At 67.5% G+C, this 114,598-nt stretch carries 95 protein-coding genes and 1 riboswitch (1 of these 96 cut by a window edge); of the genes, 53 read left to right on the forward strand and 42 right to left on the reverse strand.

The features are described from left to right. Positions 1 to 152: 152 nt before the first annotated feature. Positions 153 to 1,013, forward strand: coding sequence for an SDR family oxidoreductase (locus tag AC1RRR_RS10210; RefSeq protein WP_492812724.1), 861 nt, complete (start codon positions 153 to 155; stop codon positions 1,011 to 1,013). 3 nt (positions 1,014 to 1,016) lie between these two features. On the opposite strand, the gene AC1RRR_RS10215 is transcribed toward AC1RRR_RS10210, so the two are convergent. Continuing rightward, positions 1,017 to 1,889: an alpha/beta fold hydrolase gene (locus tag AC1RRR_RS10215; protein WP_492812726.1), complete on the reverse strand. Its 873-nt coding sequence runs from the start codon at positions 1,887 to 1,889 to the stop codon at positions 1,017 to 1,019. A gap of 56 nt (positions 1,890 to 1,945) precedes the next feature. Here AC1RRR_RS10215 and AC1RRR_RS10220 point away from each other — a divergent pair, with 56 nt between their 5' ends. Next, complete coding sequence (locus tag AC1RRR_RS10220; RefSeq protein WP_492812728.1) at positions 1,946 to 3,133, forward strand: glycosyltransferase family 4 protein; 1,188 nt, start codon at positions 1,946 to 1,948, stop codon at positions 3,131 to 3,133. Then, a complete protein-coding gene (locus tag AC1RRR_RS10225; RefSeq protein ID WP_492812730.1) occupies positions 3,130 to 4,101 on the forward strand; it encodes a glycosyltransferase family 9 protein in 972 nt (323 codons plus the stop codon). Before AC1RRR_RS10220 ends, AC1RRR_RS10225 begins: the two co-directional genes overlap by 4 nt. Positions 4,102 to 4,114: 13 nt before the next feature. On the opposite strand, the gene AC1RRR_RS10230 is transcribed toward AC1RRR_RS10225, so the two are convergent. Next, positions 4,115 to 4,714: a YitT family protein gene (locus tag AC1RRR_RS10230; protein ID WP_492812732.1), complete on the reverse strand. Its 600-nt coding sequence runs from the start codon at positions 4,712 to 4,714 to the stop codon at positions 4,115 to 4,117. 238 nt (positions 4,715 to 4,952) lie between these two features. Between AC1RRR_RS10230 and infC the strand changes: the two genes are divergently transcribed. The 11 genes from infC to msrA all read left to right on the forward strand — a co-directional run bounded on the left by infC (position 4,953) and on the right by msrA (position 14,885). Then, entirely contained in the window at positions 4,953 to 5,474 is a 522-nt protein-coding gene (gene infC, locus AC1RRR_RS10235; RefSeq protein ID WP_172263415.1) for a translation initiation factor IF-3, read from the forward strand. 135 nt (positions 5,475 to 5,609) lie between these two features. Then, the gene (locus AC1RRR_RS10240) at positions 5,610 to 7,553 is read left to right on the forward strand and encodes an alpha/beta hydrolase family protein (protein ID WP_492812735.1); all 1,944 of its coding nucleotides are present in this window, start codon (positions 5,610 to 5,612) and stop codon (positions 7,551 to 7,553) included. Between the two features lie 35 nt (positions 7,554 to 7,588). Continuing rightward, a complete protein-coding gene (locus AC1RRR_RS10245; RefSeq protein WP_492812737.1) occupies positions 7,589 to 8,779 on the forward strand; it encodes an MFS transporter in 1,191 nt (396 codons plus the stop codon). Between the two features lie 123 nt (positions 8,780 to 8,902). Then, complete coding sequence (rpmI, locus tag AC1RRR_RS10250) at positions 8,903 to 9,103, forward strand: 50S ribosomal protein L35 (RefSeq protein ID WP_018061454.1); 201 nt, start codon at positions 8,903 to 8,905, stop codon at positions 9,101 to 9,103. 15 nt (positions 9,104 to 9,118) lie between these two features. Further along, the gene (gene rplT, locus AC1RRR_RS10255; RefSeq protein ID WP_492812739.1) at positions 9,119 to 9,478 is read left to right on the forward strand and encodes a 50S ribosomal protein L20; all 360 of its coding nucleotides are present in this window, start codon (positions 9,119 to 9,121) and stop codon (positions 9,476 to 9,478) included. Between the two features lie 121 nt (positions 9,479 to 9,599). After that, positions 9,600 to 10,673, forward strand: coding sequence for a phenylalanine--tRNA ligase subunit alpha (pheS, locus tag AC1RRR_RS10260; protein WP_492812741.1), 1,074 nt, complete (start codon positions 9,600 to 9,602; stop codon positions 10,671 to 10,673). Positions 10,674 to 10,683: 10 nt separating this feature from the next. Beyond that, positions 10,684 to 13,122 (forward strand): phenylalanine--tRNA ligase subunit beta, encoded by a 2,439-nt coding sequence (pheT, locus tag AC1RRR_RS10265; RefSeq protein WP_492812742.1) that lies wholly within the window; start codon positions 10,684 to 10,686, stop codon positions 13,120 to 13,122. Between the two features lie 273 nt (positions 13,123 to 13,395). Next, positions 13,396 to 13,548 carry a hypothetical protein gene (locus AC1RRR_RS10270; protein ID WP_492812744.1) on the forward strand — a complete coding sequence of 51 codons (153 nt, stop codon included), beginning with the start codon at positions 13,396 to 13,398 and terminating at the stop codon, positions 13,546 to 13,548. Positions 13,549 to 13,669: 121 nt separating this feature from the next. After that, a complete protein-coding gene (locus tag AC1RRR_RS10275) occupies positions 13,670 to 13,966 on the forward strand; it encodes a hypothetical protein (protein WP_454717352.1) in 297 nt (98 codons plus the stop codon). Continuing rightward, positions 13,951 to 14,238, forward strand: a complete 288-nt coding sequence (locus tag AC1RRR_RS10280) for a hypothetical protein (protein WP_492812746.1) — start codon at positions 13,951 to 13,953, stop codon at positions 14,236 to 14,238. Before AC1RRR_RS10275 ends, AC1RRR_RS10280 begins: the two co-directional genes overlap by 16 nt. A 56-nt stretch (positions 14,239 to 14,294) precedes the next feature. Further along, positions 14,295 to 14,885 (forward strand): peptide-methionine (S)-S-oxide reductase MsrA, encoded by a 591-nt coding sequence (msrA, locus tag AC1RRR_RS10285; protein WP_492812748.1) that lies wholly within the window; start codon positions 14,295 to 14,297, stop codon positions 14,883 to 14,885. Here msrA and AC1RRR_RS10290 read toward each other — a convergent pair. Beyond that, positions 14,882 to 15,616, reverse strand: a complete 735-nt coding sequence (locus tag AC1RRR_RS10290; protein ID WP_492812750.1) for a DUF1134 domain-containing protein — start codon at positions 15,614 to 15,616, stop codon at positions 14,882 to 14,884. The genes msrA and AC1RRR_RS10290 overlap by 4 nt on opposite strands. 161 nt (positions 15,617 to 15,777) lie before the next feature. Here AC1RRR_RS10290 and lepA point away from each other — a divergent pair, with 161 nt between their 5' ends. After that, positions 15,778 to 17,586: a translation elongation factor 4 gene (gene lepA / locus AC1RRR_RS10295; protein ID WP_492812752.1), complete on the forward strand. Its 1,809-nt coding sequence runs from the start codon at positions 15,778 to 15,780 to the stop codon at positions 17,584 to 17,586. Positions 17,587 to 17,655: 69 nt separating this feature from the next. Here lepA and AC1RRR_RS10300 read toward each other — a convergent pair whose 3' ends face one another. Both AC1RRR_RS10300 and AC1RRR_RS10305 read right to left on the reverse strand, forming a co-directional pair. Continuing rightward, on the reverse strand, positions 17,656 to 18,411 hold the full coding sequence (locus AC1RRR_RS10300; RefSeq protein WP_492812754.1) for an energy transducer TonB: 756 nt from the start codon (positions 18,409 to 18,411) through the stop codon (positions 17,656 to 17,658). Between the two features lies 1 nt (position 18,412). Then, positions 18,413 to 20,482, reverse strand: coding sequence for a TonB-dependent receptor domain-containing protein (locus AC1RRR_RS10305; protein WP_492812756.1), 2,070 nt, complete (start codon positions 20,480 to 20,482; stop codon positions 18,413 to 18,415). A gap of 211 nt (positions 20,483 to 20,693) precedes the next feature. On the opposite strand from AC1RRR_RS10305, the gene AC1RRR_RS10310 reads away from it, so the two are divergent. Continuing rightward, positions 20,694 to 21,254 carry a hypothetical protein gene (locus tag AC1RRR_RS10310; protein ID WP_492812758.1) on the forward strand — a complete coding sequence of 187 codons (561 nt, stop codon included), beginning with the start codon at positions 20,694 to 20,696 and terminating at the stop codon, positions 21,252 to 21,254. Between the two features lie 6 nt (positions 21,255 to 21,260). Here AC1RRR_RS10310 and AC1RRR_RS10315 read toward each other — a convergent pair whose 3' ends face one another. Beyond that, positions 21,261 to 22,037: a protein NO VEIN domain-containing protein gene (locus AC1RRR_RS10315; RefSeq protein ID WP_492812760.1), complete on the reverse strand. Its 777-nt coding sequence runs from the start codon at positions 22,035 to 22,037 to the stop codon at positions 21,261 to 21,263. Between the two features lie 53 nt (positions 22,038 to 22,090). Continuing rightward, positions 22,091 to 22,657: a hypothetical protein gene (locus tag AC1RRR_RS10320; RefSeq protein ID WP_492812762.1), complete on the reverse strand. Its 567-nt coding sequence runs from the start codon at positions 22,655 to 22,657 to the stop codon at positions 22,091 to 22,093. A gap of 63 nt (positions 22,658 to 22,720) precedes the next feature. Here AC1RRR_RS10320 and AC1RRR_RS10325 point away from each other — a divergent pair, with 63 nt between their 5' ends. Beyond that, positions 22,721 to 22,909 carry a hypothetical protein gene (locus tag AC1RRR_RS10325; protein ID WP_492812764.1) on the forward strand — a complete coding sequence of 63 codons (189 nt, stop codon included), beginning with the start codon at positions 22,721 to 22,723 and terminating at the stop codon, positions 22,907 to 22,909. Next, a complete protein-coding gene (locus AC1RRR_RS10330; protein WP_492812766.1) occupies positions 22,906 to 23,526 on the forward strand; it encodes a glutathione S-transferase family protein in 621 nt (206 codons plus the stop codon). Before AC1RRR_RS10325 ends, AC1RRR_RS10330 begins: the two co-directional genes overlap by 4 nt. Here the strand turns inward: AC1RRR_RS10330 and AC1RRR_RS10335 are convergent. Next, positions 23,456 to 24,538 (reverse strand): D-alanyl-D-alanine carboxypeptidase family protein, encoded by a 1,083-nt coding sequence (locus AC1RRR_RS10335; RefSeq protein WP_492812768.1) that lies wholly within the window; start codon positions 24,536 to 24,538, stop codon positions 23,456 to 23,458. The genes AC1RRR_RS10330 and AC1RRR_RS10335 overlap by 71 nt on opposite strands. A 77-nt stretch (positions 24,539 to 24,615) precedes the next feature. On the opposite strand from AC1RRR_RS10335, the gene AC1RRR_RS10340 reads away from it, so the two are divergent. Beyond that, complete coding sequence (locus tag AC1RRR_RS10340; RefSeq protein WP_492812769.1) at positions 24,616 to 25,704, forward strand: L,D-transpeptidase family protein; 1,089 nt, start codon at positions 24,616 to 24,618, stop codon at positions 25,702 to 25,704. 4 nt (positions 25,705 to 25,708) lie between these two features. On the opposite strand, the gene AC1RRR_RS10345 is transcribed toward AC1RRR_RS10340, so the two are convergent. After that, positions 25,709 to 26,458: a class I SAM-dependent methyltransferase gene (locus tag AC1RRR_RS10345; RefSeq protein WP_492812771.1), complete on the reverse strand. Its 750-nt coding sequence runs from the start codon at positions 26,456 to 26,458 to the stop codon at positions 25,709 to 25,711. Positions 26,459 to 26,622: 164 nt separating this feature from the next. Here AC1RRR_RS10345 and AC1RRR_RS10350 point away from each other — a divergent pair, with 164 nt between their 5' ends. The 4 genes from AC1RRR_RS10350 to AC1RRR_RS10365 all read left to right on the forward strand — a co-directional run bounded on the left by AC1RRR_RS10350 (position 26,623) and on the right by AC1RRR_RS10365 (position 30,064). Next, on the forward strand, positions 26,623 to 28,725 hold the full coding sequence (locus AC1RRR_RS10350) for an acylase (protein ID WP_492812773.1): 2,103 nt from the start codon (positions 26,623 to 26,625) through the stop codon (positions 28,723 to 28,725). A gap of 87 nt (positions 28,726 to 28,812) precedes the next feature. Beyond that, positions 28,813 to 29,421 (forward strand): beta/gamma-crystallin, encoded by a 609-nt coding sequence (locus tag AC1RRR_RS10355; protein ID WP_492812775.1) that lies wholly within the window; start codon positions 28,813 to 28,815, stop codon positions 29,419 to 29,421. A gap of 12 nt (positions 29,422 to 29,433) precedes the next feature. After that, positions 29,434 to 29,847: a beta/gamma crystallin-related protein gene (locus AC1RRR_RS10360; RefSeq protein WP_492812777.1), complete on the forward strand. Its 414-nt coding sequence runs from the start codon at positions 29,434 to 29,436 to the stop codon at positions 29,845 to 29,847. 79 nt (positions 29,848 to 29,926) lie between these two features. Beyond that, positions 29,927 to 30,064 (forward strand): entericidin A/B family lipoprotein, encoded by a 138-nt coding sequence (locus AC1RRR_RS10365; RefSeq protein WP_291873655.1) that lies wholly within the window; start codon positions 29,927 to 29,929, stop codon positions 30,062 to 30,064. 3 nt (positions 30,065 to 30,067) lie between these two features. Here the strand turns inward: AC1RRR_RS10365 and AC1RRR_RS10370 are convergent, their stop codons facing one another. Further along, complete coding sequence (locus tag AC1RRR_RS10370; RefSeq protein WP_454717368.1) at positions 30,068 to 30,235, reverse strand: hypothetical protein; 168 nt, start codon at positions 30,233 to 30,235, stop codon at positions 30,068 to 30,070. Positions 30,236 to 30,517: 282 nt separating this feature from the next. Here AC1RRR_RS10370 and AC1RRR_RS10375 point away from each other — a divergent pair, with 282 nt between their 5' ends. The 4 genes from AC1RRR_RS10375 (at position 30,518) to AC1RRR_RS10390 (ending at position 33,487) form a co-directional block, all read left to right on the forward strand. Beyond that, positions 30,518 to 30,901 carry a DUF983 domain-containing protein gene (locus AC1RRR_RS10375; protein ID WP_454717369.1) on the forward strand — a complete coding sequence of 128 codons (384 nt, stop codon included), beginning with the start codon at positions 30,518 to 30,520 and terminating at the stop codon, positions 30,899 to 30,901. A gap of 123 nt (positions 30,902 to 31,024) precedes the next feature. Further along, the gene (locus AC1RRR_RS10380) at positions 31,025 to 31,180 is read left to right on the forward strand and encodes a DUF3309 family protein (RefSeq protein WP_165185512.1); all 156 of its coding nucleotides are present in this window, start codon (positions 31,025 to 31,027) and stop codon (positions 31,178 to 31,180) included. A gap of 65 nt (positions 31,181 to 31,245) precedes the next feature. Next, positions 31,246 to 32,685, forward strand: a complete 1,440-nt coding sequence (locus AC1RRR_RS10385; RefSeq protein ID WP_492812780.1) for an MFS transporter — start codon at positions 31,246 to 31,248, stop codon at positions 32,683 to 32,685. A 52-nt stretch (positions 32,686 to 32,737) separates the two neighbouring features. After that, positions 32,738 to 33,487 (forward strand): DUF599 domain-containing protein, encoded by a 750-nt coding sequence (locus tag AC1RRR_RS10390; RefSeq protein WP_492812782.1) that lies wholly within the window; start codon positions 32,738 to 32,740, stop codon positions 33,485 to 33,487. A 587-nt stretch (positions 33,488 to 34,074) separates the two neighbouring features. On the opposite strand, the gene AC1RRR_RS10395 is transcribed toward AC1RRR_RS10390, so the two are convergent. Continuing rightward, complete coding sequence (locus tag AC1RRR_RS10395) at positions 34,075 to 35,610, reverse strand: methyltransferase regulatory domain-containing protein (RefSeq protein ID WP_492812783.1); 1,536 nt, start codon at positions 35,608 to 35,610, stop codon at positions 34,075 to 34,077. Positions 35,611 to 35,791: 181 nt separating this feature from the next. On the opposite strand from AC1RRR_RS10395, the gene AC1RRR_RS10400 reads away from it, so the two are divergent. Then, positions 35,792 to 37,078, forward strand: a complete 1,287-nt coding sequence (locus tag AC1RRR_RS10400) for a glycosyltransferase (protein ID WP_492812785.1) — start codon at positions 35,792 to 35,794, stop codon at positions 37,076 to 37,078. On the opposite strand, the gene AC1RRR_RS10405 is transcribed toward AC1RRR_RS10400, so the two are convergent. The 9 genes from AC1RRR_RS10405 to AC1RRR_RS10445 form a co-directional block, all read right to left on the reverse strand. Next, on the reverse strand, positions 37,075 to 38,679 hold the full coding sequence (locus AC1RRR_RS10405) for a TolC family outer membrane protein (protein WP_492812787.1): 1,605 nt from the start codon (positions 38,677 to 38,679) through the stop codon (positions 37,075 to 37,077). The two genes, AC1RRR_RS10400 and AC1RRR_RS10405, sit on opposite strands and share 4 nt — an antisense overlap. Positions 38,680 to 38,735: 56 nt before the next feature. After that, positions 38,736 to 39,773, reverse strand: a complete 1,038-nt coding sequence (locus AC1RRR_RS10410) for a glycosyltransferase family 4 protein (protein ID WP_492812789.1) — start codon at positions 39,771 to 39,773, stop codon at positions 38,736 to 38,738. Next, complete coding sequence (locus AC1RRR_RS10415; protein ID WP_492812791.1) at positions 39,770 to 40,807, reverse strand: glycosyltransferase family 4 protein; 1,038 nt, start codon at positions 40,805 to 40,807, stop codon at positions 39,770 to 39,772. The genes AC1RRR_RS10410 and AC1RRR_RS10415 overlap by 4 nt, the downstream gene beginning before the upstream one ends. A 3-nt stretch (positions 40,808 to 40,810) precedes the next feature. Then, positions 40,811 to 41,938 (reverse strand): DegT/DnrJ/EryC1/StrS family aminotransferase, encoded by a 1,128-nt coding sequence (locus AC1RRR_RS10420; protein ID WP_492812792.1) that lies wholly within the window; start codon positions 41,936 to 41,938, stop codon positions 40,811 to 40,813. Continuing rightward, positions 41,935 to 42,582: an acetyltransferase gene (locus tag AC1RRR_RS10425; protein ID WP_492812794.1), complete on the reverse strand. Its 648-nt coding sequence runs from the start codon at positions 42,580 to 42,582 to the stop codon at positions 41,935 to 41,937. The genes AC1RRR_RS10420 and AC1RRR_RS10425 overlap by 4 nt, the downstream gene beginning before the upstream one ends. After that, positions 42,582 to 43,559 (reverse strand): GDP-mannose 4,6-dehydratase, encoded by a 978-nt coding sequence (gene gmd, locus AC1RRR_RS10430; RefSeq protein ID WP_492812796.1) that lies wholly within the window; start codon positions 43,557 to 43,559, stop codon positions 42,582 to 42,584. The genes AC1RRR_RS10425 and gmd overlap by 1 nt, the downstream gene beginning before the upstream one ends. 135 nt (positions 43,560 to 43,694) lie before the next feature. Then, entirely contained in the window at positions 43,695 to 45,005 is a 1,311-nt protein-coding gene (locus AC1RRR_RS10435; RefSeq protein WP_492812798.1) for an HlyD family type I secretion periplasmic adaptor subunit, read from the reverse strand. A 61-nt stretch (positions 45,006 to 45,066) separates the two neighbouring features. Then, the gene (locus AC1RRR_RS10440) at positions 45,067 to 46,788 is read right to left on the reverse strand and encodes a type I secretion system permease/ATPase (protein WP_492813542.1); all 1,722 of its coding nucleotides are present in this window, start codon (positions 46,786 to 46,788) and stop codon (positions 45,067 to 45,069) included. Between the two features lie 252 nt (positions 46,789 to 47,040). Continuing rightward, entirely contained in the window at positions 47,041 to 50,262 is a 3,222-nt protein-coding gene (locus AC1RRR_RS10445; RefSeq protein WP_492812800.1) for a beta strand repeat-containing protein, read from the reverse strand. Positions 50,263 to 50,521: 259 nt separating this feature from the next. Here AC1RRR_RS10445 and AC1RRR_RS10450 point away from each other — a divergent pair, with 259 nt between their 5' ends. The 4 genes from AC1RRR_RS10450 (at position 50,522) to AC1RRR_RS10465 (ending at position 54,996) form a co-directional block, all read left to right on the forward strand. Continuing rightward, complete coding sequence (locus AC1RRR_RS10450) at positions 50,522 to 50,821, forward strand: helix-turn-helix domain-containing protein (protein WP_492812802.1); 300 nt, start codon at positions 50,522 to 50,524, stop codon at positions 50,819 to 50,821. A 68-nt stretch (positions 50,822 to 50,889) separates the two neighbouring features. Continuing rightward, complete coding sequence (locus AC1RRR_RS10455; RefSeq protein WP_492812804.1) at positions 50,890 to 52,377, forward strand: hypothetical protein; 1,488 nt, start codon at positions 50,890 to 50,892, stop codon at positions 52,375 to 52,377. Positions 52,378 to 52,502: 125 nt separating this feature from the next. Beyond that, entirely contained in the window at positions 52,503 to 53,684 is a 1,182-nt protein-coding gene (locus AC1RRR_RS10460) for an FkbM family methyltransferase (protein WP_492812806.1), read from the forward strand. Positions 53,685 to 53,694: 10 nt separating this feature from the next. Further along, a complete protein-coding gene (locus AC1RRR_RS10465) occupies positions 53,695 to 54,996 on the forward strand; it encodes a glycosyltransferase family 4 protein (RefSeq protein WP_492812807.1) in 1,302 nt (433 codons plus the stop codon). On the opposite strand, the gene AC1RRR_RS10470 is transcribed toward AC1RRR_RS10465, so the two are convergent. The 10 genes from AC1RRR_RS10470 to AC1RRR_RS10515 all read right to left on the reverse strand — a co-directional run bounded on the left by AC1RRR_RS10470 (position 54,993) and on the right by AC1RRR_RS10515 (position 74,959). After that, positions 54,993 to 56,492, reverse strand: coding sequence for a tryptophan halogenase family protein (locus AC1RRR_RS10470; protein WP_492812809.1), 1,500 nt, complete (start codon positions 56,490 to 56,492; stop codon positions 54,993 to 54,995). The two genes, AC1RRR_RS10465 and AC1RRR_RS10470, sit on opposite strands and share 4 nt — an antisense overlap. A 20-nt stretch (positions 56,493 to 56,512) precedes the next feature. Continuing rightward, entirely contained in the window at positions 56,513 to 57,619 is a 1,107-nt protein-coding gene (locus AC1RRR_RS10475; protein WP_492813543.1) for a cupin-like domain-containing protein, read from the reverse strand. Then, positions 57,544 to 58,266, reverse strand: coding sequence for a SapC family protein (locus AC1RRR_RS10480; RefSeq protein WP_492812811.1), 723 nt, complete (start codon positions 58,264 to 58,266; stop codon positions 57,544 to 57,546). Before AC1RRR_RS10480 ends, AC1RRR_RS10475 begins: the two co-directional genes overlap by 76 nt. Positions 58,267 to 58,362: 96 nt before the next feature. Next, on the reverse strand, positions 58,363 to 61,458 hold the full coding sequence (locus AC1RRR_RS10485; RefSeq protein ID WP_492812812.1) for a TonB-dependent receptor: 3,096 nt from the start codon (positions 61,456 to 61,458) through the stop codon (positions 58,363 to 58,365). Between the two features lie 402 nt (positions 61,459 to 61,860). Continuing rightward, the gene (gene galA / locus AC1RRR_RS10490) at positions 61,861 to 64,350 is read right to left on the reverse strand and encodes a beta-galactosidase GalA (protein ID WP_492812814.1); all 2,490 of its coding nucleotides are present in this window, start codon (positions 64,348 to 64,350) and stop codon (positions 61,861 to 61,863) included. A 72-nt stretch (positions 64,351 to 64,422) separates the two neighbouring features. Next, entirely contained in the window at positions 64,423 to 67,065 is a 2,643-nt protein-coding gene (locus AC1RRR_RS10495; protein ID WP_492812816.1) for a TonB-dependent receptor, read from the reverse strand. Between the two features lie 140 nt (positions 67,066 to 67,205). Next, positions 67,206 to 68,552, reverse strand: a complete 1,347-nt coding sequence (locus AC1RRR_RS10500) for a glycosyl hydrolase 53 family protein (protein WP_492812818.1) — start codon at positions 68,550 to 68,552, stop codon at positions 67,206 to 67,208. Positions 68,553 to 68,632: 80 nt separating this feature from the next. After that, positions 68,633 to 70,399: a response regulator gene (locus tag AC1RRR_RS10505; RefSeq protein WP_492812819.1), complete on the reverse strand. Its 1,767-nt coding sequence runs from the start codon at positions 70,397 to 70,399 to the stop codon at positions 68,633 to 68,635. 91 nt (positions 70,400 to 70,490) lie between these two features. Beyond that, on the reverse strand, positions 70,491 to 71,819 hold the full coding sequence (locus AC1RRR_RS10510; protein ID WP_492812820.1) for a GntP family permease: 1,329 nt from the start codon (positions 71,817 to 71,819) through the stop codon (positions 70,491 to 70,493). A 212-nt stretch (positions 71,820 to 72,031) separates the two neighbouring features. Continuing rightward, the gene (locus AC1RRR_RS10515; protein ID WP_492812822.1) at positions 72,032 to 74,959 is read right to left on the reverse strand and encodes a TonB-dependent receptor domain-containing protein; all 2,928 of its coding nucleotides are present in this window, start codon (positions 74,957 to 74,959) and stop codon (positions 72,032 to 72,034) included. Positions 74,960 to 75,511: 552 nt separating this feature from the next. On the opposite strand from AC1RRR_RS10515, the gene AC1RRR_RS10520 reads away from it, so the two are divergent. Continuing rightward, the gene (locus AC1RRR_RS10520) at positions 75,512 to 77,806 is read left to right on the forward strand and encodes a beta-N-acetylhexosaminidase (RefSeq protein ID WP_492812824.1); all 2,295 of its coding nucleotides are present in this window, start codon (positions 75,512 to 75,514) and stop codon (positions 77,804 to 77,806) included. Between the two features lie 107 nt (positions 77,807 to 77,913). Here the strand turns inward: AC1RRR_RS10520 and AC1RRR_RS10525 are convergent, their stop codons facing one another. Beyond that, positions 77,914 to 78,867 carry a MurR/RpiR family transcriptional regulator gene (locus AC1RRR_RS10525; protein ID WP_492812826.1) on the reverse strand — a complete coding sequence of 318 codons (954 nt, stop codon included), beginning with the start codon at positions 78,865 to 78,867 and terminating at the stop codon, positions 77,914 to 77,916. Between the two features lie 210 nt (positions 78,868 to 79,077). Between AC1RRR_RS10525 and AC1RRR_RS10530 the strand changes: the two genes are divergently transcribed. From AC1RRR_RS10530 to AC1RRR_RS10540, 3 genes are read left to right on the forward strand one after another with little or no spacing between them, the layout of a single operon-like run. After that, entirely contained in the window at positions 79,078 to 79,467 is a 390-nt protein-coding gene (locus AC1RRR_RS10530) for a RidA family protein (RefSeq protein ID WP_295107190.1), read from the forward strand. A 10-nt stretch (positions 79,468 to 79,477) separates the two neighbouring features. Further along, positions 79,478 to 80,761: an alanine racemase gene (locus AC1RRR_RS10535; protein ID WP_492812828.1), complete on the forward strand. Its 1,284-nt coding sequence runs from the start codon at positions 79,478 to 79,480 to the stop codon at positions 80,759 to 80,761. Between the two features lie 8 nt (positions 80,762 to 80,769). Further along, positions 80,770 to 82,221: an N-acyl-D-amino-acid deacylase family protein gene (locus tag AC1RRR_RS10540; protein ID WP_492812830.1), complete on the forward strand. Its 1,452-nt coding sequence runs from the start codon at positions 80,770 to 80,772 to the stop codon at positions 82,219 to 82,221. On the opposite strand, the gene AC1RRR_RS10545 is transcribed toward AC1RRR_RS10540, so the two are convergent. Continuing rightward, a complete protein-coding gene (locus tag AC1RRR_RS10545) occupies positions 82,218 to 83,930 on the reverse strand; it encodes a glycoside hydrolase family 43 protein (protein ID WP_492812832.1) in 1,713 nt (570 codons plus the stop codon). The genes AC1RRR_RS10540 and AC1RRR_RS10545 overlap by 4 nt on opposite strands. 85 nt (positions 83,931 to 84,015) lie before the next feature. After that, on the reverse strand, positions 84,016 to 85,983 hold the full coding sequence (locus AC1RRR_RS10550; RefSeq protein ID WP_492812834.1) for a TonB-dependent siderophore receptor: 1,968 nt from the start codon (positions 85,981 to 85,983) through the stop codon (positions 84,016 to 84,018). Positions 85,984 to 86,116: 133 nt separating this feature from the next. Here AC1RRR_RS10550 and AC1RRR_RS10555 point away from each other — a divergent pair, with 133 nt between their 5' ends. The 8 genes from AC1RRR_RS10555 to AC1RRR_RS10590 all read left to right on the forward strand — a co-directional run bounded on the left by AC1RRR_RS10555 (position 86,117) and on the right by AC1RRR_RS10590 (position 97,102). Continuing rightward, positions 86,117 to 87,268 carry an acetyltransferase domain-containing protein gene (locus AC1RRR_RS10555; protein WP_492812836.1) on the forward strand — a complete coding sequence of 384 codons (1,152 nt, stop codon included), beginning with the start codon at positions 86,117 to 86,119 and terminating at the stop codon, positions 87,266 to 87,268. 94 nt (positions 87,269 to 87,362) lie between these two features. Beyond that, on the forward strand, positions 87,363 to 89,690 hold the full coding sequence (locus tag AC1RRR_RS10560) for a TonB-dependent receptor (RefSeq protein ID WP_492812838.1): 2,328 nt from the start codon (positions 87,363 to 87,365) through the stop codon (positions 89,688 to 89,690). Next, positions 89,687 to 90,250, forward strand: coding sequence for a hypothetical protein (locus tag AC1RRR_RS10565; protein ID WP_492812840.1), 564 nt, complete (start codon positions 89,687 to 89,689; stop codon positions 90,248 to 90,250). The genes AC1RRR_RS10560 and AC1RRR_RS10565 overlap by 4 nt, the downstream gene beginning before the upstream one ends. Position 90,251: 1 nt before the next feature. Continuing rightward, a complete protein-coding gene (locus AC1RRR_RS10570; protein ID WP_492812843.1) occupies positions 90,252 to 91,757 on the forward strand; it encodes a PepSY-associated TM helix domain-containing protein in 1,506 nt (501 codons plus the stop codon). A 100-nt stretch (positions 91,758 to 91,857) separates the two neighbouring features. Next, on the forward strand, positions 91,858 to 93,357 hold the full coding sequence (locus AC1RRR_RS10575) for an MFS transporter (RefSeq protein WP_492812845.1): 1,500 nt from the start codon (positions 91,858 to 91,860) through the stop codon (positions 93,355 to 93,357). Between the two features lie 99 nt (positions 93,358 to 93,456). Continuing rightward, positions 93,457 to 95,598: a TonB-dependent receptor domain-containing protein gene (locus AC1RRR_RS10580; RefSeq protein WP_492812847.1), complete on the forward strand. Its 2,142-nt coding sequence runs from the start codon at positions 93,457 to 93,459 to the stop codon at positions 95,596 to 95,598. A gap of 236 nt (positions 95,599 to 95,834) precedes the next feature. Further along, positions 95,835 to 96,935 (forward strand): PepSY-associated TM helix domain-containing protein, encoded by a 1,101-nt coding sequence (locus AC1RRR_RS10585; RefSeq protein WP_492812849.1) that lies wholly within the window; start codon positions 95,835 to 95,837, stop codon positions 96,933 to 96,935. Then, positions 96,932 to 97,102 carry a hypothetical protein gene (locus AC1RRR_RS10590; RefSeq protein WP_492812851.1) on the forward strand — a complete coding sequence of 57 codons (171 nt, stop codon included), beginning with the start codon at positions 96,932 to 96,934 and terminating at the stop codon, positions 97,100 to 97,102. Before AC1RRR_RS10585 ends, AC1RRR_RS10590 begins: the two co-directional genes overlap by 4 nt. On the opposite strand, the gene AC1RRR_RS10595 is transcribed toward AC1RRR_RS10590, so the two are convergent. From AC1RRR_RS10595 to AC1RRR_RS10605, 3 genes are read right to left on the reverse strand one after another with little or no spacing between them, the layout of a single operon-like run. After that, entirely contained in the window at positions 97,086 to 97,631 is a 546-nt protein-coding gene (locus AC1RRR_RS10595; RefSeq protein WP_492812853.1) for a carboxymuconolactone decarboxylase family protein, read from the reverse strand. The genes AC1RRR_RS10590 and AC1RRR_RS10595 overlap by 17 nt on opposite strands. A gap of 15 nt (positions 97,632 to 97,646) precedes the next feature. Then, positions 97,647 to 98,165 (reverse strand): redoxin domain-containing protein, encoded by a 519-nt coding sequence (locus AC1RRR_RS10600; RefSeq protein WP_492812854.1) that lies wholly within the window; start codon positions 98,163 to 98,165, stop codon positions 97,647 to 97,649. 11 nt (positions 98,166 to 98,176) lie between these two features. Beyond that, positions 98,177 to 98,899 (reverse strand): hypothetical protein, encoded by a 723-nt coding sequence (locus tag AC1RRR_RS10605; protein ID WP_492812856.1) that lies wholly within the window; start codon positions 98,897 to 98,899, stop codon positions 98,177 to 98,179. A gap of 120 nt (positions 98,900 to 99,019) precedes the next feature. On the opposite strand from AC1RRR_RS10605, the gene AC1RRR_RS10610 reads away from it, so the two are divergent. Then, positions 99,020 to 99,910 (forward strand): LysR family transcriptional regulator, encoded by an 891-nt coding sequence (locus tag AC1RRR_RS10610; RefSeq protein ID WP_492812858.1) that lies wholly within the window; start codon positions 99,020 to 99,022, stop codon positions 99,908 to 99,910. Here the strand turns inward: AC1RRR_RS10610 and AC1RRR_RS10615 are convergent. Next, positions 99,907 to 101,349 carry a catalase gene (locus AC1RRR_RS10615; protein ID WP_492812859.1) on the reverse strand — a complete coding sequence of 481 codons (1,443 nt, stop codon included), beginning with the start codon at positions 101,347 to 101,349 and terminating at the stop codon, positions 99,907 to 99,909. The two genes, AC1RRR_RS10610 and AC1RRR_RS10615, sit on opposite strands and share 4 nt — an antisense overlap. Positions 101,350 to 101,643: 294 nt before the next feature. Here AC1RRR_RS10615 and AC1RRR_RS10620 point away from each other — a divergent pair, with 294 nt between their 5' ends. Continuing rightward, complete coding sequence (locus AC1RRR_RS10620) at positions 101,644 to 102,480, forward strand: alpha/beta fold hydrolase (RefSeq protein WP_492813544.1); 837 nt, start codon at positions 101,644 to 101,646, stop codon at positions 102,478 to 102,480. Between the two features lie 90 nt (positions 102,481 to 102,570). Further along, positions 102,571 to 102,963 carry a helix-turn-helix transcriptional regulator gene (locus AC1RRR_RS10625; RefSeq protein WP_492812861.1) on the forward strand — a complete coding sequence of 131 codons (393 nt, stop codon included), beginning with the start codon at positions 102,571 to 102,573 and terminating at the stop codon, positions 102,961 to 102,963. Here the strand turns inward: AC1RRR_RS10625 and AC1RRR_RS10630 are convergent. The 4 genes from AC1RRR_RS10630 to AC1RRR_RS10645 are packed head-to-tail and all read right to left on the reverse strand — an operon-like array spanning position 102,960 to position 105,918. Further along, complete coding sequence (locus AC1RRR_RS10630) at positions 102,960 to 103,961, reverse strand: FecR family protein (protein ID WP_492812863.1); 1,002 nt, start codon at positions 103,959 to 103,961, stop codon at positions 102,960 to 102,962. The genes AC1RRR_RS10625 and AC1RRR_RS10630 overlap by 4 nt on opposite strands. Beyond that, entirely contained in the window at positions 103,958 to 104,533 is a 576-nt protein-coding gene (locus AC1RRR_RS10635; RefSeq protein WP_492812864.1) for an RNA polymerase sigma factor, read from the reverse strand. The genes AC1RRR_RS10630 and AC1RRR_RS10635 overlap by 4 nt, the downstream gene beginning before the upstream one ends. Positions 104,534 to 104,592: 59 nt before the next feature. Beyond that, positions 104,593 to 105,078, reverse strand: coding sequence for a pyridoxamine 5'-phosphate oxidase family protein (locus tag AC1RRR_RS10640; protein WP_492812866.1), 486 nt, complete (start codon positions 105,076 to 105,078; stop codon positions 104,593 to 104,595). A gap of 51 nt (positions 105,079 to 105,129) precedes the next feature. Further along, complete coding sequence (locus AC1RRR_RS10645; RefSeq protein WP_492812868.1) at positions 105,130 to 105,918, reverse strand: helix-turn-helix transcriptional regulator; 789 nt, start codon at positions 105,916 to 105,918, stop codon at positions 105,130 to 105,132. 181 nt (positions 105,919 to 106,099) lie between these two features. Between AC1RRR_RS10645 and AC1RRR_RS10650 the strand changes: the two genes are divergently transcribed. From AC1RRR_RS10650 to AC1RRR_RS10670, 5 genes are read left to right on the forward strand one after another with little or no spacing between them, the layout of a single operon-like run. After that, complete coding sequence (locus tag AC1RRR_RS10650; protein WP_492812869.1) at positions 106,100 to 106,393, forward strand: hypothetical protein; 294 nt, start codon at positions 106,100 to 106,102, stop codon at positions 106,391 to 106,393. Continuing rightward, positions 106,390 to 107,952: a PepSY-associated TM helix domain-containing protein gene (locus AC1RRR_RS10655; protein WP_492812871.1), complete on the forward strand. Its 1,563-nt coding sequence runs from the start codon at positions 106,390 to 106,392 to the stop codon at positions 107,950 to 107,952. The genes AC1RRR_RS10650 and AC1RRR_RS10655 overlap by 4 nt, the downstream gene beginning before the upstream one ends. Beyond that, positions 107,949 to 108,227 carry a DUF3325 domain-containing protein gene (locus AC1RRR_RS10660; RefSeq protein ID WP_492812872.1) on the forward strand — a complete coding sequence of 93 codons (279 nt, stop codon included), beginning with the start codon at positions 107,949 to 107,951 and terminating at the stop codon, positions 108,225 to 108,227. Before AC1RRR_RS10655 ends, AC1RRR_RS10660 begins: the two co-directional genes overlap by 4 nt. Before the next feature lie 46 nt (positions 108,228 to 108,273). After that, positions 108,274 to 110,463 (forward strand): TonB-dependent siderophore receptor, encoded by a 2,190-nt coding sequence (locus AC1RRR_RS10665; protein WP_492812874.1) that lies wholly within the window; start codon positions 108,274 to 108,276, stop codon positions 110,461 to 110,463. A 53-nt stretch (positions 110,464 to 110,516) separates the two neighbouring features. Beyond that, positions 110,517 to 111,233: a Crp/Fnr family transcriptional regulator gene (locus AC1RRR_RS10670; RefSeq protein ID WP_492812876.1), complete on the forward strand. Its 717-nt coding sequence runs from the start codon at positions 110,517 to 110,519 to the stop codon at positions 111,231 to 111,233. Here AC1RRR_RS10670 and AC1RRR_RS10675 read toward each other — a convergent pair. Next, positions 111,230 to 111,925, reverse strand: coding sequence for a Crp/Fnr family transcriptional regulator (locus tag AC1RRR_RS10675; RefSeq protein ID WP_492812878.1), 696 nt, complete (start codon positions 111,923 to 111,925; stop codon positions 111,230 to 111,232). The genes AC1RRR_RS10670 and AC1RRR_RS10675 overlap by 4 nt on opposite strands. Positions 111,926 to 112,087: 162 nt before the next feature. Next, a riboswitch (cobalamin riboswitch) is annotated at positions 112,088 to 112,305 on the forward strand. Between the two features lie 117 nt (positions 112,306 to 112,422). Between AC1RRR_RS10675 and metE the strand changes: the two genes are divergently transcribed. Beyond that, positions 112,423 to 114,598 carry the 5' portion of a 5-methyltetrahydropteroyltriglutamate--homocysteine S-methyltransferase gene (gene metE, locus AC1RRR_RS10680; protein WP_492812880.1) on the forward strand. The gene runs 140 nt beyond the window's last position, so 2,176 of the gene's 2,316 nt are visible here — the first part of the coding sequence; it begins with the start codon at positions 112,423 to 112,425; the stop codon falls past the right edge of the window.

Genomic DNA, 114,598 nt, shown 5'->3' on the forward strand with positions numbered 1-114,598 from the left:
CGCATCGGAGGGGCTCGGAAGAGCGCCCCGCGACGAGGAGGCGGCTTATGGCAGAGGGCTTCGCGCTTGGCAAGCGCCCTTTGAGGGGTTGCGAAGCAGGTTTTTTCGGCGGCTAGATTCCGCCACGTTTTCCGGGGGCGGAGTCTCAAGCGTTGCGTCTGTTTGTGTTCGGTCTGGGTTATGTTGGCGCGGCGTTTTCGCGCGCCCTAAGAGCCCGAGGTTGGGAAATAGCCGCCACGGCGCGGGACGAGGATCAGGCCGACCGGCTGCGCGCCCAGGGAATCACACCCGCCGATCCGGACGACCGCGACGCCATGGCCGCCGCCCTCACGGGGGTAAACGCCATCCTGGTCACCGCCCCGCCCGGCCCCGACGGCTGCCCCGCTCTCGAGGCGATCATCCCTGCCCTCGCCCAGGCCCAGGCCTTCCCCGACTGGATCGGCTATCTGTCGACCACCGGCGTCTATGGCGACTTCGAAGGCCGTTGGGTGTTCGAGACATCCCCCCTCAAAGCGCAATCGGTCGAAGGCGCCCGCCGCGTGGGGGCCGAGCGCGACTGGCGCCAGGTCGGGCGCGGCATGGGCCTGACGGTCACGACCTTCCGCCTGCCCGGCATCTACGGCCCCGGCCGCAGCGCCCTGGACCGCCTGCGGGCCGGCGAAGGCCGCCGCATCGTCAAGCCGGGCCAGGTGTTCAGCCGCATCCATTTGGACGACATCGTCACGGGTCTGCTGGCCTCCCTGGAGCGCCCTCGCGCCGGCGGCATCTACAACCTGGTCGACGACGCCCCGGCTCCGCCCCAGGACGTCATGGAACACGCCGCCCACCTGCTGGGCGTCCCGGTCCCGCCGGACCTACCGTTCAACGAACTGGGCCTGTCGCCGGCCACCCGGCGGTTCTACGCCGAGAACAAACGCGTCTCGAACGCCCGCGCCAAGGCTGAGCTGGGCTGGCGGCCGGCCTATGCGACGTACCGCGAGGGGCTGGCGGGGATTTTGAAGGCGGGCGGCTAAATCCTACTCGTCGTCGATCGCCGACGCCCTTGGCGTGATGCCCACCGCGTCCAGACCGGCCGCGTTGCGCAGTCGCGCCGCGCGCGCCAGGCGGCGGCTGACGAGGTCGCCCTCCTCCGGTTCGGCCAGGCCCTTGGCTTCCGCGACCGCCGCGACCAGGCGCTCCAGGTCCTGCGGGCGAGACAGCCGGTGGTCGCCGTCCTTGATCAGGCTGAAGACGACATTGTCGGACTTCAAGGCGTTGGCCAGCTCCAACGCATGGGTCCACGGCACATCCGGATCCGCGCCGCCCTGAAGCACACGCACCGGGACGTCAATCGGCACCGGTCCCGGCAGGATCGACCACCGCGCCCCGTCTTCCAGCAGCTCGCGCGTGATAGCGTAGCCGCCGTCGTCATAGTCCGACGGCCGGATCCAGAAGCCGTCCTTGGCGATGGCCGCCTTGGCCTCGGGCGAGAGGTCGGGCTCCATCAGCTTCTCGGTGAAGTCTGGCGCCGGCGCGATCAGCACCATGGCCTTGACGCGGTCGGGCCGGGCGATCGCCGCCAGGCACGACAGCCAGCCGCCCATGGACGAGCCGACCAGCACCAGCGGCCCGGTCGTGAGCTCGTCGATCACCGCCAGGGCGTCCTCGCGCCAGCGGCTGATGGTTCCGTCCTTGAACTGACCATCCGACTCGCCGTGGCCGAAATAGTCGAAGCGGATGTAGCCGCCGCCAGTCGCCTTGGCCTGCTCGGCCAGGACTTCGGCCTTGGTTCCCGTCATGTCGGAATGGAAACCACCCAGCCACGCGACCGTTGGTCCTTCGCCCTCCACGCGACGAAAGGCGATCTTCGAGCCGTCTTTGCTCGCGAGAGCACCTTGGGATTCGGTCATGGCGTCGCCTCGATCCTTTCGCTAACTAAAATCCGCTCGTTTTCGCCGAGAGTCGCGTGCCCGACCTACCCGCCGATTTCACCTTGCTGCAAGTCACGCCGGAGCTTGAAACCGGTGGGGCGGAGCAGACGACGATTGATGTCGCCCATGCGGTCGTGGCGCAAGGCGGCAAGGCCTTGGTCGCGACCCGGGGCGGGCGCATGGCCGCGCGCCTGGAGGCCGACGGCGGTCGCCTGGCCCAGATGCCGGCCCAGTCCAAGAACCCGCTGGTGATGCTGGGCAACGCCGCCCGCCTGATCGACCTGATCCGGCGCGAGAAGGTGTCGCTGGTCCACGCCCGCTCGCGCGCCCCGGCCTTCAGCGCCCTGTGGGCTGCGCATGCGACCAAGGTCCCGTTCGTGGCCACCTATCACGGGGTCTATAACGCCAAGTCGGACCTGAAGCGCTGGTACAACGCGGTTATGACCAAGGGCGACCTGGTCATTGCCAATTCCGAATACACCCGCCAGCACGTGATCCGGGAACACGGCATCGCGCCGGAGAAGGTGGTGGCCATCCCGCGTGGCGTCGACCTGTCGCGCTTCGAGCCCGGCATCGTGCCGGCCACGCGGATCGAGGCCCTGCGCAAGGCCTGGGGCGTCGCGCCCGACGAGCGCCGGCTGAAGGTGCTGCTGGCCGGCCGCCTGACCCGCTGGAAGGGCCAGGGCCTGATGATCGAGGCCATGAAGATCCTCAAGGATCGCGGCGAGAACCGCATCCTGCTGCTGCTGGCCGGCGACGACCAGGGCCGCAAGGGCTACCGCGCCGAGCTGGAAGCCGCCATTGCCGCCGCCGGCCTGGAGGACGCGGTCAAGCTGGTCGGCCACTGCGACGACATGCCGGCCGCCTATCTGCTGTGCGACCTGGCCATCGCCCCGTCGCTGGAGCCGGAAGCCTTCGGCCGCACCGCCGTCGAGCCGCAGGTGATGGGCCGCCCCGTGCTGGCCTCCGATCACGGCGCCACGCGCGAGACCGTCGCACCCGCCGAGACGGGCTGGCTGGTGCCCCCGGGCGACGCTGAGGCCTGGGCCGACGCCCTGCTGCACGCCTGCGAGGTCGGGGCCGCCGGCCGCCAGACCATGGGCCTGGCCGCAAGAACACGTGCGCGGCGGTTGTATTCAGTGGACGCTATGTGCGAAGCGACCCTCAAGGTCTATGCCCATATCCTCGGGGCACGCGTATTGGGTTTGGAGCGTTCGGCTTGAGCAAGGAGATCAAAAAGGTCCTGGTGATCAAGCTGGGCGCTTTGGGCGACTTCGTCCTGGCGCTCGCCGCGATGAAGAAGATCCGCGAAGCCCACCCCAAGGCCAAGATCACCCTGCTGACCACCGCGCCCTTCGAGGGCCTGGCCAAGCTCAGCCCCTATTTCAACACCGTCGAGACCGACGGCCGCCCCGGCGACGTGGGCGAGACGCTGGCCATGATCGGCCGCATCCGCAAGGCGCGCTACGACCGGGTCTACGACCTGCAGACCAACAGCCGCACCAACTGGTACTTCCAGCTGCTGCGCCCCTTCCCGCCGCAGTGGAACGGCATCGCCGTCGGCGCCCAGCTGCCGCAGAAGGGCAAGGCTCGCCTGCGCATGCACACGCTGGAGCGCCAAGCCGACCAGCTGCGCGCCGCCGGGATCTGGCCCGACGCCCCGACCGAGCCGGGCAGCGCCCCGCCGCCGGACCTGTCGTGGATCCTGCGCAAGCACAAGGAGCCGCGCCCCGTCGCCGGCGCCGCCACGCCCAAGCCCTATGTCCTGTTCGTGCCCGGCGGTTCGGCCCACCGGCCCGAGAAGCGCTGGCCGGTCGAGTACTACGCCCAGCTGGGCTCGCTCTTGAAGGCGCGCGGCCTGGACATCGTGATCATTGGCGGCCCGCAGGAAAGCGCCATGGCCCGCCACATCCAGAAGGCCGTCGGCGGCGCCCGCGACCTGACCGGCCGCACCGACTTCGCCCAGTTGGCGGTTCTGGGCGCCAAGGCCGCCCTCGCCGTCGGCAACGACACCGGCCCGACCCACCTGCTGGCCGCTGCCGGCGCGCCGACCATCGTGCTGTTCTCGGACGCCTCGGACCCCGACCTGTGCGGCCCCCGAGGCCACGTGGCCGTGATCCGCTCGCCGGACCTGCAGGCCCTGCCCGTCAGCACGGTGGCGAGCGCAGCGATGGCGTTACTGCCGCATTAATCGCAACGCGGGGCTAATACCCCGCGTACCGGCCCGGCTTGTGATTGGCGATGATCACCGCGCTGAGCGCCACGGCGCTGGCGATGGACAGCAAGAGCTTGTCGAAGCTGATCGTGAAGAAGGCCGCGGCGATGACCAGGCAGTCGGCGGTCATCTGCACCTTGCCGGCGCTGATGCCTCGGCGTTCCTGCAGCCATAGGGCCAGCACGCCCGTGCCGCCGACGCTGGAGCGGTGACGCGCCAAGGCTAGAATACCCATGCCGATGATGGTGCCGCCGAACACGGCCGAGAAGATCGGGTCCACCCGTTCGACCTTCAGCCAGTACGGCATGCCAAAGGCCAGGCCCGCCAGCAGCAGGTTGGTCGCCAGGGTCTTGAAGGTGAAGGTCCAACCCAGGGTCCGCTGGGCCAGGATGTAGAACGGCAGGTTCAGCAGGAAGAACACCGTGCCGACCTGCCAATTGGTCAGATACGAGATGATCAGCGCCACCCCGGCCACCCCGCCGGTGACCAGGCCCGCGGCCTTCAGCAGGGTCAGGCCCACGGCGATGAAACTGGAGCCGATCAGGAGGGCGTGGACGTCCTCCAAGGCGGTATGGCGATGCTGAGTCATGAAGGTCGGAACAAGCGTCTTGGTCAGGAGAAAACTCGTCCCTGTCCCGCCGTTTCCGCCCTATTGGCCGCTAGACCAGAAAAAACTGGACCTGCGCAGCGTCTCTTTGTCCGCCGTCGCTTGATAGAGCGCGGCCGGCGCGTCATATATCACTTTCTCGCGGCGCGCCCAGCGCGGCGCGCACGCGTTCAACTCTACCTTCATCAACTGCCCCGGAGCCGCCCCTATTCGCCGTCCTATGCAAACGCCGCCCGTTAAAGACGGACCGCGTATCAACGAAGACATCCGCGTCCCGCGCGTCCTGCTGATCGACCAACACGGCGAAAAGCAAGGCGAGATGCCGACCGCGTCCGCTATGGAAGCGGCCGAGGAAGCCGGCCTGGACCTGGTGGAAATCGTTCCGAACGCCAATCCGCCCGTCTGCAAGATCCTGGACTATGGCAAGTTCAAGTTCCAGGAGCAGAAGAAGAAGAACGAGGCGCGCAAGCGGCAGAAGGTCGTCGAGCTCAAGGAAATCAAGCTCCGTCCGAACATCGACATCCACGACTATGAAGTGAAGGCGAAAGCCATGACTCGCTTCTTCGAGGAAGGCGACAAGGTCAAGGTGACCCTGCGCTTCCGCGGTCGTGAAATGGCGCACCCGGAACTGGGCATGAAGCTGCTGCTCAAGGTCAAGGCCGACTTCGACGAAGTCGCCAAGGTCGAATACGAGCCGCGCATGGAAGGCCGTCAGATGATCATGATCCTGGCCCCGCGCTAAGATCGATCACTGGGTAGACACAACAAACGCCCCGGCCCTGCGCCGGGGCGTTTTGTTTTGCGCCCTTTCGTTTTCGAGCGCCTCGACACAATAGCACCCTCTGGTAGAGTTTCGCCGAGTTGGGGGAGCTACCACGTGTTCAAGTCCATCCTGGCCGCCGGGGCGGCCTGCTGCATCCTGCTGTCGGCCTCGGCCCAGGCCGCCGACGCGCCGGCCGCCAAGCCGAACCTGGCCATCTACGGCCAGCTGCCCAACATCGAAGAGGTCGAGATCTCGCCCGACGGCAGCAAGCTGGCGGTGATCCTGACCAATGGCGAGCAGCGCTACCTGATGATCCGCCAGGTCGGCGGCGGCGTGCTGGCCGGCATCAACGCCGGCCCGACCAAGCTGCGCGGCGTCACCTGGGCCGGCGAGGACCACCTGCTGCTGATCACGTCCCAGACCGCTGACGTCATGGGCCTGTCGGGTCCGGCGCGCGAGTACTACATGGCCTCCAGCTTCAACTGGAAGACCAAGAAACAGACGCTCCTGCTGCGCAGCCAGGAGGCGGCCATGAACGTCATCATCGGCGCGCCGATGGTGCGCTCGATCGACAATGAACCGGTGGTGTTCCTGGAAGGCGTCCACTTCATCGCCAACCAGGGCGTGGACATGCTGTACCGGGTGAACCTGCGCAGCAACACGACCCGGATGATGGACTACGGCGTGCGCCTCGACACCGACGGCTGGCTGGTCGACGTCAAGGGCGATCCGGTCGCCACCACGCTCTACGACACCAAGCGCGGCCACTGGTCGCTGCGGATGAAGCTGGAAGGCGGCTGGAGAACCGTCGACGAGGCCGATACCCCGATGGGCTCGTACGGCATCGCCGGCTTCGGCCGCGACGGCAAGTCGGTGCTGGTCTGGCGCACCGACGACAAGAACAAGTCGTTCCTGCGCGAATACACGGGCGACAAGCATGCCGACCTGCCCAACGACCTGGAGCTCAGCGGCCTGATCCGTGATCCGGCTACCCTGGCCCTGCTGGGCGGGGTCACGCTGAAGGGCGACGACCTGACCTACACCTTCTTCGACGAAGGCAGTCAGAAGGCCTGGAACGCGGTGATCAAGGCGTTCAAGGGCGACCGGGTGCACCTGTCCTCGTGGTCCAACGACCGCAAGCGCGTCGTGGTGTTGGTCGACTCTCCCGAGAACGGCCAAGCCTACGCCCTGGTCGACCTGACCACCAAGCAGGCCTCGTGGCTGGGCGATGTCTATCAAGGTGTCACGCCAGAGACGGTCTCTCCCGTTCGTTCGATCAAGTACAAGGCTGCCGACGGCCTGGAGATCACCGGCTACCTGACCCTGCCCAAGGGTCGTGATCCGAAGAACCTGCCGCTGATCGTGCTGCCGCACGGCGGTCCGGAAGGCCGCGACGAACCGGGCTTCGACTGGTGGAGCCAGGCCATGGCCTCGCGCGGCTATGCGGTGCTGCAGCCCAACTTCCGCGGTTCGGAGGGCTTTGGCTGGGACTTCGTCAAGGCGGGCTTTGGCGAGTGGGGCAAGAAGATGCAGACCGATCTGTCGGACGGCGTCCGCGACCTGGCCAAGCAGGGGATCGTCGATCCCAAGCGCGTCTGCATCGTCGGCGCCAGCTATGGCGGCTACGCGGCCCTGGCCGGCGCGACCCTGGATCGCGGCGTCTATCGCTGCGCCGTCTCGGTGGCCGGCCCGTCGGACCTGAAGAAGATGATGCTGACCACCCGCGCCGAAGCCAATGGCGGCGCCTCGGCCTCGCAGCGCTACTGGCTGCGTTTCCTGGGCGCGGACGGCATCAAGGACCCGGACCTGGCGACGATCTCGCCGGCCAAGCTGGCCGACAAGGTCGAGGCGCCGATCCTGCTGATCCACGGCAAGGACGACACCGTCGTGCGCTACGACCAGAGCCAGGCCATGGCCGACGCCCTGAAGAAGGCCGGCAAGCCGGTCAACTTCATCACCCTGGACGGTGAGGACCACTGGCTGTCGCGCGGCGCCACGCGGCTGAAGATGCTGAGCGAAACCGTCGCCTTCGTCGAAAAGCACAACCCGCCGGACTGACAAGCCCAAGGTTCAGGCGTAAACCGCGCGTCCTGATGTCTGAACAGTCTCACAGCGCCCGCGCCCTGGTCGTCCTGCTCCTGGTGGTCTTCATCAACCTGGTGGGCTTTGGCGTGGTCATTCCGCTGCTGCCGTTCTACGCCAAGTCGATGAACGCCGCCCCGTGGCAGGTGACGACCATGTTCGCCGCCTACAGCCTGGGCCAGTTCTTCGGCGAGCCGTTCTGGGGCCGGCTGTCGGACCGGATCGGCCGGCGCCCGGTGCTGATCGTGACCATCATCGCCAACACCCTGGCCTATATCGCCCTGGCCTTCGCCCCGAACATCTGGATCGCCATGGCCGTGCGCCTGGTCGGCGGCTTTGGCAGCGGCAACATCTCGACGATCCAGGGCTACATGGCCGACGTCACCCCGCCCGAAAAGCGCGCCGGGCGCATGGGCCTCTTGGGCGCGGCGTTCGGGGCCGGCTTCGTGATCGGCCCGGCGCTGGTGATGGTCATCCATCCCGGCGCGGGCCACCTGGGCTACCAGCTGCCGCTGTTCCTGGCCGCCGCCATGGCGGGCACGGCGGCCCTGGGCGTGGTGTTGTTCGTCGCCGAAAGCCGCGCGCCGTCCGCGCCGGGCGCGGTGCAGCCCAACCGCCGCGAAGCCCTGGCCGCCGCGGCCGCCCATCCGATTCTGTCGCGCGTGCTGCTGGTCACCCTGATCTCGACCGGCGCCTTCGCGGGGATGGAGGCGGTGTTTGGCCTCTATGCCGATGTCCGGTTCAGCTGGGGTCCCAGCCAGGTGGCGGCGTGCTTCGCGATCATCGGCGTCATCGCCTCGCTGGGCCAGGGCCTGCTGACCGGACGCCTGGCCCGCCGGTTCGGTGAAGGCCGCGTGCTGACGACGGGCCTGTCGATCATCGCCCTGACCCTGTTGATCACGCCGTTCATCCCCAGCCCGCCCGTGGCCGTTGTGGCCGTGGCCTGCACCGCCTTTGGCCAGTCGCTGGTTTTCCCCTGCGTGGCCGCCCTGATCTCGCGCGCCAGCCCGCCGGACCGCCAGGGGCAGATGCTGGGCCTGAACATGGCCGCGGGCTCGCTGGCCCGGATCGGCGGCCCGCTGCTGGCTGGCCCGCTGTTTGGCCTCAACATCGGCGGCCCCTACTGGTTTGGCGCGGCGCTGATGGTCCCGGCCATCGGATTCGCCCTCGTGATCGTCCAGCGCACCAAGGCCGCGGCCTAAGTGCTTGCCAGGACCGAGTCTTTCCTGTAGCAACGCCGCCTTTCCGGAACCGCCTGGCCACTAGGCATGCCATGGCGGTTCGTCTTGCTATCCCAGAGGACGGGGCGAAAGCTCCGACGCGAAATGCCGAAGTTGAAGACCAAATCGGGCGCTAAGAAGCGCTTCAAGATCACGGCCACGGGTAAGCTGAAAGCCGGCGTCGCCGGCAAGCGCCACCGTCTGATCGGCCACAATGGCAAGTACATCCGCCAAAACCGCGGAACGAAGGTGATGAGCGAGGCTGACGCCAAGACCATCCGTTCGTACCTGCCCTACGGCCTTTAAGAGGAGCGCTGACACATGGCTCGCGTTAAACGTGGCGTCGTTGCTCACGCCAAGCACAAGAAGGTTCTTGAACAGGCGAAAGGCTTCTACGGCCGCCGCAAGAACACCATCCGCACCGCCAAGGCCGCCGTCGATAAGGCCGGTCAATACGCGTACCGTGACCGCAAGGTGCGCAAGCGCGCCTTCCGCTCGCTGTGGATCCAACGCATCAACGCCGGTGCTCGCCTCGAAGGCTTCACCTACTCGCAGTTTATCCACGGCCTGGACGTGGCGGGTGTGGTGATCGACCGTAAGGTCCTCGCCGACATCGCGGGTAACGACCCGGCTGCGTTCAAGGCTATTGCTGACAAGGTCCGCACCGCCCTGGCCGCCTAAGGACATCTGAGTTTTCGAACTCATTCGATCCTGAAAAGCCCTCCGGTGTGAACCGGAGGGCTTTTTGCTGCGCGTTATCCGGTTCCAACCGTTCCCAAAACCGCCTAGACGGATGCCCGTCATGACCGATCTCAACACTCTCGAATCCGACGTCCTGGCCCAGGTGGCCGGCGCTGCGGACCTTCAAGCGCTCGACGCCGTCCGCGTGGCCGCCGTCGGCAAGACCGGCTCCATCTCGGGCCTGCTCAAGACCCTGGGCGCGATGAGCCCCGAGGAGCGCAAGACCCAAGGCGCGGCGATCAACGCCCTGCGCGACAAGGTCACCACCGCCATCGCCGAGAAGAAGGCCGGCCTGGAAGCCGCCGAGCTCGACGCGCGCCTGGCCAGCGAGACGCTGGACCTGTCCCTGCCCGCGCCGCACCGCCGCAAGGGCAGCGTTCACCCGACCATGCAGACCATGGACGAGATGATCGCCATCTTCGCCGAGATGGGCTTCGCCGTGGCCGAGGGCCCGGACATCGAGGACGACTTCCACAACTTCACGGCCCTGAACTTCCCCGAGAAGCATCCGGCCCGCGAAATGCACGACACCTTCTTCTTCAACACGAAGGAGACGGGCGAACGCATGCTGCTGCGTACGCACACCAGCCCCGTGCAGGTGCGGACCATGGTCAGCCAGAAGCCGCCGATCCGCATCATCGCGCCGGGCCGCACCTATCGCGTGGACAACGACGCCACTCACACGCCGGTGTTCCACCAGGTCGAGGGCCTGGTGATCGACAAGGGCATCCACATGGGCCACCTGAAGTGGACCCTGGAAACCTTCCTGGCCCGGTTCTTCGAGACCGACGCGGTCACCACCCAGTTCCGCCCGCACCACTTCCCGTTCACCGAGCCGTCGGCCGAGATGGACGTGCAGTGCGACCGCTCGGGCGGCGAGATCAAGATCGGCCAAGGCACCTCGTGGCTCGAGATCCTGGGCTGCGGCATGGTTCACCCGAACGTGCTGCGCGCCTGCGGCATCGATCCCGACGAGTACCAGGGCTTCGCCTTCGGCATGGGCGTCGATCGCCTGGGCATGCTGAAATACGGCATGCCGGACCTGCGCGACATGTGGTCGTCGGACGTCCGCTGGCTGTCGCACTACGGCTTCAGCGCCTTCGCCGCGCCGAACGCCGCCTCGGGCCTGAGCTGAGACCAGAACGATGAAATTCACCCTCTCCTGGCTCAAGGATCACCTTGAGACCACCGCCACCGTCCCCGAGATCGTCGCGGCCATGACCATGGCCGGGCTTGAGGTCGAGCACGTCATCGATCCGGCGACCAAGCTGGCCCCGTTTACGGTCTGCAAGATCGTCGAGGCGGCCCGCCACCCCAACGCCGACCGTCTCCAGGTCTGCCAGGTCGACACTGTCGACGGCCGCAAGGAGATCGTCTGCGGCGCGCCGAACGCCCGTCCGGGCCTGACGACCATCTACGCCCCGATCGGCGCCTATGTGCCCGGCCTGGACGTGACCCTGGTCGAGAAGCCCGTGCGCGGCGTCGTCTCCAACGGCATGCTCTGCTCGGCCGCCGAGCTGGAATACGCCACCGAGAGCGACGGCATCATGGAGCTGCCCGACGCCCTGCCGGTCGGAACCTCGGCCGTCGACGCCCTGGGCCTGGAAGCCGTCATCGACTTCGAAGTGACCCCCAACCGCCCCGACTGGCTGGGCGTCGTGGGCATCGCCCGCGACCTGGCCGCCGCCGGCGTGGGCAAGCTGAAGGACGTCTCGATCGCGCCGATCCCGGGCACGTTCCAGAGCCCGATCACCGTCACGGTCGATGGTGAAGCCTGCCCGGCCTTCGCCGGTCGCTACATCCGCGGCGTCAAGAACGGCCCGTCGCCCAAGTGGCTGGCCGACCGCCTGGTCGCCATCGGCCTGCGCCCGATCAACGCCCTGGTCGACGTCACCAACCTGATCACCTACGACCGCGCCCGCCCGCTGCACGTCTACGACGCGGCCAAGCTGTCGGGGACGGTGATCTCGACGCGTCTGGGCCGCCATGGCGTCAACGGCGACGAGCACCTGATCGCCCTGGACGGCAAGACCTATGAGCTGACCCCGGAGATGTCGGTGATCGCCGACGCGAGCGGGGAACGCCCGATCGGCCTGGGCGGCGTGATGGGCGGCGAGAGCACCGGCTGCTCGGACGAGACCACGGACGTCTTCGTCGAGAGCGCCTGGTTCGACCCGATCCGCACGGCCCAGACCGGCCGCGCCACCGGCATCGCCAGCGACGCCCAGTACCGCTTCGCCCGCACGGTCGACACCGGCTCGCTGGTCCCCGGCATCGAGCTGGCCACCAAGCTGATCCTGGAGCTGTGCGGCGGCGAGCCGTCGAACGTCGTGTTCGTCGGCGAAGTCCTGCCCGCGCCCAAGCCGATCCTGTTCGACCCGGCCTATGTCAGCCAGCTGTCGGGCCTGGAGATCGAACCGCAGAAGTCGCTCAAGATCCTGACGGACCTGGGCTTCAAGCTGGACGCCCCCAAGGACGTCTCGCCGACCGAGTTCGCGACCCATGCCGAGGCTGCCGTCTGCGTGACCCCGCCGACCTTCCGCCGCGACGTGGAAGGCAAGGCCGACCTGGTGGAAGAAGTCGCCCGCATCGCCGGCTACGGCGCTCTGCCCTCGACGGCCCTGCCGGAAGTTCCGCGCGCGGTCGGCGGCATCCTGACGGCCAAGCAGGCTCGCGCTCGCGCGGCCCGTCGCGCCCTGGCGGCCGCTGGTTACTCGGAAGCGGTGACTTTCAGCTTCACCCATCACAAGACCGCTGAGCTGTTTGGTGGCGGTCAGCCGGAACTGCTGCTGGCCAATCCGATCGCCTCGGAACTGGACTGCATGCGCCCGTCGCTGCTGCCCAACCTGATCGAGGCGGCCGGCCGCAACGCGCGCCAGGGTTTCCCTGACGCCGCCCTGTTCGAGATCGGCCCGACCTTCCACGGCGAGCGTCCGAACGACCAGCGCACCGTCGTGGCGGCCATCCTGGTCCCCAAGGCTCCGCGCGGCTGGGACAAGGCGGCGCAAGGCGACGTCTTCACGGTAAAGGCCGATCTGCTGGCCCTGCTGGAAGAGCTGGGCGCGCCGGTGGCGTCGTTGCAGACCGCGCAAGGCTCGGCCTCGTCCTGGTGGCACCCGGGCCGCTCGGCGCGCCTGCAGCTGGGCCCCAAGGCGGTGATGGCCGAGTTCGGCGAGATCCACCCGGCGGTCCTCAAGGCCCTGGACGTGGCCGGCCCGGTCTATGGTTTCGAGATCACCCTGGAGGCGATCCCCGAGCCGAAGAAGAAGGCCATCAAGACCCGTCCGGCGTTCTCGCCCTCGGCCCTGATGCCCTTGACCCGCGACTTCGCGTTCCTGGTCGAGAAGTCCAAGGCCGCCGGTGACCTGGTGAAAGCCGCCGCCGGCGCCGACAAGGCGCTGATCACCGCCGCCCGCGTGTTCGACGTCTACGAAGGCCCCGGCGTGCCGGAGGGCTTCAAGTCGGTCGCGATCGAGGTCGTGGTCCAGCCGCGCGAGGCGACGCTGACGGACGCCGAGATCGGCGCGCTGTCGGCGAAGGTCGTCGCGGCGGCCGAGAAGGCCGGCGGCAAGCTGCGGGGTTAATCCCGAGAGGGGTCAGCGCTGGCGCTGGCCCCTCCACCGCCGTTCCGGCGGTCCCCCTCCCCCAAAGGGAGAGGAGAGTTCTCCCTCCGCCCCGCTTGGGGGCGGACAGACCCGCGCAGCGGGTCAGGTGGGGGCCAGTGCTGACTTTCCAGGCGCCCACCGCCAATTCCTGCCCCACCCCGCGACCTAACGCCCATCGCACAGGCAAGACCTTGCGCAATCCCAAACGTCACGCTACCTGTATTAGGCGCTAACGGGATTCATCGTTTCCACATGCAATCGACCTTCGCCTTCGCCGCCTTCGTGACCACCGGCCTCGCCGCCGTGGCTGCGATGTCGTGCGCGGTGTCGATGTGGAATATGATTAACACCCAGATTAAAACCGTTCCCATTCGGACGGGGCAAAATCGGCGCAAGCAGCGGTAGGAAACCTACCAAAACCAAAGCCGAAGGATCGCAAGATCTCCAAAAGCCCCGCTCCCACGAGCGGGGTTTTTTGTTGCGCGCTCCCTCGGTCTCCAAGCCTCTCATGCAAGGGACCACTCCAATGAGCTACCTGCCCTCCCCACCATCCTTCCATAGCGACCAGGAAGGCGTCACCGTCCACCAGCTGCTGCTGGCCGCCCGCGACGCCCCCAGTGCGCTGGAAGCCGTGCGCCAAGGCCTCGCCGACAGCGGCGCCGAACTGTGCGGCCTGACCATGCGTCCGGTGGGCCACATCGTCGAAGCCTCGCTGAAGGTGCGCCACCTGGGCGATCAGGCCGCCCGCCTGCTGGCTCGTGACCTGGCCGCCTGGCCCGGCGTCAATTCGGCCTCGGTCGAACACCAATGGCTTCGCCCGTGAGCGCGCTCGTAGACGTAGCCAAACCGGAAGACGAGAAACGTCGCTTGTTTCTCGTCACCACCGACGACACGCCTGACGCCCTGATGCGGGTGCTCGGCGTGGCTTCGGTCCAGCAGGCCCGCCTGCGCGCCCTGTCCGCCGCTCCCGAGGGTCAGCATATGACCATTAGGCTCGAGATCGACGACCAGGGCGACGCCCGGGCCGAGGTGCTGGCCTCGCGCCTGGCCGCCTGTCCCAGCGTGCGCGGCGTGGGTTTCGGCTGGCGGCTGTAACCTTCGCCCGCTTTCGTGCGTATCTGAGTCCGAGTCCGCTTTCTGGAGAGACCTCGATGCGCCGATTGCTCGCCCTACTCGCTACCCTGTTCGCTCTTACCGGGGTCAGCGCCTCGGCCGCCGCCACGCTGAAGACCGAGACCGCCGTGTTCGCCGGCGGCTGCTTCTGGTGCATGGAGCACGACATGCAGGGCGTGCCGGGCGTCATCAAGGTCGAGAGCGGCTATACCGGCGGCCACCTGAAGAACCCGACCTATCGCGACGTCACCAGCGAGACCTCGGGCCACTACGAGTCGGTGCGTGTCACCTATGACCCGGCCAAGCTGGACTATGGCTTCCTGCTGTATCGCTACTGGAAGCTGGTCGATCCCACCGACGACGGCGGCCAGTTCTGCGACCGCGGCCCGTCCTATCGCCCGGCCGTCTTCGTCACGCCCACCCAGCGCCCGATCGCCGAAAAGTCCCGCGCCGAGGCCGCCAAGCGCCTGAAGACCGGAACGATGAAGACCGAGATCCTGCCGCTGCAGACCTTCTACCCGGCCGAGGCCTATCACCGCGACTACGCCAAGCGGAACAAGCTGAACTACTTCGCCTATCGCACCGGCTGTGGCCGTGACGCGCGGCTGAAGCAGGTCTGGGGCGGCTAGAACGGCAGCCAGCGCCGCTGGCGGCTGTAACCCAGATAGCCGACATTGGCGCCCAGGCGTAGGCCGACCCCGGCGCGGATCGGGGCCAGGGTGATCTCGTCGGCCTTCTGGTAGTTCACGCCCAGGCCACCCACGAGGTAGGCGGTGCCCTCCACGCCGGGGAAACGGCGGAAGATGGCGTCCGGATACTGCAGGTTATAGCAGAGGGTGAAGTTGCGGCTGGCGTTGCCGCCCCAGTCCCAACCGATGGTCGGGCCCTGCCAGAACACTTCCAGCGTCGGGCGGCCCTTCATGTACAGCAGGCCCCGGCCATAGCGCAGGCCGGCCACGAAGGCGCCCGAGCCCTCTTCGCCGGCGATGTAGGCGGTGGGCTGGCCCTTGTCCTTGAAGATCCGCTCGATCGCCGAACCGGCGCTCTCGGCCGTCACGCCCAGGAAGTCTGACGTGGCGCGGATCATCTCGTCGGCCGAATAGGTCTGGGCGCGGCCGGTGTCATAGACCGGCTGCGACCCGTTCGAGGCCGGCGCGGGTTGCGGGGCGTTGTACGAGTCCTGCGCCACCGGCTGCGGCGACGAGGACGCGTAGGGATCGGCGGAAGCCGGCCGCGCTGGGCCGATCGGCTGCGGCGGCGGCAGTTGTTCGCTGTAGTTGCTCTGACGGGCCAGCGCATCGGTGGCGGCGGCGCTGAGGCCGGCGGCGGCGCCCGAGAGGATCAGCTTGCGACGGTCCATGGGAGCGCTCCGGATCGATTTCATTGCAACACTGTTGCAAGCCATTGAGACCGGTTTGCGGCTCCAAACTTAACGACCGGTTAAGCATGCGCGACGCGTCGCCGCAGACCTAGCGAGTAACGCCCCTCGCGAAGCGGGCCAAATGTGCTAGACGCACGCGCATGACTTCGACGCCTCTCGACAAGATCCGCAACTTTTCCATCGTGGCCCACATCGACCACGGCAAGTCCACGCTGTCCGACCGCCTGATCCAGGAGACCGGCGGCCTGACCGCGCGCGAGATGAGCGCGCAGGTCCTGGACAACATGGACATCGAGAAAGAGCGCGGCATCACCATCAAGGCGCAGACCGTGCGCCTGAAGTACAAGGCCGACGACGGCGAGGATTACATCCTCAACCTGATGGACACCCCCGGGCACGTCGACTTCGCCTATGAAGTCTCGCGCTCGCTGGCCGCCTGCGAAGGCTCGATCCTGGTCGTCGACGCCTCGCAAGGCGTGGAAGCCCAGACCCTGGCCAACGTCTATTCGGCCATCGACAACAATCACGAGATCGTCCCGGTCCTGAACAAGATCGATCTGCCGGCCGCCGAGCCCGAGCGCGTGCGCGCCCAGATCGAGGAGCTGATCGGCCTGGACGCCAGCGACGCCGTGCTGGCCAGCGCCAAGTCGGGCCTGGGCATCCACGACGTGCTGGAAGCCATCGTCACCCGCCTGCCCGCCCCCAAGGGCGACCGCGACGCGCCGCTGAAGGCCCTGCTGGTCGACGCCTGGTACGACGCCTACCTCGGCGTGGTCGTGCTGGTGCGCATCTTCGACGGCACGCTGAAGGCCGGCCAGCAGGTCCGCATGATGCAGACCGGCGCCACCCACCGCATCGACAAGGTCGGCGTGTTCACGCCCAAGGCCACCGACGTGCAGGAGCTGGGCCCCGGCGAGGTCGGGTTCTTCACCGCCTCGATCAAGGAAGTGGCCGACGCCGCCGTCGGCGACACCATCACCGACGAGAAGAAGCAGACGGCCGAGCCGCTGAAGGGCTTCAAGGACGTCCAGCCGGTGGTGTTCTGCGGCCTGTTCCCGGTCGACGCCGCCGACTTCGAGGATCTGCGCGCCGCCGTCGGCAAGCTGCGCCTGAACGACGGCAGCTTCACCTACGAGATGGAAAGCTCGGCCGCGCTGGGCTTCGGCTTCCGCTGCGGATTCCTGGGCTTGCTGCACCTGGAGATCATCCAGGAGCGCCTCAGCCGCGAGTTCGACCTCGACCTGATCGCGACCGCCCCGTCGGTCGTCTACAAGATCCACATGCGCAACGGCGAGGAGATGGAGCTGCACAACCCGGCCGACCTGCCGGACGTGATGCAGATCGAGAACATCTCCGAGCCCTGGATCAAGGCCACGATCTTCACCCCGGACGAATATCTGGGCGGCGTGATCAAGCTCTGCCAGGACCGTCGCGGCCAGCAGCGTGAGCTCAGCTATGTCGGCAGCCGCGCCATGGTCATCTACGACCTGCCGCTGAACGAGGTGGTCTTCGACTTCTACGACCGCCTGAAGTCGATCTCGAAGGGCTATGCCAGCTTCGACTACCAGCTCGAGGACTACCGCGTCGGCGACCTGGTGAAGATGTCGATCCTGGTCAATGCCGAGCCGGTCGACGCCCTGTCGATGCTGGTCCACCGTGACCGCGCCGAGAGCCGTGGTCGCGGCATGTGCGAGAAGATGAAGGAACTCATCCCGCAGCACATGTTCGTCATCCCCATCCAGGCGGCCATCGGCGGCCGGATCATCGCCCGCGAAACCGTCCGCGCCCTGCGCAAGGACGTGACCGCCAAGTGCTACGGCGGCGACGCCTCGCGTAAGCGCAAGCTGCTGGACAAGCAAAAGGCCGGCAAGAAGCGCATGCGCCAGTTCGGCAAGGTCGAGATCCCGCAGGAAGCCTTCATCGCGGCGCTGAAGATGGACGAGGATTGATCTTCGGCGCTCAGCACTGAGACTTCAGAACGCCCCTGTCGCTCGTCGGCGGGGGCGTTTTTCATGGCGTCAGCGGGCCAGCGAGAACTCCACCGGGGCGTCCAGTTCGATGCGGTCGCCCTTGATCGTGTGGGGCGGGGCCGGGAACGGGTCGGAGCGGGCGACCATGGCCAGGACTTCCTGGTCCAGTAGGGGATGACCCGTCGGCGCGGCCAGCCGGCAGTCCAGCACGTGGCCCGAACGGTCGATGACGAAGACGACGCGGGCGACGCCCTGCTGCTTCCGCATGCGGGCGGCCTTGGGGTAGGCCTTGTTGCTTTCCAGCAGGGCGCGGACGCGGGCGATGTAGCTGTTGTTGGAGCCGGCATGGGCCTGGACGCTGTCGGCCTTGTCGGAGCCAGCGGGCGGCTTGGCGGCGGTGGCGGCCATAGCCTTGGCGGCGGCCGGGGTCGCGGCGGGCGCGGTCGAGGCCGAGCGGGCGTCGTTGTCCGTCGTCGCGGTCGTGGGCGGGGCCGGCTTGGCGGGCGGCGCGGCGACCGTCCAAGCGTCTGGCGCTGGCGGGGTGACCCGAACCTTTTCCGGCGGCGTGACCGGCGACGGCGCGGGCTGCGCTTCCTCGGGTTCTGGCGCCGGCGCGGCGTCGGGCGAGGTCGCGTTGTCGGTGTCGGCCAGCGACGGATCGCCCAGCGAGATCAGCATCGCCGTCTCGTCCTGGGCGACCGTCGCCAGGGTGGGCGCCATATGTATGACGCCCAGAGCCAGGGCGCCGTTGATCGCCAACGACGCCCCGGTGGCCCAGGCGCGAATATGCCAGGGCGCGCGCATGCTAGAAGGTGCGCGCCAGGGTCAGCTTGAAGGTCCGACCCTCGGCGTCCAGCGACATCAGGTGACGCCGGAAGTCGCGGTCGAACAGGTTGTCGACGCCGACCTGCACGTTCAGCCCCTGCAGCGCGCCGGCTTGCGGACGCCAGGTCAGGAACAGGTTGTGCACGTCATAGCCCGGCGTGCGCAGCGAGGCGGTCGAGACCTCGTCCTGGTCGTCGACGATCTCGCCGCGCCAGCCCACCGTCAGGTTCTGCTCGGGGAAGACATAGCCCAGGGTCAGGTTCAGGGTGTTGGCCGGAATGGTGTTCAGCGGCAGGCCGGTCTTGCGGTCCTCGCCGTCGATGATCGACAGGGCCGCGCGCGCGAAGACCCGCTTGGCGCCGTACTCGGCCTCGACCTCGACGCCCTTGTAGCGAGCCTCGCCGATATTGATGAAATAGGCCGAGGTCGTCGTGCCGCGGGCGATCAGGTTGTCGACATTGTTCTGGAAGAACGTGGTCTTGATCCGCGTCTGGTCGCCGCGCGTGAAGGTGTTGCGCAGCTGCAGCGTGCCGCCGACCTCGTAGTTGTCCGACTTCTCGGGCTTGAGGTTCAGGCTGTAGTTGGTCGAGGTCGCGGCCGTGCGGCTGTAGATCTCGTCCAGCACCGGCATGCGCACCGTGTGGGCGATCGAGCCGAACACCGAGAAGGCCTCGGTCAGGGCGTACATGGCCGCGATCTTGGGCGAGACGGCGCTATCGTTGACCTTCTGGGTCGTGGTCACGCCCAGGCCCGGAGCCAGGCGGGTCCAGTCGATGCGCGCGCCGGGGATCAGGGTCAGCTTGCCGACCACGAGCTCGCCTTGGGCGAACAGGCCGTACTTCTCCATGTCGCCTTCGGGGTGGGTGGCCGCGCCGTGGTTCGTGCCGGTAGCCGTGCGGCGCGGGTTGCGGCGCCCCTGCTTGCTGGCCTGGGCGCCGACCGTGAAGAAGGCCACGCCGTCCTCGCCCAGCTTGAACTCCGAGACGTTCTCGGCCCGGCCCTGCCAGGTCTTGTACGAGAACTGCGACTCCAGCACGCCCGGCAGGAAGGTCGTCTCGATCTGGTGGACCTTGGTGTTGGCGTACGAGACCTGGGCCTTGAAATCGAGCAGGTCGTTGCCGGCGAAGTCGTTCTCGTAGCCGACCACGGCGGTGTCGTCGGTGGTCTTGCGGCGCACCGGCGTGGTGCCGAAGGCCTGGGCCTGGTCGTAGATCTGGACGCTGTCGTTCTTCCAGTTCTGGTACGACGCCCAGAGGTTATGCTTCTTGTTCCCGCCGATGTAGTAGCGGGTCTTCAAGAGATAGCTGTCGGACTCGGCCTTGGAGGTCGGGACGATCTGGCCCGAGCCGTTCTTGTACTCGTCGCTGCGGCGCAGGGTGTACATGGCCAGGACGTCCAGGTTCGCGGTCGGCTTGGCGGCGATCACGCCCGAGCCGAAATAGGCGTCCGAATTGCTCTCCAGACCGCCGCGCAGGCGCACGGCGAAGCGGTCATCGCCCGTGAGAAAGTCCGAGGCGTCCTTGCTGGTGAAGTTGACTACACCGGCCAGCGCGCCGGCGCCGTACAGGGTCGACGAGGCCGGGCCGCGCAGCACCTCGACGCGCTTGTAGAGCTCGGGATCGCTGAAGAACGAGCCCATGCGGTACTGCTCGAAGAACTTCGTGGTGCCGTCGATCTGCATCAGGATGCGGCTGTCGCTGTCGGCCAGGCCGGTGCCCATGCCGCGGATGTTGAAGCCCTGCCCCAGCGCGCCGACGCCGCCCATGGTCGAGACGCCGGGAATGGCGGTCAGCAGGTCGCCGATGGTCGAGGCCTGGGCCTGGTCGATGTCGTCCTGGTCCAGGGTGGTCACGGCCTGGGGCGTATCGATCGCCACCTTCTCCTGGCCGGCCGAGACCACGACCTTGCCCAGCGACAGCTGGCTGGCGGTGGCGGTCGGCGCGTCTTGCGGCGCGTCGGCCGGCTTGGCTTGAGCGTGGGCGGCGCCGACGAAAACGATCTGGGCGACGCCGGCCAACAGCAGACCTCGCGTCCAATGGGTGGTGCGCATCGATAATCCCCGATTATTGCGAGTAAGAGTCATTCGCGACACAAGGGCGGGCCATCTCCCTGGAGGCGCCCACCCCGACAGTGACGCTCTCATGACCGTGCTCGCCACAAAATGCAAGTGACTCGCAAGAGCAAGGCGACAAATAGGCGTCGGCGCCCTTTTCGGCGGGTCCGTTCTAGCGAGAGATCGCCGGATACGATGAACTGCGCCAATGTCCATCGCCGTCATCGATCACGACCCGATCATCGAGCGCGAACTGGCCCTGATGCGCGACCGGGTCGGCGCGGACTTTCCCGGCTATCGCAACCACGTCTATCGGGTCCTGACCTACGCCCTGCACTTCCTGGACGGGGATCAGCAATGGCGCGCGCCGATCGCCTTCGCCCTGGCGCATCATGATGTCGGGCTATGGACCGACCGGGCGTTGGCCTATCTGGAACCGTCGGAGGCCCACGCCGAACTGGCCCGCCAGGCTCGCGCACCGGACCTGGACGCCCAGCTGGTGCGCGACCTGATCCACTGGCACCACAAGATCACCCCGTTCCGAGGCCCGAACGCCGAGGTGGTCAACGCCGTGCGCAAGGCCGACTGGGTCGACGCCAGCGGCGGGCGGGTGGCCAAGGGGCTATCGCGCAAGCAGATCGTCACAGTGATGACCGCCCTGCCCCCGCTGGGCTTCTACGAGACGCTGATGCGGCTGCCCGGCGAGCTGTACCACGGCCGAACGCTGGGCGGCCTGGCGGTCATGGCCACGCACGTCTTCAAAGCCTAGCCGGCCTCAATGAAACGGCGGCTTCATCCGGTAGAAGCGCGCCTCGCCCAGCAGGTCGTAGACGCGGCGGATGCGGAAGGCGCTGGGCTGGGCCTTGGCCAGTTCGAACTCGGCGTGGCTGAGGCCAAACGGGGCGACCTCGCCGGCCAGGGTGGCCTTGACCACGATCAGGCGCGGGATTTCGTCCAGCCCGAAGCTGATCACGTCGCAGCCCTCGGCGTCCCCGTCGCGGGCGGGGCGTATGCGGCCGGCCAGGTCCGGGCGGCCGCGATCCGACAGGCGCCGGGCCTCGTGCGCCACGACACTGGCCACGCCCAGGCCCTTCAGGAACCGGTCGTCGGCCTCGCGGCCCGACATGTCGAAGCGCTGGATGGCGCGGATCAGGCGATCGTCCATCGGCATCGGCTTGGGCGGCGCGGTCTCGATCAGCGGCATGGCCGACGGCGCGGTGAACAGGGCGGCGGGGCGGACGGCCGAGGCCAGCAGGGTCGGCTTCATGGCCAGCTGGTCCTCGACGGCGTCCAGCAGCGCCTCGTCATAGGACCACCGCGGCGGCATGTCCTTGAGGATCGGCAGGCCGATCAGCGACAGCACCGCCGAGATCTCGCCCTGCTTCCAGGTGATCGGCATGTCCGACTTGCCGGTGACGAAACGCACTGTGCGGTCGTGGGTGGCGCGGTCGAACGGCTTGCCCGCGAGCGTCTTCTCCAGCTGGGAGACATAGTCGCCCACCACCACAGCGAGGTCAGCCCCCGTCCACTCGCGCCCCGATTCCCCTATCATCTCATAATGATGAGGGAGTCGCGGCTCGCGCGCCACACGCTTCAGTTAGAAGGCTAGCGGCTGCTCGCTCCGGACGCGACAGCCCCAGACCCTGAAGCCATGGGCGCGTCCTGCACCGGCATCTGGTCCGGCAGCAGCTTGGCCTTCTCCATCGCCTGGCGGACCGTGGTGATCGGATATTCGGCGTCGACCTTGAAGGTCAGGGCCGTCGTGTGGGCCGGGTTGTCGCCGAGATTGGCGAAGCCGCCGGCGCGCGCGGCGTTGAAGGTCACGCCATAGGTCTTGTTGGACAACACCCGGCACAGCAGGACAAAGGTCTTCTGGTCGGGCAGCAAGCGGGGCGTCTTCACGCAGTCCATCGGCTCGGCGCCCTGCGCCGGGGCGTAGTTCCAGGCGGTCGGCGACATCTGCTGGTCGAAGGCCACCTTCAGGATCAGCACGCCGGGGGCCACCGTCTGGTCCTGGGCCGGATAGGTCGCGGTGACGTTCGGCGGCAGGGTCGGCGGCAGGATCAGCACCGGCGAGACCTCGTTGGGCTCTCCCTTGACCTGGGCGTGAGCAGCGGACGCCGCGAGGGCGACAAGCGCGATCAGGAGGGGAACCGAACGGGGCGACGACATCTTTCCAGACTGACCTGCAAGCGCGGCCTTCTCAAGGCGCCATTCGAGGCCTACATCGCCCCTATGACCGATAAACCAGACGTTCCCGCCACTGAAGCGCCAGAGGGGGAAACCCCGATGCAGCGCGCCCTGCGCCTGAAGAAGGCCGCCCAGGGCAAGCACGGCCACGGGGCCAAGGCCTCGACGGGCAAGGTCGACCGCGCCAGCGCCGTCGCGCCGACCGGCAAGTCCCGCCCCTGGATGACCCGGTGACGATCCCCAAGGTCCTCGGCCGCACCTCGTCGATCAATGTCCGCAAGGTGTTGTGGACCTTGGACGAACTGGCGATCGCCTATGAGCGCGAGGACTGGGGCCAGGGCTTCGCGCCCACCAGCGACCCGAAGTTCGTCAAGCTGAACCCCAACGCCCTGGTGCCCGTGCTCATCGACGAACACGGACCGGTGTGGGAAAGCAACGCCATCTGCCGCTACGTGGCGGCCGGCACGCCGCTGTTCCCGGAAGACCGCCGCCAGCGGGCGCTGGTCGACCAGTGGATGGACTGGCAATGCACCGAGCTGAATACGGCCTGGCGCTATGCCTTCGCGGGCCTGGTGCGCAAGTCGCCGGGCTTCGAGGATCCCAAGCAGATCGAAAACAGCGTCACGGCCTGGAACACGGCCATGGGCCTGCTCAGCGCGCGCCTCGTGGATACCGGCGCCTATGTGGCCGGCGACAAGTTCACCCTGGCCGACATCGTGCTGGGCCTGTCGGTGCACCGCTGGCTGTTCTCGCCGATCGAGCGCGAGGACTGGCCGACGCTCACCGCCTATTACGAGCGCCTGCGGCAACGGCCGGCTTTCCAGAAATGGGCGCTGCCGGAGGTTCCGTAGCCGGCTCCGACCCCTCCTGGGGCAGGCTGGAGATCGGCACGCCGGGCAGCAACGGCTCGCCCGTCCACTCCCAGTGCCAGGGTTCGTAGGCGTAGTTGACGAAGCCGAAGCGGCTGGCGTTGACCACCATCCATTTGAACAACGCCGAACGGGCCATGACGAGCCGATTGGCGTCAGCCGAACTGTCAGGGCCGAAGCCCGGCGCGGCGTCGATCACCACGTCCATGGCCAGGCCCGTGCGGTGGGCCGAGCAGATGGTGCGGATCAGGCCCTGGCAGTTCTTGTCCCGCGCGCAGCGCTGGGCGTCGGCGTCCGGGGCGCGGAAGCCGGAGAAGATTCGCAAGGCATCGGGCTTGGTCAGCGCCCCTGCCGCCTTCGCTTCGGCGACCATGTTGCGGTAGGCCGCCAGCGCGCCGGGACGCATCCGGATGGCCTTGCCGCCGTAGCTCTCCTCGGGCTTGGCCAACTCCAGATTGGCCTCCGGCGGCGCGCCGGGGCAGACGCCCTCGCGATTGACGCGCACGAAGGGCCGCGACAGGTGCCAGCGCACCAGCATGGCCGAGAACACGGTCGGATCGACGACGCCGGTCTTCTGCAGACCATGCGCCCCCTGCCAGCGCGCCAGGGCCGAGGCGAAACCGTTCGAGCCCGGGCCGCAGGTCGTGCCGATCTCGGCGGCGATGCGCGGGGCGTAGATCTCCCAGCCGGTCTCGGGCTTGCCGAACGGCGTCCAGGCCAGGGTCGACAATGAGGCGGCATTGACGGCGGCGGCGGTGTCGGGGGCGTCGTTGCCGTCGCAGGTCTCCAGCGCGCCGGCAAGCGGCAGGGCCCCGGCCAGTGCTGGCGGATCGATCGAGGGCACATGCTGCGGCGGCAGATAGCCGACCTCGTCACGCGGCGCTTCGGGCTTGGGCGAAGGCTGCCCTGACGGCCAATAGACCCACAGCCAGAAGCCGCCGACCGCCAGAAGCAGCAGGCCCAGACCCCAGAGCAGTCGACGCAGCGCCTTCAAGCCGATCCTCGCAACGGGTGGAACTTCGCCATGGCTCAAGGCTTGAGACGGGAGAGTCGTTCCCCCGTGGAGAGTACATGACCGGCCTGGTTTCCCGTTTCGCCCTGATCGCCGTCCTGGCCCTGTCGGCCTGCGACGACAAGCCTCCGGCCAAGCCCGCGCCCGCCAAGACGGTTCAGAAGACGCCACCCGCGCCGACGCCCCTGGTCCCGGCCCCGCCGGCCGTCGCCGCCGCCTCGCCGCTGGCCCAGACGATCAACGCCGCGACCTTCGACCCGGCCGCAACGGACCCTGACGCTCACCGCAACCTGCTGGTCCGCGTCCAGACCCTGCTGGACCGTGCCCACTTCTCGCCCGGCGTCATCGACGGCCGCGACGGCACCAACCTGACCCTGGCGATCAAGGCCTATCAGGGCTCGCGCAACCTCACCGCCGATGGCGCGATCACCCAGGAACTGGTCGACACCCTGACGGCCGGCGACAGCGGTCCCGTCCTGGTCGACTACAAGATCACGCCTGAGGACGTCGCCGGCCCGTTCGCCCCCGTGCTGCCCAAGGAAGACTATGAGGCGATGGCGAAGCTGCCGGCCATGAACTACCACACGCCGCTGGAACTGCTGGCCGAGCGCTTCCACATGGATGAGGCGCTGCTGCAGGCGCTCAATCCCGGCGTCGACTTCGCGGTCGCTGGAACGAACATCGTGGTCACGGGCGCCGGCGCCGACAAGCTGGACCGCAAGGTCGACCGCATCGAGATCGACAAGGCCCTGGGCCAGGTCCGCGCCTTCGACAAGGACGGCGTCGAGCTGGCGGTCTATCCGGCTACGGTCGGCAGCACCGAGCGCCCCGCCCCGTCCGGCGAGTGGGCCGTGCGCACCCTGGCCCCGGCCCCGACCTATACCTATGACCCCTCGCGCCTGACCTTCGGCAAGCCCAAGGCCAAGCTGACGATCAAGGCGGGGCCGAACAATCCGGTCGGCTCGACCTGGATCGACCTGACCAAGGACACCTACGGCATCCACGGCACGCCCGATCCCAAGCTGGTCAACAAGCGCGCCTCGCACGGCTGCGTGCGGCTGACCAACTGGGACGCGGCCGAGCTGGGCTCGGCCGTGAACAAGGGCGCCAAGGTGATCTTCATGGGCGCGGAAGCCCGCGCCTCATGACGCCCTATTTGGGCTTGCGGAACTTCAGGATGAACTGATCGGTCTTCCCGCGGATCGACGGGTCGAAGACGCTGGCCGTGTGCGTGTCGGCCTTGTCGGCCAGCAGCGGGCTTTCGGACTCGAGCTTGAAGCCGGCGGCCTCGACCTCGGCCTTCACCTGGGCGATGTCGATGCGGTGCAGGAGGTCCGGGGCCGTCGTCGCGCCGGCCAGGGCGGCATGGTCGATGACCAGGAAGACGCCGCCCGGCTTCAGCGACTTGAAGATCTCGGCATTGGCCTTGGCGGCCGTATCCGTCGGGAACGGCTTCAGGTGCATGTCGTGATAGTTCTGGACGGTGATCACCGCGTCGACATTGTCGGGCAGGTCCAGGCCGACCATCGGACCGCTCAGCGGCTTCACATTCGAGAGCGCGGCCGCGACCGTCTTCTGATCCTCGCCGTACTTGGCCATGAACTTGATGAACTCGGCCGGCTGGTAGGCATAGACCGTGCCGTTCGGGCCAACGGCGCCCGAGATGATGCGGGTGAAGTAGCCGCCGCCCATCACATAGTCGACGACCGTCTGGCCCGGTTTCACCTCCGCCAGGGCCAGGACCTCGCCCGGATGCCGCGCGGCGTCACGGGCCGTATCGGCGGCCGGACGCGACGGATCGGCCAGGGCTTTGGTGATGTTGGCGGGCACTTCAGCGAACGCGACGCCGCCGACGCTGAGCGCCAGAGCGGCTAGTACCGAAACCACGTGCTTGCGGGCCATGGGCGCGCCTCCCTCATTGTTGGATTGAAACTAGCAGCACAGCTAGGAACGACGAACGACGGTATCTAGACATTCCGATCAGCTTTCGTCGAAACCGGCTCTAGGCACGACCAAACCGACCCCGCATGATCAGCGGTAACAAACAAGGGGTCGGGGAGGCTCGGATGAAGTGGATCCTGCGCGGGGTCGGCGCGCTGCTGGCACTTGTCGTGCTGGCGAGCGCGGCGCTGATTGTCATCGACCAGGCCAGCCTGCCCAAGGCCCCGCCCCGGCAAGCCTTGCTGGACAAAGCCAAGGCCTATGACGTCCGCATCCGCCGCGACGACTGGGGCGTGCCGCACATCCTGGGCAAGACCGACGCCGACGCGGCCTTCGGCTTGGGCTACGCCCAGAGCGAGGACGACTTCGAGACCCTGCAGGACGTGGTGCTGGCCACGCGCGGCGTGCTGGCCCGCGACAAGGGCGCCAAGGCTGCGCCGACCGACTATGTCACCGCCCTGCTGGACGTCTGGCCGACGACCAACGCCCGTTACGGCCAGCTGCCGGCCGATCTGCGCAAGATCATGGAGGCCTATGCCGACGGGGTCAGCGTCTATGCCGCCAAGCATCCGGAGAAGGTGAAGGCCGGCCTGCTGCCGCTGACCGGACAGGACATCGAGGCCGGCTTCATCTTCAAGCAGCCGTTCTTCTACGGCCTGGACACCGAGCTGAAGCATCTGACCGCGCCGACCGAGAAAGGCCCGCCGCCGAAGGGCTCGAACGGCCTGGCCACCGCACCGTCCCGCAGCGCCGATGGCGCGACCCTGCTGCTGGTCAATTCGCACCAGCCCTATACCGGCCCGGTGGCTTGGTACGAGGCGGTCGTCGAGAGCGGCCAGGGCTGGCACGTCGCCGGCGGCTTCTTCCCCGGCGCGCCGTTCATGCTGCACGGCCACAACGCCACCCTGGGCTGGGCCAACACGGTGTCCAAGCCCGACCTGGTGGACATCTACCGCCTGACCATCAACCCGCAGAACAAGAACCAGTACCGCCTGGACGGCCAGTGGAAGGACTTCGACAAGCGCTGGGTCACCCTGCGCGTGAAGCTCCTCGGCCCGATCGTCCTGCCGGTGAAGAAGGCCGTGCTGCGCTCCGCGCATGGGCCGGTGCTGGAGACCGATCACGGCGTCTTCGCCATCCGCTATGCCGGCATGGGCGAGTGGCGTCAGCCGTTGCAGTACTGGCGACTGAACCGAGCAAAGACGATGGAAGAGTGGCGCGCGGCCATCGCCACTCACGCTATTCCCAGCCTGAACTACGTCTATGCCGACGCGGCCGGGAACATTGGCTTCGTGCACAACGGCCAATATCCGAACCGCACTGTGCAAGCCGACTGGGCGGGCGTCCTGCCCGGCGATCGTTCGGAGCTGATCTGGCAGGGCTACCGCCCCGTCGATCAAACCCCGCAGCTGTGGAATCCCAAGTCGGGCCTGGTCTTCAACTCCAACAACACGCCATTCCAGGCCAGCGAGGCGGCCGACAATCTGAAACCCGAGGCCTTCCCCGCCTCGATGGGCTTGCAAGCCAACATGACCAACCGCGCCTGGCGGGCGCTGGAGACCTTCGGGACCGACCACGCGATCACCGACGCTAGCTTCCGGGCGCACAAGTTCGACATCAGCTTCAGCGACCGCTCTAGCGTGATGGAGATGGTCCGTGAGGTCATCGCGATCGACCCCAAGGGCGACGCGGACCTGGCCAAGGCTCAGGAAATCCTGCGCGCTTGGGACAAGAAGGCCGACGTCCACAATCGCGGCGCGGCCCTGGCGGCGCTGATGACCCAGCCGATCCTGTTCGCCCGCAGCAATGGCGATCCGGCCCCGACGCCGATCGACAGCCTGCGCGCGGCGATCACCCAGCTGAAGACCCACTTCGGTCGCCTGGATCCTGAATGGGGCCAGGTCAACCGCATCCGACGCGGGACGGTGAACCTGGCCATCGACGGCGCGGCCGACACCTATCGCTCGGTGTGGGGCAAGCCGGAGAAGGACGGCACCACCACCGCCGACGGCGGCGACACCTTCATCATGTTCGTCACCTGGGACAAAGCCGGCCAGCTCCACTCCGAGAGCATCCACCAGTTCGGCTCGGCCACCCTGGACGCCAAGTCACCCCACTATGCCGACCAGACGCCGCTGTTCGTGGCCATGAAGACCAAGCCCGTCTGGTACGCGGAAGCGCAACTGAAAGGACACGTTAAGGTCGACTATCGCCCTCAGGATCGTTGAGCGCTAAAACTTGGCCGTTCAGCTGCCGTTCAGTTGGGGGACGGCTAGCTGGCGTCAACAACGACGCCTCTCGGTGGGGAAACTGACATGCACAAGACCCTCGGCCTCGCGGCCCTTTCCGCTCTCCTGATGGCCGGCGCGGCTTCGGCCCAGGCCCCCAGCTGGAACGGTCGTTACGACGATCCGCCGCGCGGCTCGTACACCCAGTCGTGCCGCGACATCACCGCCTTCAACGGCCAGGTCTGGGCGCGATGCCAGACCAGCCGGGGCGGCTTCGAATGGTCCAGCGCCCGCACTCGCGACTGCGGTAGCCAAGGCCTGGAAAACCGTGACGGTCGCCTGCAATGCGTCGGCTATGGCGGCGGCAATGGCGGCTGGAACGGCGGCGGCGGCAACAACGGTGGCGGCTGGAACAATGGCGGCGGTGGTCGCCCTGGCGGCGGCCGGGACGGCGTCGTGATGTTCGAGGATCCGCAGTACCAGGGCCGCGCCTTCGAGGTGAACGGCGACATGCCCGACCTGGGCGCGGTCAAGTTCAACGACAAGGCCTCGTCGATCCAGATCGGTCGCGGCGGTCGTTGGGAGATCTGCGAGCACGCCAACTATCAGGGCCGCTGCAGCCGTCTGGACGCCGATCAGGCGATCCTGCCCCGCGAGTGGAACGACCAGATCAGCTCCATCCGTCGCGTTCGCTAAGGAGATAGCCCCATGCGTAAATCCGCTTTCCTGATCGTCTGCGGGACCATCGCCCTGATGGCCGGCGGCGCGGTCGCCCAGGACCGCAACTACGATCGCGACCGTCGCGATGGCTATGATCGCCGCGACGACCGCAGAGACGATCGGCGCGACGATCGTCGGGGCGGCTGGGATCGTGGTGGCGAGGTCGTGCTGTTCGAGCACGACGGCTTCCGTGGCGAGGCCCGTCCGCTGCGCGGCGACACGCCGGACCTGGCGCGCCTGGGCTTCAACGACCGCGTCTCGTCGATGCGCATCTCGCGCGGGTCGTGGGAGTTCTGCGAGCACGCCTACTATCAGGGCAAGTGCTGGCGCTACGACTACGACACGGCCAGCCTGCCCAAGAAGCAGAACGACCGCTACAGCTCGGTCCGCCGAGTTCGCTAAACCTTGATCCGCCGGGCTCTTGTGGCCCGGCGGGCCTCACGGCTAAGGTCCCGCGCCTTCCAAGCTGGAGCTTCATTTCATGCGTAAGATCGTCGTCCTGGCCGCTGCCGCGGCCGCCCTGCTGGTCTCGGCCTGCAACACCATCGAAGGCGCCGGTCGCGATGTCTCGTCGGCGGGCAAAGCCGTCGCCGGCGCCGCGCGCGACGCCAAGCGCTAGACTCTACGCGTCCTCTTCCCGTGACGTCTCAGCACCGATCGTCCGCTTCTCATGCGGGGCGACGGCGCTCTCCGGCGCGTGACGGACGGCGTGTTCGGCCTTGGAAGCCGCCTCGCCCTTGCGGGGCGGCTCAGCGCCCGGATCGGTGGGTTTTCGAGGGTCGGGCGTCATGCGTCGCCTCCACTTTTCAGGACACCCGATCAACGTCAGCGCGTCGTCGCAGTTCCGAAGACCCCGGATCGAGGACTCCAATTCCCGGAACACCGGTCTGAAGACTATTCTTCATTAACCAGGACCAACCCAAAAGATGATCGAGACATCGTTTGCATGACGATGCGCCGATAAAATCCGGGAACAGGTTCACCGTTACTTACTCAGATCCTGGACAAATCGTCGCCGTGCGACGGCTGGTCGCCCTTTTCTCGCCGCGCCCGAAAGCGCATATGAGCGCCCATGTCAGAGACCCAGCCCTCTCCGTCCCTCCTGACCGGCCTCAAGCGCGGCCTGCTGCACCGTTGCCCCAACTGCGGCGACGGTCGCCTGTACATGCGCTACCTGAAGGTCGATCCCGAGTGCGAGGCCTGCGGGCACGAGCTGGGCTGCTATCCGGCCGATGACGGCCCGGCCTATTTCACCATCCTGATCGTGGGCCACCTGCTGGTGGCGCCGCTGCTGTTCTTCCCCTGGATCTGGGAAGCCTCGCCGTGGCTGGTCGCGCCGCTGACCCTGATCCCGCTGGCGGCCCTGACCTTGGCGCTGCTGCCGCGCGTGAAGGGTGGCGTGATCGGCGCCCTGTGGGCCATCAAGCTGAGAAAAGCCGAAGACACCCCGGCCTAAAGATACCCTCAGCTTACGGGAACCTTTTGGCGCGGAACCGATAAGCGTCGCCAAGAATTCCGAAGTCCTGAACCTAAGCGTCGCCACGGTGGCTGACGCGGGATTGGAGGGAAACTTCGGACCATGCTTGGCACGATCCTCATCATCATCCTGATCCTGGCCCTCATTGGCGCGCTGCCGACCTGGGGTCATAGCCGTTCGTGGGGCTACTTCCCCAGCGGCGGCCTGGGCCTGATCCTGGTTATTCTGATCATCCTGGTCCTGCTCGGCAGGATCTAGCGGGTCTATTCCCTAGACCAGCGTTCGCTTAGTCTCCCCCTTCGTAACGGGAGGGGGAGATCCACATGACGGCGACCGCCGAAGCGGGCAGCGCGCGTTTGTCGCCGCTGGCCCGCGCCAAGGCCATCCTGGGCGGCTCGGCCGGCAATCTGGTCGAGTGGTACGACTGGTTCGCCTACGCGGCCTTCACCCTGTATTTCGCGCCCGCCTTCTTCCCCAAGGGCGACCAGACCGTGCAGCTGCTGCAGGCGGCGGCGGTCTTTTTCCTGGGCTTTGTCGCGCGCCCGATCGGCGCCTGGCTGATGGGCATGTACGCCGACCACGCCGGCCGCCGGGCGGCTCTGTCGGTCTCGGTGGCCCTGATGTGCGGCGGCGCGCTGATCATCGCCGTCACACCGGGCTTCAACACCATCGGCCTGTGGGCCCCCGCCATTCTCCTCTTCGCGCGCGTGCTGCAAGGCCTGTCGGTCGGCGGCGAGTACGGCGCCAGCGCCACCTATATGAGCGAGATGGCCGGCAAGGCCCGCCGGGGCTTCTGGTCCAGCTTCCACTATGTGACCTTGATCGCCGGCCAGCTCTTGGCTCTCGCCGTGCTGATCATCCTGCAGCGTTTCGTGGGCGAGGCCGAGTTGAAGGCCTGGGCCTGGCGCGTGCCGTTCGTCATCGGCGCCCTGTTGGCCGTGGTGGTGTTCTGGATCCGGCGCGGCCTGGAAGAGAGCATCGCCTTCAAGCGACCGGCGCAGCGCGAAACCCTGTCGCGCGGCCAGGTGGCTAGCGCGGCGGTCTTCCTGGCGCTGACCGTGATCGCCGGCGTCACGGGCGTCACCACCGGCCCGCTGGCCAGGCCCGCCCAGATCCTGGGCGCGGTGTTCCTGGTGTTGTTCTTCGTGTCGCTGATCGTGCCGCTGGTGCGCCGTCACCCGCGCGAGAGCCTGCTGATCATGGGCCTGACGGCCGGCGGCTCGCTGACCTTCTATGTCTACACCACCTACATGCAGAAGTTCCTGGTCAATACCGCCGGCTTCAGCAAGGGCCAGGCGTCCGAGATCAGCGCCCTCTCGATGATCGGCTTCATGCTGCTGCAACCCCTGGCCGGCTGGCTGTCGGACCGGTTCGGGCGCAAGCCGATGCTGATCCTGGCCTTCGGTGGCGGCGCCCTGACCATCTGGCCGATCATGACCGGCATCAGCCAGACGGCGTCGGTGACCACGGCCCTCGTTCTGATCCTGGCCGGCATGACCTTCCAGTCCTGCTACACCTCGATCAGCGCGGTGGTGAAGGCCGAGATGTTCCCCGCCGAGATCCGCGCCCTGGGCGTCGCCCTGCCCTACGCCCTGGCCAATGTGCTGTTCGGCGGCACGGCCGAGATGGTCGCCCTGGCCTTCAAGCACGGCGGGCTGGAGAGCACCTTCTACCTCTATGTCGCCGGCGTGATGGCGCTGGGCCTGATCTGTTCAGTCATCCTGAAGGACACGCGGCATCACAGCCTGATCCACGAGGACTGATCTGGGACTGAACCCCGTTTTCCGACTCTAATTGTCGGGCTAGAAAACCGTCATGCACGTGCTCGATACCATCGTCCTGTCCGTTTTCGCCGCCTGCTGGCTGCTGTACGAGCCCATGCTCAAGCGCCTGGGCGAAGGCGGCGGCGTGCTGAACACCGACATGACCGTGATCCGTCGCCGGTGGATGCAGGAGATGGCGGTGCGCGAGATCGCGCTGCTGGACGGCCAGTTGCTGGGCCATGCGATCAACTCGGCCAGCTTCTTCGCCTCGTCGAACCTGATCCTGATCGCCGCGGCGGCCGGCGTGCTGTTCGGCGGCGACACCGCCTGGAAGAGCGTCGAGGGCCTGGCCGTGCTGGCCAAAACCACACCGATGATGTTCCAGATCAAGCTGGGCCTGGTTTTGATCGCCCTGGCGCGCGGCCTGCTCGACTTCATCTGGTCGATCCGCCAGATGAACTACTGCCTGGCCGCGATCGGCGCCGCGCCGATGTGGGCCCCGCCGGCCGTGCTGGCCGAATATGCGGAAGCCGCGGGCGGCATCCTCAATCCGGCCCTGTCGGCGTTCAACGCCGGTGTCCGGGCCTACTACTTCGCCCTAGCGGCCGCGGTGTGGCTGCTAGGCCCCCTGCCCTTCCTGTGCGCCACCCTGGGGGCCATGACCCTGCTGCTCTGGCGTCAGCGCCGCAGCCGCGCCTCGGCGGCCGTCCGCAAGGTCCGGCAGATCCTGGAGCGCCAGCCGGTCGTCCACGGCCCGCACCTGACGCGCCTGAACCCGCCGCCGCCGGAAGACCGGATCTAGACCGAACCGAATTTCGGCATCCGAAAGCTTGGCCGGAGGAACACCGCCCCGGACGTGGCGTTCATCTGATCGCGAACACCAAGGCCCCGAATGCAATAAGCCCCGCCGGTGACTCAGTCTCCGGCGGGGCTAATGGGAAGTCTTGTGGGTAGACAAGTTCTTCATACCTTAACCTCGGGCGTTTCGCAACCACCTAGCTACGGGAAACCGACATTTGGTCGTGAATTCGTGTTGCAACTTCCGCTATTGCAACGCTCCAGCCAGATTCCCTCGGCGACGCTCGCAATATCGGGCCTAGACCGCCGCCCTCCATTGAAGGCCTCCAGGGCCATTGGATTTATTGAAATCTCCAAAGTAGATTTACTCAGCAATGCTCTTATCGATCAGTGAAGAATAAACACTAGAGGATCGACCAAACATCACCGCTGAGCCTGAACTACATTTCCAAACGCTCAAATCTGCTCCCAAAGCGCTTGACGGTTTTGCGACCATTCTCCGGAGAGGCGAAATCGGCGCGCCTCTTGCGAGGCGACGCCGAGCCATGGTTCGCAGCCTTTGTGACGCGAACTCTCGCCTAACGAGAATGATCAGATGCCAAGAGCGGTCCAGACGGGCAAGGCCCTGGCGTTCCACGCTTCGGCCTGGGCTCGCAGTTCCGTCAGATTGTCTTCGCCCTGCAGCGCTGCGCCATCCTTTAGGATCGCCTGGCCTTGCGCCTTCAACACCGACCACGTGAATTGAGACCAGTCGGCCGGCGTCTTGCCGCCATTTTGCTTGGACAGCCAGAACAGTTGCTCGAACCGTGTGGCGCCGACGCCCCCACCCGTCACGGGCGAAGCCAGCACGCCGACATCACCGACCGCAAGAGCCCGACGCGCGATCGTCTTGTTGAAGGCATGCGTCCGGACCTTGGCCTTGGAGACATCCTGCACCGAGGCCGCGGGACTGATCACGTTCATGCCGAGCAAGATCGTAAGGGCGGATACCAGCTGAGGGAACTGGACGCCCTTGGGGGCGACGTGGGCCTCCAACTCCTGGATCGTATGCGGCTTATGGTCCAGCAGCAGTTCGAAGATCGGTCCATAGATCGTGTCGATCAGCGACGCCTCACCGAGTACGCCACGCACCTTGGTCGGCAGGCTTTCCCGCGCCATCGTCAGCACGATCCGCTCTTCGCGCAGCGCCGTCACCTGCTCGTAACCAATCAGGTCCCGCACGCCGCGGATCCAGTAGTCCCGCCGGAACTGGTTGTTGACGCAATAGTCCCGGATCGTCTCGCGCAGCGACACGTCGGGAATGCCGCGCAGGAACTCGGTCTGCTGCGGCGTCAGGTTCAGCTCATGCATGTTGTCGGTCGCGTGCGCCGAGCAGGCGAAACCGACCTTGGCGTCGCTCAACCAGTTCTCGAGGTCGGCGAAGTACATGGGATGCCAGTCGCGGTTCATGTACTCGTGGGCTAGGTACTTGCGATCCTGGCTTTTGATCTGGCTGAGGCGCTCGACGGCGCCGGGATTGGCCTTGGCGTAAAGCGGCTCCAGGGCCAGGAACTGATCGATGAAGGTCAGCGCCGCGTCGGTCTGGCCGATGATGCCCTGCCCTGGCGCGCCCATCACGTCGGCATGGCGCTTCATCAGATGGCGGATCGGCGCCGAGGCCGACCACCCCGGCAGCGTATTGTACGAAATGTAGAGCACGCCGCCCGGACGCAGCTTGCGGCGGATGAAGTCGACCAGGACGGCGCGATTGGCGTCCGAGATCCAGGTCCAGATGCCATGCAGGCCAATGAAGTCGAAGTCCGGCAGATCCTGGCGCGCGCAGAAATCGGCGAAGGCTTCGTCGTAGAGCTTGGCCTCGGCGCCGGACAACCGGACCATTTCCGAAGCGAAGGCGGCCTGCGATGGGTTGAAGTCAGTGCCGTACCAGTTGACGCCCGGCTGGGCCGCCGCGTGGATCGAGACCGACAGCCCCTGACCAAAGCCCAGCTCGCAGGCGTTCTCGATCTTCGGCGCATGACGGCCGACCAACAATAACGGAAGGCGGCAACGGATAGGATTCAGCTCGCTGTAGTAGCCGAGCGTGTAATTTACGTCCGTGACGTAGCCGGAATTCCATTCAGTCGACACCTAGTATCCCCACTGCTCAGCAAACCCCGACCCCGGTGAATTGCTGCATGGTTGGTTGCGACTCGCAAGTTCAAGCCGTGATTTAAGCTGTGGGCCCGTCGTCTTTCATCATGGCGTCGGCGCCGGGCATCGCTATAGGTCAGTCGTCCACGGGACCGCGATCGAAGCCGCCGGCACGCCTATGAAGTCTTCCCTCCTCGCGCTCTGGCGCGACTTGCCCGTTCCGGTGCGTCGCGCCGCGCACATGACCGCAGGCGCGCCCGGCGCGGCCTGGCGCGCGATCGCGGAAGCCCTGGAAGACGCCGCCAAGACGCGGAAGCTTCGCGTGGCGCAGGCAAGAGCCCATCGCCGCGCTCGACGTCGCAACCTGCCGCCTCGCCCCCCGGTGACCGTGGTCGGCTTCCACGGCGCCGTGCATGGCCTGGGCGAAGGCGCCCGCATGCTGGCCCGAGGTTTCGCCGACGCCGGCCTGCCTGTGCGCGCCATCGACCTTTCGGCGAGCGTTGGCTTTCCAGTCGACCTGGCGGTCCCCTTCTCGCCGCCTGTCGAGAACGAGCGCGGGGTGGTGATCTCGCACATCAATCCGCCGGAGCTGCTGCGCTGGGCCCGCGAGACCGAGGGGCGCCCGCTGGAGGGCCGCCGCCATATCGGCTACTGGGCGTGGGAGCTCGAGGACGCGCCAGCCGACTGGATCCCGGCCTTCGACCTGGTCGACGAGGTCTGGACGCCCTCCATCTTCGCCGCCGACGCCATCCGCAAGATCGCGCCGGCCCGGGTGAAGGTCACCCCCGCTCCATACCCGCTGTATCTGAACCCACGCCCGGCTCCCGATCGCGCGCGGTTTGGCTTCCCCGACGACGACGTCGTCGTACTCATGGCCTTCGACCTGCGCTCGACCGCCCAACGCAAGAACCCCTACGCAGCGCTCGCGGCCTTTCAGAAGGCCCGTGCCGCAGCCGCTCGGCCGGCGCTGCTGGTCTGCAAGGTCGTCGGAGCCGACCTCTATCCCGAGACCTTTCAGGCGCTCCAGGATCTGGTCGCCGACGATCCGTCGATCCGCCTGATGACAGAGAACCTGTCGGCTGACGACATGGCGCTGCTGACGGCCAGCAGCGACGTCATCCTGTCCCTGCACCGCTCGGAGGGTTACGGCCTGCTGCTGGCCGAGGGGATCTGGCTGGGCAAGCCGACCCTGGCGACCGGCTGGTCCTCAACCGTCGAGTTCATGGATCCGGCCTCGAGCCAGCTTGTCGACTTCACGCTGATCCCGGTCGAGGGCGATGGCCAGATCTACCGAACAGGACGGTGGGCCGACGCCGATGTCGATGACGCGGCGGCCAAGCTGGCGCGAATGCTGTCGGACGACGTCTGGCGCAAGGAAATGGCCGCTGCGACGGCGCGCAACGGCCATGTCTCGTTCGATCGTGAAGCCTGGCTGCGGATGACCCGCGGCCTGCTGCCGCTCTAGCCCCTCGGCGAGGTCTTGACCGGCGAGTCGTCCGTCAGAGGCGGCAACTCGTTGATCGACGGCGGCGGCATGACCTTGTCGGCCGACACCGGCGCGGCCGGCAGCTCGGACGACGGCGGCCGGATCGGCGTGGTGTCGCCAGGCTTCGGCTTGTTGGCCTGCATCGGCAGGGCGATCTTGTCGACGGTCTGGACCACCAGGTCCGTCGGCAGCATGCCCTTGTAGCGAACCTTCTTGAAGTGCCGCGTGGGATCGTAGGGCTGGACGCCGGGCGCCAGATTGCCGACTTCCAGCGTGCCGACCTGGGCCATCAGTTGCAGGCGGCCGACATATTCGCTGGCGCGACCACGCAGGAAGTTGATCTGGGCGGCCTGCAATTCGGCCTGAGCGTTCAGGATCTCGATCGTGCTGCGCAGGGCGAAGCGTTCTTCCTCACGCACCCCCAGGAAGGCGATGCGGTCGGCGTTCATTTCCGCTTCGATCGAGACCAGCGACTTGCGGGCGGCGGTCAACTGATCCCAGTACTGCGAAACGCCCAGCACCATGTTGCGGCGAGCGTCCTCGATGAGCAGCTGGTCGCGATTGTTTTCCTCGATCGACTGACGAACCTGCGAGTTCAGTTGGCCCGAGGAAAACAGGGGCTGACTCAGGGTGATCGACGCGTTGATCGTGTCGGTGCGGTTGGAGTCCTTGGCGCTGTAGGGAACGTAGGGACCGTTGCGATAGTCGGCGCGCGCCGAGACCGAGAACAGGCGCTGGGCCCGCGCCTCGGCGACGCCCAGCCGGGACGCCTTTTCGGTGAAGAGGGCCGAATTCAGGGTCGGGTTGGCCTCTTCGGCCTGATTGAACGCTTCGTCCAGCGTCGCGGGCAAACCATCGACGTCCGGTTCCGGTTCGAGATTGTCAGGCAGGTGGCCGACCAGCGAGGCATAGGCCGCGACGCTGACATTCAACTGGGCCTCGGCGTTGGCGACCTGGGTGCTCGCCTGGGCCGCGCGGGCCTTGGCCTGCTGGACGTCGGTCAGGGTGACCTGACGAACGCCGTACTTGTCCTCGGTGTCTTGCAGCTGTTTACGCAGCCACGCCTCGCCGCCCTGGCTGACGCGCAGCACTTCGCGATCGCGGCGCACCGACACATAGGCGTTGGCGACGCGAACCAGCAGATCCATCTCGATGCGGCGGAGGTTCTCGCGCGCGGCCTTGATCTGGGCCTCGACGCCGCCGAGACGGGCGGCATAGCGGCCATTGGTGTAGAGCGCCTGACTGACGGAAATGTCGGTCGACAGACCGGTCGCCTCCTGGGCCTTCACGATCCCGGTGAAGCCATTGCGGGTCTGCGCGCCCTTGGCGTAGCCATAGCCTTCCGAGGTCTGCACGTTGGCTTGCAGGCCGTAGGCCGCCCGCGCCTGGGTGTAGTTTTCGTCCAGGGCGCGCATGGCGGCGCGTTGGGCCTGGATGTTGGGATTGCTCTGGTAAGCGGCGGTGATCGCGTCGGCCAGGGTCTCGGCGTGCGCGAGGTCGGCACGACCGACTGCCGCCATGGCGATGGCCAAGGCGATCACGGACGTCCGAACGGACAAGACTTTCGACAGCACTCGCATTTCCTAGACTTCCACGGCCCCCGCCGGAACGCGGCGTTCAACCTAATATTTATGGCTTAATCAAGAAGGCGACGCACAGTCGCCTCCCACGTAATGTTCTTGTTGCGCCAAAGATCGCGCGCCGCGGCCCCCAGCGATATCGCCCGCGCCTTGTCGGACGTCAAACGATCCAACGCCTGGGCCAGGGCCTGAGGCGTCGGTTCGGCCACCGCACCGGTGTCCTGGCTGACGATCTCCAGCAGGCCGCCACTGTCGGTGACGGTCAGCACGGCCTTGCCCGAGGCGAAGGCCTCCATGGTCACATAGCCCACGCTGTCCTCGTCGAACGGCAGATAGGCGCAGACCAGGGCCTCATTGGCCCAGCGGGCGATGTCCGCGCGCGGATGGAAGCCGAACCGCAGATCGACGCGATCCTTCAGGTCCAGATCCTCGACCAGCTTGGTCAGGCGATCGGCATAGGCCTGGTTCTCCGGCGGACCGGCGATGACCAGGCGCAGGCTGCCCGGCAGCAGGGCCAGGGCCTCGATCAGCAGGTGCTGGCGCTTGCCCGCCGCCACCCGGCCACCGGCGAAGACGTAGTCGCCATAGTCGCCGCCCGTGAACAGCTCGCCGTCGTTCAGCGGCGGATACAGGACCTCGGAGGCCACGCCGTTGAACTTCATCAGGCGGTTCTGGGTGACCGGCGAGTTGCACCAGATCTTGCGGCACTGCGCGAAACATTCGTTGTCGGCCGCCTTGATCGCCGCCTTCACCGTGCGCCCCGTCTCGTCGAAGTCGAGATGGCTCTGGCCGGCTTCGGACAGGTCATAGGCCTGGCGGAACTGGTGCAGCAGCCACAGCACCTTGTCTTGGTGCGGGATCAGATACGCCGGGAACTTCAGGCCGATCACCCGGTCGACATTGTAGAGGCGCATGCCCTTGGAGATCAGCATCTCCTCGATCAGGCGCTCGGCGGGTTCCCAGGTGAAGGGCACGCGGACGAGCTCGGACTGCACGCCGGGCGTGGCGTTCAGGCGGCGGACCAGGTGGTCGGCCAGTTCTTCGGCCCCGCCGCGCTGGAACGGGGCGGCATTGTTGACGACCAGAACCTTCATGCGGTCAGCCGATCCACGACGGTGCTCCAGTCGATCTTCATCTCGGCGAGACGGTTCAGCGACGCCGTGCCCATCTTGGCCACGGCCTGTTTGTCGGCGTGCAGGCGGTCGAACTGCTCGGCCAGGGCGCGCGGGTCGGGCTCGCTGATCAGGCCGTTGCGACCGTGCTCGACCAGCTCCAGCACCCCGCCGGAGTCCGTGGTCGTGATGATCGCCTTCTTGGCGTGGGCGCCTTCCAGCGACGGATAGCCGTAGCTGTCCTCGTCCTTGGGCAGATAGGCGATGGCGAGAGCCTCTTTCAGCATCTCCGCCTTCTCGTCCTCGCTGATCCAGCGGTCCTCAAGAATGACCCGGTCCTGCAGGCCCAGCTCCTGAACCCTCTGCAGCAGCTGGCGGCCGTATTCGGGACTAGAGGCGGTGCCGGCCAGGCGCAGCTTCACGCCGGTCTTCACGTGCTGCATCGCCTCGATCATCAGGGCCTGACGCTTGTGCGGCTCCAGGCGCGAGATCGCGACGATCTCGTCGCCATAGCCGGTGTGGGTGAAGCGCTCGGGCTGATAGACCGGCGGATACAGCGGCGTGGCGTCCAGGCCATTGAACGCCTTCAGGCGGTCGGCGACCACCTGCGAGTTGGTGAACACCGCCCGCGCTTCCGAGATCGCCTGGGTGTCGAGCGCCCGCAGGTTGTCACGGATCGCCCGGTGGTGGGTGTCGTCGGGCATGCCGCGATAGGGCGTATCCCACAGGTCATAGAAGGTGCGGATGTGGTGGATGAACCACAGCACCTTGTTGGGATGGTCGACCACATAGGCCGGCGGCCGGAAGCAGATCACCCGGTCGCACCACTGCGTCAGGTCCATCAGCCGCCAGGCGGCGACCTGATGCAGGATCTCGTTCGGATCGTCGGTGAACGGCAGGTAGAACCGCTCGACCTCGTGCCCAGCCTCGATCAGCTTCTCCTCGAGCCACTCGACGATAAAGCGCGCGCCGCCGTTGATGAACGGCACGATCGAGGACAGGAGGATGATGCGCATCGGCTAGACCAGGACCTGGTCGAGCGCCGCGACGACACGGTCGATGTCGGCCTCGGTCAGGCCTGCGTGGGTCGGCAGGTTCAGGCCGTCGGCGCCACAGGCTTCGGCCTGCTTCAGGTCGCCGGTCGCCAGATGGGCATAAGGCGGCATGACGTGCATCGGGTGGAACACCGGGCGGCTCTCGATGCCCAGGGCGTCCAGATCCTTGATCACCTGGTCGCGCGAGGTCGACAGGCCCTCGCCCAGGCGCACGGTGTACATCCAGAACACGTGGCGGCCGGTGTCGGCGACGAACGGCTTGGTCACCCGATTGCCCAGGCGCGAAAGCTTCTCCTCGTACCAGCCGATGACCTTCTCGCGGGCGTCCAGATGGACGTCCACGCGCTCCAGCTGCGCCAGACCGATGGCGGCCTGGATGTTGGTCATGCGGTAGTTGTAGCCGACAATCGGGAACCAGTAGCGACGGTTCGGGTCCATGCCCTGGCCGCGCAGCAGGCGCATCTTGGCGGCCAGTTCGTCGTCATCGGTCGTGATCATCCCGCCTTCGCCGGTGGTGATGATCTTGTTGCCGAAGAAGCTGAAGGTGGCGCACGTGCCCAATGCGCCCGACTTCTTGCCCTTGTAGGTCGCGCCGACAGCCTCGGCCGCGTCTTCGACGACGAACAGGTTGTGCTTCCGGGCGATCTCCAGGATCGGATCCATGTCGCAGATCTGGCCATACAGGTGCACGGGCATGATCGCCTTGGTGCGCGGCGTGATCAGCGCCTCCAGCTTGGCCGGATCCAGATTGAAGGTGCCCGGATCGTTGTCGATCAGCACCGGCGTCGCGCCGCAATAGGTCACCGCGTTGGCCGAGGCGATGTAGGTCAGGCTGGGGACGATCACCTCGTCGCCCGGACCGATGTCCAGCGCCACCAGCGCCAGGTGCAGGGCCGTCGTGCCGTTGTTGCAGGCGATGGCGTTACGCACGCCGCAATACTCGGCGAAGCCCTTCTCGAACTCCGAGATGAAACGACCGACCGACGAAATCCAGGTCGTGTCCATGCACTCGAGGACGTACTCGCGCTCCTTGCCGTCCAGGCGCGGGGCGGCGACGGAAATCCTGGGCAGAGTGTTCGCCGGGCTGGTCATGGCCGGTCTCCTTTGATCTTCGCGGGGACGCCGATCGCGAGAACGGCCTCCGGTAGGTCTCGCACGACGACGCCACCGGCGCCGACGGTCGTATCGGCGCCGATCGTCACGCCCGGGATCGCCCGCGCGCCGACGCCAAGGAAGGCCCGGTCGCCGATCGTCACATTGCCGGCCAGGGCGCAGGCCGGACCCAGATGGCACGCCACGCCCAGGCGGCCGTCATGATCCACGACGGCGCCGGTGTTGATGATCGCCAGATCGCCGACGGTCGTATCGGCATTGATCGCCACGCCGGCCATCACCGCCACGCCTTGGCCCAGCTTGGCGCTGGGCGAGATCACGGCCGAAGGATGGATCGCGTTGACCAGGACAAAACCCAGGCCCTGAGCCTTGCGCCCCAACTTCTCGCGCAGGCGGTTGTCGCCAATGGCGACGAACAGCTGGGACAGCCCCTGCCCTTTCAGCTCGGGCAGCTTCAGGTCGTCGCCGACCACCGGAACGCCCAGAACCTCGCGCGGCGTCGGATCGGCGTCGACGATCGCCGCCACAGCCTTCCCCGAAGCGCGCAGGCTTTCGATGACCACCTTGGCGTGGCCGCCGCCGCCGATGATGACGACGCCCCCCTTGGTGAGGGTTGGGCTCATCAGTTCCTCGACCGACGGGCGATGTCGGCTTCCACCATCTCGGCGATCAGCGCCTGCATGGTGATCTTGGGCTCCCAGCCCAGCTTTTCCTTGGCCTTGGTCGGGTCACCCAGCAGCAGATCGACCTCGGCGGGACGCAGGAACTTCGGATTGATCGTGACGTGGTCCTGGTAGTTCAGGCCGACGGTGGCGAAGGCCACCTCGCACATCTCGCGGACGGTCCAGGTCTTGCCGGTGGCGACCACGTAGTCGTCCGGAACCTCTTGCTGCAGCATCAGCCACATGGCCTCGACATAGTCCTGGGCGTGGCCCCAGTCGCGCTTGGCGTCCAGGTTGCCCAGCTCGACGGTCTTCTGCTGGCCCAGCTTGATGGCGGCCACGGCGTCGGTGACCTTGCGGGTCACGAACTCGATGCCGCGCAGCGGGCTCTCGTGGTTGAACAGGATGCCGGCCGAGGCATGCAGGCCAAAGCTCTCGCGGTAGTTCACCGTCATCCAGTGGGCATACATCTTGGCCACGGCATACGGCGAGCGCGGATAGAACGGCGTCTTCTCCGACTGGATCGGATGCTGGACCAGGCCGTACATTTCCGACGACGACGCCTGGTAGAAGCGGGCCTGCGGGCACTCTTCGCGCACGGCTTCCAGCATGTTGGTGGCGCCCAGGCCGGTCACAGAACCGGTCAGGTGCGGCTGGTCCCACGAGGCGCCGACGAAGCTCTGGGCGGCCAGGTTATAGACCTCGTCCGGCTGCAGACGGCGCATCAGGCGGGTCAGGCCGCCCTGGTCCAGCAGGTCGCCCAGCTCGAACCGCACGTCGTCATAGACGCCGATCCAGCGCAGGCGGTCACCGATCACGTCGGCCGAGGCCGAGCGGCGCAGCATGCCGTGGACCGCGTAGCCCTTCTCCAAGAGGAGTTTGGCGAGATAAGCCCCGTCCTGGCCCGTAATGCCGGTGATCAAAGCCGTCTTCGCCACACTCGACTCCAGTAAGAATGAAAGGTGTCTGACTACACTATTGGAGCCGATTGGAAAGCGCCGCCGACGACATTTCGGCCGTCGGGCGCCGCTTTCCGAAAGGTGTGGGAAATCAGGCCTTTGAAATCGCCCGCCCTACTCCTCGCGCATGGTGGTGCGCAGGGTATCGCGCAGCGGCGAGAACAGGTACTGCAGCACGGTGCGCTCGCCGGTCGGCACGACCACCTGAGCCGGCATGCCGGCGGTGATCTTGGAGCGCAGGGGCTTGGGCAGCTGCTTGGGATCGACCCGGACAATCCCCAGGAAGTAGACGGTCTTGCCTTCCGGATCGCTCAGGCGGTCGCGCGAGATCGACTCGATCTTGCCGTTCAGGATCGGGATTTCACGCGAGTGGAAGGCCGGGAGACGGACCTCCGTGACCATGCCGGCATGGATGTTGTCCACATCGGTCGGCTGGAAGTGAGCCTGAATGACGAAGGCCTCATCATCCGGCGCGATATCGACCATCGGCTCGGCCGGGCGAACGACCGCGCCCTGGGTGAAGAAACGCAGGTTCTGAGCGGTGCCGCTGACCGGGGAAACGACCCGGATACGGCGCTGCGCGTCAGAGGCCACAACCTCCTTCTCGGTCACCTCGGCCAGCTTCACGCGCGTCTCGGCGATGTTCTGGCTGACCTCTTGGAAGAACTGCTGCTTGATCTGACGGATCTTCAGCTGGGTCTCGGACATGCCCTGCACGGCCTTGGAACGGTCGGCGGTCAGGCGGCCGATCGAGCCGGACAGCGACGCCTGCTCACGCTCCAGCGCCAGTAGGCGCGGCCGCGGCACCAGACCCTTGTCATAGATCTTGCGCAGGTCGTTCAACTCGTCCTGGATATAGCCCAGTTGGTCTTTCAGGCCCTGAGTCTGGCGCTCGATGCCGTCGATCTCGCTCTGGTACTGATCGCGCTGGGCGTTCATCAGGTCGACCTGACCCGAGATCGTCTGGCGGCGCTCCAGGAACTGCGACTGTTCATCGGCGAGCGCGCGCGAAACGGCCGGGTCGCTGCGCTGGCTCAGCAGGTCGGCCGGGAAGCTGATGGATGGACGCTGATCGCGTTCCGCCAGCAGACGGGCCTCCATGGCCTTCAGCGCCACGTACTGGTTCCTGGTGATGCCCGCCGCGGCGTCTACCTGCGTCGGATCCATCTCGAACAGCACTTGGCCGGCCTTCACCTTCTCGCCTTCACGCACCAGGATACTGCGGAGCATGCCGCCTTCCAGGTGCTGAACGGTCTTCTTGTTGCCTTCGGCCGACACGACGCCGCTGGCGATCACGGCGCTGTCCAGCGGCGCGAACGCCGCCCAGCCCAGAATGCCGACGAAGGTGATGCCGATGACGATGTAGCCGATACGGGCCACACCTTTGTAGTTGTCCGTCGGACGTTGGAGCTTAGGGGGCTTCATCTGTTTTCAGCCTGATGGGCGCGCGCGAGGCGGCCTTAGAAAAAAGGGGCGAACGGACGGATCAGTTGGCGCGGATCGGCGTGGGAGCCGGCGCCTGGGGCGGCGCGCCGCCCATCAGCTTGGCCAGCATGGGATCGCGTTCGCCGAAATCGGAGATCACACCCTGGTTGATGACCATGATGTAGTCCGCCTGGCCCAGCAGGTTCACCTTGTGGGTGGCGAAGATCACCGTGCGCTTGGCGGCTTTCAGACGCTGCATCGCTTCCATGAGCGCGACCTCGCCCACTTGGTCCAGGCTGGCGTTCGGTTCGTCCAGAACCACCAGGGCCGGCATGCGGAACACCGAACGAGCCAGGGCCAAACGTTGACGCTGGCCGCCCGAGAGCGAGGCGCCGCCTTCGCCAATCGGCGTGTCGTAGCCCATCGGCAGACCCTGGATCATCTCGTGCACGCCCGCGAGCGTGGCCGCCTCGATGACTTCCTGGGATTCGTACTCGGTGAAGCGGGCGATGTTCTGGGCGACCGTGCCTTGGAACAGCTCGATGTCCTGCGGCAGGTAGCCGATGTGGCGACCCAGTTTCTCGGGATCCCACTGCTTGATGTCATAGCCGTCGAGACGGATCACGCCGGCCACACAGGGCCACACGCCGACGATGCCGCGCAGCAGCGACGACTTGCCGGCCGCGCTGGGCCCGACCAGGGCGATAGAGGTGCCCGCGTCGATGCGGAAGCTGGCCTGACGCATGCTCGGCGCTTGAGCGCCGGGCGGTAGGATGGACGCCGCCTCGGCCGACAGCACGCCGCGCGGCTCGGGCAGCGGCATGTGGTCTTCCTTGTCGTCCTGTTCGCGCAGCGTCACCTGCAGGCGATCCCAAGAGCTGCGAGCGCCAATGAAACCCTTCCACTGGCCAACAGCGCCTTCGATCGGCGCCAGGGCGCGGCCGACCAGGATCGAGCCGGCGATCATCGAACCGGCCGAGATCTTGCCCTGAATGGCGAGATAGGCGCCGCCGCCCAGGATCAGCGTCTGGACGACCTGGCGGAACACCTTGATGCCCGACATCACGCTGCCGCCGGCGTCGCTGGCCGCGGCCTGCCAGGCCACCTGCTCGTCGCGGCGAACACGCCAGCGGGCCTGCAGGCCGCCCCACATGCCCATGGCCTTCATGACCTCGGCGTTGCGCAGGGTGGAATTGGCGTCGTTCTGGGCGGCGATCGAGGCCATCGTTGCCATCTGGATCGGGTTCTTGGTCGCGCGGTCGTTCATCACGGCCAGACCGAAGATGATGAAGCAGCTGATGACCGCCAGAATGCCGAAATAGGGATGCAGGATCCAGGACACGACGATGAACACCGGCGTCCAGGGCGCGTCGCAGAAGGCGATCAGGCCGCCGGTCATGAACTCGCGGACCTGGTCCATGTCGCGGAACGCCTGGCCGCCCTGCCCCCTGCGGGTGAGCGTCGAATCCAGCACCGCCTTGAAGATCGGGTCCCGGGCCACCCCATCGAACTTCAGACCGCCGCGCACCAGCACCTGGGTGCGGAGCGCTTCCAACAGACCATAGATCACGAACAGGAAGACGCAGATCAGCGTCAGCACCACCAGGGTGGCGACGTTGCGACTGGACAGTACGCGGTCATAGACCTGCAGCATGTACAGCGGACTGACCAGCGCCAGGATGTTGATGAAGAAGCTGAAGACCATGGCGGTGATCACCGCCGGTTTCGCGACCAGGACGGCCTGGTCGAGGATGGTCGGCTTGTTGCCGGTGCGGTTGAAGATCATGTCAGGCCTTCGAGACGCCGCGCCGGGTGGCGGGGTCGTATACAGTAACAACTGAGGTCGCGTCTCGACCACGAAATTGTGGCGGAAAATGAGCGCCCTACGCCTTCCGGCTAGAGCACAGGGTTCCGCGAGGCGCAAGAGGGCCGATTTGGCGCTCGCCGCAAAAGAAAAACGCCGCCCTGGCGAACCAGGACGGCGCAATTCCTCCAAGTCCCCCGCCGCGCCGAGGCGCGACGGGTTTCAAGGATATTAGATCAGGCTCAGCGTCGGGCCCGAGGCAGCGCCGGTGTTACCCAGCACGGCGCTCGACAGGTCGACCAGACCCGAGAGCTTCACGACGATGTCGCCAGCGCCGAAGGTGGCGCCCGCGCCGTTGTCTTGGACGACGTAGGTGTTGGTGCCGTATTGGAACCACGTGATCGTGCCGACGGTCGCACCGGCCGCAGCGGCGTTCAGAGCCGCGGCGAAGTCGTTCACGCCCGTCAGGTCAACCTTCGTCGAAGCGAAGGTTTCAACACCACCGCTGTCCTTGAAGCGCAGAGCGTCCGAGGTCGAGAAGTCGGTGACGGTGACGTGCGAAGCGGCAGTCGCGCCCGAACCCGAGGTGCCAACGGTGGTCGAGACATCGATGATGTCCTTGCCGCCGCCGGTGGTCAGGGTCACTTGGCCGGTGATCGCACCAACGGTGATCACGTCAGCGCCCGTACCCGTCTTCACGGTCGAACCGTCGGTCACCAGACCAAGGCCGGCGAGGCCGTTGATCGTGATGGCGCCGGTGGCGGCCGAGGCGTCGATGTTCGCGCCGTTGGCGCCAGCCGTGCCGAAGCCCGTGAGGGTCAGGCTCAGGGCTTGCGAACCGGTGACGGTCAGCGTGCGAGCAGCGGCGTCCGACAGGGTGATCGCGTTAGCGGCGACACCACCGGTGGCGCCCGAAGCGATCGAGACGTTCTCGATGCCTTCGATCGTCACAGCGCGCGCGTTGACGGCGGTCGGCGAGGTAGCCGTACCGGTCACAGCGGCGTTGAAGTTGATCGAGTAAGCGTCCGAGGTGCCACCAACGCCCGTGAAGACGACCGTGGCAGCGCTACCAGCGCCGCTGGTGCCGGTGATGGCCAGCGACTGAGCGGTCGTGACGTTCGAGTACGAAGCCGCACCCGTACCGCCGTTCAGCTCCAGGCTGGCGATCGTCGAACCGGTCAGCAGCGAGACGTCGACGATGTCGCCGCCCGTGCTTTGCAGGTTCAGGACTTCAAAGTTCTTGAAGACCGAGGCGTTCACAGCCGAGATCAGAGCCGACGAGATAGCGTCGACGCCGTCGCCGCCGTCGACCACAGCCGTGGTCGAAGCGCCGATAACGGCGGCGTTCGACAGCAGGCGGTCGTTGCCGGCGCCCAGCTGGATCGAAGCGTTGGCGTCCAGCGTACCCGTCAGGGTGACGCTGTCAGCGCCGGTGCCGCCGACATACGCGATCTTCGTGGTTTGGCCACGGATCGTGATGGCGTTAGCGCCCGACGAGGCCGAAGCGTCGATCTTGGTCAGCGTGGTCGAACCGCTCAGGTCCGAGGTCACGCCGCCGGCGCCCGTCAGGTTGACGGTCTTCAGGGCGTTCAGCGAACCGACGTTGAACGTCAGGCCCTTGGAGCCGCCCAGGGTCAGGTTGACAACAGCGTCAGCCGACAGCGTGGCCGTGGCCGCGCCCGAAGCCGTCACCGTGGCCGACGTCAGGACGTCGTTGGTGTCGTCAACGGTCGAGGTGCCGCCGGTCAGACCGATGGCCAGCGTCTTCGAGGTCGTCGTGTTGGTGGTGCTCAGCACGACCGTGGTCGCGTTGGTGCCCGACAGGTTCAGGTTCGTCAGGGCGTTCGACGAGACGCTTTGCGTGCCGTTGGTCAGGTTCACCGTGGTGATGGTGCCCGCCTTCGTCGCGTTACCCGCGTTGACGTCGGTGATCGTGACAGCGCCGGTAGCGATACCGACCTTACCGTCGCCAGCGACGTTACCGGCCACAACCGTGACAGCGGCGTCCTGAGCGACCGAGACCGTGGTGGTCGCAGCCGTACCGGTCACCGTCATCGCGCCTTGGGTCAGCGTGAAGTTGGTGGTGTCGGTGGCGGCGTTGGTCGATTGAGCGGCCGTGATGCCAGCCGACTGCGTGACGTTGACCGTCGTGCCGCCGGTCACCGCGATGGTGCCTTGGGTACGGTTCGCGACGTCGTCGTAAGCAGCGCCGGTCGCCTTCACGGTGACAGCACCGGTCGGAGCCGTGACGCTGCCGACAACGATGTTGCCCGCGACGCCAACGCCCGTGGCGGTGACGCTGACAGCGCCGCCGCCCTGGACGAACAGGTCCGAGGTGGCTTGCTTCGAAGCCGTCAGAGCAATGGCGGTAGCGCCGCTGGCGGTGACGGTTTGGTCAGCGCCCGAAGCGTCTTGCAGGACGACGTTGGCGTTGGTCAGACCCGACCAGGCCGAGGTGTCCAGCGAACCGCCGGCCAGAGCCGAGACCGAGGTCAGGTTCAGGATTTCGACGTTCTTCACGCTCAGGGCCGACGTAGCCAGCGCGCTGCCGGTGCCGTCCGAGAGGTTCAGGGTGTCGGTGCCGGCGCCACCGTCGATGGCGTCGAGCGGGCCGACGGTGTCGACCGAAGCGTTCAGCTGACCAACGAAGGTGTCGTTGTTCGCGGTGCCGACCAGGTTGTCGATCGCAGCCGTCAGGCTGAAGGTCGTGCCCGGAGCGCCGCCGCTGCCGTAGTTGGTGAACAGGTCGATGCCGGCGTTGTTGTCAGCCGTCAGCGTGTTGTCGTCCGCCAGGTCCTTCAGCAGGTTGTTGGTGGCCGAGGCGTACGAACCAATGCCGGCGCCGTTGTTGTACGACGTGGCTTGGTGCATGATTTCGCCAACGATCGCGGCGCGCAGGGCCAGATCTTGGTCAGCGGTCGACAGGCCCGGCAGGACTTGCTTCACGAAAGCGGTGAAGTAAGCCGTTTGGTCCGTGAAGAACTTGTAGGCGGCATCCAGGTTCACGCCGGCCGCGGTGGCGGCAGCGGTACCGATGATGATGTTGTAGGCGGTCTTGACGGTGTCGAGGATCGACAGCGAACCGTAGGTGGACGAGAAGCTCGCCTTAGCGGTCGGGTTTTGCAGCGCCAGCGACACCGACTGAGCGATGAAGCGGTTTTCGCCGTTCAGACCAGCTTGAGCGCCCGTGCCGACGTAGGCGGCGTTCAGAGCGGCCAGACCAGCCTTGCTCGGCGCGAAGCCGAGGAAGAAGGCGTAGGTTTCGACGCTGACCGCAGTGGTCGTGTCCGAAGCCAGGTCAACGGCGGCTTGGAAAGCCTGCGGGTCGTTGAACGTGCCAGTGGCGTTTTGGTTGGCAATGCTTTGCAGCAGAGAAGTCTGAGCCGTGGTCGGCCCGGTGCCAGCGTTCGCGTTCGTGAAGAACGTGGTCAGCTGGGTGATGTTGTAAGCCATCTGGCTTGTCTCCCAAAGATAATCCCACACCCCCTGCGGCCAAACGGCGCGCATAGGAGCAGCGAAGGCTATAGAGCAAACGACATACGTCCACAATACCTGAAATCGAGCTGTACAGCATTTTTCTAACTGTACAGCATTTTCCTATGTCGCGTTCCTTGTACCGCGACCATGGAAGGGGTATATGGAGAGGGTATTTTTGCGCGCGGCAGGCGAGCGACAGCGCTCTCCGCCCCCGGGCGCCGGGACGGCTATTATAATGTATGGCAACCCTCAACGTCGCAGCGCCACGGAGGTCCAAGACCTCCGTCGCGAAGGCGGCCGATGGCTCAAAGAGCAGCGCGAAGTCGCTGGTCTCTCGCAACGTCAGCTGGCGGCCAAGGTCGGCGCGGACTATTACACCTTCATTTCGCAGCTCGAGACGGGTCGCGGCCGCATTCCGCCGGACCGTTACCGCGACTGGGCCCGGGCGCTGGAAGTGCCCGAGCGGACGTTCGTGCGTGAGCTGATGCGGTTCTACGATCCGATCACCTACGAAATCCTGTTCAACGAAGAGTAGTTCGTCTAACGTGTCGCCGCCGGCGCGTGCCGGCTGTCTCTACTCACGCGTGGGAATCTTCCGCCAATATGGCTGCGCAAGTCCTCTCGTTCTTCCAGCGTTCGCCGCGTTATGCGCCCGCTCCCGCCGATTGGAGCCAGCAAGAGCTGGCCGAATTCTATCGCGTGGAAGGCGCCCTGATCAAAGCCGGCATCCGCGTCGGCACCGATCGTGGCCTCAGCGACGAGAACGAGCCGTGGTTCGTCTTCTACCGCACCGACGACGGCGAGGTGGTGATCCACTTCGCGCGCATCGATGGCGAGTACATGATCGCGGGCCCGGCGTATGAAGAGATCGCGCGCGGCTTCGACTTCTCGTCGCTGGTGCGCAACCTGGTCGCGCGTCACCCGCTGATCCGCCGCTCGCAGAGCGGCGACAATGTTTCGATCCACCCCGCCGCCCTGCTGGTGGCCGTGGTCGGCACCGCCTTCTTCAAGACCGGCGAAGCCCGCGCGGCCGAGACCGGCGCGAACAACTCGGCTCCGAGCTCGCGCCCGGCGCTCTTGTCGTCGAGCGCCAACACCAGCCCCGCCAAGTCCGGCGCTGCGGCTGGCGTGACCGCCGCCAACGCCCCGACCTACGACACCGTCCAGCTGCCCGCCAACCAGGCGGTGCTGGTGCTGGCCGCCGCCCTGCTCGCCTCCGACTTCACCGTCGACGCCGGCAGCCTGGATCCGGCCGCCCGCGGCGCTCTGGCGTCGGCCGCCGCCGAACTGGACTTCGGCAGCCCGGCCGCGTCCAGCCTGACGTCCGGCAACGGCGCCGCTCTGCTGAACGAAAACCACGTTTCGGCCGTCGCCAACACGCCTGCCCAGACCGTCTCGTCGGTCCTGTCGCTGGTTGCGTTGCTGTCGACCCTGCCCCATTCGGCGGAGCTGACGACGCCCGCCAACGTGGCGCTGACCGTCGCGGACCCCGCGCACGCGGACATGGACACCGCGCCGCTGGCGGTGCCAGAGGTCCACAACGCGGCGACCTGGTCGCTGGAAGTGCGGCTGGGCGCCGGCGCGCTTCCCAACATCGAAGCCGTCCAGTTGGTCCGCGCCCTGGTGGGCGACACCGCCGCCCAGAAGATCTCGGTGATTGAAGTCGCCAAGCTTCCGGACGTGCTGGCCGAGATCATCTCGCGCGGCGACCACTACCAGACCACGCCGGTCCCGACTCAATCGAACGAGACCAACGAGACGCAGCCGACCCCGGTATCGGAGTCTCAAAATCCGTCCGGCGAGGAACAGAACGGCACGCCTCCGGCTTCCGGAAACCACACGACCTCGACGCACGTCGGCCAGGCCTCAGTGGATCTGGTGAACCAGTTCATCGACTACTTCGTGGCCCATACCGACCACGTGTCGATCATGATGCAAGGTTCGCAGGTCGTGATGTTCGACTCCCGCGTCATGAGCGACCCGGGCTCGATCGGTCATATGACCAGCATGACCTTCGACTTCATCGATGGCAGCTCGATCAACCTGGTCGGTGATCAACATTCCTTCCTGCACGGCGGGATTCTGGTCTAGACCGGAATCCGCTCGCTGCCCCGCAGCGATGATTTTTGCGCATAGGACGGGCGACGGCTGCGAAGCTGCGCCCGGGAAGGACTGACTTGAGGCCCGCACGTCTGGACCTGGCGATGAGCTCCGCCATGCGCGCTCCCGTCAACGACACCGCTTCACCCGAAACCAGCCCGGCTGGCCCGCCGCCGCGTCGGCGCTTCGGCTTCGCCCGCCGTTTGCTGGGGCCGGTCGTCTCGCCCGTGGCCAACTACGCCCGCCGCTACCTCCAGGCCACGGTCGAGCACGAGCTGCGCGCGACGCAGAGCCAGCTGAACCATCTGACCGGCGAGCTGCACGTCGCCCAGGCGCGCCTGGGCCAGACCCAGGACATGCTGCAGGCAGTCCTCCAGACCATGCAGACCATGTCGGCGCAGCTGACGCACATCCAGGCGCGCGGCGACCAGGCCTATGGCGAGCTGGCTGCTATTCCCGGCATGTTCGGTCCGCGCTTCGACGAGCTGGAGATCAAGCAGCGGCCGCTGATCCACTACGACGCCGAGTCGACCGCGATCCGCATGCGCGACGGCTACATCATGGCCCCCACGGCCCTGCCGACCTTCGTCACCATGCTGGCCAACGCCACCAGCAAGGGCCTTGAGCCCGGCACCACCGACGTGCTGCGCCGGCTGGTCCAGCCCGGCATGGTGGTCGCCGACGTCGGCGCCAATATCGGCCTGCTGACCCTGGTGATGGCGTCGGCGGCTGGCCCGGGCGGCAAGGTCATCGCCTTCGAGCCCGAGGCGGTTCCGCGTTCGAACCTCGAAAAGATGAAGTATCTCAACGGCCTGTCCTGGGTCGAGGTGCGTGACCAGGCCGTCGGCGAGAAGGCCGGGCAGCTGACCTTCCACGTCAGCGACATCATCGGCCACAGCTCGCTGTACGCCCTGCCCGAGACCGAAGGCTCGCGCGAGATCCAGGTCGAGGTGGTCCGCCTGGACGACATCGCCCCGGCCAAGCGCATGGATGTGGTCAAGATCGACGTCGAGGGCGCCGAGCTGGACGTACTGGCCGGCATGCAGGGCGTAATCGCCAAGAACCCCGACCTGGCCATCGTCGCCGAGTTCGGCCCCGAGCACCTCAAGCGCGTGGGCCAGACCCCCGCCCAGTGGTTCAAGGCCTTCGCCGACGCCGGCTTCAAGGCCTACATCATCGACGAGGCGACCAGCGCGGCCGAGCCGACCAACGCCAAGGCCGCCGCCAAGGTGGTCTCGGCCAACATCGCCTTCGTGCGCGCCGGCGGCGACGCTGAAAAGCGCCTGCTCAAGCGCTAGGATCACCGCGATGAAGATCTGCTGGGTGACGCCCTTCGTCCTGCGCTCGTCGATCGGCCGGGTCAGCGCCGAGGTCGCCAAGGCCCTGGCCGCGCGGGGCCACCAGGTCGAGATCCTGCGCTGCGAGGATGAGGTCGGCGACGAGCCGCTGCATCCGACCGCCCTGCCCGTCCATCACTGGCGCCGCTACGACCTGGCGCGCCTGCGGACCGAGTTCGACGTCGTCATCGTCAATATCGGCGACAACTATCCCTTCCACGCCGGCGTGTTCGCGATCCTGGACGCCGCGCCGTGCCTGGGGATCTTCCACGACTTCTACATCTACAACCTGTTCTCGGGCTGGCTGCACTACAACGGCCTGGACTATCGCCGACACGACGCCGAGATCGTCGCGACCTATGGCGAGGCGGCCCTGCCCCACGCCGTGGCCGTGCGCTCGGGCCAGATGCTGGACATGGGCGAGATCGCCCAGCACCTGCCGATGACCGAGTGGCTGGCTGGCCGCTGCCAAGCCGCCCTGGCCCACGCGCGCTTCTACGCGCCGAAGCTGGAGGCCGTGGTCACCGGTCCGGTCGATGTGACCCCGCTGTGCTGCCCCGATCGCGCGACGCCGCCGGGTCCGCCCAAGGCCAAGAGCCAGCTGACGCTCACCACGGTCGGGGTAATGAACCCCAACAAGCGGGTGGCCGACGTGATCCGCGCTATCGGCGGCTCCGACGCCCTGAAGGCCTGCGTCTATCGCCTGGTCGGTCCGATCTCGGACGACGAGCGCGCCAAGCTGGAAACCGTCGCCGCCGAGGTCGGCTTTGCGAACCTGGTCATCGACGGCGCCGTCGACGACCAGACCCTGGACCGCCGCCTGGACGAGGCCGACATCATGGTCGCCCTGCGCAAGCCGGTGCTGGAAGGGGCCTCGGGCTCGGCTTGCGAAGGCATGCTCAGCGGCCGCCCGACCGTGGTGGCCAGCGCCGGCTTCTATGGCGAGCTGCCCGACGACCTGGTGTTCAAGATCGACGGCGAGATCGTGATCGAAGAGCTGCGCGACGTCCTGGAGCGCCTGGTCGCCGACGAGGCCCTGCGCCGCGACACCGGCAAGGCCGCCCGCGCCTGGGCGCTGGATAACCTCAACGCCGCCCGCTACGCGCAGGCCGTCGAGACCCTGGCCCAGGCCCAGATCACCAGCCGCCCGCTGCTGGACGTCGGCGCTCGCCTGGGCTGGCAACTGCAGGGCATGGGCCTCTCCGACACCGACCCGGCCACGGCCCGGATCGGCGCCACGCTGCAGAAGCTGTTCGCGCCGATCGCGCCTTAAGCGCTCTTGCTCACCGGCTCGGCGCAGTAGCTGTCCAGGAAGGCCTGGTGCTGCGGCAGGCGCGTCACCGTCCCGGCGATGTTGCGCTTCAGGTCCTCCAGCGCGGCCTTCAGCTGCTGCGGCGGCATCAGCCGGCCCATGTGGTGATAGGTCTGCGGCTGGACGCGCTGACCCAGCAGCACCTGCAGCCAGGAGTCGGTCTGGAACAGCTCTCCCGGCGCCTGGTAGACTTGGGCGCTCTCGCGGAACAGCGCGATCCGGTGGGCCAGGCTGTCGGGGATGCCCATCGTCCGCACACGGTCCCAGAACGGGCTGTCGATCCGCTCGGTGGCCTTGTAGTGCAGGATGATGAAGTCGCGGATCTTCTCCAGCTCCTCGTCGGCCTGGCGATTGTAGAAGTCGATGGCGGCCTGGCTGATCCCGCCGAATGGGAACAGCTTCATCAGCCGCGTCATGCCGACCATGATCAGGTGGATCGAGGTCGACTCCAGCGGCTCGACGAAGCCGCTGGCCAGGCCCAGGGCGACGACGTTCTTGTCCCAGGTCTTGCGGCGACGGCCGGTGCGGTAGCGGATCAGACGCGGCTCGATCAGGGTCTCGCCCTCGATCTCGCGGGTCAGCATGTCGCGCGCTTCGTCGTCAGACATGTAGTCGCTGCAGTAGACCAGGCCGTTGCCGACCCGGTGCTGCAACGGGATCTTCCAGCGCCAGCCGGCCTTGTGGGCGATGGCGCGGGTATAGGGCACGGCCGGCTCGGTCGAGCGGGTCTGGACGGCCAGGGCGCTGTTGGTTGGCAGCCAATGGCCCCAATCCTCGAATCCAGCCTTCAGGGTCTGTTCGATCAGCAGGCCCCGGAAGCCGGTGCAGTCGATGAACAGGTCGCCCTCGACGAGGTCGCCGTTCTCCATGACCAGGGCCTCGACATAGCCGTCCTCACCGCGCTGGCGGACGCTGGCGATCTTGCCCTCGACACGGCGCACGCCATCGCCCTCGGCCATGCCGCGCAGGAAGCGGCCGTAGAGGCCGGCGTCCAGGTGGTAGGCGTAGTTCAGCGGGCTCTGCTCGCCGGTATAGAACCGGTTCTGTTCGGCCGCCTTCAGCTCCAGGCAGTAGTCGCCCAGCTCGCCGCCGAAGCCCTGCTCGCGCGCCTGCAGCCAGAAGTGATGGAAGCCGCCCATCCAGGTGGATTTGCCGACCTGGCCGAACGAGTGGATGTAGCGGTCGCCGATCTCACCCCAGTGCTCGAACGAGATGCCCAGCTTGAAGGTCGCCTGGGTGGCGCGCATGAACGCCGGCTCGTCGATGCCGAGCAGGGCGTTGAAGGTCCGCGCCGTGGGGATGGTCGATTCCCCCACCCCGACCGTGCCGATGTCCTCGGACTCGACCAGGGTGATCTCCAGCAACGGGCCCAGCTGCCGGCTCAGGGCCGCGGCGGCCATCCAGCCGGCGGTGCCGCCGCCCGCGATCACCACCTTGCGGATCGTCTGCTGGGTCATGGCGTCCCCTCCCCCTGATCTTATCTGTTCAGGCGGTCGAGCAGATACGCCCGCAGCCGCCTGGCCTTCGTCTGGTCCATCGGTCCCAGCGGACCGCGCGCCGCTTCGGGCAGCGGCGCCCCGGCGCGGTCGGCGGGGCCGAACACGTAGTAGTCGAACAGCGCCTTCCAGCCCTGCTTCTCGAAATCGGGCCGGTCGCGCAGGCTGAGCAAGCCGTGCAGCAGCGTGGTCATCGGCGTGTCCAGATGGGCCGGCGCGCTGTTCCACCAGTAGTTCACCAGCACGTTGAACGGCTCCAGCGCCTCGACCTGATGCCACCACAGGGCTGGGTAGACCAGGACGTCGCCGGGCTCCATCTCGGCCACCTGGGCCGAACCCTGAGCCTCGCGGAAACCGGGATGCGCGTCGAAGTCGGGGTTCTGGAAGTCGACCAGGCTGACCACCTGGCCGCCGGGCGTCGGCTCCAGCGGGCCGGGATAGAGGTTGGCCACCTGGTCCGGCGGGAACAGGGTGAAGCGCCGCCGGCCCACGGCGCAGACGGCAATGTTGTTGGACATGTCGTAGTGGGCGGCGGCCGTCGTGCGGTTGCCGATCCAGATGCCGGCCATCGGCGGCTCGGGCCCGAACACCTCGGCCCCCAGGCCCAGGTCGTTGGCGGCCTTCAGGTCCGGGAAATAGGCGTCCAAGTCGGCCGAGCCCACATAGACCGCCGGCGCGTCGTTGCGGCCTTCGACCTCCTCCAGACGCTGAAGGAAGGTCTCCAGCGGCGCGCGTTCGGCCTTGAAGTTCATGGCCGTGCGGCTGTCGTCGTAGAAGAAGCGGCCGCCTATGGCCGGGTCACCGGTGTAGCCCACCACCCGGCCGCCGCGGTCATGGGCGCGGATGTAGTCGCGGGCCGCCTGGCCGGACTGGAGACCCGCCTGGACCAGCGGCCAGTCGCGGGCCAGGCCCTTGAACAGCATCGGCGTCTGGCCGGCCAGCACCGCCTCGAACGGGATCTCGGCGGGCGTCGCCACCATGGTCTCCAGCGTCCGACGAGCGGTGATCGCGGTCATGCCAAGGACGCTTGCTTGCGGGTCTTGCGGGCGATCAGTTCCTCGATGTTGCCCATCGACGAGATGATCCAGTGCGCCGCGCGCAGCAGGCCCGACTGGTGCAGCCTCTCGAGGTCCTCGCCCGTCACGGCCGCCAGGCGATCCGGCGCCAAGGTGAAGACGTCGGGCAGGTCGTAGCTGGTCTGGTCGTCCAGCTTGATCTCGATGTCGATCGGCTCGATCAGGCCCAGGTCGTCGAAGAAGGCGAACATCGGCCCGGCGATCTCCAGGCCATCATGGATCTGGCCCAGGGCCTGGTTGATCCCTTGCAAATACGGCGCGTTGCCGCCCGCCGGCAGGAACAGGCGCTCGCCCGCGTCGCGGCTGACGCGCGGATGGTCCAGGTCGACATGGATCATCGGTCGGGCCTCGGCGCCCGGCTCGTCGCGTTGCAGGGCGATCGAGAACGGGCCGCGCCGCTGCACGGCGGGGACATAGCGAGCATTCCAGCCGGTCTCGTCCAGGAACAGGTTCTCGTCGCGGTCCAGGCCCAGCAAGGCCACGGCCTGCCAGGCGCCGGCGGCGTCCTTGCGGATCAGGATGGGGTATTCGCGTTGCACCGCCTCGAACTCGGTGGGCAGCACCAGCACCTGGTTCAACGCATCGCCAAAGGCGACGCCATGACCGGCGATCACGCGCAGGTCGGCGTGGTCGACATTGTTCAGAAGCACTCGGTTCATATCGGCCTACTCACGCCCCTAAGGCGCGTACTTCAAAGGAAGAAAGGGACCGCCGCAAGCGCGACGGTCCCTGCCCTCACTGCGAGACTTCCGGTCCTAGAAGCGGTAGCGGGCGCCGAGGAGGAAGCGCCGGTCCAGCTCTTGAGCGAACCAGACCTGCTTCTCGTCACGCGCATAGGTGCGCAGGTGCTCCTTGGTCAGGTTGATGCCTTCGAAGGAGAGCGACAGCTTGGAGGTGACGTCGTAGCTGACGTTGATGTCCAGCTGGCCGAACGGCGCGACGTTGACGGGGTTGCGCGAGCCGCCGCGATTGGTGGCTTGCAGGAACTTGTCCCGCCAGTTGTAGGCCACACGGGCCGAGAACCCGTACTTCTCGTAGATCAGAGTGCCGTTGGCCGTGTCCGACAGACCCAGCAGGGCGAACTGATCCTGGCCCGGGTCGGCGGCGTTGTTGAAGCCGACGTCGCCGCGCACCAGCGTATAGGCCGCCGCGATGCCGAAGCCCGTGTCGCCGAAGAAGTGCTGACCCGCGATTTCGAAGCCGTGGATGTTGCCCGTCTTGTTGATCGGCTGCGAGACCTGGAAGTTGAACAGCGGATCGGTCGCCGAGGGCGAGATGTCCGTGGCCGCCAGGATCTGGTCCACGAAGGCCTGGTTCAGGTCGCCGCTGGGAAGGCGGTTGGCCTGGAACTGGGCCGTGGCCGCCGCCACCGAGCCGGTCGTCTGGATCAGGGCCGCCATCGTGAACAGGTTCACGTCGCCGACGCCCGCGCCGATGGCCGCCAGAGCGGTCTTGGCGTTGCCCGACAGGGTGCCCGGCGCGCCGGAGCTGGGGTCACGCAGGCCGAACATGCTCGACATCTTCGTGCCGGTGCCAACGAAGTTGCTCACCCGCTTATCGAAGAAGCCAATCGAGATGTAGCTGCTGGGCTTGTAGTACCACTCCAGCGACACATCGACGTTGTCGGAGATCAGCGGATCCAGGTCCGTGTTGCCGATGGCGCCCAGCGGGATGGCTCCGTTGGCGACCGGACGGTTCGGCGTGCCGACGCTCTGGGCGGCGAACAGGTTGTTATAGTCCGGACGCGCGATGGTGCGGCTGAACGAGAAGCGGCCCGTCAGGTCGTCCCGCAGCTCGACCTTGAAGTCCATCGACGGCAGCAGGTTGTTGTACTTCCCCTTGCCCGTCAGCGGTTGATAGACGCCGTTGGTTTTCAGGGTGAAGTCGTTGTCCGCCGTCCAGATGATGGCGCTGGGCACCAGGACCAGCGAGACTGCGTCGGTCTTGGTGGTCTCGTAGCGCAGGCCGGCGACCAGTTCAGTCGGGAGATTCAGGAGCTCCGACTTCCAGACCAGCTGGCCATAGACCGAGGCGATCTTTTCCTGGATGCGGTTGTTTTCCTGGCCCGTGACGCCGACCGCATTGCCCTTGGCCGCATAGACCGGCGACAGGGCGTTGTAGAGGTCAATGGCGTTGGCGCGGAACGACACCAGGCCAGCGCCCGACTGGTTCAGATTGAAGTCGTCGTACTGGCAGGCCAGGCAGAACGCCTTCACCAGGCTGCCGGCGTATTGCGAGACGTCGCGCGGGCTGGACATGCCCCAGCTGCCCAGGTCCTGCTGGGTCGACTTGCTGGTCTGCAGCATGTTGGAGTCGCGGTAGTTACCCCCGAACTCGACACGGCTGCCGTTGTCGTCCAGGTCCCAGCGGAAGTCGGCCCGGATTTCCTTGACCTTCTGCTGCTGGCGCTGCGCCCAGGTGCGGGCGACCTGGCTGGCCAAGTCGCCGACGTCCAGTTGGCCGTTGCCGTTGCCGCGCAGAGCATCGTTGATCGTGATGCTCTGGATCGGGACGTCGCCCTCGTAGTTGCCGGTCTGGGTCGTCAGGATCGGCGCGGCGATCGAGACCGCCGTCGAGCTGGCGCCGTTCGGCGTGTTCGGCTTGGAGTCGGCCTTTGAGATGTGGCCGTCCACGCTGACGTGGAAGCGGTCCGAGACGTCCCAGGTCCCGTTCAGGCCGAACGACTTCAGCGAGTCCTCGTTGCCGCGGTACTGCTGCTCGAAGCCCGTATCCTTGGTGCCGCTGAGGTTTTCCGACAGCAGGACAGCGGTGGCCACCGTCGGGTTCTTGTCGAAGGTGACCTTGTCGAACGGACGGTTGAACCAGTTGGTGCTGTCGTTGCGGCGCTCGAACGTCTTGTCGTTGGCGTACAGGGCGTCGGCCGTGATCGTCATGGTCTCGATCGGACGGAACTGGACCGTCAGCTGGCCATTGACGCGTTCACGTTCGCCTTGCGCGAAGTGGTAGCGGCTGTCGTTGGGGATCGCGACCCAAGTGCTCCCGCTCGACGGCGCATTGGTGATCTGGGTGGCGCCGCCCGGACGGACGAAGCCGTTGTCCGGATTGATGAAGTCGGCGTAAGACTTGATGTTCCAGTCGTTCACCGTGGCCGAGCGTGAGGTGTAGTCGCGCTTCTGGTAGCTGCCGAACAGGGTGACGCCGAACTTCTCGCTGTCGTCGACCCAGTTGATAAGGCCCGAGGCTTCCGGCGTGTACTTGTGGCCGAAGTCGTCGACCTTCTTGTCCATGCTGGTGTCGTAGACGCCCTTGACCCCGATGCTGCCGTTGAAGCCCGGCTTGCCGTCCAGCGGGCGGCGGGTCTTGACGTTGATCGTGGCGCCGATGCCGCCGGTCGGGATGGCCGCGCGACCGGTCTTGTAGACCTCCAGCGTGGACACGCCTTCCGAGGCGAGGTTGGAGAAGTCGAACGAGCGGCTGGTGCCCGACGCGCCGTCCGCGGACTGGTCGCCACCGACCGTGGCGACCCGCGCGGTGGGCATGGTCCGGCCGTTCAGGGTCACCAGGTTGAAGCTGGGACCAAAGCCGCGGACCGTGACCTGGGAGCCTTCGCCGTTGGTCCGGTCGATCGACACGCCGGTGATCCGCTGGAGCGACTCGGCGAGGTTGGTGTCTGGGAACTTGCCCATGTCTTCGGCGGAGATGGCGTCGACCACGCCGCTGTTGTTGCGCTTGATCTCGATCGACCGTTCGAGTGAAGCGCGGATGCCGGTGACGACGATCTCGTCGACGGCGTTATCTTGGGTCTGCTGAGCCAGCGCGGAGCTGGCGAACATGGCCGCCATGATGGCGACGCAAGAGGCAGACGCGTGCAAGCGACGAAGCCGCTTCATAGCCGTTCCCCCTAATAAAAGCCCTCTGTGGGGCGATGTTTATTGTTACGAACCGGAAGCATTTCCCGGTCGCTCTTCCCGTTCCCGCTCCGGGTGAACAACCCATGCACGAGAGACTAGTTAGCGGTAACATCGGTCTTTGACCGCCGCAATGGCCAATTGACAGCGCTAGCAATTATTTTTCAAGGCCATTTTGGTCGTATTTCTACTACAAATGACCGGTGTTTTTGGCCGCTCGCTGCACTGCCGCGAAGGCGCTTTATTCCGCCTATCGCGCCAAAGTTGCGTTACATTTCGCGGTGGAAACCGGTGTCCACGCATACGAATGCATGGCGGCGGCCAGCATCGCGCTAGCCGCCGCCTCTCATGCGTGCATGGATTTTCGAGTTTGGTTGCGGCGCGTCAGCCGAGGTCGAGATCGACGCTGGCGCTCTTCAGGCCGTCGGCGACCGCGACCACCCTGACCCGCCCCGACTGATTCCGCCGGGTCCGGACGATCGCCTGGGCCAGGCCGTTGAAGGCTTTGCGCTGATTGGCGACGTCGGGCTCGTGGCTGGTCGGATTGCCGTTGCCCACGCCGATCACGTCCGCCGCGCCCGTGAGCTCGAAGCGGACCAGCGTGTCGGCGCGTGGTGCGATGCGGCCCTTGGCGTCCAGCACCTCGAGCTTGAGGATCGCCACGTCCTGGCCGTCGGCCTTCAGCTTCGTGCGGTCTGCGGTCAAGCGCAGGGCGGCGGGGGCGCCGGCCGTCTCGCGACGGGCGCGCAGGATGACCTTGCCGTTCTTGTAGCCGTGCGCCTCGAGCACGCCCGGCGCATAGGGCACGGACCACTCGACGTGGTGGTTGGCCTTCACGTCACGCACGCCCTGGCTCTTGCCGTTCAAAAAGAGCTCGACCTTGTCGCAATTGCTGTGCGCCCAGACCGCCACCGGCTGGCCCTCGCGGCCTTCCCAGTTCCAGTGCGGCAGCAGGTGCAGCAGAGGCTCGGACCGCCACCAGGCGCGGTAGTAGAAGTAATTGTCCTTCGGGAAGCCGCAGGTGTCGAAGGCGCCGAAGTGCGAGCTGATGCTGGGCCAGCGGTTGAACGGCGTCGGCTCGCCGCGATAGTCGAAGCCGGTCCAGATGAAGCCGCCCGCCATCCACGGTCGCTCGGCCGCGTGGCTCCACCACTTCTCGGCCGTCGTCGCCCACCAGGGGTGGTCGGTGTCGTAGGCCGGCACATAGCTCTTGGCCTCGTCGCGGACGTACTCGCCGCGCGTCGTCACCACGCTGGCGCTCTCGCTGCCGATGATCGGCACGGCCGGGAAACGCTCGTGGAAGGCGTCCATCTTCTCGTGGCGATAGTTGAAACCCTGCACGTCGATGACCGTGCTGATGCCCTCACCGAAGCCGTTGTCCATTGCTGCTGTGACCAGGCGCGAGGGGTCCAGGCGGTTGACCAGGCGCTTCATGGTCTTGGCGACCTTGATCCCGCGCGCCGTGCCCTGCTGCGGCTCCTCATTGCCGATCGACCACAGGATCACCGACGGGTGGTTGCGGTCGCGGCGCACCAGGCGCTCCAGCTCGTCCATGGAGGTGGGATCGCTGGACATCCGGCGGGTCTCGTCGATCACGAGAACGCCCAGGCGGTCACAGGCGTCCAGCAGCTCGACCGTCGGCGGATTGTGCGAGGCGCGATAGGCGTTGCAGCCCATCGACTTCAGCTGCTCAAGCCGCCAGACCTGCAAGGCGTCCGGGATCGCCGCGCCGACGCCGGCATGGTCCTGGTGGTTGCAGGCGCCCTTCAGCTTCACCGGCTTGTCGTTGAGGAAGAAGCCCTGCTGGCCGTCGAAACGCACCGAACGGACGCCGAAGCGGGTGACGAAGCGGTCGACCACGGCGCCGCCGACCTTGGTCTCGGTGACCAGGGTGTAGAGGTGCGGGACCTCCAGCGACCACAACACCGGATTGGCCAGGGTCACCGTCTGCGACAGGCTCTGGCGCTCCCAGGCTGGGATGCGGTCGGCGGCGGGGGCCACGGCCAGCACCGCCTTGCCGGCAGCGTCCAGCACCGCGTGGCTGACCTCGAAGGCCTGGGTGGCGTCGCCCTCATTGACCAGGTCGGTATCGATCTGCAGCGTGCCGTCGACCTTGGCGCGGACGAAGACGCCCCACTGGGGCACGTGCACCGGCGCGGTCTTGACCAGCCAGACGTGGCGATAGAGCCCCGCCCCTTCGTAGAACCAGCCCTCGCCCAGGCTGGCGTCGACGCGGACGGTCAGCTGGTTGTCGCCGCCGATATTAGCGATGTCGGTAATGTCGACGCGGAACGGCGAATAGCCGCTGTCCTCGCGCTCGAGGATGTAGCCGTTGACGATGACCAGGGCGTCGCGGAAGGCGCCGTCGAACTCGATCGACAGCCGCTTGCCGGCGTCGCTGGCCGGCAGGGTGAAGGTCTTGCGGTACCAGCCGACGCTGGTCTCCGGGAACTCGCGGCCCAGCGCCTTGTAGCCGTGGGCGGCGCGCAGATCCTCGTCGTCCGGCTTGCCCGAGGGTTTGTAGTCGAGGTTGTTGGCGAACGGCAGTTCGACGGCCCAGTCGTGCGGCAGGGTCACCGGCTTCCAGGCGCTGTCGTCGAAGTCCTTCTGTGCAGCGGCGGCGACCCACCAGCCGGGCGCGCTGGCGCCAGCCTTGGCGAAGGTGCGCTGGTTGGCGCCGAAGCCGAAGTCCTTGGTGGGATCGGACGCATGGCCCAAGGCGAAGCGCCAGTCGAAGTCCAGCGACGTCCGCTCACGCGGGCCCAGGTCCACAGCGGCGACCGGCGCGACCTGGGCGCTCGCCGCCGCGGCCTTGGCCAGCAGCGCCGCGCCCGCCGTAACCGCCAGCGCCTGGCGTCGATTGATCTGGACCATCGAGGACCTCTCACGAAAAAGAGGGAGGAAGCTTCAGGCTTCCTCCCAGCGCAGAGTTTGAGGGTAGTCGGACTAGAACTTCAGCGTCACGTCGACGAGGAAACGACGGCCATAGCTGTCGTAACGGCCGATCCGGTTGGGATCGTTGTCGCGGTACATCCGCAGTTCCTGGTTGGTCAGGTTGTTGACCTGGAAGCGGACGCCGATGCGTTCGTTGACCTGGTACGACGAGCTGAAGTCGAGGGTCTTCTCGGTCGCCAGGGTCTGCAGGTCCGAACCGTTCCAGCCGTAGATGACAGTCATCGGCGAGTGGTACTTCCAGCCCAGACGGGCCTCGAAGCCGGCATTGGAGTACCACAGGTCCACCGTCGCGGTGTTCTTGGCCAGGCCGGTCATCCGCAGCGGATTATTGACCGGCGAGAACTCCTTCAGGTTCGATTCCACATAGGCGTAGTTCGAATAGATGCCGAACTTGCTGAGCGGACCCGGCAGGAAGAAGAACGGCGTCTGGAAGGTCAGCTCCGCGCCCTGGATGTGACCGCTGCCGCCATTGGCTGGGCTGGCGACCGTGTAGGTCTGGCCGCCGAACGTGGCCGGAGTCTGCTTCCAGCCGATATAGCTGTCGACGGCCTTGTAGTAGTACGAGATCGCCACCAGGGCTTCCGGACGGAAGTAGTATTCGGCCGAGGCGTCGAACTGGATGGCCTCGAACGGCTTCAGCTTGGGATTGCCCGCGCTGCCGGTCCACGGCGCCCAGTTGGCCAGGGTGCGGCTGGCGCGCAGCTCGTCCAGCGGCGGACGAGCGATGACCTTGGCCACGCCCAGGCGCAGCAGCTTGCCGTCGCCGAAGTCCAGCTTGGCGTTCGCCGAGGGCAGGAAGTCGGTATATTCGTTGTCGACCGTCACGGCCTTGAAGGCGCTGGCGGTGTCCTGCTGCTGGCCGTCGCTGCTGGTCTTGGTGTGGACCAGGCGGGCGCCGACATTGCCGGTGACCCACGAGCCGCCCACGCCGTCGCCGGCGAAGTTCAGCTTGGCGAAGCCTTCATAGACCTTCTCGTTCACGGCCCAGCGCGAGGCCAGGTCTTCGGTCGCCTTGGAGACGGCGAAGGCGTTGGCCCCGTAGGCGACCGCCGCGATCTTGTCGATGTCGCCGGTCAGCAGGGCCGGGACATTGGCCCCGTCGCTGAGCGTGTACGCTTGCAGCAGGCTGGTCGGGATCGTCGCGCCGGTGGCCGACGGGGCGAAGGTGAAGCGGGTGTGGTCCTTGGTGCGGTCCGAAGCGCGAACGCCGAACTGCACGCTCTTGAAGACGCTCTCGCCGCCGAAGTCGCGGGCGAAGTCCAGGGCGGCCGCCTTCAGCTCATCGTTCAGGCGCTCGGGGCCGTCGTGCGAGCCGGCCAGGTCGGCGGTCTGGCTGAGCTTGATGCTCTCCTGGCTGGTGGTGATGGTCGGCGTCACGCCGGCGCGCCAGTCGAAGCTGGTCCAGTCCGGCCAGGCCTCGAAGCGCACGGCCTTCCAGGTGTTGGTCCGCTTGGCCTTGGAGTACGAGGCGTCGGCGGTGACGGTCCACTGGTCGCCGGTCCACTTGCCGTTCAGGCCGCCGGCGAACAGGTCCTTGTCCTCGCTGTACTTGGCCAGCACGGTCTGCACCGAGCTGAACGGCAGGCGGGCGGTCACCACGGCGTTGTTGATCAGGGTGTAGGAAGCGCCGGGGGCGTTATAGACGCCGTCGTTCCAGCCGATGTTGCCGGTGCCGGTGTTCCAGTTGCCCCAGTTGTTGGCGCCCCAGACAGTCTGGTCCTGGACCTCGGTGATCTTGATCTTCGAATAGAGGGCGTCGGCCTTCAGCTCGAACTTGTCGGTCGGCTTGAACTGCAGGCCGCCGGAGATGCCGGTGCGCTTCTGGTCGATGCGGCTGGCCGACATCTGCGCGCCCCAGGGCGTGTAGTCGACCTTGCCGTCGCGGTTCAGGTCGCTGGAATAGTCGCTGGCGCCGGCCGGCGGGCGGGCGTTGCTGTCGTTGTAGCCCCAGCCCGTGAACGAGCCATAGCCGTTCTTCTGGCGCTGGGCGGTGACGCCCAGGACTACGGCCAGGTCGTCATTGACCTTGTGGACCCACGAGCCCGAGCCGCGATAGCCGGTGGTCTTGTAGTTCGGGATGTCCTTGCCGCCGTCGTAGAACACCGGGCCGGCGCGCAGCACGAAGGCCGGGCCGCGATAGTCCAGCGGTGCGATGGTGTCGATGTTGATGGTGGCCGCGACGCCGCCGGCGATCAGGTCGGCCGACTGCGACTTGTAGACCTGGACGCCGGAGACGACTTCCGACGGATAGATCTCCCAGCGCACATTGCGGTCGGGCTCGGACGAGGCGACTTCGCGGTTGTTGATCGTGCCCAGCACCAGGCGCGCGCCCAGGCCGCGCACGACGGCCTGGCTGTCATTGCCCCGGTCGCGGGTGGCGTTGACGCCCGGCAGGCGGGCGATGGACTCGGCGATGGTGACGTCGGGCAGGACGCCGATGTCCTTGGCCGAGATGGCTTCGACGACCTTGTCAGAGCCCTGCTTCACGGCCAGGGCGTCGCGCAGGCTCTTGCGCACGCCGGTGACGACGACTTCTTCGACCTGCGAGGTTTCGGTGGTCTGGGCCTGGGCGCCGACAGCAAAGGTCAGCGCGATGCCGCTGACAGCGGCGAGCAGAATGGCATGGCGAGTCATGTGTTTCCCCCTGATGAAACAGCGCCGCGCTTCGTTTTTATGGCGCGGCTGCCTTGGGCTGCGACGCGTCCTCAGCGTCAGACGCTCCCACGAGCGTCACAAACCTCATTTATCATATCAATCGCACAAGGCAAGCGCTGTCACTCCAGCGGGATGACGCTGGCGTTCTTGCCCACAGTCGCGGCCTTGGCCGGGGCATCGCCGACGGCGGCCGCATCGGTCGCCGTGGCGGCGGTCACCGAGGTTCCGGGCATCAGGCGGGTGCGATAGGTCCAGGCGCCGTTCTCCAGCGTCATGGGACGCGGCCCGACGCCGCCCAGGAAGTCGCCGTCGATGAACCGCGCGGCCTCGCCGTGGGCGACGACGCGGAAGGTCACGTCCACAGGCATGACATAGGGCGCGGTCAGCCACTGGACGCCTTCCAGCGCCTGGCCCTTGAAGTCGAACAGCGCCGCGTTCTCCCAGTTGGAGCCCACACCCCAGCGGGTCTTGCACTGGGTCGAGAGCCACGCCGGCTCCCAGTAGACGACCCCCACTCCGCCGTTGGCATAGACCAGCTGGGTCAGGTCGGTGAGGTACTTTTTCTGCCCCGCCGGGGTGGCCGGATAGCCGGCGATCAGGGAGTCGGCTCCCAAGAGGTTGGGCGAAGCGTCGGCGCCGTCATTGGTGAACGGATAGGCCGTCTCGACCACCAGAACGTCGGCCGAATAGAGATGCCGCAGGCGGTTGATCGTCTCGCCCAGCTGCGCCATCGAGCGCTTGGACCACTTGCTGTAGTAGCTGATCCCGATCAGGTCGAAGTCGGTGACCCCGGCCTTTTCCGCCGCCGCGAACCAGGGCTCGACGTTTTCGGGCTGGGCGATGTGCAGCATCACGCGCGGCTTGATCTTCGCGGCCGCGCCGGCGTCGCGCACGGCCTTGATCCCGGCGTTGAACAGCAGGGCGTTGCGGGTCCAGTCGATCGGCTCTTTCGCCTTGGCCAGGCTGGAGGCGATCTCGCCATTGGTCTCGTTGCCCACCTGGACGAGGTCGGGCATCAGCCCCTCGCGATCCAACTCGGCGAGGGTGTCGTGGGTGAAGGCGTATAGCGCCTTGGCCTGGTCCGGCGTCGACAGCTTGGCCCAGGCCTTGGGCGCGATCTGCTTGTCGCCGTCGGCCCAGTCGTCGGAATAGTGGAAGTCCAACAGCACCTGCAGCCCGGCCTTGCGGGCCTTGGCGATGCTGCGCTTGACGTCCTTCAGGTTCGAATAGGGCGTCCAGTCGGGATCGTTCCAGATCCGGATCCGCGCCACGTTGGCGCCCGCCGACTTGAAGAAAGCGTAGGGCTCGACCGTCTTGCCGCCCGAGCGATAGACCGCCCCGCAGTCCTCCATCTCGTTGGCGTAGGAGATGTCGACGCCGAGATACGTTTTCGGCGCGGCCTGGACCGGCGCGGCCAGGAGCGCAGCCAGTGAGAGCGCGATCAGCGAGGTCCGAACGTTCGACATGTTTCCTCCGTCGCGGGCGCATCTAGGCGCGCCGCTGCGGAGCGACTATCATTTATCGTACAATTGACGCAAGCCGTCGTTCAGGTCTCGGCGAAGCGCGCCTGGGCCACCTCGGCCAGCAGGGCGTAGAGGGCGGCGACATCCAGCGGCTTGCGCAGCACCCCGTCGGCCCCGTCCTCGCGATAGCGGGCGACGTCCTCGGGGAAGACGTTGGCGGTCAGCATCCAGATCGGGATGCGGGTCCCGGCTGGCTCGGCGCGGCGGATCTCGCGCACGGCGTCGCGCCCGCCCAGCACCGGCATGTTGACGTCCATCAGGATCAGGTCGAAGGCGCCCGTCCGCCACAGGTCCAGGGCCAGGGCCCCGTCCTCGGCGAAGGTCAGCGACACTGGCGCGCTCTCCAGCGCCAGCGCTAGCACCCGACGGTTGGCGGCGTTGTCCTCGGCCGCCAGGACCCGGATCTCGCCAGGCTGGCCCTTCTCGCGCACCGGCGGCGCGGACGTCGGACGATGGATCGGCGCGGCGAAGGCGAACCAGAACACCGCCCCGCCCTGCCCGCCCAGGGTCGCGGCCGGCGGGTCGACGGCGATCTCGCCGCCCATCAGGGCCAGGTTCTGGGCGCTGATCTTCAGGCCCATGCCGGTGCCGCCTTGCAGCCGGCCACGCTCGGTCTGGTCCCAGGCCTCGAAGACCTTGAGCCGCTCGTCGGCGGGGATCGGCGGGCCGGTGTCGGCCACCTCGACCAGCACCCGCAGGTCGTCGCCCTGCACCACGCCAGCCAGGCGCAGGGTGACCTTGCCACCGGCCGAGACCGCGCCCAGAGCGTTGGAGACCAGATTGACCAGGGTCTGCTCGACCCGAACCAGATCGGCCACCACCAGGAACGACAGGGTCGGGTCGGCGTCCTCCAGGGTCAGCGACACGCCGATCGCGCGGGCGTGGCTGCTCCAGACCCGGACCACGGAGCGGGCCAGGGTCCGCAGGTCGACCGGCACGATGTCCAGCTTGGCGCGCAGCGGGTCGGCGCGGGCCAGATCGAGGATCCCGTCCAGCAGGCGGTTCAGCTGCTCGCCGCCCTCGACCACCCCGGCGGCCAACTCGGCCTGGCGCGGAGTCAGCGCCTCGCCCCGCAGCGAGCGGGCAAAGCCCAGGATGGCGTTCAGCGGCGTGCGGATTTCATGGCTGGCCACAGCCAAGAGCTCGCTCTTGGCGCGGTTGGCGGCCTTGGCCTCGTGCATGGCCTGGGTCAGGGCGACATTGTTGCGGGTCAGGTCGCGGGCGGTCCGGGTCAGGGCCTGGTCCGTCGCCTGCTGGCGCGCGGTCACCAACAGCACCGCCGCCACGAACAGCATCACGGCCAGGGTGTAGTGATCCAGCTGGAAGGGATGGCTCCAGTCGACCGCGATCCACACCAGGGTCAGGGACGGCGGGATCACCCCGATCAAATAGCTGACCCGCGTCAGGTGCACCCGCAGCGCCGCGAACAGCAGGACGCAGATCGCCAGCAACGCGGCCTCGACCTGGTATTGGGAGCCCTCCCACAGCCGGATCCGCACCGCCATCCAGCACGCGTTGCCGACCAGCAGCAGCATCAGGATGTCGGACTGCAAGGCCAAGCGCTTGTGGGCCTTCACCGGGTCCGGATCGCGCAGGGCGACCTCGGTGGCCATGAACAGGCCGAAGTAGAGACCGAACTCCACGACGCCCAGGACGGAGATGTTCCAGGGCGCGAAGCTCATCAGCAGCAGGACGAAAACGGCGACCAGGGCCAGACGCGACAGCGCGACGCTACGCGAGTAGCGCACCAGCCCGTCCAGCTGGGTCACATCGGTCGGCCGCTTCAACATCAGGGTCCTGCCCGAGCCCTATTCCGTCAGGGAAGTCGCGTTCCCATAGGGCTACGATTCGCGCCGCAAGGATCGCCCCAAACGCGAGTGGCTAGACGACCAGACTCAGGCCCAGCACGCACAGCAGGCCGACCACGCCGACCAGGCTTTCCATCACCGTCCACGACAGGAAGGTGCCCTTCAGGTCCAGGCCGAAATACTCCTTGAACAGCCAAAATCCCGGGTCATTGACGTGCGAGAACATCAGGCTGCCCGCCCCGACCGCCAGCACCATCAGGTTGGGGTCGACATGGCTGGCGGCGATGACCGGCTGCAGCAGGCCCGCGGCGGTCAGGCCGGCGATGGTGGCCGAGCCCAGGGCCACGCGGATGACCATGGCGATCAGCCAGCCCAGCACCAGCGGATGCAGCGGCAGCGCCGTCAGCCAGGCGCCCAGCTGGTCGCTGATCCCGGCGTCGACGAATACCTGCTTCAGCGCCCCCGCCCCGGCCAGGATCAGCAGGATGCCGGCGACGTCCTTCAGGGCGTCGGCATAGCGGCCCATCTGGCCGGTGAAGGCTTGGCCGCGCAGCACGCCCAGGCTGAAGGTAGCGTAGATCAGCGACAGGGTCAGCACGACCACCGACTGGCCAAGAAAGCCGACCAGCGGCTTGCCGGCCGACGACGCCGGCATTGTCACCAGCAGCACCGTGGTCACGGCGATCAGCAGGACCGGCAGCAGCGCGGTCGTGAAGCTGTTGAAGGCCCCGGGCGTCTTGGCGTCCTCGGTCTCGGTGACCGCGAACGAGGTCTCCGCGCCGGCCTGCGCCTGGGGAATGGCGTTCAGCCGCTTGAGGGTCAGGGCCAGCAGCGGCCCGCCCGCCGCCAGAGCAGCAATGCTGACGACCAGGCCGTAGCCCAGGGTCAGGCCGGTATCGGCGCCGAACAGGCTGATCAGCGCTACCGGCGACGGATGCGGCGGCAGGAAGCCGTGGGCCACCGACAGGCCGCACAGCAGCGGCAGACCCACATAGACCGGCGGCAGGTCGGCGCGCTTGGCGATGGTCAGGATCAGCGGGACCATGACCACGAAGCCGACGCTGTAGAACAGGGGAATGCCGACGATCAGGCCGGTCAGGGCCATGGCCAGCAGGATGAAGCGCAGGCCCACGGCGCCGATCAGGGCGCGGGCGATGCTCTGGGCGGCTCCGCTGTCGGCGATGGCGCGGCCGAACATGGCGCCCAGGCAGATGATGGCGGCCAGGCTGCCCAGCATGTCGCCGACGCCCTTCTCCATCGACTTGGCGACGTGATCCAGCGGCATGCCGAAGCACAGGGCCGCGACCAGGGCGGTCAGCAGGAAGGCGACGAACGGCGGGACCTTGCCCCAGCCGATCAGGACGACCAGCAGCGCGATCAGCGCGACGACCGCGAACACCATCAGGAAGCCTCGCCCTCAAGCCGCGGAGACGTTCCGCGTTCTGACTAGAAAAGAGCGATTCCCCGGTCTCGCGAGGTCCGATCGCAATACCGGGGAATCAGGAACCCTCGCGGCGGGGAGGACCGTCGGAGGGGCTCTGCCCGCCGCTCCACCGGGGAGGTGGAAGAGCGGCGGGCGATGGAGCGCGCCGACCGGCGGCGCGCTCCAGGGGGCTAGAACCTCAGGCGAACGCCGGCGCGGTACATCCGGCCGATGACGTCGTAGAGGAACGGGTTCACACCAGGGCTGACATTGGTCGTCGGCGAGCCGGCCGGATCCTTGTCGAACAGGTTGTCGACCTTGAAGTAGGCCGTCGCGTTGTTCGTCACTTCGTAGGACCCGCCGATGTCGACGTAGGTCGCGCCCTTCATCTTGTTCTTGTCGATGGTGCGGTAGGCCACGGTCGAGACCGGGCAGCCGCTGGTGCACTGGATCCACTCGTTGTTGTAGACGCCGTCGCTGAACCAGCGCTCGTAGATCGACAGGCTGAGCTTGTCGGTCGACCAGGTCTGGCTGAACGTCGCCTTCCAGTCCGGGGTGTTGCCGCTGTTCACGCCGGCGCTGTCCACCGTGATCGTGCCCAGGACGCCCGAATTGGTCTTGAACTCGATCATGTGGGTGGCCAGGGCGCGCAGCGAGAGGCTGCCCTTCAGGCCCCAGTCTTCCAGGTTCTTGCGGTACACGGCTTCCAGATCGAAGCCTTTGTTACGCAGGGTGGCGACGTTGAAGGCCTGGACCCGGACGAAGTTGGTGTTCGGGACCGTGCTGGTCAGCAGCATCGCGCCGCAGATCTCCTGGTTCCCGGCGACGCACAGGTCGACCAGGTCCTGGGCGGCCAGCGAGCTGATGGCGCCGTCGACCTTGATCTCGAAGTAGTCGGCCGAGAAGCTGAAGCCCGGCAGGAACTTCGGCTCGGTCAGGACCATGCCCACCTCGGTGTTGCGAGCGATCTCGGGCCGCAGGTTGCGGTTGCCGACGATCTCCTGCAGCACGTTCACGGCGGTGCCGCGATAGAGGACGGTGGCATTGGTCACCACCGGTGGGGCGGCGATCTCGCCCAGGTTCGGGGCGCGGATGTCGCGCGAGGTCACGGCGCGGAAGCGCAGGCCCTCGAACGGGGTCTTCCAGACGCCGCCGATCTTCCAGGTCGTGACGTTGCCGGCCGTCGAGTACTTGGTCTGGCGGACCGCGCCGTTGATGTTGCCTTCGCCCAGCGCGTCCGACTTGAACAGCGGGACGTTGGCTTCGACGTAGCCTTCGGTCACGTGATAGTAGCCCGCGCCGCTGTGGTAGTTGCCGGCGTACCAGTTGTTGCCGACGGTGCGGATCAGCGGGTCAGCCGGATAGTCGTCGGTATAGGGGTTCTCGGCCCAGATGCCGTCGCCATAGGGGTCGCCGAGGGTCTTGTAGTCCTGCTCACGCCACTCGACGCCGGCGGCGATGGCCACCGGGCCGGCCGGCAGCGAGAAGGGCTCGCCGCTGACGTTGAAGCTGGCCACGGACTCGATCAGCTTGGAGCGCTGACGCGGGCCGTTCTTGGGCATGACATAGTTCAGCGCGGCCGGGTCCAGGGCGACCTGGCCGATGACGTTCAGCGGCACGCAGCCATTGGCGCGGGCGACCGGGTCACGGCAGATCACCGTGCCGTTCGGACCGGCGATGGCGTCGATCGCGGCGTTGTAGCGCGGCGTGACCGAGATGTTGTCCACGTCCAGGCGGACGCGGTTCATGCCGTAGGCGTAGTAGGCGTCGTATTTCCAGTCGGTGCCGAACAGGTTCTGCGAACCGGTGAAGCCCAGCACGAAGCGCTTCTGCTCGCGCTTGATGTTGACGTCGATGGGCCCGAAGCCGCCGTTGCTGGTGCCGAACTGGAAGTTGGTGATGCCGTTGGTGACGCAGGCGGCCTTGATGGCGGCCGGCACGAACGGGTTCTCGCACTGGATCGTCAGGCCGGTCCGCTCCGCGCCGATGTTCGGCTGGTTGAGCGAGAAGACCTGGGCGAAGTTGGCGGTCAGATAGACTTCGAGATTGTCGTTCAGCTGATAGCCGACGCGGGTGTAGGCGACCTTGCGCTTGATGCGCGCGGCCAGGGTCGGCGAGGCGCCGATACCGCCGGACAGGTCACCGCCCACGCAGAACGGGCTGAAGCAGTTGGTCACCGCGCCGGTGCCGGTGGCGACGCCGTTCGAGCCGTACTGGAACTGCCGCGGCGCGCCATTGGCGCCGAAGGCGATGCCTTGCAGCGGGCCGTTGGTGATCAGGCCGTACTGGGCGTACTGGATCTGCTGGGCGTTGTTGATCACGCGGTACTGCGGCAGGCCGTCGGTGGTCGAAGCCAGCGGGCGCACCTGGATGGCGGGCGTCGTGAACCAGTCGCGGCCACCGGCCTGCTTCGTGCCGAAGCCGCCGGCCAGGACGCCGGCTTCACGGCTGAACTCGCCGCTGGCGGTCACGTGCAGGCGGTCGTTCAGGAACGCCTTGCCGACGGCCACCTGGGCCACGACCGTGTCGTTGTCGTGATACTTGCTCTCGCCGCCTTCGAAGCGGGCCTTGAAGCCCTCGAAGGTCTTGTCGGTGACGAAGTTGACCACGCCGCCGATGGCGTCCGAGCCGTACGAGGCCGAGGCGCCGCCGGTGACCACGTCGACCTGCTTGATCAGCAGCTGCGGGAACTGGCTGACGTCGGTGACGCCGTTGACGTTGGCCGGCGTGACGCGCTGGCCGTCCAGCAGGGTCAGGGTGCGGGTCGCGCCCAGGCCGCGCAGGCTGAGCGAGGACAGGCCCTGCTGGCCCGAGCTGGTGCCGTTGGCGCCGACCGAGCGGCCGGTGCTGCCTTGCAGGGCCGGCATCTGGGTAATGGCCTGGAAGACGTTGGGCTGAGCGGCCTTGTCCAGATCCTCCGACGTCACCGTGGTGGTCGGCGTCGGCTGGTTGAAGCCACGCGAATTGAGGCGCGTGCCGGTGACGACGACTTCCGTGATGGTCGTGTCGTCGGCGGCCGCCGTATCAGCTTGTTGCGCCGCATTGGCCGTCGCCCCCCAGGACAACAGCGCCAGCGCCGACGCGGTGCCGGCATAAAAGCCGCGATTGAACTTGAACAAAATCCCTACCCCCGTGCTGAGAAGACCACTCTCCTGGCGCCCTCTGCTGGAGCGCTGACTGCGTCGCATTACTTCTTTTTATTATCAGCACGGATGCGCTGGTTCTTTTTCGACTTCAGGAGACCGGTCAGGACTCGAAACGTACTTTCGATACGCTCTCATTTGCCTGGCCCAGGGGCCTTGATCAGAACGAGACGAGGATAGGCATGGGGTTCGAATAACGTCAATCACAAAACATTCATTTATGTAGCGCTCATAACATCATTGCTCACTTTTACATCGCCATCCGGCGAATTCCCTTTGCTTTTCAAAGAGACAGCATGATGCCCAAGAACGCGGCGCCGACCGTGAACGCCCGATCCATGGCCCTAAGCCATGCTACCGGTCCCACAACCGGATGCTTCGTGTTTTCAATGATTTTCAGCAATTCTACCCAAGCGACAGCTTCCGTTACGCCAACGTCTAATGTCCAGCGCCCCTCTCGACCTGAACGGAAGTGCGATGTAGTCACACTATCAAAGATGATCGCGGCGAAGGCCGGAGGACCTCGACATGACGGCTTTTCGCCCCCTGATGCTGGCCCTGGCCGCCGCCTCTTGCCTCGCCTCGCCCGTCCTGGCGGCCACGACGCCGGCCCTCGTGCCCTGGCCCGCCGCCTACGCGCCCCAGGTCGGGGACTTCAAGCTCACCGCCAAGACCCCGATCCACGTCCCCGCCGGCGACGCCGAGGCCAAGGCCGTAGCGCTGCAACTGCGCGACATGCTGACCCGCGCCGGCAAGCCCGCCCTGAGGATCGTCGAAGGCGGCGCGATCCCCACCGGCGCGATCGCCTTCAAGCGCGGCGAACGCTCGGGCGAGGCCTACGATCTGGAGATCACCCCCGCCGGCGTCACCATCGCCGCCGGCGACCGCAAGGGCCTGTTCTACGGCGCGGTCACCGTCTGGCAGCTGGCGACCAACGGCCCCGCCCTGCCCGCCGCCAGCATCCAGGACGCGCCGCGCTACGCCTGGCGCGGCTTCATGCTGGACAGCGCCCGGCACATGCAGAGCATCGCCGAGATCAAGCGCCTGATCGACGCCATGGCCGCCTACAAGCTGAACGTCCTGCACTGGCACCTGAACGACGACCAGGGCTGGCGGCTGGAGATCAAGGCCTATCCGAAACTGACCAGCGTCGGCGCCTGGCGCACGCCCAAGGGCGCCGACGCCTACCGCCCCGCGCCGACGAAGTACGAGCCGTACGGTGGTTTCTACACCCAGGCCCAGGCGCGCGAGATCGTCGCCTACGCCGCCGCCCGCAACATCATGGTCGTGCCCGAGATCGAGCTGCCCGGCCACGCCACCGCGGCGATCACCGCCTATCCGGAGCTGGGCGTCACGGGGAAAATCCCGGAGTCCGGCATGTCGGACTGGGGCGTGTTCCCCAACCTTTACAACGTGGATGACTCCACCTTCGCCTTCCTGGAGACGGTGCTGGATGAGGTGGTCGACATCTTCCCCGCCCCCTACCTGCACATCGGCGGCGACGAGGCGATCAAGAACCAGTGGCAGGCCAGCCCCAAGGTCCAGGCCAAGATCAAGGAATTGGGCCTGGAGAACGAGGACAAGCTGCAGAGCTGGTTCATCAACCGCATCGCCGCCCACCTGGCGACCAAGGGCCGGCGGATCGTCGGCTGGGACGAGATCCTCGAAGGCGGCGCCCAGCAAAGCTCGATCATCATGGCCTGGCGCGGCGTCGACCGCGCCGCCGAGGCCGCTCGCCACGGCCACGACACCATCCTGACGGCGCATCCGCAGTTCTACATGGACAGCCGCCAGAGCCTGTCGGCCAACGAGCCGCCCGGCCGCAGCGAGCTGTCGACGCTGAAGGGCCTCTACACCTTCAACGAACTGGCCGAAGGCATGACGCAGGAGCAGGCGCGCCACGTGATCGGCGTGCAGGCCAACACTTTCACCGAGCATCAGCGCGACGCCCGGCGGGTCGAGACCATGGTCTTCCCGCGCCTGACCGCCGTGGCCGAACTGGGCTGGACCCAGCCGGTCCGCCGCGACTGGAGCCGCTACAGCAACGGCCTGCCGGTGACCCTGGGCCAACTCGACAAGTTAGGCGTCGCTCATGACGGCGTGCCGTTCGAACCCGAGGCGACTCTGGCCCCGGCCGGCAACCGCTTGAGTGTCAGACTGGCATCGGCCCTGGGCGTGGGCGAGATCCGATACGCCACGGGCGGCAAGACGCCGACGGCCGCCTCGCCGCTCTATGCCGAACCGCTGACCCTGGAGGACGGCGCGAAGCTGAAGGCCCGCACCTTCCTGAACGGCCAACCGCTGGGCGACGTGCGCGACATCGACGTCTCAACCCGGGCGCTGAACACCCGCGTCAGCAGTCACCTGAAGTTCTGCGGCGAGACCGTGCCGCTGCGCATGGAGGCCGACTTCCCGCGCGAGGGTCAGCGGCCGGTGTTCATGACCGGCAACTACCGCCCCTGCTGGGTGTGGGAGGCCGCGGACCTCGCCAAGGGCGCGACCCTGACGGCGCGGATCGGCCAGACGCCGTTCAATTTCCAGCTGGCCGGCGGCCGACGCATCGTCGACTTCAACAAGCCTACGACCAGCCCCTATGGCGAACTGGTGGTCCGCAAGCGCGAGACCAGCGGCCCCACGTGCGAGGGACAGGAACTGGCGTTGATCCCGATCGACGCGGCGGCGGCTAGGAAGGCGGGGCTGTCGGAGATCACCGCGAAGATCCCAGCGACGGCGGGGGTGAAGGACCTGTGCCTGACGTTCAACCGGCCCAGCCGAGACATGCTGTGGGCGCTGGATGCGGTGACGATCGAGCCGAACGACTAGCGGGGCCGCCCTCGTCCTTCGACAAGCTCAGGATGAGGGCTACTTCTAGCTCGGCGCTTCAATAGAAACCTCATCCTGAGCTTGTCGAAGGACGAGGTTTCGGGCCCTCAGTCCCCAATCGGCTGCTGCGGCGCGATGCCATGCAGCCACGCCACGCTACCCCGCGCCCGGCGCAGCATCTGGTGCGCGCGGTCGCCCAGCGCCACCGCCACCGCATAGGCCAGCCGGTCGATCACGAACAGCTGCGCAAACCGCATCGGATTGGGCTGGAACTCCTCCACGCCCGAGGCCGCCAAACCCACATGCAGGCAGATGTCGGCGTCGCGGCCCAGGGGCGACTCGCCGTCGGTGATCGCGATGCAGACGGCCTTGTAGTACTTGGCCAGCTCCATGCTCTCCTGCAGCTCGCGCGGGCGGCCGGTGGAGGACAGGAACACCGCCACGTCGCCCTCGGACAGGATCGCCGCCGACATGCGCTGGGCGTAGCCGTCGGTGAACACCATGGCCGGCACGTCCAGGCGGAACAGGCGGTTGTGGATCTCGTTGGCCAGGGCCGCCGAACTGCCGCCGATGCCGTAGATCACCACCCGCCCGGCCCGCGCGATGGCGGCGGCGGCGGCGTCCAGGTCCTTCTCGACCAGGCTGTCGCGGGTGCGACTCAGGGCCTCGATGATGGTGTCGAAGACGCGGTCGCCGACCGCTTCGTCGCCGGCCGCCAGGTTGCGGGCGGCGGGGTCCGGACGGCGCGGCGCGGGCGCCGGGCGCGTGGCCCGTTCGCGCTGGTCGGTCATGGCCTGGGCCAGGGCCAGTTCCTGGATCAGCCGGAACTTCAGGTCCTTGAAACCCTCGCAGCCCACGGTGCGGCAGAAGCGCAGGACGGTCGGTTCGGACAGGCCCAGATCGGTGGCGACGGAGCGGACGCTGGAGCGGACGAACTCGTTGGGCGACTTCAGGATCAGCTTGGCGATCTTGAGATCGGACCGCGTCATCGACTCCATCATCGACTCGAGTCGCGGAAGGATGTCGCTGCCGTCGGTCTGCGTCGCAGGCTGGCTGCTCATCCCGTCTTCCCCTTAACCCCGCACCGCATCTTCGGACAGTTTCCCGTTGCGCCGCAACAGATAGTGGCGCCGATGTCGGCCGGCAATCGTATTTGACGGCTGAATGATAGCTTGAATGAAAGTTTCACTACATTTTCGTTGACACCACTACATCCATAGTGGCTCTTGCGATCGCAACAGCGCGTGTTTCGCAAGCTTTTGGAGGTTCTCTTGTCGATCGAACGCATCGGGGCCACGGCCACCGGGACCGGCGGACAGACCCTGCCCTTCTGCCAGGCGACGATCGCCAACGGGTTCGTCTTCGTCTCGGGCCAGGTGGCCATGGACGAGAACGGCGTCGTGGTCGAAGGCGGCATCGTCCCGCAGACCCACAAGACCATCCAGAACGTCGTCGCCATCCTGGAAAAGGCCGGCTGCACCCTGAAAGACGTCGTGAAGGCCAACATCTGGCTGGACGACGCCCGCGACTTCCACGCCTTCAACCGCGTCTATGCCAGCTATTTCGACGGCGCCTTCCCGGCCCGCGCCTGCGTGCAGTCGCCGCTGATGATCGACGCCAAGGTCGAGATCGAGGTCGTCGCCCTGAAACCTCAAGCCTAGGGGTCACCGCGTGGGGCTGGGCGATATCGAGAGATTGGAACTGGCGCCGGGGACGAAAGCGATCCCCCTGGACGGCGCGATCCGGACCGTGGGCGACCTGGCCCATGCCGGCCTCAACCTGCTGGCCGGCGACGTGCCGGTCCCGGCGGCGGTGCTCAAGCGCTCGGCGCTGGAGAACAACCTCGCGGTCATGCAGGCCTATGTCGACAAGGCCGGCGCCAAGCTCGCCCCCCACGCCAAGACCACCATGTGCCCGCAGCTCCTACGGCGTCAGCTGGACGGCGGCGCCTGGGGGCTGACGGTCGCGACCATGACCCAGCTGAAGCTGTGTCACGACCTGGGCGCGCCGCGCATCATTCTGGCCAACCAGCTGGTCGGCCGGGCCGAGATCGAGGGCCTGGCGCGCCTGACCGCATCGGCGCCCGACCGCCCCTGCTACGTGCTGATCGACAGCCCCGACGGCGCGACGGCGATCTCGAGCGTCTTCGCCCGCTTCCCCGACGCTCCGCCGGCGCGGCTGCTGATCGAGCTCGGCATGGCCGACGGCCGCTGCGGCGTGCGCACCCTGGACGAAGGCCTGGCCCTGGCCCGCCTGGTCCGCGACCTGCCGCGCGTCGAACTGCACGGCGTCGAGGGCTATGAAGGGCTGGTCTTCAGTGACCATGCCCAACAGGACGCGACCGACGTCGACGCCTATCTGGGCGGGCTTCAAGGATTCTACGAGCGCCTGCGCGCCGAGGGCCTGTTCGCAGATCCCGACGAGGTCATCCTGACCGCCGGCGGCTCGGCCTATTACGACCTCGTCGCCCGCGCCCTGGCCGGCGATACGCCCGGCGCCGTGCCGGTGCTGCGCAGCGGCTGCTACGTCACCCACGACAGCGGCTTCTATCGTGAATTGCTGGCCCGCATGGACGACCGCAGCGTCATCGGCGAGCCGCCGCGCCTCAAGCCCGCGCTGGAAGTCTGGACCCGGGTCATCTCGCGTCCGCAGCCCAACCTGGCCATGGTCATGATGGGCAAGCGCGACGTATCGTTCGACATCCACCTGCCCATGGCCCGCAAGTGGTTCCGCGAGGGCCTGCACGCCGCGCCCCAGCCCGCCCCCGACATCACCGTCGAGAAGCTGGCCGACCAGCACGGCTTCCTGTCCGTCCCGCCCGACGCGGACCTCAAGGTCGGCGACCTGCTGGGCTTCGAGATCTCCCACCCGTGCACGACCTTCGACAAGTGGTCGCTGCTGCTGGAGGTCGATGACGACTACGCCGTCCTGGGCGGCCTCGAGACGTTCTTCTGACGCGTATCATGGTCACAGACAGCATCACCGCCGACATCCTCCTCAAGAACGGCCTGGTCATCGACGGCGGCGGCGGCGCGGCCTTCGCGGCCGACGTGGCGATCAAGGACGATGCGATCGTCGCCATCGGCCCGAACCTGGCGATCCAGGCGCGCGAGATCGTCGACGTCACAGGCCTGGTCGTCGCGCCCGGCTTCATCGACGTGCACACCCACGACGACCTGATCTGCATCACCCAGCCGGACATGACGCCCAAGATCAGCCAAGGCGTCACCACGGTGGTGGCCGGCAACTGCGGGATCTCCGCGCCGCTGCTGCGTTTCGACGACGCCGTCGCCGAGCCCTTCAACCTCTTGGGCGCGCGCGAGGATTTCGCGTACGACACCTTCGCCGACTACCGCCGCGCGGTGGAAGCGGCCGTGCCGCGCGTCAACGTCGCCGCCCTGGTTGGCCACTCGGCCCTGCGGGTGGTCGCCCTGGACGACCTGGATCGCCCCGCCGACGCGGGCGAACGCGCGCGCATGGAGGCCCTGCTGCAGGACGCCCTGGACGAAGGCGCCCTGGGCCTCAGCTCCGGCGTCTTCTACGCCCCGGCCCAGGCGGCTGATGTCGAGGAACTGCAAGGCCTAGCCCACACCGTGGCGCGAGCCGGCGGCGTCTACACCGCCCACATCCGTGACGAGCGCGAGGGCATCATCGAGGCCCTGAAGGAGGCGTTCGAGGTCGCCGAGAAAGGCCCCGCCCCGCTGATCCTGTCTCACCACAAGTGCGCGGGCGTGCGCAACTGGGGCCGCGCGGCCGAGACCCTGGGCCTGATCGACCAGACCCGCCAGAAGCAGCCGGTCTACCTCGACTGCTACCCCTACACGGCCGGCTCGACGATCATCCGCCCCGACCTGGCCGACGGCGAGGTCGAGATCCTGATCAACTGGTCCGAGCCGCATCCCGAAATGGGCGGCCGCACCCTGAAGTCGATCGCCGAGGAGTGGGGCCTGACCCAGCCCGAGGCGGCCGAGCGGCTGCAACCGGGCGGCGCCAGCTACTTCCAGATGGCCGAGAGCGACATGCGCGCCGTCCTCAGCCACGCCTGCTGCATGGTCGGCTCGGACGGCCTGCCGCACGACACCCTGCCCCACCCGCGCCTGTGGGGGGCTTTCCCGCGCGTGCTAGGTCACTATGCCCGCGACCTGGGCCTGATGAGCCTGGAGGCCGCCGTGCGCAAGATGACCGGCCTGGCCGCCGAGACTTTCCGCCTGAAGGACCGCGGCCGCATCGCCGTCGGCATGAAGGCCGACGTCACCGTGTTCGACGCCGACACGATCCTGGACCTGGCGACCTATGAGGCCCCGACCCAGGCGGCGCGCGGCATCGCCCACGTCTTCGTCAACGGCGTGCTGGCCTGGTCCGACGGCGGGCCGACGCCACAGCGCGCCGGCCGGTTCCTGCGCCGCGCCGCCTAGGGCGCGACCACGAACGCGTCGACGTCCGCCCAGCCGATGCGGGTGGAGCTGTTCGACGGCGTGCCGGTCGGCGCCTGGGCGAAGACGCCCACCTGCGCCCCCACCCGGCGGCCGGGCTTGCTGACGAACGGCGCTCCGACGGGCTGGAAGGTCACGCCGTCCAGGCTGTAGCTGAAGCTCACTTTGGCCTGGATCGAGCGCAGCGCCGACGGCCAGTACGGCGTCACGTTCGGCGGCGGTTCGGCCACGGTCGTGGGCTCGGCGGAGAGACGTAGCCAGACGGTGTCGGGCGCCTTGTCCAGCACGGTGGTCGCCCGCTCGGGCTTCTGGGCGTCGGCGCCCAGGCGATCGACGCGGACCAGAGACAGCCCGTCCTTGCCGTTGCGTAGGCCGATCCAGGCGTAGTCGGCGCCGAACATCAGCAGGCCGGCCTGCTCGCCCACGGCCTTGGGCGTCAGGGTCAGCTTGGTGGTGGCGTTGAAGCGCTCGGCCGGAAGCTTCTGGGTCAGCAGGGCCCCGGCTTCCCACAGGTTCTCCGAGCCCGAGATCGACTTCAGGCGCAGCTTGCCCGGCGCGGCCTTCAGGTCGGCCCAGTCGGCCTGGGAGTTGGAATTCCACTGCCAGGCCAGGTTCAACTTGCCGTCAAACGTGTCGCTGTCGACCGGCGCGGTGATGGCCGAGACCGTGGCGCTCTTGGGCTTCTTGTGAGCCAGCACCGGCTCGCCGATCCCGTCGCCATCCGGGTCGGCGCCGATCACCGGCCAGCCATCCTTCCAGACCATCGGCTCCAGCCACACGCGGCGGCCGTAGGAGTCGTAGTCCTGGAAGTGCAGGAACCAGTCCTCGCCGGTCGGGGTGGTGACCCAGGCGCCCTGGTGTGGGCCATTGACCTCGGTCTTGCCTTGGTCGAGCACGTTGCGGCCTTCCCAGGGGCCCGTCAGCTTGCGGGCGCGGAACACGCCCTGCCAGCCGCTCTTCACGCTGCCGCTGGGGGCGAAGACGTAGTACCAGCCGTCACGCTTGTAGAGCTTGGGCCCCTCGGTGGTGGTCCACGGGAACGGCCCGCGCGAGGTCGCCACGGCCGGCATGGTGTCCGGCTCGATGATCTTGATCCGCTCGCCCACGGTCTTGTCGCCGGCGGCATTCAGGCGGCGCAGGCTGATGATGTTGGCGAAGCCCGCGCGGCTGCGCGCCCAGCCGTGGACCAGCCAGCCCTGGCCGTCGTCGTCCCAGAAGGGCGCGGGATCGATCATGCCCTTGGCGTCGTCGACCAGCACCGGCTTGGACCACGGCCCGGCCGGGTTCGTGGCCGTGACCAGGAACACCCCGAAGTCCGGATCGGGGTAGTAGATCATGAACTTGCCGCCGTGATGGCGGATGGCCGGCGCCCAGACCCCGCCGCCGCGACGCGGAGCCATGTGGTGAGCCACCGGCGGGATGTCGGTCAGAGCGTGGCCGATCAGGGTCCAGTTGACCAGGTCGGTCGAGCGCAGCACCGGCAGGCCGGGCGTATTGGTGAACGACGAGACGGTCAGGTAATAGAACTGCCCTACCCGCACGACGTCAGGGTCGGAGTAGTCGCCGGCCAGCACCGGGTTGCGATAGGTCCCGTCGCCCTGGTCGGATACCCAGGCCTTCGACGGCGTCTGCGCCAGCGCTGGCGAGGACGCCAGCAGGGCCAGAGCCAACAGGATCGAACGCTTCCTCATGCCAGGGTCTCCGCCACTGTGAAGACCCTGGCTTGGCCGCCGGGCGGCGTCAGGTCAAGGCTTATGACACCGGTCCCAAGGCGCTCTAGAGCCGCGCTCTCACGGTCGCGCGCACGGTGCGCGGCGCGCCGGGGAAGATCCAGACCGGGCTATAGCTGCTCTGGGCGTAGTGCGCGTCGAACAGGTTATCGACCTCCAGCCGCACGTCGATCTTCTCGGTCAGGCCATAGTCGATCGCCGCCTTGGCCTTCCAGTACGGCGGCAGCCGCAGGCCGCTGCCATCCAGCGCTCCGGCCCGGTCGCCGACATAGGCCGCGCCGGCCGTCAGCGACCAGGTTGTGCCATGGCCGGTGCCGAACCGCCCGACCGCGAAGGCCCCGCCCTGGTGCTCGGGCACGTCCAGCACGTCGGGCGTGGCGAAGGCGGTGTCGTCGGCCCGGGCGCGGGTCCAGGCGTAGTTGACCACCACCTTCCAGGCCGAGGTGATCTCGAACGCGCCGTCCAGCTCGACGCCCTGGCTGGTCAGCTTGCCGACCGGGGCCAAGAAGCTGGCGTCGACTGGGTCATTGGCCAGGATGTTGCGCTTGTCGATGTCGAAAGCGGTGACGGCGACGTCCACGCCCGGCCAGGCGCCCGACACGCCCAGCTCCCAGCCCTTGCCGGCCTCCGGCGCGAAGCCCTGGCCATTGCGGCCGGTGCCCGAGTTCAGCAGGAACGAACGGCCATAGCTGGCATGGGCCGTCCAGGCGTCGCTGAGGCGATAGCGGGCGGCCAGGCGGTAATCGACCGGCTGGTCCTTGGTCTCGCCGACCGCGCCGGTGCGGTTGTTGCGGATCTTCTGGCGATAGGTGTCGGCCCGCAGCCCGGCCAGCAGGCTGAGGCGGTCGGTGACCTCCCACAGGTCTTGGGCGTAGAGGGTGGCGACCTTGCGGGTCTCGCGGTTGTCGGTGAACGGCAGCAGCGACAGGGCCTGGCCGCCATAGACGGGGTTGTCGATGTCGATGCCGTAGGGCGCCGTCGCGCTGGGGTTCCGGCGCAGCAACTTTTCCCGGTAGTCCATCGTGTAGCCCTTGAGGCCAAAGCCCAGGCGATGCGCACCGACGCGGCCGTTCAGCTCCAGGCGGCCCGACAGGTCCTCGACCGTGTAGTCGCGCTCGCGCCGCTGCCGCCACAGGGTGCGCCCGACCAGCCGCGACTGGTCGCTGGAGAAGCCGTGCATGGAGCCTTCGCGCCAGGCCGCGCCGGCGGTCCAGGTCCAGTCGGTCGACAGGCGGCCCTCGGCCGTCAGCTGCTGGCGCTCGTTGCGGAAGCGCGTCACACCATCACCCGGCTCGCCGTAGAAGCGCGAGCGCGGCAGGGCCAGGGCATCGCCGTTCACGGCTGGCACGCCCCGGTCGAACGGCGCGTCGAAGGTGGTGAACTCGCCAACATAGGTGATCCGCAGGGCGTCGCTGGGCTTCCAGGTCAGGGACGGCGCGACCGCCCGGCGATGCAGGTCGACATGGTCGCGCCAGCCGTCGCTGCGTTCGTCAGCAAGCACGAGGCGGCCCGCGAAGGTGTCGCTCAGCGGCCCGGTCACATCGACCTCGCCCCGGCGCAGGCCGAACGAGCCGACCGACGCCGCGACGGTAGCCGCCCGCGCGAACTGCGGGGTCTTGGAGACGATATTGACGCGGCCGGCCGGGTCGATGTCGCCGAACAGCGCGCCAGCCGGGCCTTTCAGGATCTCGATCCGCTCGGCCGTGGCCGGGTCGCGCGGCGGGGCCAGGCCTCGGTTGGCGAGAAAGCCGTCGACATAGTACTCGGCCCCGCCGTCCGGCGTGCCAAGGAAGCCCCGGATCGCGAAGTTGTCCAGGAAGCCGCCGCGGTTGTTCTGCTGGCTCACTCCGCTGGTCAGCTCCAGGGCGTCGGCCAGGCGGCCCGCGCCTACGGCGTCCAGCAGATCGCGCTCGACCGAGCGGCTGGAGGGCGACATGGCTTGGGTCACCTCGCCTGCGCCCAAGGTCAGGTCACGCGGCGCGCCGCGACGGCCCAGGATGACGATCTCGCCCACCGCATGGGCTTCCGGAGGTTCTCCAGCATCAGGGGCGGCCAGGGCCAGTAGGCACGCGCTCGCGCAGCTCCACGACAGGGGCAAGGGAACAACTCCGTTGTAATGTTATTTCATAACAGCTACGCAATTGGTCATGACGCTGTCAACCGCCCCCGTCTCCGCCGCCCGGATCCAGTCGATCGACGCCCTGCGCGGCTTGGTCATGCTGCTGATGATGGTCGACCACGTGCGGGAGTTCTTCTTCATCCATGCCCAGGTCTCCGACCCGATGGACGTCGAGGCCACCCAACCGGCCCTGTTCTTCACCCGCCTGGCCGCCCACCTGTGCGCGCCGGTGTTCCTGGCCCTGACCGGCCTGGGCGCGTGGCTCTACGGCCAGAAGCAAGGCAGTGCGGCGGCCGCCTCAAGCTTCCTGTTCAAGCGCGGCCTGTTCCTGGTGTTCCTCGAGCTGACCCTGGTCAGCTTCGCCTGGACCTTCTCGCTGACGCCCAAGATCATCTACCTGCAGGTCATCTGGGCCATCGGCCTGTCGATGATCGCCCTGGCGGCGCTAGTCCGCTTGCCCCGCCTCTGGCTGATCGCCGTGGGCCTGGTCATCGTGCTGGGCCACAATCTGCTGGATCCGATCACCATCGCGCCGGGCCAGCCTGGCCACGCCCTATGGGCGGTGCTGCACGATCGCGGTTTCATCGAGCTACCCTGGGGCGCGAGGGCCCGAACGTCCTATCCGCTGCTGCCCTGGATTGGAGTCGCTGCGTTGGGTTACGCCATCGGCCCGTGGTTCGTCCGCACTTGGCGCGAGCGCCGTAATCGACTGGTGCTGAGCGGCCTCGCCATGTTGCTCCTGCTGGTCGTGCTGCGCACCGTGAACCTCTACGGCGAGCCCCTGCCCTGGAGCGTCGGCGCCAGCCCCGTCCACACCGTCATGAGCTGGCTGAACTTCACCAAGTACCCGCCCTCGGCCGACTTCCTGCTGCTGACCCTTGGTGTCGGGGCCTTGCTGCTGGCCGCGCTGGAGAAGGCGTCCGCCCGCCTGGTCGGCGCCCTGGCGGTGCTGGGCGGCGCGCCGTTGTTCTTCTACCTGATCCACCTCTATGGCCTGCACCTGTTGCAGCTCTTGGCGCGGGCGGCGTTCGGTCCGAACCAGGGCGAGGCCTGGGCCCTGCCCGGCGTCGGCGCGATCTGGCTGCTGGCGGCCCTGGCGGCGATCCCCTGCTGGCTGGCCTGCCGCTGGTTCGGCCCCGTCAAGCGCGCCAGCCCCTGGCCGTGGATGCGCTATTTGTAGACCCGATCGCTTTCTTGAGAATGCGAATGAGATTGACTCTCATCATCAACACCAAGTAAGCGCCCGACAACTGTTTTTGTGGGGGTTCTTGGGCATGAAGCGGATGTGGTTGGCGGCGAGCGCGCTGGGCGTTCTGGTTATGGCGCAAGGTGTCCACGCGGCCGAGACCGCTCCCGCCCCGCCCGTCGACGATCAGGCTACGGCCGTCGAGGCCGTGATCGTCACCGGCGAAAAGACCAACCGGGGGCTGCAGCAGACCGTCACCAGCGTCGCGGTGACCACCGCCGCCAAGATCGAACGCGAGAACATCCGGAACTTCTACGACGTGGTCGCCGGCACGGCGAACATGAGCGAGACGTACGGCAAGACCGGCTTCACGATCCGGGGCGTCAGCAACAGCAACGTCTCGGGCGGCGGCACGGGGGGCCTGGCCACCATCTATGTCGACGGCGCTGCCTTGCCGGTGGAAGCCTCGTACGGTGGCCCGCTGGACCTGTGGGACATCGGCCAGGTGGAAGTGCTGCGCGGTCCGCAGTCGACCCTGCAAGGCCGCAACTCGCTGGCCGGCGCGGTGATCATCACCTCGGCCAACCCGACCCAGACCTTTCAGGGCCGCGCCCGCGTCGGCTACGCCAGCGGCGATGAGCGCAGCGTCGCCTTGGCGGTCAGCGGCCCGATCGTCCAGGACCAGCTGGCCTTCCGCCTGGCCGTCGAGAAGAAGAAGAGCGACGGCTTCATCTACAATCCGGTCCTGAAGCAGGACATGGACGCCGTCGACAACCTGTATGTCCGCGGCAAGCTGCTGTTCACGCCCAGCGCCCTGCCCGGCTTGCGGGCGATGCTGACCTACGCCCACAACGACCGCGACGGCGCGTACCTGTTCACCTACGCCCGCACCGATCGGCCCGAGTACTACAAGCACCGCATCGACACCTCGGGCGATCCCAGCCGCACCAAGACCAAGTCCGACATCCTGACCTTCGACGCCGCCTATGCGTTCAGCGACAAGCTGACCCTGAACGCCATCGCCTCGTTCAACGCCGTCGCCAGCGACGCCACCACCGACTTCGACTTTCTGCCCGTCCGCAGCTCTTACGGCACGCGCAGTCAGCGCAACGACACCACCTCGTTGGAGCTGCGCCTGAACTATGAGGGCGAGCGGCTGAAGGGCCTGGTCGGCCTTTATCAAGCGCGACGCGACGCCCGCGACTATTCGGTCAGCCTGACCAACGTGCCGTTCCCGCGCGCCACCCTGGTCAATGTGCTGACCTCGACCCTGCTGGCGGGCGTCCCCGCGCCCACGCCCGCCCAGCAGGCCGGCGCCGCGGCCCAGGCCAACGCCTTCGCCAACCTCTACATCACCGCCCTGCCAGTGGTGCCGGTCGACTATAGCGGCGACCAGCCCTCGGTGATCGACACCAGCGCCATCTTCGCCGACGCCAGCTTCGCGCTCACCGACAAGCTCTCGGTGCTGGGCGGCTTCCGCTACGACCACGAGGAAAACACCAGCAGCACCGTGCAGAAGGCGCGCTTCGCGGGGACCTATCCGACGCCGGCGGCTTTCGGTCCCTACGCGCCCTATGTGGTCCAGGTGAACGCCTTCGTGGCCGGCATGGTCGCCCAGGCCAACTCGTCCGCGCCCACGGGCACGCGCAAGTTCAACGCCTTCCTGCCCAAGGTCGGCGTGAAGTACGAATGGACGCCGGACATCAACACCAGCCTGGTCGCCCAGCGCGGCTATCGCTCGGGCGGGTCGACGGTCAACGCGGCGCGCTCGACGGTGGCGGCCTATGATCCGGAATACACCTGGAACTACGAGGCCTCGCTGCGCACCGCCTGGCTGGACGGGACCCTGACGGTCAACGCCAACGCCTTCTACACCGACTGGAAGGACCAGCAGGTCACCGTCAACATGGGCCTCAACGCCTATGACTACGAGGTCAAGAACGCCGGCAAGTCGCACCTGTACGGCTTCGAGGTCGAGGTGAACCAGCGCGTGACGCCGCAGCTGTCCTGGTACGCCTCGGCGGGCCACACCAAGACCAAGTTCGACGACTTCACGGTCAATGCGGGCACGGCCACCACCAACCTGTCGGGTTCGGAATTCCCCTATGCCCCGCACTGGACGCTGGCGGCCGGCGCCGACTACCGCTGGGACAACGGCCTGATCGCCCACCTGGACGGCAACTACCGCAGCCATTCGTTCTCGCAGGCCGACGTCAGCCAGGCCCAGGAGGCGCTGGTGAAGGCCCGCCTCGTGTTCAACAGCCGCTTCGGCTACGAGCGCGAGCACTGGGGCGCCTACGTCTTCGCCAAGAACCTGCTAAACGCGACCTACAGCCAGTACAATCGCGACGACGCCAACATCGCCCTGCTCAGCGAGCCGCGCATCCTGGGCGTGACCCTGGAGACCCGCTGGTGAGCGCGCTCTGGAGCCTCGCGCTTGCGCCCCTGCCATTGGCGGGGGCGTTTCTGCTGAAGAAGGCCTGGGACGAGCCCGGCCCGAACCGGCCTCGGTTCATCCTCGGCGGCTGGGGCCTGCTGGCCGTGGCGATCGCCGCCTCGGTCCCGCTGATGGGCCCCGCGCGAGGCCCGTTCGTCATGCTGTCGATCGGCTCGACCGTGGCGCTGATCCTGGTCGCCGCCGGCGTCGAGCGCCGCAACGCCAAGAAGAAGGCCCAGCGTGAGTTGGCGCCCGAGCCGTCCGACCGCCGCCGCGTCGTCTGGCGCGGCTGGCTGCGCGGCTTCCTGGCCGGTCCGCTGGCTGGCATCGCGGCCCTGGGCTGCGGCCTGGCCGTCGCCATCTGCGCGCCCGGCCAGATCCAGAGCCGCATGGTCATCGGCGGGCTGATGGTGCCGTTCCTGTGGGCCGGCGGCATGGCCTGGACCCTGTCGGACGACAAGATCCTGCGCGCCTTCGCGGTGCTGGCCGGCGTCTCGGTCGTCACCTTGGGCGCGGCCTTCCTGAAGGGAGCGCTCTGACATGGACGGCTCGACCACCGCTCCGGCGAAAGTGAAAACCGCCGGCAAGCCGATCTGGCCCAAGGTCCCCGCCGAGTTCGTCCGCGCCATGCTGGCCGGCCACTCGGCCCTGGGCCTGGCCTTCGCGGCGCTGATCTACCTGGTCTGCTTCTCGGGCTCTATCGCCGTCTTCACCCAGGAGTTCGGCCGCTGGGAGCAGCCCGCCGGCCCGGTCCTGCACGAGATCACGCCCCAGGCCGCCGACGCCGCCTATCGTGAAGTGCTGGCCAAGAACCCCAAGGCCCACGACCTGTTCGTCCGCCTGCCCGAGCCCGCCTATCCGCGCCTGTCGGTCCACGGCGACGACGCCAAGGGCGGCGAGCACACTTACTTCGCCGACGCCAACGGCAAGGTGGTGGCCGAGCAGCAGACGCCGTGGATGACGTTCCAGGCCGAGCTGCACACCGTGCTGCACCTGCCCCGCGCCTGGGGCGGCTTCATCGTCGGCCTGACCGGCGTGGCGCTGCTGTCCTCGCTGGTCTCGGGCGTGCTGTCGCATCCGCGCGTGTTCAAGGACGCCTTCGCGTTCCGCTGGGGCGGCTCCAAGCGCCTGCAGGAAGCCGACCTGCACAACCGCATCTCGGTGTGGGGCCTGCCCTTCCACCTGGTCGTCTCGCTGACCGGCGCCTTCCTGGGCCTGACGCTGATCATCGTCGGCGTGCTGGCCCTGGCCACCTTCAAGGGCGACACCAGCAAGGCCTACGCCCTGTTCACGGGTCCCCAGGTCAAGGACGACCCGCGCCCGGCCGCCCAGCCGTTCAGCGTCGAGAAAGCGCTGACAAGCCTGAAGGCGCGTTATCCGGACGGCCGCGTGAACTACCTCTTCATCGAGCATCCGACCGAGAGGGGCCAGCACGCCGGCGCCAACGTGGTCACCGACGGCCGCCTGTCGCGCGGCGAGACCGTGGTCGTCGACGGGGCCGGCAAGATCCTGGGCGAGGTCGGCTACGAGAGCGGTTCAGTCGGCATGCGCGTGCTGTCGACCATGACCCCGCTGCACTTCGGCTGGTTCGGCGGATGGCCCGTGAAGGTCGCCTATCTGCTGCTGGGCTTGGGCCTGACGGCGGTGACCTCCAGCGGCGTCGCCATCTGGCTGGCCCGTCGCCGCGACAAGGGCCGCCCGGCGCCGCGTTGGGAGCGCGTGTGGATCGCCTTCGTCTGGAGCCAGCCGGTGGCCTACGCCTTCTCGGCCCTGGTCGCGGTGCTGTCGCCGGCGACGCCGCCGGTAGCGGTCTGGGGCCTGGCCACCCTGGCGGCCTGCGCCTCGGCCATCGTCGGGACGCCGGCCGGCATCTCGATCGCCCTGCGCCGCATCGCCGCCGGACTGCTGGCCCTAGTCGCCCTGGCCCATGCCGGCTTCCACTTCGGGACGATGGCCGACCCGGTGGGCTGGATCATCGACGTGGCCTTGCTGGTCACGGCGGCGCTGCTGGCCGCGACGACCTTGAAACCCAAATCGGCCGTTTAGTGGATGGCCCTCCGTGCGCGGAGGGCCTATCTCACCGGCAGGGAAGGAACGCCGCAGCTCGTCGAGTTCGCATGCCCCTGTTCGCTTGTCTGTTGTGCGCATGGTGAAGTTCCGCCGGCGCGGCCTGGCGTCGATCAACTCCGAGATCCGCGACGGCATCGTGCCCGCCGCCGACGGCGTGACCGTCTCGTCCGAGGCCCCGACCTCCGAGACCCCCAAGGCCCGCGACTACCGCATCGTGGCGATGATCATCGCCTGCGCGCTGTTCATGGAGCAGATGGACGCCACCGTCCTGGCGACGGCCCTGCCGACCATGGCGCGCGATTTCGGCGTCCCGGCCACCAATCTCAGCTCGGCCCTGACCGCCTACCTGCTGGCCCTGGCCGTGTTCATCCCCGCCAGCGGCCGCCTGGCCGACCGCTTCGGGGCCAAGACCGTCTTTCGCCTGGCCATCGTCATCTTCGTGGCCGGCTCGACGCTGTGCGGACAGGCCACCAACCTGCCATTCCTGATCCTCGCCCGCTTCCTGCAAGGCATGGGCGGGGCGATGATGATCCCGATTGGACGCCTCGTCCTGCTGCGTTCGGTGGCCAAGCAGGACATGGTTTCGGCCACCTCGTGGCTGATCATGCCCGCCCTGATCGGCCCGATCATCGGCCCGCCGATCGGCGGCTTCATCGTCACCTATCTGGACTGGCGCTGGATCTTCTACCTGAACATCCCGATCGGCCTCCTGGGCCTGGTCCTGGTCACCCTGTTCATCGACGAGGTGCGCGGCGAGACGCCCAAGCGCACCGACATCCCCGGCTTCCTGCTGTCGGGCGTGTCGCTGGGCTGCCTGCTGTTCGGCTTCGAGATGACCAGCCGCAGCGGCGAGCTGACCAACGCCCTGATGCTGATCGCCATCGGCGCAGCCGCCGGCGCGCTCTACATCCGCCACGCCCGCAAGCACGCCGCGCCGATCCTGGACCTGACTTTGATGCAGGTCCCCTCGTTCCGGCTGTCGGTGATCGGCGGCTCGCTGACCCGCATCACCCAGGGCGCCCAGCCGTTCCTGATCCCGCTGATGCTGCAGCTGGGGTTCGGCATGAGCGCGGCGGTCAGCGGGACTATCACCATCGCCGGGGCCATCGGTTCTCTGGCCATGAAGAGCCTGGCCCCGCGCCTGCTGCGGCGGTTCGGCTTCCGTGACAGCATGATCGTCGCCGGCCTGGCCGCCAGCGTCGGCTATGCCATCTGCGGCTTCTTCCGGCCTAGCTGGCCGCTGCCGCTGATCTTCCTGACCCTGATGGCCAGCGGCTTCTGCATGTCGTTCCAGTTCACCGCCTACAACACCATCGCCTATGACGAGATCCCGCCCGAGCGGATGAGCGCGGCGACCAGTTTCTACGCCACCTTCCAGCAGCTGATGCTGTCGATGGGGATCTGCGCCGGCGCGGCGGCGCTGCATGTCGGCATGCTGGCCGGCGGCCATGCCAACCCGCAGCTGTCAGACTTCACCGTCGCCTTCCTGGTCGTCACGGCGATCTCGGCCTCGGCGACGATCTGGAACCGCCGCTTCGACAAGGACGCCGGAGCCGAGTTGAGCGGCCACAAATAGGCTTTCGTCGCATTACAAAAAGTACACTTGTAGTTTTCTCAATCAGAAAGCGATCCTGCCCTTGCCGCCGCGCCTTGCGGCCGTCTGGGGGATTCATCAGTGCATATCGGCCTCGTCTGGGCCGCGGTCGTCGCCGCGCAAGCCACTACGCCCGCTCCGCCCCCTCAGAAGCCAGCTGAAGCCTCCAACGGGGTCAGCGCCGTGACGGTCACTGCCGACGCCCCGGCCGTGCGCACCTCGATCGACCGCCGCAGCTACAGCGTTTCCGGCGACCTGACGGCCCAGAGCGGCTCGATCTCGGACGCCCTGCGCAACCTGCCCTCGGTCGAGGTCGACGTGCAGGGCAATGTCAGCCTGCGCGGCGATCCCAACGTCACCATCCTGATCGACGGCAAGCCCTCGGGCCTGTTCCAGGGCGAAGGCCGCGGCCAGGCGCTGCAGCAGATGCCGGCCGAACGCATCGACCGCGTCGAGGTGATCACCAACCCCTCGGCCGAGTTCCGCGCCGACGGCACCGGCGGGGTCATCAACCTGATCACCAAGAAGGCCAAGGGCGCGGGTCGCACCAGTGGCTTGCGCCTGACCGTCGGCGACGCGGGCCGCAACGGGGCCAGCGGCAATATCGGCTACAACAGCGGCAAGCTGTCGGCCTCGGGCGACATCAACTGGCGCCGCGACCCGGCCAGCCAGAACGACTACGAGCGCCGCCAGCAGGCCAATCTCGACAACGAGACGAAAGGTAAGACGACCTACGACTTCAAGAGCCTGACCAGCCAGGGCACGGTCGACTACGACATCTCCGACAAGCTGCGGATCGGCGGCGAGGCCCGTCTCAGCCGCTTCCAGCTGGGCCTGGACAGCGCCGCCGACACCACCCGCCGCGATGGCCTGGGCGTCCTGACCCAGGGCTTCCACCGCGACCTGACCATCCGCCAGACGCGCGACAACGCCGCGTTCAGCACGAACCTGAAGAAGAAGTTCGACGGCGACGGCCACGAGCTTTCGCTGAAGCTCAGCTACGACGTGGTCGACGACAACCGCACCCGCACCGGCCACACCTCGACCGTGCTGCCGACCGCCTCCAGCGCCTGGGACCAGCAGCGACTGGGCTACGACACCCGCCAGACCGACCTGAAGGGCGACTATGTCCGGCCCATGGGTCCGGGCCAGACCCTGAAGCTGGGTTTCGACCTACAGTTCGACGACAACGGCTACGACAATGTCGGCCTGCGCGGGACCAGCCTGTCCAACCTGGTCGTTGATCCGGGCCTGACCAGCCGGTTCTTCTACGAGCAGCAGCTCAGCCAAGCCTATGTCACCTATGAGCGGCCGCTGGCCAAGCTGACGGTGCTGGCCGGCCTGCGCTACGAGCAGTCCAAGCTGGATCTGACCTCCGGCGGCGTGAAGACCGACAACGACACCACCCGGCTGATGCCCAGCCTGCACCTGTCGTACCCGCTGACCGACCGCCAGAAGCTGACCGCCAGCTACAGCCAGCGCCTGCAACGCCCCGGTCCGTTCGACCTGAACCCGGTGCCGTTCCTGTTGGACCCGCTGAACTACCGGATCGGCAATCCGAACCTGAAACCCCAGCAGACCCACTCGTTCGAGCTGGGCTGGCAGTACCGCAAGGCGCCGCTGACGGCCCTGGCCACCCTGTACTACCGCGAGAACGACAAGGTGGTGTCGGACGTCGTCACCGACATGGGCGGCGGGGTGTTCGTGACCACCAAGGCCAATGTCTCCCAGACCCGCAACGGCGGCCTGGAGCTGGTTCTGAACGGCAAGCTGACGTCCAAGCTGACCTACAACATCAGCAGCAACACCTTCTGGGCCGAGCTGGACGGCAGCAACCTGGGCATCCCCGGTACGCGTTCGATGGTCACCGTCCAGGGACGCGGCAGCCTGAACTGGCAGGTGACGCCCAAGGACCTGCTGCAGATGAACGGCTTCATCAGCGGCAAGCGCCTGACGGCCCAGGGTTACGGCCTGCCCGCCATCGGCATCGACCTGGGCTATCGCCGCAAGATCGACGACCGCCTGTCGCTGGTGGTCACGGTGCAGGACGCCTTCGGCCTGTTCCGCGACAAGCAGGTGATCGACACCCCGACGCTGAAGAGCCTGGTGGTCCGTGACGTCGACGCCCGCTGGGTGCGGGTGGGCCTGGCCTGGACCTTCGGGACCGGCAAGTCGCGCAAGGATCCGGGCTTCGACTTCCAGGGTCCGGGTGGTCCCGGCTAGGCTGAAACCGCCTCCAGAAAATCTCCTTCGATCAATTCCTATTTAATTGATAGGAATTTCATCAGCAGCGTCTTCCTCCCCTTTGACGCCGCAAAACTCAGCGCCGCCCCGGGCTCTCCTCTTGGGGCTGGCGCGGGCGTCCCCGGCGAGGCCTGCCCGCCGAACCGGGGACGCGCCACCTTGCCCCGCGCCATCGGAACCGCTACGCGAACGCTTCTCATTCGCCCGAGTTCTCGATGACGCCTAGCACCGTCCGCGCCTGGACCCTGATCCACAAGTGGATCAGCCTGATCTGCACGGCGTTCCTGCTGATGCTGTGCATCACCGGCCTGCCGCTGGTCTTCCACGACGAGATCGACGGGGCCCTGAACCACGATCCGAAGATCGTCGCCCAGCCCGGTCAGCGCCTCGCGACCCTGGACGAGGTGCTGGACACCGCGCTAGCCGCCCGCCCTGGCGAGGTCGGCCTGTTCATGAGCTTCGACACTGACCGCCCGGTGGTCAACGTCACCAGCGGCCCTCGTCCCGACGCGTCCGAAAGCCAGATGCACTTCGCGTCGATCGACCTGACCACCGGCAAGATCCTGGCCCCCGGCGGCGCGGCGGGCAGCGTCATGGACGTCATCCTGCGCATCCACAAGGACATGTTCCTGGGCCTGCCGGGCCTGCTGTTCCTGGGCTTCATGGGCCTGCTGTTCACGGCGGCGATCGTCTCGGGCCTGGTCGTCTATCCGCCCTTCATGCGCAAGCTGGACTTCGGCACGGTGCGGGTCTCGCGCTCCAGCCGGCTGAAGTGGCTGGACTATCATAACCTGCTGGGCGTGATGACGGCCGCCTGGGTCCTCGTCGTAGGCCTGACGGGCGTGATCAACACCCTGTCGGAGCCGATCATCCAGGTCTGGAAGGCCAACGAGCTGGCCGCCATGACCGCGCCCTACAAGGGCAAGCCCGCCCCGACGCATCTGAGCTCGATCGGCAAGGCCGTGGCCACGGCCCAGGCGGCCGCGCCGGGCATGCGCGTGCAGTTCGTGGCGTTCCCCGGCGGCTCGTTCTCGAGCGCGCACCACTATGCCGTCTTCATGCAGGGCGAGACCCCGGCCACCGAGAAGCTCCTGACCCCGGCCCTGATCGACGCCGAGACCGGCCAGCTGACCGCCATGCGCCGCATGCCCTGGTACGCCCAGGCCCTGCTGCTGTCGCAGCCCTTGCACTTCGGGGACTATGGCGGCCTGCCGCTGAAGATCCTGTGGGCGCTGCTGGACGTGGTGACCATCGTCGTCCTGATCACCGGCCTCTATCTGTGGCTGTCCAAGCGTCGCGGCGGAGAGGCGTCATGAGCGCCTTCCGCCGCGTCTGGGCCGCCCCGATCGCGATCGCCGTCGTCAGCCTGATCGGCCTGGTCGTCGCCCTGCTGGGCGATGGCCTCAACGACTGGGTCTCGTGGATCGGCCTGGCGGTCCCGCTCGTGGTGATCGTCTGGGCCCGCCTTAAGCGGCGGGCTTGAGGCGCACGCCGGGGAAGTCCACCGGCACGTCCAGGGCGACATTGACGTAGTTGGTGAAGAGGTTCAGCGCCACGTGGGCGATGATCTCGACCACGCCCTCGTCGTCGAAGCCGGCGGCCTTCAGCGCCGCGACATCGCCTTCCGAGATCGCCGCCCGGTCGCGGACCACCTTCAGGGCGAAGGTCAGGGCCGCCTGGATGCGGGGATCAGCCGAGCGACCTTGCTGGGCTTCGGCCATCTCTTCCGCCGAGGCGCCGGCGCGACGGCCCAGGGCCGTGTGGGCGGCCAGGCAGTATTCGCAGTTGTTGGCGTTGGCGATGGCCACGGCGATCTCCTCGCCCAGGCGCGCGCCCAGCTTGCCGCCGCCCAGGGCGCCGAACGCGCTCCACATGCTGCTGAGTGCGGCCGGCGAATTGGCGACGGCCTTGAACATGTTCGGCACGACGCCGAACGCGCCCTTGATCTGGTCGAGGGCCGGCTTGACGTCGGCATTAGCGACGGCCGGGTCGACAAGGTTCACACGGGTCATGGGTAGTCTCCTTCTCTAGGCTTGGGGAATGGCGCAGGCGCCGGTCGAGCAGTCTTCGGCGGCTTGGGATTGCAGCATGCGGCTGATCTCGGCCCCGACATTGAGGTCCGGCGCGTGGCCGAACACCTGGCGGCGCAGGCGGCCCTCGGCGTCGATCAGCACCAGGGTCGGGGTGCCGCGCATGCGGTAGGCCGACATGGTCCGAGGGATCGGGTCGTCGATCCCGGCGGCGTCGATGCCGACCGGGAACTTGATCCGGTACTCGTGCAGGAAGGCTTCGAGCGTCGCGGGGCTGTTGGCCTCGTGGTGCTCGAAGACGCTGTGCAGACCGACCACCGCCAGGTCCTCGGCGGGGAAGGCCTCGCGCAGGCGCTGGGCCTGGGGCAGCGCGTGGCTGACGCAGCCGGGGCACAGCATCTGGAAGGCGTAGAGCGCGACGACTTTCCCCCGAAAACCTTCCAGGGTCAGGGGTACAGGCGTGTTGAACCACTGCGTCGTCATCCAGGACGGCGCAGGGCCATTCAGCGATGGCATGGGCTTGTTCCTTAGTGGGCGTGAACCGAAGTGACCTTGCCCGGCAGGCTCAGATCGCCGGAGGCCACGTCGAAGACGTCGGACACGCACAGCAGCGGCGCGTGCAGGTTGCCGTTGATCTTCAGCGCCGCGGTGACGCCGTCGAACTTGACGCCCTCGGTCGCGCCGATCACCGAGACCGGCACCTTCACCTCGACGGTGTCGGTGGCCAGGGTCGTCGGATAGGTCGGGCTGTCGATCAGCAGCGGCACGCCGGGCCAGGTGGCCGGCAGCTTGGGCTTGGCGCCGACCGGGATGTCCTTGACCTTCAGCGCGGCCGGACCGCAGGCGGGATCCTTGGTCAGCACCACCCAGTGCGGATGCCAGACATGGCGATTGACCGCCCCGGCCGCGCCGTCATCGAAGTCCGGGTGGAAGGTCACGGCTAGGGCGAGAATGCCCTGGGCGCTCTCGAAACCGACCGTGGCGCTGTCCAGCGAGGTCGGCCAGACATAGCTGTAGACCGCGCTGCCGGCGAACTGGCCGGTCGCCTTGGGCTTCAGCTCGCCGGCCTTGCCGCGCACCTGGACCTTGAAGGCGACATCCGTGCCGTTCGAGACGATCTCGGTGCGGACGATGTCGAACGGCGCGGCGGCGGCCGGCGTGGCCGGCGCGGTGATCGCCTGGGCCGCCACGCTGCCGGCGGTGATCAGAGAGAGGGCGGAGGCGGCGAGCGCCGAACGCAGCTTGGACATGGAACAGACCCCTTGATGAGCGCGGCCTCGGCCGCCGTTGTGAAGAAGGTGGTGGTTGATTTCTGTTGCGGGACTACCCAGTTTCGCTCACACGCTATTCAAATTTGCATGGGATGAGCGATGGACTGGGACGACCTCCGCGTATTCCTGGCGGTGGCCAAGTCGGGCAGCCTGACCCGCGCCGCCCGCGACCTGGGCCTCAGCCAGCCGACTGTCGGCCGGCGCATCGCGGCGCTGGAAAAGCGCACCGGCGCGCGCCTCTTGGACCGCACCCCGACCGGCTATGTCACTACCGCGGCCGGCGCGGCGATCCTGGCGGGGCTGGAGCGGATGGAGGGCGAGGCCCTGGCCGTCGAGCGGATGATCATCGGCCATGACGCGGGCCTGTCCGGTCCCGTCCGCGTCACCGCCATCGAGTGGTTCGCCGCCCGCGTGCTGGCCCCGATCTTCGCCGACTTCACCCTGGAGCATCCGGAGGTGACCATCGAGCTGCTGACCGACGTGCGCCTGTTCAGCCTGACCCGGCGCGAGGCCGACATCGCCCTGTCCTTCAACCGCTTCGACCAGGGCGACATCTTCCAGCGCAAGGTCGCTGACGTGCCGCACGCCCTGTTCGCCTCGCCGGACTATATCGCGCGGCGCGGCACGCCCGACTGCCGGACCGGCATGGGCGGCCACGCCATCATCCAGATGGATGAGCAGCACGGCGGCCAGGTCGACGCCGAGTGGCTGGCCGGCATCGCCGTCGACGCCCACGTCGCCCTGCGCAGCAACAGCCGCGAGGCCCAGGCCCGCGCCTGCGCCGCCGGAGCCGGCGTGGCGGTGCTGCCCCGCTGCCTCGGCGAAAAGACCCCGGGCCTGGTCGAGATCGTCACCCATTCGCTGCCTCCGACCCGGACGGTGTGGCTGGGGGTGCACCGCGACGTGCGCCAGACGCCGCGCGTGCGGGCCCTGGTCGAGGCTGCGGCCGAGGGCCTGAAGACGTCCGGCTACCTCGCGGACGCCGCCTAGCGCCCCAGCCGCGCCAGGGCCTGCGCCACGCCCTCGCCGTACAGCGGGTCTGCCTTGGCGCAGTTGGCGATATGGCGCTGCTGGATGTCGACGCTGGCGCCGCCGACCGAGCGGGCGGTGTTGTCGAACAGGGCCTGGCGCTGCTGGGCGTTCATCAGCCGGAACAGGTCGCCGGGCTGCTGCCAGTGGTCTTCGTCGACACGGTGATCCCAATGGGCGGCCGCGCCGTCGATCGCCAGCGGCGGCTCGTTCAGTTCGGGCCGGTCCAGCCACTCGCCCCGGCTGTTGGGCCAGTAGTGCGGGGTCCCGCCCAGGTTTCCGTCCGTCCGCATCGCCCCGTCGCGGTGATAGCTGTGGAACGGGCACTTGGGCGCATTGACCGGGATGTGGTTGAAGTTGACGCCCAGCCGGTAGCGCTGGGCGTCGCCGTACGAGAACAGGCGCGCCTGCAGCATCTTGTCGGGCGAGACGCCGATGCCCGGTACAATATTGGCCGGCGTGAAGGCCGCCTGCTCGACCTCGGCGAAGACGTTGTCGGGATTGCGGTTCAGCTCCAGCACCCCGGCCTCGATCAGCGGAAACTGGCCCTTGGGCCAGACCTTGGTCAGGTCGAACGGGTTGAACGGGAAGGCCTTGGCCTGGGCGTCCGTCATCACCTGCACCGACAGCGTCCAGCGCGGGAAGTCGCCGCGCTCGATGGCCTCGAACAGGTCGCGCTGGCTGCTCTCGCGGTCCTTGCCGACCAGGGTCTCGGCCTCGCTGTCAGTGAGGTTCTCGATGCCCTGATGGCTGCGGAAGTGGAACTTGACCCAGGTGCGCTCGCCGGCCTCGCTGATGAAGCTGAAGGTGTGGCTGCCAAAGCCGTGCATGTGGCGATAGCCGCGCGGTAGGCCCCGGTCGCTCATCACGATGGTCACCTGGTGCAGGGCCTCGGGCAGCAGGGTCCAGAAGTCCCAGTTGTTCTGGCTGCTGCGCATGCCGGTGCGCGGGTCGCGCTTGACCGCGTGGTTCAGGTCCGGAAACCGCAGCGGGTCGCGGAAGAAGAACACCGGGGTGTTGTTGCCGACGAGATCCCAGTTGCCCTCCTCGGTATAGAACTTGACCGCGAAGCCGCGGATGTCGCGCTCGGCGTCGGCCGCCCCGCGCTCGCCGGCCACGGTCGAGAAGCGCAGGAACACCGGCGTCTGCTTGCCGATCTCGGCAAAGACCTTGGCCTTGGTGAAGCGGGTGATGTCGCCGGTCACCGTGAAGGTCCCGTAGGCGCCCGAGCCCTTGGAGTGCATGCGGCGCTCAGGGATCACCTCGCGGTCGAAATGGGCCAGCTTCTCGATCAGCCAGATGTCCTGCAGCAGGGCGGGCCCGCGCGGGCCGGCGGTCTCGATATTGACGTTGTCGGCGACGGGGGCGCCGTTGGCGCGGGTGAGGCGGTGATCGGACACGAGAGGCTCCGGGCGATCCAAGCGATGCCCAAAGCTTGGCGACGTCGCGCCCGTCAGGATTGAACAAACTGACCGTGGATCACGCTCGGTTGGTGCAAGACCGTTCCAGCCCGCCGGACCCAGGATGCCCGCGTTCGAAAAACGGGGGCTTTGATGAACTCAACCGAACCCACGGAAGACGGCGACGTCACGCGTCGCGGCGTCGTCGGCGGAGGCCTCGGCATCGCCCTGCTGGCGATGGCCGCCCCTCTGGCCGCCTGCACGGCCCAAACCCAGACCCAAGGAAATAGTCAGATGAGCAGCGGCTTTGTCACCACCAAGGATGGCGTCCAGATCTTCTACAAGGACTGGGGTCCCAAGACCGCCCAGCCGATCGTGTTCCACCACGGCTGGCCGCTGAGCGCGGACGACTGGGATAACCAGATGATGTTCTTCTACGCCCAGGGCTTCCGGGTCATCGCCCACGACCGCCGGGGCCATGGCCGCTCGACCCAGACCGACACCGGCAACGAGATGGACACCTACGCCGCCGACATGATCGCGGTGGCCAAGCATCTGGACCTGAAGAACGCCGTCCACATCGGCCACTCGACCGGCGGCGGCGAAGTCGCCCGCTACGTGGCGCGCTCGGAAGCTGGCCGGGTGGCCAAGGCCGTGCTGATCGGCGCGGTGCCGCCGATCATGGTCAAGTCCGACAAGAACCCCGGCGGCCTGCCGCTGGAGGTGTTCGACGGCTTCCGCGCCGCCACCGCCAACAACCGCGCCCAGTTCTTCCACGATGTGCCGGCCGGCCCGTTCTACGGCTACAACCGGCCGGGCGCGAAGGTCGACCAGGGCGTGATCCTGAACTGGTGGCGCCAGGGCATGATGGGCGGCATCAAGGCCCACTACGACTGCATCAAGGCCTTCTCGGAGACCGACTTCACCGAGGACCTCAAGGCCATCTCGGTCCCGACCCTGGTCATGCACGGCGACGACGACCAGATCGTTCCGTATGCGGATAGCGCGCCGCTGTCGGTCAAGCTGCTGAAGAACGGTACGCTCAAGACCTACAAGGGCCTGCCGCACGGCCTGTGCACGACCCACCCCGAGGTGGTGAACCCCGACCTGCTGGCCTTCATCAAGGCCTAAATCCGACGTCTCCCAGCGCACGGCGTACGGGTTCGCCCGCGCCGTGCGTGTTCACTGTCGAGGCCCCTAGCGCGCCTCGGGGAGAACATCATGCTGGGACATGTCGGGGCCGTCGAAACCCATACCTTCCGCCAGCCGCCGAGGATCGGCGGCCTGGCGCCTTGGCGAGCCCGCCAGGTCGAGCGGTTCATCGACGAAAACCTGAGCGCGCCGCTCAGCGTCGCTCGGATCGCCGCCTTCTCGGGCGTGGGTCCCGGCTATTTCGGGCGGGCCTGCAAGGACACCTTCGGCCTGGCGCCCCGCGCCCTGATCACCCACAAGCGCCTGGATCGGGCCAAGGTGCTGATGGCCACCACCGACGAGCCCCTGAACCAGATCGCCCTGGCCTGCGGCTTCGCCGACCAGTCGCACTTCACCAACCGCTTCCGCCGCCTGATGGGCATGACGCCCACGACCTGGCGGCGTACTCACCGCCAGGCCTAGTCAGCCCGCACCAGCTTCAACCGCCCCGGCCCGTCCGGCACGGCCCGCACCGGATACAGCTTGGCCAGGCCGCGGGCGAAGCGGGCGTTGTCGCCGGCGCGGAACTGGCCGGTGATCCGCAGGGCCGCCACGCGCGGGTCGTCGATCACCAGCTGCAGCACGGCGTAGCGATTGAGCTGCGTCACCACCTCGCCCAGCGGCTTGTCGTCGAACACCAGGCGGGTCTCGCGCCAGGTCTCGGCGCCGGCCGTATCGGCCTGGCGCACCACCTCGGGCTTGCCCGGCGCGACCAGCAGTTCCTGCCCCGGACGCAGCACGACGGCGGCCTGGGCGGGGCTGGCGCCCGGCAGGTCGACCCGGACGCTGCCCTCCAGCAGGGTCACCCGCAGGCCTTCGGAGTCGCTGCGCACGTCGAAGCGCGTGCCCAGGGCCGTGACCAGCCGCCCCTCGGCCTCGACCACGAAGGGTCGTGTGGCGTCGTGGGCGACATCGAAATAGGCCTGTCCCCGCACCAGCCGCGCCCGTCGCTCGCCCTTCGTGTAGGCCAGATCCAGGGCGCTGCTCGGCGCCAAGGTGGCCTTGCTGCCGTCAGGCATGGGGAACAGGCGCTGCTGGTCGGCGGTCTCGAAATCGATGCGCTGGGTCGCCGCCGGCGGCGCGACCGGATCGGCCTTCCACGGCGCCAGGGTCACCGCCAGCCCGACCGCCGCCACCGCGCAGGCGGCCGCCGCCAGCCACGGCGTGATCGAGCGTGGCCCCCGCAGCGCCTTGGCCCGACGACGCGGCAGATCCAGCGGCCGATGCTCGTCGGCGAAGTCGAAGCTGGCCAGCATCTCCTGGGCGTTCAGCCAGGCCTCGCGATGGGCCGGGTCCTGGTCCAGCCAGGCGTCCAGCCGCGCGGCTTGGCCCGGATCGGCCTCGTCGATCTCGACCAGCAGGCGGGCGGCGGCCTGGTCCGGCGGCAGGCCCACGAGGTCGCTGAGCATACGGTCGGTCATCGCGAGATCCTCGTATGCGCCAAGAGGTGTTCGAGGGCGCGGACCATGTGCTTCTCGACCGCGCTGGTCGACAGGCCCAGCCGATGGGCGACCTCGCGCACGGCCAAGCCCTCGATGCGGCGAAGGATGAAGATGGCCCGGGTGCGTTCGGGCAGGGTCGCCAGCGCCTGGGTCGCGATGCGCAGGGCCTCGCGGGCGTCCAGCTGCCGGGCCAGGTCGACGCCCTGGCCATCGTGGCGATCGGGATCGAAGGGCACATGACGGTCGGCCCGCCGGGCCTGCCGCCGGCGATGGCGGTCGATCCAGACGCTGGCGGCGACGCGGAAGACATAGGCCCGGGCGTGTTCTTCCTCGGCCAGGCTCAGTTGGTCGGCGGCGCGGACGAAGACTTCCTGCACCAGGTCCTCGACCTCGGCCTCCTGGCAGGGCCCCAGCCGCCGGCGGAAGAAGCCGGCCAGTGGCTCGTTGAGGGACGCCGCCAGCGCCGCCCCGCGCGCCTGGGCGCGGCGGCCTTGCTCGCTCGCCGACGCGTCGCGGGGTCCGTCCATGAACTGTTCATGCTCCAGGAGCATGCGGAACTCCAGCGTCGGCCATTCTTTCGAACACGCGGCGACGCGGGAAATCCGTACGGTCAGTCGAGGTTTTTCTTGGCGTCCTGGTTCATGAAATAGACCTCGTCGATCTCGACCAGCACCACCGAGCGCGGGCGCTTGCCCTGGTGGGTGAAGCGAGCCATCAGGTCCTCGCGCGTCGTCACCCGCGCCAGGCCGTTCAGCCGCAGCACCTCGTCGACGCCGGGGATGAAGAACACCAGGCCCACGCCCGGCTCGCGGACGATGTTGCCCAAGGTGTCCAGCCGGTCGGCGCCAGGACGGTTGGGGAAGGCCAGCTCGGTGTCGCTGATCGCGTGGACGAAACCCGCCTCGCCGCCTTGAGGGCTGACGTCGCCGCGTCCGTCGGGCCGGGTCGAGCCGATGCAGAAGAATGGCGACAGCGCCAGGAACCGGCGGCTGTGGCGATCGAGCTTCGGCAGGGCCTTGTCGACCACCGCCTTGGCGGGCTGCGCATAGACGGTCCGCGGACCCGCTCTGTCGTCGATGAAACCTGGCTCGCTCATATCCAACTCCACTGTCGCGGAGCAGTATATGCGAATCATTCGCAACTTCAATCACCGACGCGCGTACCGCCCCGGCGACAGTCCGAAGGACCTCTGGAACAGGGTGGCGAAGGCGCTCAGCGACGAGAAGCCCAGGGTCTGGGCGACCTGGGTCGAGGACTGGCCCGCGCCCAGCAGGGCGGCGGCCTGGGTCATGCGCAGCTGCTGGCGCCAGGCCACGAAGCTCATGCCCGTCTCCTGGCGGAAGTTGCGGGTGAAGGTCCGGCGGCTCATGCCCGCCTCGGTCGCCCAGGCGTCGATGTCGCGGCCGTCGGCCGGGTCACGGCGCAGGGCGGCGCAGACCCGTTGCAGGCGGGCGTCTTCGGGCAGCTTGGGACCGGCCTCGGTCGACGGCGGCGCGCGGGTGATCTCGCCCAGCATCAGCCGCACGATCTCCCCTTCCCGCCCGGCCTCGTCGTACAGCGGACCGAAGGTCAGGAACTCCTCGACCAGGGCGTGGAGGAACGGACTGATATCCAGCACCCGCAAGCCGTCGGGCTGGGGGCTGGCGGCGGTCGTCACGTAGAGGACGTTGTAGGCGGCCGGGCCCGCGCAGCTGACCTCGTGGCGCAGGCCGGCGGGGATCCAGACGCCGCGCCCGGGCGGTAGGACGATCGAGGCGTCGCCGGCCCGCACCGCGGCCACGCCTTCCAGCCGGTACGAGAACTGGGCCCGGTCATGGACGTGCGGCGGGTCGTAGTAGCCGGTCGGCTGGCGGCCGTAGAACCCCACGACCGGGCGCACCGGCGGATGGTCGGCGCTGCTCTGGTCGATCGGGGGCTCGGACGGTTCGACGGACAACGGAATCCTTGAGGCAGCACGCGATTGGATATCAGCCGCTGACCGGCACCGGCGGCAGTCGCGAACGGGTCGATATGTTCCGCGATCGGGCCAAAGCCTGACCACATCATTGCGACTGCCTCTCAATAACTTTAAGCGAGCCCGAAATCAAAATCTCAGTGGGCTTGAAGGGGTGTCGGGCGTGAAGACGGCGAATGTCGTGCGCGGAAAAGGACGGAACGGCTGGGACGTGGCCGTGCGCGTCGTGCTGGCCATCCCCGGCGCCTATGCCGTCACCGCCGCCTGCACGATGCTGTTGGCCCGCACCCTCCCCGCCGCGCGACTGGACGCCACCCTGTGGGCCACGATCGCCGCGTTCGGGATCTATGCCGCCCTGGTGGTCTGGGTGTTCGCCGCGTCCAGCGCCCTGCGCGCCGGCCTCGTCCTGCTGGCCATCGGCGCTCTCGCTGGCCTGGGCGCGATGTGGGCGGCATGAAGCAAGGTTTCCGACAATCTCAGGCGGGCCTGCACACCTGGTCGGGCCTGCTGGTCGGCTGGGTGCTGTACCTGATCTTCCTCAATGGGACGGTCAGCTACTGGCGCGAAGAGATCACCCGCTGGTCGCAGCCCGAGATCGGCGCGCCCCAAAGCCTGGAGACCGTCGCGCGCGGCGCGATCACGCACCTGCAGGCCACTGCGCCCAAGGCCGCCTCGTGGCAGATCATGCTGCCTGACGAACGGGCCAGCGGTGCGGAAACGACCTACAAGGAAAAGGGCAAGAAGCCCGTCCTGCGCGGCGACGACCCGACCGCGACGCTGATCGGTCCGGACGGCAAGCCGACCACCGCGCGCGAGACCGAGGGCGGGAACCTCTTCTACCGGCTGCATTTCGACCTGCGCTACATGCCGGTGATCTGGGGCCGCTGGGTCGTCGGCTTCTGCTCGATGTTCATGCTGGTCGCGATCGTCAGCGGCGTGATCACCCACAAGAAGATCTTCGCCGACTTCTTCACCTTCCGGCCCGGCAAGGGTCAGCGCAGCTGGCTGGACGGCCACAACGCCCTGGCGGTGCTGGCGCTGCCGTTCCACGCCATGATCACCTACACGGGCCTCGTCACCCTGATGGTGATCTATGTGCCGTTCGGCGTGACGGCCAACTATCCCAGCACCAAGGCCTATTACGCCGAGAGCGCCCCGCGCCTGAAGCCGGTCAAGCCCACGGGCCAGGCCGCGCCGCTGGCCGATATCGGCGGGATCCTGGCCACCGCGTCCAAGACCTGGGACGGCGGCCAGCCCGGCATCATCCGGATCGACAATCCGAACGACAAGGCCGCCCGCATCGTGGTCACCCGCCGCGCGTCCGACAAGCTGGTCGACGGCCGCTGGGAGATCGTCTTCGACGGGGTGACGGGCAAGGTCCGTAGCAGCGTCGCACCGACCTCCGCCGGCATGATTACCCGCGGCGGCATGATCGGCCTGCACGCCGGCCGTTTCGCGCCGATGACCCTGCGCTGGCTGTTCTTCCTGTCAGGCGTGGCGGGCACGGCCATGGTCGCCACCGGCCTGGTGCTTTGGATCGCCAAGCGCCGCGCCAAGCTGGGGGCCAGGTTCCACTTCGGCTTCTGGCTGGTCGAGCGGCTGAATGTCGGCGCGGTCGCCGGCCTGCCACTGGCCATGACCGGCTTCCTGTGGGCCAACCGCCTGCTGCCGACCGGCATGGCCCACCGTGCCGATTGGGAGGTCCACATGATGTTCCTGGTCTGGGCCGCCACGCTGATACACGCCTTCGTCCGTCCGCCGAACAAGGCCTGGATCGAGCAGTTGAGCCTGACGGGCGTCGCCCTGCTGCTACTGCCAATCTTCGATCAGGCCGCCACGGGTCGCGGACTGGTCGACAGCCTCAAGGCCGGCGACGGGTCACTGATCGGCATGGAGCTGGGCCTTCTGGTCCTGGGCGCCAGCTTCCTGGCCATCGCCTGGCGCGCGGCCCGCTCGCAAGCCAAGCGTCGCGCCAAGGAGGCCGCCCTCACCCAGTTGGCCGAGGCGCGCGGATGACCCTGCTGGCCCTCTTCCTCTGCCTCAGCGGCTTCGCGGCCCTGGCGCTGGCCATGGATCGCCACCACCACGCCCGTACCGGCGCGCGGCCGGTCAGAAGTCGGAAACGCCTGCTGCAACTGGCTGGAGCATTGGCCCTGACCCTGGCGTTCGTCGTCGCGATCGCCGCCTGGGGATGGGCCTACGGACCGATCTACTGGCTGGGCCTGCTGACCGCCGGCGCCGCGCCGGTGCTGCTGGCCCTGACCTACGCGCCGCCGCGCCGAAAACCCTGAAATTCCTGACTTTTTCGCACCTTTCGAACCAAAGGACACCCAAGCCTTGCCCGCTCGCACCGCCCTCCTCGCCAGCGCCGCCCTCCTGGCGCTCACCTCCGCCGCCCACGCTCAGACCGCCGAAGACACCACCGTCGACAGCGTCCTGGTGACCGGCCGCACCGAGGGCTACCAGGTCAAGGGCACCAACACCGCGACCAAGCTGCCGCTGACCCTGCGCGAGACGCCCCAGTCCCTGACGGTCTTCACCCGCCAGCGGATCGAGGACTTCAATCTGATCACCGTGACCGAGGTCTTCGCCCAGACCCCGGGCGTCAACGTCCAGCAGTACGATTCCAACCGCGTGCTGTTCAACGCGCGCGGCTTCGCCATCACCAACTTCCAGTTCGACGGCGTGCCGACCCAGTACACCACCGGCGCCGGCGGCAATTCAGTGCTGAGCGACACCTCGATCTACGAACGCATCGAGGTGGTGCGCGGGGCCACCGGCCTGGTCACCGGCGCGGGCGATCCGTCGGCGACGATCAACATGGTCCGCAAGCGCCCGACCGAGGACTTCCGCGCCTCGACCAGCCTGTCGGCCGGCTCCTGGGACTATCGCCGGGCCGAGGTCGACGTCTCGGGCCCGCTGGTCAAGAGCGGCCGCATCCGCGCCCGTCTGGTCGGCGCCTATACCGACCGCGAGTCCTACGTCCGCTTCCAGCACGACAAGTCGCCCAGCCTGTACGGCGTGGTCGAGGCCGACCTGACCGACAGCACCCGCCTGCGCCTCGGCGCGGACTATCTGCGCACGGACTCGCAAGGCGGGGCCTGGAGCGCCGCGCCGCTGTTCTTCCGTGATGGGACACGGGCTGAGCTGCCGCGCTCGTACAGCGCCGGCGCCAAGTGGAACCGCTGGGAGCGCGAAAGCCGCAACCTGTTCGGCGTGCTGGAGCATGACTTCGGCGGCGGTTGGGTCGGCCGCCTGGCCTACAATAACCGCTCGACCGACACCGAGAGCCTGCTGTTCGCCGGCTCCAACAGCGGCGGTTTCGCCGACAAGACGACGGGCCTAGGCCTGACCATCTCGGACACCTACACGGTCAGCGAGACCCGCGAGCAGTCGCTGGACGCCTATGCCTCGGGGCCGTTCCAGGCGTTCGGCCGCCAGCACGAGCTGGTCGTCGGCGGCAACGTCTTCAGCCGCGACCTGCGCACGATCAACGCCGGCATCACCAGCCGCCCCTACAGCCTGACCACCTTCCCCAGCATCTTCAACTGGAACGGCGACATCGGCCTGCCGGGCGTGTCCAACACCGGCAAGCCGCGCAGCATCGCCAACACCACCGAGGCCGGCCTCTACGCCGCCGTGCGCCTGAACCCAACCGACCGCCTGAAGGTGATCGGCGGGGCGCGCTTCAGCGACTGGGATGTCCAGACCGACAACTTCAGCGCCACGACCGGCGCCTTCGTCAACACCACCGGCCGTTACGGCGAGACCCGCATCGCGCCCTATCTGGGCGTGCTGTACGACCTGACCGGAAACCTCACGGCTTTCGTCAGCTATGCCGACGTCTTCCAGCCGCAGAATTTGCGCACCAAGGACTTCGAGCAGATCGCCCCCAAGATCGGCGGCAACTGGGAGTACGGCCTCAAGGCCGAGTTCTTCGACAAGCGTCTCTACGCATCGCTCAACGGCTTCTACATGCAGCAGGACAATGTCGCGGAAATCGATCCGACCGTGCCACTGAACAGCCTGCCCGACGGCACGACGGCCTATCGCGCGGTCAGCGGCGTGAAGACCCAAGGCGCCGAGCTGGAGGTGTCGGGCTCGATCACCAAGGCCTGGAGCGTGACCGGCGGCTACACCTACACCTTCAACGAGGACGCCAAGGGCAATCGGGTGTTCACGGTCAATCCGCTGCACATGCTGAAGCTGAACTCGACCTACAAGCTGGGACGTTGGACCCTGGGCGGCGGCATGAGCTGGCAGACCAAGGTCTATCAGAACATGAACGCCCCGACCGGCCGTTTCACCGCCGCCGGCGCGCCGGTGCTGGCCGCCACGCGGGTGACGCAGGGCAGCTACTTCCTGGCCGACGCCCTGGTCCGCTACGCCTTCACCGACAAGATCAGCGCCGGCGTCAACGTCACCAACCTGCTGGACGAGAAGTACTATCGCAACGTCGGCTACTTCAACGGCGGCTACTGGGGCGAACCGCGCCGGGTGCTGTTCAACGTGAGAGCGCGATACTAGGCGGAACCTAAGCCTGGCCACGGCGTCTTGCATGCATGACAGCCGGCGGTCAGATGGATCCGTTCATACGGAAACTCGAACGGCGCGATGATCTCAGCCAGGTCGAGCGCGAGGCCCTGCGCGCCCTGCCCGTTCGCCGCCGCGAGGTGCGGGCCGGGCGCAACGTCATCGGCTTCGCGGCGCGGGTCGAGGTCAGCTGCCTGCTGATCTCCGGCCTGTGCGGACGCTTCTCGGCCCTGGCCAGCGGCGCCCGTCAGTACACCGAGGTCAGCGTACCGGGCGACTTCATCGACCTGCACGGCTTCGTCATGAAGCATCTGGACCATGGCGTTCACGCCTTCTCGACCTGCGTGGTTCTGGACGTGCCGCACGAGGCGCTGAAGGCCCTGACCGAGCGCCATCCTCACCTGACCCGCCTGCTGTGGCTGGAGACCGTGGTCGACGCGGCGGTGCACCGCCAGTGGCTGCTGGCCCTGGGCCGCCAGAACGGTCCGGCCCGGCTGGCCCACCTGATCTGCGAACTCTATCTGCGGCTCGAGGTCGTGGGCCTGGCCAGCGACCTGCGCATGGAGCTGCCCCTGACCCAGCAGGAGTTGGGCGAGGTGCTGGGCTTCTCGGTCGTGCACGCCAACCGCACGCTCCAGACCCTGCGCCGGCGCGAGCTGATCACCTGGCGCGACCAGAAGGTCGAGATCCTGGACTGGGCGCGCCTGGCTGAGCTGGCCGAGTTCGATCCCGGCTATCTGCGTCTGCAGAAGGAACCGATCTAGGAGCTCTGGTCCGAGGCCGCCTCCAGGGCGGCGCGGTCCAGCAGGGTCACCTGGGCGCCGCGCATGTCGATCAGCTTGTCGCGCTTCATCTGCTGCAGGGTGCGATTGACGTGCACCAGGCTGAGCCCCAGGGCGTCGGCCAGGATCTCCTGTTTGAGCGGCAGGTGAAACGTCTCGCCGCGCACCTCGCCGATCTCGCTGAGACGACCGTGCAACTCCAGCAGGAGATGAGCCATACGCTCCAGGGCGGTCTGGCGTCCAAGCCGAACCATCTGGTCGATCATCCGTCCTTGCTGCGCCGCCGCCGCGCCGGCGAACACCCGGCCCAGCCGCTCCGTGCCGGCGATGAAGCCCGGCTGGGCGCGACGCACCTTCAGCGGCGTCAGGGCCAGGGCCTCGACCGAGCGCTGCGAACGGGTCAGCAGATCGAAACCGATCCCGTCGCCAGGCAGCAGGAAGGCCAGGATCTGGCGGCGGCCATCCCGCAGCGTGTGGGCCAGGCACGCCCAGCCCGACAGCAGGAACATCGGTGGCGAGCCGGTCAGTTCCAGGTTCTTGCCGGCGGGATAGGTCTCAACACGGCCCAGCCGCGCCTCCAGCGCCGCCACGTCCTCTTCCAGAAGCGGGCCATAACGTTTGAGCCGGCGCACATGCGGCTTCTCGACCGCCCCCTGCTGAGGGTTCCCGATCATGGGACGTCCGCCCCGACCCGAACTGGCCGTACCGTGAATATCGTCATCGCTCGCCACGTCCCTATCAGCGAGCCTGACCCCGGTCTTTATCATCTGATAGGCATGTCGCGATTGGATATAAGGATATCTTTATATCCCAATTGACTCGCGCGTTGGTCGAGGCCACCATGAATGCGTCGTGGTTCCCTGGGGCGTTCGCGTCCTGGGGCTAAGATGGGAATTCGGTTCGAAGCCGGAGCTGCCCCCGCAACTGTAAGCGGCGAGCCGCTGTCCACTACGTGTCACTGATGCGCCCAAGCTGGTTCGGCGGCGTATCGGGAAGGCCCGGACAGCAGCATTGACCCGTGAGCCAGGAGACCTGCCGCGACAGATAACGTCCTCCGGCGGGGTGTCCGGTCAGGTCGCATGCCTAAGGCGCGACCGGACCCTCCGTGCGCGTCCGACCGCGCGCGTCCCGATCAGCCTCGCCACAACACCGGCAGAGGTTTTTTTCGAAGATGACCGTCACCGTCGCCACCCTTGGCTTTCCCCGCATCGGCCCCCGGCGCGAACTGAAGACCGCGCTCGAGCGCTACTGGTCGGGCAAGATCGACCAGAACGCCCTTCAGGGCGTCGCCGCCGACCTCCGCACCCAGACCTGGAGCCGCCAGCTCGCCCTGGGCGCGGACCATGTCCCGTCCAACGACTTCTCGTTCTACGACCAGGTGCTGGACACCAGCGTGCTGGTGGGCGCGATCCCGGCGCTCTACGGCTGGAGCGGTGGGCCGGTGTCGCTGGACACCTATTTCGCCATGGCGCGCGGCAGCCAGGGCGTCGAGCTCGCCCCCTGCGGTCACGATCACGGTCCCAAGACCGGCGTCCCGGCGCAGGAAATGACCAAGTGGTTCGACACCAACTACCACTACCTGGCGCCCGAGGTGTCGCGCGGCCAGGCCTTCGCCCTGTCGTCCACCAAGCCGGTCGACGAGTTCCTGGAGGCCAAGGCGCAAGGCGTCCAGACCCGCCCCGTTCTGCTGGGTCCGGTGACCTTCCTGAAGCTGGCCAAGACCAAGGACGAGGGTTTCGAACCGCTGTCGCTGCTATCGGCCCTGCTGCCGGTCTATGCCGAGGTGCTGAAAGGCCTGGCCGCCGCCGGCGCCGACTGGGTGCAGATCGACGAGCCGTGCCTGGCCCTGGACCTCACCGACTTCGAGCGCGGTGAGCTGCGCCGGGCCTATGGCGCCCTGACCCATGCCGCGCCGGGCCTGCGCCTGATGCTGACCAGCTATTTCGGCGGCTATGGCGAGAACCTGACCACCGCCGTGAACCTGCCGGTCGACGGCGTGCACCTCGATTTGGTCCGTGCGCCGGACGAGCTGGAACGCGCCCTGTCGGCCAGCCGTGAGAGCCTGGTCCTGTCGCTGGGCGTGATCGATGGCCGCAATGTCTGGCGCGCCGACCTGCCGGCCCTGCTGGACCGCCTGGAGCCCGTCGTCGCCCGGCGCGGCGCCGACCGCATCGTGCTGGCCCCGTCGTGCTCCTTGCTGCACACACCGATCGATCTGGCGCTCGAAACCGCGCTGGATCCGGAGGTCCGCCAGTGGCTGGCCTTCGCCGTCCAGAAGATCGAGGAACTGGCCGTCCTGGCCAAGGCGCTGAACGCCGGCCGCGCCAGCGTCGCCGCCGAACTGGACGCCAGCGCCAAGGCCGCCCAGGCCCGCCGCGTCTCGCCCAAGATCCACGACGCCGCCGTCGCCGCGCGCCTGGCCGCCACGACGCAGGCCATGGCCAAGCGCCACGCCGCCTTCGACCGTCGTCGCGAGCAGCAGCTGCCCCTGCCCGCCTTCCCGACCACCACGATCGGCTCGTTCCCGCAGACCGAGGAGGTCCGCAAGGCCCGCTCGGCCCACGGCAAGGGCGAGCTGACCGACGCGGCCTACGAGACCTTCCTGCGCGAGGAAACCGAGCGCGCCATCCGCTGGCAGGAAGAGGCCGGCCTCGACGTGCTGGTGCATGGCGAGTTCGAGCGCAACGACATGGTCCAGTACTTCGGCGAGCAGCTGTCGGGCTTTGTCTTCACCAAGAGCGCCTGGGTGCAGTCGTACGGCTCGCGCTGCGTGCGGCCGCCGATCCTGTTCGGCGACGTCTCGCGGCCCGCGCCGATGACGGTGGCTTGGTGGCAGTACGCCCAGAGCCTGACCGATCGTCCGGTGAAGGGCATGCTGACCGGGCCGGTGACGATCCTGAACTGGTCGTTCGTCCGCGACGACGTCCCGCGCGAACTGGCCTGCCGCCAGATCGCTCTCGCCATCCGCGATGAGGTCGTCGACCTGGAGGCCGCCGGGGCCAAGATCATCCAGATCGACGAGGCCGCCCTGCGCGAGGGCCTGCCCCTGCGCCGCGCCGACTGGGACGCCTATCTGGACTGGGCCGTGGAGTGCTTCCGCCTGACCGCCTCGGGCGTGGCCGACGCGACCCAGATCCACACCCACATGTGCTACTCGGAGTTCAACGACATCATCGCCGCCATCGGGGCGATGGACGCCGACGTGATCTCGATCGAGACGGCGCGGTCGAAGATGGAGCTCTTGGACGCCTTCGCCGGCTACGCCTATCCGGCCGAGATCGGGCCGGGGGTCTACGACATCCACTCCCCGCGCGTGCCCTCGGTCGACGAGATGGCCGACCTGCTGA

This window comes from Caulobacter sp. GW821-FHT12D05 (assembly GCF_058807295.1).

Excerpts from the sequence above, each read along its gene's own strand:
- AC1RRR_RS10215 (WP_492812726.1), bottom strand. The coding sequence starts at position 1,889 with ATGACCGAATCCCAAGGTGCTCTCGCGAGCAAAGACGGCTCGAAGATC.
- AC1RRR_RS10230 (WP_492812732.1), bottom strand. The coding sequence starts at position 4,714 with ATGACTCAGCATCGCCATACCGCCTTGGAGGACGTCCACGCCCTCCTG.
- infC (WP_172263415.1), top strand. The coding sequence starts at position 4,953 with ATGCAAACGCCGCCCGTTAAAGACGGACCGCGTATCAACGAAGACATC.
- AC1RRR_RS10245 (WP_492812737.1), top strand. The coding sequence starts at position 7,589 with ATGTCTGAACAGTCTCACAGCGCCCGCGCCCTGGTCGTCCTGCTCCTG.
- rpmI (WP_018061454.1), top strand. The coding sequence starts at position 8,903 with ATGCCGAAGTTGAAGACCAAATCGGGCGCTAAGAAGCGCTTCAAGATC.
- rplT (WP_492812739.1), top strand. The coding sequence starts at position 9,119 with ATGGCTCGCGTTAAACGTGGCGTCGTTGCTCACGCCAAGCACAAGAAG.
- pheS (WP_492812741.1), top strand. The coding sequence starts at position 9,600 with ATGACCGATCTCAACACTCTCGAATCCGACGTCCTGGCCCAGGTGGCC.
- pheT (WP_492812742.1), top strand. The coding sequence starts at position 10,684 with ATGAAATTCACCCTCTCCTGGCTCAAGGATCACCTTGAGACCACCGCC.
- AC1RRR_RS10270 (WP_492812744.1), top strand. The coding sequence starts at position 13,396 with ATGCAATCGACCTTCGCCTTCGCCGCCTTCGTGACCACCGGCCTCGCC.
- AC1RRR_RS10275 (WP_454717352.1), top strand. The coding sequence starts at position 13,670 with ATGAGCTACCTGCCCTCCCCACCATCCTTCCATAGCGACCAGGAAGGC.
- AC1RRR_RS10280 (WP_492812746.1), top strand. The coding sequence starts at position 13,951 with ATGGCTTCGCCCGTGAGCGCGCTCGTAGACGTAGCCAAACCGGAAGAC.
- msrA (WP_492812748.1), top strand. The coding sequence starts at position 14,295 with ATGCGCCGATTGCTCGCCCTACTCGCTACCCTGTTCGCTCTTACCGGG.
- AC1RRR_RS10290 (WP_492812750.1), bottom strand. The coding sequence starts at position 15,616 with ATGGACCGTCGCAAGCTGATCCTCTCGGGCGCCGCCGCCGGCCTCAGC.
- lepA (WP_492812752.1), top strand. The coding sequence starts at position 15,778 with ATGACTTCGACGCCTCTCGACAAGATCCGCAACTTTTCCATCGTGGCC.
- AC1RRR_RS10300 (WP_492812754.1), bottom strand. The coding sequence starts at position 18,411 with ATGCGCGCGCCCTGGCATATTCGCGCCTGGGCCACCGGGGCGTCGTTG.
- AC1RRR_RS10305 (WP_492812756.1), bottom strand. The coding sequence starts at position 20,482 with ATGCGCACCACCCATTGGACGCGAGGTCTGCTGTTGGCCGGCGTCGCC.
- AC1RRR_RS10310 (WP_492812758.1), top strand. The coding sequence starts at position 20,694 with ATGTCCATCGCCGTCATCGATCACGACCCGATCATCGAGCGCGAACTG.
- AC1RRR_RS10315 (WP_492812760.1), bottom strand. The coding sequence starts at position 22,037 with ATGATAGGGGAATCGGGGCGCGAGTGGACGGGGGCTGACCTCGCTGTG.
- AC1RRR_RS10320 (WP_492812762.1), bottom strand. The coding sequence starts at position 22,657 with ATGTCGTCGCCCCGTTCGGTTCCCCTCCTGATCGCGCTTGTCGCCCTC.
- AC1RRR_RS10325 (WP_492812764.1), top strand. The coding sequence starts at position 22,721 with ATGACCGATAAACCAGACGTTCCCGCCACTGAAGCGCCAGAGGGGGAA.
- AC1RRR_RS10340 (WP_492812769.1), top strand. The coding sequence starts at position 24,616 with ATGACCGGCCTGGTTTCCCGTTTCGCCCTGATCGCCGTCCTGGCCCTG.
- AC1RRR_RS10345 (WP_492812771.1), bottom strand. The coding sequence starts at position 26,458 with ATGGCCCGCAAGCACGTGGTTTCGGTACTAGCCGCTCTGGCGCTCAGC.
- AC1RRR_RS10350 (WP_492812773.1), top strand. The coding sequence starts at position 26,623 with ATGAAGTGGATCCTGCGCGGGGTCGGCGCGCTGCTGGCACTTGTCGTG.
- AC1RRR_RS10355 (WP_492812775.1), top strand. The coding sequence starts at position 28,813 with ATGCACAAGACCCTCGGCCTCGCGGCCCTTTCCGCTCTCCTGATGGCC.
- AC1RRR_RS10360 (WP_492812777.1), top strand. The coding sequence starts at position 29,434 with ATGCGTAAATCCGCTTTCCTGATCGTCTGCGGGACCATCGCCCTGATG.
- AC1RRR_RS10365 (WP_291873655.1), top strand. The coding sequence starts at position 29,927 with ATGCGTAAGATCGTCGTCCTGGCCGCTGCCGCGGCCGCCCTGCTGGTC.
- AC1RRR_RS10370 (WP_454717368.1), bottom strand. The coding sequence starts at position 30,235 with ATGACGCCCGACCCTCGAAAACCCACCGATCCGGGCGCTGAGCCGCCC.
- AC1RRR_RS10375 (WP_454717369.1), top strand. The coding sequence starts at position 30,518 with ATGTCAGAGACCCAGCCCTCTCCGTCCCTCCTGACCGGCCTCAAGCGC.
- AC1RRR_RS10380 (WP_165185512.1), top strand. The coding sequence starts at position 31,025 with ATGCTTGGCACGATCCTCATCATCATCCTGATCCTGGCCCTCATTGGC.
- AC1RRR_RS10385 (WP_492812780.1), top strand. The coding sequence starts at position 31,246 with ATGACGGCGACCGCCGAAGCGGGCAGCGCGCGTTTGTCGCCGCTGGCC.
- AC1RRR_RS10390 (WP_492812782.1), top strand. The coding sequence starts at position 32,738 with ATGCACGTGCTCGATACCATCGTCCTGTCCGTTTTCGCCGCCTGCTGG.
- AC1RRR_RS10400 (WP_492812785.1), top strand. The coding sequence starts at position 35,792 with ATGAAGTCTTCCCTCCTCGCGCTCTGGCGCGACTTGCCCGTTCCGGTG.
- AC1RRR_RS10405 (WP_492812787.1), bottom strand. The coding sequence starts at position 38,679 with ATGCGAGTGCTGTCGAAAGTCTTGTCCGTTCGGACGTCCGTGATCGCC.
- AC1RRR_RS10410 (WP_492812789.1), bottom strand. The coding sequence starts at position 39,773 with ATGAAGGTTCTGGTCGTCAACAATGCCGCCCCGTTCCAGCGCGGCGGG.
- AC1RRR_RS10415 (WP_492812791.1), bottom strand. The coding sequence starts at position 40,807 with ATGCGCATCATCCTCCTGTCCTCGATCGTGCCGTTCATCAACGGCGGC.
- AC1RRR_RS10420 (WP_492812792.1), bottom strand. The coding sequence starts at position 41,938 with ATGACCAGCCCGGCGAACACTCTGCCCAGGATTTCCGTCGCCGCCCCG.
- AC1RRR_RS10425 (WP_492812794.1), bottom strand. The coding sequence starts at position 42,582 with ATGAGCCCAACCCTCACCAAGGGGGGCGTCGTCATCATCGGCGGCGGC.
- AC1RRR_RS10435 (WP_492812798.1), bottom strand. The coding sequence starts at position 45,005 with ATGAAGCCCCCTAAGCTCCAACGTCCGACGGACAACTACAAAGGTGTG.
- AC1RRR_RS10445 (WP_492812800.1), bottom strand. The coding sequence starts at position 50,262 with ATGGCTTACAACATCACCCAGCTGACCACGTTCTTCACGAACGCGAAC.
- AC1RRR_RS10450 (WP_492812802.1), top strand. The coding sequence starts at position 50,522 with ATGTATGGCAACCCTCAACGTCGCAGCGCCACGGAGGTCCAAGACCTC.
- AC1RRR_RS10455 (WP_492812804.1), top strand. The coding sequence starts at position 50,890 with ATGGCTGCGCAAGTCCTCTCGTTCTTCCAGCGTTCGCCGCGTTATGCG.
- AC1RRR_RS10460 (WP_492812806.1), top strand. The coding sequence starts at position 52,503 with ATGCGCGCTCCCGTCAACGACACCGCTTCACCCGAAACCAGCCCGGCT.
- AC1RRR_RS10465 (WP_492812807.1), top strand. The coding sequence starts at position 53,695 with ATGAAGATCTGCTGGGTGACGCCCTTCGTCCTGCGCTCGTCGATCGGC.
- AC1RRR_RS10470 (WP_492812809.1), bottom strand. The coding sequence starts at position 56,492 with ATGACCCAGCAGACGATCCGCAAGGTGGTGATCGCGGGCGGCGGCACC.
- AC1RRR_RS10480 (WP_492812811.1), bottom strand. The coding sequence starts at position 58,266 with ATGAACCGAGTGCTTCTGAACAATGTCGACCACGCCGACCTGCGCGTG.
- AC1RRR_RS10485 (WP_492812812.1), bottom strand. The coding sequence starts at position 61,458 with ATGAAGCGGCTTCGTCGCTTGCACGCGTCTGCCTCTTGCGTCGCCATC.
- galA (WP_492812814.1), bottom strand. The coding sequence starts at position 64,350 with ATGGTCCAGATCAATCGACGCCAGGCGCTGGCGGTTACGGCGGGCGCG.
- AC1RRR_RS10495 (WP_492812816.1), bottom strand. The coding sequence starts at position 67,065 with ATGACTCGCCATGCCATTCTGCTCGCCGCTGTCAGCGGCATCGCGCTG.
- AC1RRR_RS10500 (WP_492812818.1), bottom strand. The coding sequence starts at position 68,552 with ATGTCGAACGTTCGGACCTCGCTGATCGCGCTCTCACTGGCTGCGCTC.
- AC1RRR_RS10505 (WP_492812819.1), bottom strand. The coding sequence starts at position 70,399 with ATGTTGAAGCGGCCGACCGATGTGACCCAGCTGGACGGGCTGGTGCGC.
- AC1RRR_RS10510 (WP_492812820.1), bottom strand. The coding sequence starts at position 71,819 with ATGGTGTTCGCGGTCGTCGCGCTGATCGCGCTGCTGGTCGTCCTGATC.
- AC1RRR_RS10520 (WP_492812824.1), top strand. The coding sequence starts at position 75,512 with ATGACGGCTTTTCGCCCCCTGATGCTGGCCCTGGCCGCCGCCTCTTGC.
- AC1RRR_RS10525 (WP_492812826.1), bottom strand. The coding sequence starts at position 78,867 with ATGAGCAGCCAGCCTGCGACGCAGACCGACGGCAGCGACATCCTTCCG.
- AC1RRR_RS10540 (WP_492812830.1), top strand. The coding sequence starts at position 80,770 with ATGGTCACAGACAGCATCACCGCCGACATCCTCCTCAAGAACGGCCTG.
- AC1RRR_RS10545 (WP_492812832.1), bottom strand. The coding sequence starts at position 83,930 with ATGAGGAAGCGTTCGATCCTGTTGGCTCTGGCCCTGCTGGCGTCCTCG.
- AC1RRR_RS10555 (WP_492812836.1), top strand. The coding sequence starts at position 86,117 with ATGACGCTGTCAACCGCCCCCGTCTCCGCCGCCCGGATCCAGTCGATC.
- AC1RRR_RS10560 (WP_492812838.1), top strand. The coding sequence starts at position 87,363 with ATGAAGCGGATGTGGTTGGCGGCGAGCGCGCTGGGCGTTCTGGTTATG.
- AC1RRR_RS10570 (WP_492812843.1), top strand. The coding sequence starts at position 90,252 with ATGGACGGCTCGACCACCGCTCCGGCGAAAGTGAAAACCGCCGGCAAG.
- AC1RRR_RS10575 (WP_492812845.1), top strand. The coding sequence starts at position 91,858 with ATGGTGAAGTTCCGCCGGCGCGGCCTGGCGTCGATCAACTCCGAGATC.
- AC1RRR_RS10585 (WP_492812849.1), top strand. The coding sequence starts at position 95,835 with ATGACGCCTAGCACCGTCCGCGCCTGGACCCTGATCCACAAGTGGATC.
- AC1RRR_RS10590 (WP_492812851.1), top strand. The coding sequence starts at position 96,932 with ATGAGCGCCTTCCGCCGCGTCTGGGCCGCCCCGATCGCGATCGCCGTC.
- AC1RRR_RS10595 (WP_492812853.1), bottom strand. The coding sequence starts at position 97,631 with ATGACCCGTGTGAACCTTGTCGACCCGGCCGTCGCTAATGCCGACGTC.
- AC1RRR_RS10600 (WP_492812854.1), bottom strand. The coding sequence starts at position 98,165 with ATGCCATCGCTGAATGGCCCTGCGCCGTCCTGGATGACGACGCAGTGG.
- AC1RRR_RS10605 (WP_492812856.1), bottom strand. The coding sequence starts at position 98,899 with ATGTCCAAGCTGCGTTCGGCGCTCGCCGCCTCCGCCCTCTCTCTGATC.
- AC1RRR_RS10610 (WP_492812858.1), top strand. The coding sequence starts at position 99,020 with ATGGACTGGGACGACCTCCGCGTATTCCTGGCGGTGGCCAAGTCGGGC.
- AC1RRR_RS10620 (WP_492813544.1), top strand. The coding sequence starts at position 101,644 with ATGAGCAGCGGCTTTGTCACCACCAAGGATGGCGTCCAGATCTTCTAC.
- AC1RRR_RS10625 (WP_492812861.1), top strand. The coding sequence starts at position 102,571 with ATGCTGGGACATGTCGGGGCCGTCGAAACCCATACCTTCCGCCAGCCG.
- AC1RRR_RS10630 (WP_492812863.1), bottom strand. The coding sequence starts at position 103,961 with ATGACCGACCGTATGCTCAGCGACCTCGTGGGCCTGCCGCCGGACCAG.
- AC1RRR_RS10635 (WP_492812864.1), bottom strand. The coding sequence starts at position 104,533 with ATGCTCCTGGAGCATGAACAGTTCATGGACGGACCCCGCGACGCGTCG.
- AC1RRR_RS10640 (WP_492812866.1), bottom strand. The coding sequence starts at position 105,078 with ATGAGCGAGCCAGGTTTCATCGACGACAGAGCGGGTCCGCGGACCGTC.
- AC1RRR_RS10655 (WP_492812871.1), top strand. The coding sequence starts at position 106,390 with ATGAAGCAAGGTTTCCGACAATCTCAGGCGGGCCTGCACACCTGGTCG.
- AC1RRR_RS10660 (WP_492812872.1), top strand. The coding sequence starts at position 107,949 with ATGACCCTGCTGGCCCTCTTCCTCTGCCTCAGCGGCTTCGCGGCCCTG.
- AC1RRR_RS10670 (WP_492812876.1), top strand. The coding sequence starts at position 110,517 with ATGGATCCGTTCATACGGAAACTCGAACGGCGCGATGATCTCAGCCAG.
- AC1RRR_RS10675 (WP_492812878.1), bottom strand. The coding sequence starts at position 111,925 with ATGATCGGGAACCCTCAGCAGGGGGCGGTCGAGAAGCCGCATGTGCGC.